Below are 112,275 nucleotides of genomic sequence, written 5' to 3'. Positions count from 1 at the left end.
ACGAGCAACGCGTCATGTCCACCGCTGAACTATCGATCATCGACGAGGTCGAATCCGCCATTCGGACAGGCTCGGCGGAAAAAGGCCTCGAAACGGCCCGGCGCGTCACCGACCTGTTCCTGTCCTGCGCCGGAAGTTTTGACGACGAGCAGATCGCACTGTTCGACGACGTGCTCGAGCGCCTGATCGGCACCATCGAGCTGCGCGCCATCGCCGACATGGGCGCGCGCGTGGCGCTCGCCGAAATCAGCGCCCAGCTCGCCCCGATCGCGCAGGCGCCGCCCTCCGTGATCCGCCGCCTCGCCAACAATGACGAGATCCGCATCGCCGGCCCGGTGCTGCAGGAATCCGCGCGCCTCGACGACGGCGAGCTGGTCATGATCGCATCATCCAAAGGCGAGCCGCATCTGCTCGCGGTCGCCGGCCGCTGGTGGCTCAAGGAGATCGTCACCGACGCACTGCTGGCGCGCCGCTATCCCAGCGTTAGCCGCCGCCTCGCTGCCAATCCCGGCGCGCGCATGTCCGGAAAGGGATTCGCCGTTGTCGTTGGACAGGCCGAGAGCGATCCCGAGATCGCGGTGAGCGTCGGCGTCCGCCTCGACCTGCCGTCGGATCTGCGCCGCCGATTGCTGCGCTCGGCGACGGACACGGTTCGCACGCGATTGCTGTCGCGCGCGCCGCCCGATCTGTTCGATGAAATCCAGAGCGCGATCGCCGCCGTCACGGTCGGTGTCGAGCGCGAGATGTCGGGTGTCCGCGATTTCGAGGGCGCCAAGCGGGCGATCGCAAATCTCAACGCGACCGGCCAGCTCAACGAGGCGACGCTGCTCGGTTTTGCACGACACCGGCGCTACGAAGAAGCCGTCGCGGCTCTGGCAGCCCTGTCAGGGTCGACCGTCGAGGTGATTCGTCCGCTGATGCAGAGTCTGCGCGAGGACGGCCTGCTGGTGCCGTGCAAGGCGGCTCAGCTCAGCTGGGAAACCACCGCCGCCGTACTCGAAAGCCGCTTTGCCACGGGCGCGATGAAGCCAGCGGATGTTGCGAGGGCGCAGAGCAATTTTGCGCGCATGTCACCGGAGAATGCGCGGCGCACGCTGCGGTTCTGGCAGGTCAGGGCATCGTAGCGGCGGACTATGTGGTTAGCCGCTCGCCATCGCGGCCGGCGATCCTCAGCGACACCACACTCCCCACCCGCTCGCCCGCAATCGCCACTGGCAGATAGTGCTCGGTCCGTCCCTGGCCTTCGCTCTCGATCAGCACCTCGCGCATCGCGCCGATCTCGGCTTGGAGCCGCAGCCGCAACGCGGCCTCACCCACTGCCCGCAACCGCTTCGCACGTTGCTTGATTGCCGGCCCAGCGACCTGCGGCATCCGCGCGGCCGGCGTACCGGGGCGTGTGGAGTAGGGGAAAACGTGCAGGAACGTCAGGCCGCATTCCTCGACCAGATCGAGCGAGCGCGCAAACATCTCTTCGGTCTCGGTCGGGAAGCCCGCGATGATATCTGCGCCAAAGACGATGTCCGGCCGCAGGCGGCGGACCTGGTCACAGAAGCGAATCGCATCGCCGCGCGAATGCCGCCGCTTCATGCGCTTCAGAACCATATCGTCGCCGGATTGCAGCGACAGATGCAGATGCGGCATCAGCCGCGCATCGTCGGCGATGGCATCCAACAGATCGCTGTCCGCTTCGATCGAATCGATCGAGGAGATGCGCAGACGCTTCAGCTCCGGCACATGCCGCAGGATCTGCTTCGTCAGCATGCCGAGCCTCGGCGCGCCCGGCAGATCGGCGCCGTAGCTGGTGAGATCGACGCCGGTCAGCACGATCTCGGCATGGCCGCGCTCCACCAGCGCCCGCACCTGATCGACCACCGCGCCCATCGGAACCGAGCGCGAATTGCCGCGGCCATAGGGGATGATGCAGAAGGTGCAGCGATGGTCGCAGCCGTTCTGCACCTGCACGAATACGCGCGGGAGGCCGCTCGCAAAACCGTCGATCAGATGCGGCGCCATCTCCCGGACGGACATGATGTCGCTGACCGCGATCTTCTCGCTGGCGCCGAGACCGAAGGCGTCGCGCGCCTCGCGCCAGGCCTCGCCGTGCATCTTGTCGTCATTGCCGACGACGCGGTCGACTTCGGCCATGTCGGCGAACATCGCGGCTTGCGTCTGCGCCGCGCAGCCGGTGACGACGATGCGCGCAGCGGGCCGTTCGCGTTTCAACTTGCGGATCGACTGCCGCGCCTGCGCGACCGCCTCGTTGGTGACGGCGCAACTGTTGATGACGATGGTGTCGGAAAGACCGGCGCCCTCCGCTTCGCGGCGGATCACCTCGGCCTCGAAGGCATTGAGGCGGCAGCCGAAGGTGACGATGTCGACGGTCATCAGCCGACCGGCGCGAACAGCGCCGGGTCGAAATTGCCTTCATATTCGAAGGTCGCGGTGCCCGTCATCAGCACGTGGTCGTCGCGCTCGCGCCATTCGATGCCGAGCTTGCCGCCGGGCAGCGTCATCTCGACCTTGCGCTCGGTGCGCTTCAGCCGCGCTGCCGCAACCGCAGTCGCACAGGCCGCCGAACCGCAGGCCCGGGTGAGACCCGCACCGCGCTCCCAGGTGCGCATGGTGATGTGCTCGCGATCGACGATATGGGCGAGCGTGATGTTGGCGCGATCGGGGAAGATCGGATGGTTTTCCAAGAGCGGACCAAAGCGCGCGAGATCATAGGCATCGACGTCGTCGACCCAGAAGATCGCGTGCGGATTGCCCATGCTGACCACGGACGGCGAATGCAGGATCGGGTTGTCGATCGGTCCGATCTGCAATTCGATGTAGCGGGTGTCGCGAAACTCCTCCGCCAGCGGAATGTCCTGCCAGCCAAACTTCGGCGCACCCATGTCGACGGTGTAGAGGTCCGGCGCCGGCCCCTGCCAGGCATTGAGCAGGCCGGCGGCGGTCTCGAACGTCGCCGTGGCCCGCCCGGTCTTCTCGAAGATGCGACGAACCACGCAGCGCATGCCGTTGCCGCAGGCGCCGGCCTCCGAGCCATCACTGTTGTAGATGCTGATGAAGGCTTCGGTGCCATCGAGCCGCGGCTTCTGAAGCACCATGAGCTGGTCATAGGGCACGCCACCGTCCGCCGAGGCCACCGCACGGGCGTCGTCCGGCGTGACCTTCCCTGCGGAATCGCGCATGTCGACAACGACGATCTCGTTGCCGATGCCGTTCATCTTGGCAAATGCGTGGTTGTCCAGCGCGCCCATGAAAAATCCTGAATTTCGCCCGTCTTATATGGCGATCCTTGCCGGCTTGGCCAGTGATTTGCCGCCGGGGCCCAAGACGACTGCCAAGACGCGTGCCATGACGCATCTGTCATGGGACGAATTCGGCGCTCGCGTGTTAGAACGGCGCAGTTCGCGCGAACCGGGATGCGCGGCCGGGTTAAGGCCTTGGTGGGCAAGGTCTGGGGAGAATAAAATGAATACTTTTCGTCGTCTTGTTCTGGCCGCGCTGATCCCGGCAGCGGCCTTGTCGCTTGGCCTGTCCGGCGCTCTGGGGCAGACCCCGAGCCCGGCGCCCGCCGCGTCGGCCAGTCCCTCGCCGGCCCAGTCGGCCACGCCCTCCCCGGCCGCAAGTGCCTCGCCTGCGCCCGCAGCAACTCCCTCGCCGGCCCCATCGCCTGCGGCCAGCGCCTCGCCCAGCCCGGCAGCACCGCCGGCCGCCGCAGCCGCAACGCCGGCCCCGGTGCAGACCGCCGATCCCTTTGGCCTGGAGACTACGCTCGAGGCCAAGAAGGTCGTGATGGTCAAAGGCACCGCCAATTGGGACTCGGCCTTCGACACCCTGGTCGACGCCTTCAAGGCGCTGAACGCGCTGCTCGACAAGCAGGGCATCAAGCATGCCGGCAATTCGATGATCGTCTACACCTCGACCGACGACACCGGTTTCACCTTCCTTGCCGAGATCCCGATCGAGCAGGACCCGAAGAACCTGACCAAGGACATGAGCATCGGCAAATCGCCGGAGGGCAAGGCGCTGAAATTCGTCCATCGCGGCTCCTACGACAACATGGACAACACCTATGAGGCGATCACCAATCACCTCGACGACAAGAAGCTGGAAGCCAAGGACACGTTCATCGAGGAGTACCTCACCGATCCCCTGAAGACGGCCGAGGACAAGCTCGTGATCAATGTGTTCGTGCCGCTGAAGTGAGACCGATGAAAAAGCCCGTTGCCCGTTTTACATCCCTTGCCGCAACCTTCGCCGCCATGCTGCTGGCCGCGCCCGCGCTCGCCGACGATTTTCCATCCGCCATCTCCGTGAGTGGCGAGGCAACCGTCTCTGCTGCGCCCGATCTCGCGCAGATCGATGCCGGTGTCGCCAATGACGCCAAGTCGGCGAAGGAAGCATCCGACGCCAACAACGCCGCGATGGGCAAGGTGCTGCTGGCGCTGAAGGGCGCCGGGATCGCCGAAAAGGATTATCAGACCTCCCGACTGTCGCTGCAGCCGCAATACGGCCAGAACAAATCCAGCGGCGCTTCGCCGGTCGTCGGCTTCCGCGCCTCTAATCGCGTCACGGTGAAAATTCGCGACGTGACCAAGGTCGCCGGCATCATCGACACGCTGGTCGGCGCCGGCGCCAACGACATCGGCAACATCTCGTTCGAGGTGACGCAGGCTTCAAAACTGCTCGACGATGCCCGTGAGCAGGCAGTGGCGGACGCGCGGCGCAAGGCCGAGATCTACGCCAGGGCCACCGGCGTCACGCTGGGCGCGCCGCTCAGCGTCTCCGAAGGCAGCGCTCCGATGCCGCTGTTCAAGGGCCGCATGGCCGCAGCCCCGATGGCCGCGCCCGCTGCCGTTGCGCCGGGCGAGGAAACCCTGTCGGTGACGGTGAATGTGAGCTGGGCGATCAAGCCGAAAGAGCAATAAGTCTCGTGTCCCGGACGCGCTACGGCACGCAGTGACGCTGCGTTGCGTCCGGGGGACGGGCTGTGTGCAGGGAGAGAATTAAATCTCCACCACCTGCCCCGGCTTCATCGCGACAAACCGCTCCTGCGGAATCTTCGCGGCATCGAGCGCTTCCACCAATGCCTTGGCCGGCGCGTCGATCGCCTCATCTGTCAGCTGGAACGTGCCATGATGATGCCCGAGCGCCTGTTGCGCGCCGCAATCATCCAGCGCTTTCACCGCGTCCTCCGGGTTCATGTGCTGGTCGCGCATGAACCAACGCGGTTCGTAGGCGCCGATGGGAAGAATCGCCAGACGCAGCGGCCCGTGCTTCTCGGCGACGCGGCGGAAATGTCCGCCATCGCCATAGCCGGAATCGCAGACGACGTAGATTTTCCCCGCGGGCGTCTCCAGCACAAAGCTCGCCCACAGCGCCTTGTTGCGATCGAACATGCCACGCGCCGACCAGTGCCTGGTCGGCACCAGCGTCACGGCCACACCATTGCCGAGCTCGACGCGGTCGTGCCAGTCATAGGCCTCGGCCTTGATCGAAGAATCGGTGCTCCGCATCGTGACGTCGTTGCCGAGCGGGGTGACCACGCGCGGCGCAAAATTCTTCACGAGCCGCGACAACGTCGCGAGGTCCAGATGATCGTAATGCCCGTGCGAGACCAGCACGACGTCGATCTTCGGCAACTTGTCGAAGGAAATGCCGGGATCGTTGTGCCGCTTCGGCCCGGCCCACCCGACCGGCGAGACCCGCATCGACCAGACGGGATCGACGAGAATGTTAAGGCCGCCGGCCTGGATCAGCCAGCTTGCGTGGCCGACAAAGGAGAGCCGCACCTTGTCGCCATCGACGCCCGCCGGCGGCGTGTCGGCATGGGAATTGGGCACCCAGTCCGGCCAGGTCTCGCGCTTCCGCCCCCCGCCGAACTGCCAGCGGAACACTTCGCCGAGCGACCTCGGCGGCGCGCCGTAGGGATCGAAGAAGTGCAGGCCGTCGAAATGGTCGGTGACGGGGCCGTCATAGGTTTTCATGCGGAAGATCCAAAAGGACGGGACACCAACCAGCGCGGCCCCGCCTGCGAGCAGTCCAAAGATGCGGCGGCGGGTGAACGGCACGGGGCGGGCTTCAGGAATGGTCGGGGGCGGCAAGGCATCACCGCCTATATGGGCGGGGCCGCAGGAAAAGGAACCCGCCCTTAAAACGAACACGTTTTCAGTATCTTGGTCCACGAACGGGCCTCCTGCCCGCTAACTTTCCTTGACTTTCGGGCGTCAGCGGCGTTTAACCCGCGCACTTTCTCGGAAAGGCTTTCTTTTCGACCCGCCCACTGGCCCCGGAGGCCGGAGGCCAACGCCCGACAGCGCTGTGCGCCCTCGGGCGCAAAGGTGTTTGGAAGATCGCTTCCCGAAGGAAGTGGTGAACGCGGCAACCCTGCACGAGCAGGACAAGGGACAATTGCATTGTTCGACAATCTGTCGGAACGGCTTGGCGGCATTCTCGATCGGCTGACGGGGCGCGGTGCGCTGACCGAAAAGGACGTCGACGCCGCGATGCGCGAGGTGCGCCGCGCGCTGCTCGAGGCCGACGTCGCGCTCGAAGTCGTGCGCAGCTTCACCGAACGTGTCCGCGAGCAGGCGATCGGCGCCACCGTCGTCAAGTCGGTCACCCCCGGCCAGATGGTGGTCAAGATCGTCCATGACGAGTTGATCAACACGCTCGGCGCCGAAAGCCAGACCATCGACGTCAATTCCGTGCCGCCGGTGCCGATCATGATGGTCGGTCTGCAAGGTTCCGGCAAGACGACCACCACCGCAAAGCTCGCCCGCCGCCTGGTCCAGCGCGACAAGCGCAAGGTGCTGATGGCCTCGCTCGACGTCTATCGCCCGGCGGCGATGGAGCAGCTCGCCGTGCTTGGCCGCGATCTCGACATTCCGACGCTGCCGATCGTCGCCGGCCAGCAGCCGCCGCAGATTGCGAAGCGCGCACTCGAAGCCGGCAAGCTCGGCGGCTACGACATCGTGCTGCTCGACACCGCCGGCCGCACCACGCTCGACGAAGAGATGATGGCGGAGGCAGCTAGCATCAAGGCGGCTGCCAACCCGCATGAAGTGCTGCTGGTCGCAGACTCGCTCACCGGCCAGGACGCCGTGAATCTCGCGCGCGCGTTCGACGAGCGCGTCGGCCTCACCGGCATCGTGCTGACACGTGTGGACGGCGACGGCCGCGGCGGCGCTGCGCTGTCGATGCGCGCCGTCACCGGCAAGCCGATCAAGCTGATCGGAACCGGTGAAAAGACCGATGCGCTGGAAGATTTCCACCCTGATCGTATCGCCGGCCGCATCCTCGGCATGGGCGACGTGGTCTCGCTGGTCGAACGTGCCGCCGCCAATATCGACGCCGAGAAAGCCGCGCGCACCGCCGAGCGCATGCGCAAGGGTCAGTTCGACCTCAACGACATGCGCGAGCAGCTCTCGCAGATGGCGAACATGGGCGGCATCAGCGGCCTGATGGGCATGATGCCCGGCATCGCCAAGATGAAGAACCAGATCGCGGCCGCCGGCATCGACGACAAGATTCTGAAGCGCCAGGTCGCGGTGATCGATTCCATGACGCGCGACGAGCGCCGTCATCCCGACCTGCTCAAGGCCAGCCGCAAGAAGCGCATCGCCGCAGGCTCCGGCCAAAGCGTCGAGCAGGTCAACAAGCTCCTGAAGATGCACCGGAACATGGCCGACGTGATGAAGGCCATGGGCTCGGGCAAGCGCGGCCCGCTCGCCGGCATCGCGCAGGCGATGGGTTTTGGCGGCGGCATGAAGCCGCCCTCGCCGGAGGAGATGAAGGCGCTTCAAGAGAAGATGCAGGGCGGTGGACAGGGTCTGCCGAGCCTGCCGAAGGATTTGCCGGCGGGTCTTCGCACCGGCCTGCCGAACGTTCCTGGACTGACCGGGCTGAGCGGCAAGCCGACGCTGCCGGGTCTTGGCGGTTTTCCAGGCAAGAAGAAATGAGGAATTCGTCGCACGGGATCGCATCGGTCTCGCGCAACGCGGAATACCAATCAACCGAACAAAACGTATTTTGAAGGAGAACTGAATGTCCGTCGTTATCCGCCTCGCCCGCGCAGGCACCAAGAAGCGTCCCGTCTATCACGTCGTCGTCGCCGACTCGCGCTTTCCCCGCGATGGCCGCTTCATCGAACGTCTCGGCTATTTCAACCCGCTGCTGCCGAAGGACAACGAGACCCGTCTGAAGCTCGACATGGACAAGGTGAAGGCCTGGCTCGCCAAGGGCGCGCAACCGTCTGACCGCGTGTCCCGCTTCCTCGACGCCGCCGGCGTCCAGAAGCGCGAAGCGCGCAACAACCCCGAGAAGGCCGTGCCGCGCAAGGAGCGCAAGGCGCAGGCCGAAGCCGCTGCGAAGGGCTAAGGCTCATCCATGTCGGCGCTGATCTGCGTCGCGCGGATCGGCGCCGCGCATGGTGTGCGCGGCGCGGTCAAATTGTGGACCTTCACCGAAGATCCCTTTGCCGTGAAGCGCTACGGTCCGCTGCTCTCCAAGGACGGCAAGCGCCAGTTCGAGCTGGCGCAGGCCCGTGAAGCCAAGGACCATCTGGTCGCGACCTTCAAGGGCGTCACGACCCGCGATGAGGCCGAGCGCCTCAACGGCATCGAACTCTACGTCGCGCGCGAAAAACTGCCCGCGACCGACCCGGGCGAATATTACCACGCCGATCTGATCGGGCTCGCCGCCGTCTCCACGGCAGGCGATGCGCTCGGCCGCGTGCTCGCGATCCATAATTTCGGTGCCGGCGACATCATCGAGATCGCGCCGCTCAAGGGCCCGACGACGCTGCTGCCGTTCACCAACGCGGTGGTGCCCGAGGTCGACATCGCCGGCGGCCGCGTCGTGATCGCGCCGCCGCAGGAAGTTGAAGGCGAGGAGGACGGAGACGCTCTCTCCGCTGGTCGTCCCCGCGAAGGCGGGGACCCATAGCCACAGGCCGTGGTTTTTTGGCTAAGCTGGTAGCCCCGATCATCGCAAAACGAAGTGCGGTGGTTTTGGGTCCCGGGCTCGCGCTTCGCGCGCCCCGGGACGACGAGACAATTGGATCCGATGACCAATCCCTCACCCTGGCGCGCGACGGTGCTGACGCTGTTTCCGGAGATGTTTCCGGGCCCGCTCGGCGTGAGCCTGGCCGGCCGGGCGCTGGCCTCCGGGCTCTGGGAGATCGAGGCGCGGGACATCCGGGCCTCCGCCACGGACCGCCATCGCAGCGTCGATGACACCCCCGCCGGCGGCGGCCCGGGCATGGTGCTGCGGGCCGACGTTCTGGCGGCCGCAATCGACGCGGTGGGAGTCAGCCCGGACCGGCCAAAGCTGCTGATGAGCCCGCGGGGTCGGCCATTGACCCAGGCCCGTGTCGCCGAGCTCGCCCAAGGCCCCGGCCCCCTGATCGTCTGCGGACGGTTCGAGGGGATCGACCAGCGGGTGATTGACGCCCGCGGCCTGGAGGAGGTCTCGATCGGCGATTACGTGCTCTCGGGGGGCGAAATCGCCGCCTTAGCCCTGATCGACGCTTGCGTCCGGCTGCTGCCGGGCGTCATGGGCAAGGAGGCCTCGGGAACCGAGGAAAGTTTCTCCGACGGCCTGCTCGAATACCCCCAATACACCCGCCCGCAGCTGTTCGAGGGGGTTCCGATCCCGGACATCCTGACGTCCGGGGACCATGCCAAGGTCGCGGCTTGGCGGCGGGCGCAATCCGAGGTCCTGACGGCGGCCCGGCGGCCCGATTTATGGGCCCAAATCCCGCCTAAAGCCCCGAATCGGCCCGGACGCCAAAAAGCGCCAAAAAACAAGACAGACGGGTGACAAACGCTCCGGCTTGCCTTATAGGAGCGGCCACATCCGCAATGGCTGGATAGACGAATTTCGCGCAGCCCCCGTTTCCAAGGCTGGGCGCGCCGATGGAGATTTACCCATGAACCTGATCCAACAGCTCGAAAAAGAGCAATTCGAGAAGCTCTCCGCCACCAAGGAGATTCCGGAGTTCGGACCCGGCGACACCGTGATCGTCAACGTGAAGGTCGTCGAAGGCGACCGCACCCGCGTGCAGGCCTATGAAGGCGTTTGCATCGGCCGTTCCGGCGGTGGCCTCAATGAGAGCTTCACCGTTCGCAAGATCTCCTACGGCGAGGGCGTGGAGCGCGTGTTCCCGGTGATGTCGCCGATGATCGACTCTATCAAGGTGGTGCGCCGCGGCAAGGTGCGTCGCGCCAAGCTCTATTACCTCCGCAACCTCCGCGGCAAGTCGGCCCGTATCGTCGAGAAGACTGAGCACGCCAAGGCCGTCAACGAGTAAGCTTTCGCTTGCCGACGAGTTTCGAAAAGCGCGGGGCCGGGCCCCGCGCTTTTTTGTTGCGTCAGCCGTGCGCGTCAAAGCCCTCGCGATTCCATATCTCCCTGCTATATATTCCTGGAATGTTTCCAGATCCGACCAGCTTCGCAAGCCCCCAGCGCGTCGTCATCGACGATCGCTCGCGGCTGCCTGGCCGGTTCTTCGGGCGCTTCGCGACCTCGGCAACGTCAGAGCTTAGTCCCGCAGCTTAAAGGCTGCGCTGACGACGATTGCCCCGCGCGAACCCGCGCATTTCGCTGACACACATTGTTCGGAGCTGAAGCTCATGTCCAAGCCCACCACCCTGTACGACAAGATCTGGAACGACCATCTGGTGCACGAAGCCGATGACGGCACCTGCCTGCTCTATATCGACCGCCATCTGGTGCACGAAGTGACTTCGCCGCAGGCGTTCGAAGGCCTGCGCGCCACCGGCCGCAAGGTCCACGCGCCCGAGAAGACGCTCGCCGTCGTCGACCACAACGTCCCGACCACCGATCGCACCAAGCCGAATCCCGATCCGGAAAGCATCGAGCAGATCAGGGCGCTGGCCGAGAACGCGAAGGAATTCGGCATCGAATATTACGACGAGTTCGACAAGCGCCAGGGCGTCGTCCACGTCATCGGCCCCGAGCAAGGCTTTACCCTGCCCGGCACCACCATCGTCTGCGGTGACAGCCACACCTCGACGCATGGCGCGTTCGGTGCGCTCGCGCACGGCATCGGCACCTCCGAGGTCGAGCACGTTCTGGCGACGCAGACGCTGATCCAGAAGAAGGCGAAGAACATGCGCGTTACCGTCGACGGCAAATTGCCGGACGGCGTGACGGGCAAGGACATCATCCTGGCCATCATCGGCGAGATCGGCACCGCAGGCGGCACCGGCTACGTGCTAGAATACGCCGGCGATGCGATCAGCGCGCTCAGCATGGAAGGCCGCATGACGGTCTGCAACATGTCGATCGAAGGCGGCGCCCGCGCCGGCCTCGTTGCGCCCGACCAGAAGGCCTATGACTTCCTGCGCGGCCGCCCGAAGGCGCCGAAGGGTGCCGACTGGGATGCGGCGATGCGCTACTGGGAGAAACTGCGCTCCGACGAGGGCGCGCATTTCGACAACGAGCTGCGCCTGGACGCCGCAAAACTGCCGCCGATCGTGACCTGGGGCACCAGCCCCGAGGACGTGATCTCGGTGACCGGCATCGTGCCCGATCCCGACAAGATCGCGGACGAGGCCAAGCGTCTCTCCAAGCATCGCGCGCTGAAATACATGGGCCTGACCGCGGGCACGAAGATCACCGACATCAAGGTCGACCGCATCTTCATCGGCTCCTGCACCAACGGCCGCATCGAAGATTTGCGCGCGGCGGCAAAGATTGCTGAAGGCAAGACCGTTTCAGCGCATGTCAACGCCATGGTCGTGCCGGGCTCCGGCATCGTGAAGGAGCAGGCCGAAGCCGAGGGTCTGGACAAGATCTTCATCAAGGCCGGCTTCGAATGGCGCGAGCCCGGTTGCTCGATGTGCCTTGCGATGAACCCGGACAAGCTGGCCCCTGAAGAGCGCTGCGCCTCGACCTCGAACCGCAACTTCGAGGGACGCCAGGGTTTCAAGGGCCGCACCCATCTGGTGTCGCCGGCGATGGCGGCAGCAGCGGCGATCGCGGGTCACTTCGTCGACGTCCGGGACTGGCGCTGAGCCACTCGCTGCAATTGTAGCAATCGCGGCAAGCGGCCGTTAATCCGCGTCACCCACATTGTGTCCTCGCGACGGTTTCGCGGGGACACGCCTCATGGCCAACAAGCCTGAATATGTCGATCTGATCAGCGTGGCGACACGCCAGCACCGGCGGCGCGCAGCACCGCTGCGCATCGTCGCCAAGCCCGAGGTCGAGGAGACGTCAAGGCTCAGCCATTGGCCGCCAGCGATGTTCAGGCGGTGGAAGGTCGAGAATCTGATGCCGTGGAAATCCGCGTCGTGGAAGCTCAAGGATTAGCTCTGAGCTAGTTTCGTCGTCATATGCCGGGACAAGCCCGGGCATGACGAGTGCGGTGCCTGCAGCTGGCGCGCAAGCGACCGTGCTGCTGGTGAAGGGGTTTGCGCCTGCCGTCTGAGCCGCATCACCAGAACGGTCCGTAGCCGAACACGAAAGGTGCGGGCACGCCGTAGGGATAGGGACGGTAATAGACGGGCCGCGCGTAATAGTGCGGATCAGGACGCGGAGAGTAGCGCGCGACGTCGTCGTATCGTATGTGTCGTCGCCCGTCGAACACCGCGCGGCCTGCAGAGGCATCCGGCAGCTTCGTCACCCGCTGCGTCGCGGACACATGGGGCAGGCCTGCGGCGAGCCCGACAACAACGGCCAGTGCGATCCATCTCGCCATGACGACCTCCGGCCGCAACATGAGGACATCGCACGGCCGCTTGCAAGTTAAAGCACTGCGGGTATGGCGCCAGCACTGAGCCCGTATCAGCCGCGACGCCAGTAGCAGTTCATATGCGGCACGATCACGGTGCCGCTCGGCCGGAATTCCTGCACATAGGTGGCGTTGCACTCGCGGACCGCATCAGGGCCCGGGTTGTAGCGCGGGTAGACGCCGTCAGGGGTGTAATAGGGCGTGACGCGCAGGCGCGTCTGGGGCCGTCTGCGCGGCGGGGGGGCGTCGTCGGGCGAGACCGCCTGGGCCACACGGACTTCGCCGCCGGTCGTCTGGGCAAGAGGCTGGGCTTGCGCGCCTCCAACGCAGACTTGCGAAAACAACCCCATGCACAGTAGCGTCAGCGCTGTTTTCGCTCGCATTTTTTCCGCCCACCTGAACCGTCCCCATCGAGGCCCCAAGCTCTCCGTTTTGGCGACGCCCGTCAACCTCGCAGCGCTTATAAAGCCGGATGCATCGCTGCGGAACCCGCGCTAAGACAAGCGCATGTGGACGGACCTGAAAGCGCCCTCGCTGGCCGAGATGGAAGTGACGGCGCACGACATTTTCGAGCGCCTGCCGGCGGAATTTCGCGGCCTCTGCGAAGGCGTGATCATCCGCGTCGACGACTTCCCCACCGAGGAGGTCCTGGACGAGATGGAATGCGAGAGCGAGTTCGACCTGCTCGGCCTGTTCCAGGGTGTCGGCCTGCCCCAGCAGAGTTTTGGCGACGTGGCGCGGCTGCCCAACATGGTCTGGCTCTACCGCCGGCCGATCCTCGACTACTGGGCCGAACACGACGAAAGCCTCGGCCACATCGTCCGCCACGTCCTGATTCACGAGATCGGCCACCATTTCGGCCTCTCGGACGACGATATGGCTGATATTGAGGCCAAGGCAGACTAGATCTGCCGAAATCGGCCTAGGATTCGAGCCTTAATCGCGATAAATACGCGGTCTCTAACCACCCTCGGGAAGCGCAACCATGGACAAGTTCACCACGCTGGAAGGCGTCGCGGCGCCGCTGAAGATCATCAATGTCGACACCGACATGATCATTCCGAAGCAGTACCTCAAGACCATCAAGCGCACCGGGCTTGGCAAGGGGCTTTTCTCCGAGCAGCGCTACAAGGACGACGGCAGCGAGAACCCGGATTTCGTCCTCAACCAGCCCGCCTATCGCAATTCGAAGGTGCTGGTGGCCGGCGACAATTTCGGCTGCGGCTCGAGCCGCGAGCATGCGCCCTGGGCGCTGCTCGATTTCGGCATCCGCTGCGTGATCTCGACCTCGTTCGGCGACATCTTCTACAACAACTGCTTCAAGAACGGCATTCTGCCGATCCGCGTCAGCCAGGAAGACCTCGACAAGCTGTTCGACGACGCCGAGCGCGGCGCCAACGCGACGCTGACGATCGACCTGCCGAACCAGGAGATCCGCGGCCCCGATGGCGGCACGGTCAAGTTCGAGATCGATCCGTTCCGCAAGCACTGCCTGATCAACGGCCTCGACGACATCGGTCTCACGATGGAGAAGAAGTCCTCGATCGACACCTACGAGGACAAGCTCAAGCACGAGCGCGCCTGGGCCTGAGCTCAAGTCTGATTCAAAGCCCCGGTGCTGGCAGCGCCGGGGCTTTTTCTTTGCCCGGAATATCCCGTATAGCTGCACCCATGCTGCCCGAGATCATCACCTTCTGGCATGGCCCTATGGATGCGCTGCGCCAGACCTGTCTGCGCTCGCAGCTGGCTGCCGGCCACAAGGTCACGGTCTACAGCTTCGACACCATCCCGGGTCTTCCGGCGGGCGTCGGCAATGCCGATGCCGAGGCGATCCTGCCGCATGTGTTCTCCGAACGGCTGCGACCGCCGCAGCCGGACGGCAGCTGGCGCGACTGGACCACGCTGCAGTTCAGCGATTTCTTCCGCATGAAGCTGATGGCGAAGGGTCTCGGCCTCTGGCTCGATGCCGACGTGTTGCTGCTCAGGCCCGTCGAGATCGATTCCGCAAAGCCTTATTTCGCCTGGGAGCGGCCGCGCCAGCTTGGCAATTCCGTGATCTACCTGCCGCCCGGGCACGGCATCGTTGCCGCCTTCGAAGAGCTGATGGAGCAGGAAGAGCTGACACCGAACTGGCTGTCGGTTCGCCACCGCATCACCTTCATGATGCGCCGCCTGCGCGGTGGCTCGAACCGTCTCTCCGACATCCGCGTCGCGATCTTTGGGCCAGCAGCACTCACCGCGCTCGCCCGCCGCACCGGCGAATTGCAAAATGCGCTGCCGAAGCAGTCGTTCTACGCCGTGCATGCCGAACCAAATCTGTTCTTCGATCCCTCGAGCTATCTCGGCCTCGTCACCAACCCCGAGATCATCGGCCTGCACATCTCGCCAAAAGGCCGCGGCGGCGAGAAGCCGATTCCCGGCAGCCTGTATGCGTGGGCGACGGCGCGGTTTGGCTGAGGTCTCTCCGCGCTACTCTCGTGCCCCGGCTCAGAATCGCGGTGAGATGGGTCCCGGCTCTGCGCAGCAGCGTTGCACGCTGCAGCGCGTCCGGGACACGAGACTGAATTTGATCCAGCGCAACGCGCTCCTGCACCATTGTGCCTAGTCTCGCTCCCATCGCACGCGCCCAATGGAGCTTCGCCATGAGCACCGCAAGCAGGCCTTATCCCATCGTTCAGGACCTCGTCGAGTCCTTCGCCGGCTGGCTGAAGCATCGCCGCGAGCTGAGCGAGTTGCGGCAGCTCGATCGCTCCGATTTCGACCGGATCGCAAACGATCTCAGAATCGCCCCCGACGACCTGGAGGAACTGGTCCGCCACGGCCGGCACGCGGCCGACGAACTGCCGCAGATGCTGGCGCAGCTTGGCATCGACGGCGACCGCCTGCAGCGCGCGCAGCCGCTCCTGCTGCGCGACATGGAGCGGGTCTGCTCGCTGTGCCATCACAAGGCACGCTGCAATATGGAGCTCGTGACCGGCACCGTCGTTGAAAACTACCACGGCTATTGCGGCAACGCCGCGACGCTGGAATCGCTCGATCGCGCCGACATCGCGCCGCGCTAAAGCGTCGCGGGAAATCCCGCCCGGCCAGGAATTTCTTGGTCCCTGCCTCGGGTCGAGGTCGGGTCGACCGTTGATTTACGTCAAGCTTCAGGACAAATTCGGGCTCGATCATGGGCTGGCAATGGTGATCTGTTGTCGTGCCAACACATTGAACGGGTGCCCGGATGATCACGATTCCTGAATTGGTGGCGCAGACCTTATCGTCGTTTCTGACGTCCGATACCCGGGACCGGTTTGGTTCGTCTCACGCCCGTTTGACCGAAGTGCTTCCGTTTGCAGCCAGGCTTACGCTGGAGTGCATCGGCAACAGCGACGCCCTTTATCACGACGTCGAGCACACCATGCTCGTCACCCTGGCGGGACACGATATCCTGATGGGACGGATGATGTTGCGTCCGACGACAGCCGCAGACTACGCAAATTTCATCCTGGCCTGCCTCACGCATGACATCGGATACGTGCGCGGCATCGTTCAGGGTGACACCGACGATGCCTATGTTGCAGACATCACCGGCCGCACCGTTCGTCTCCCGCGCGGAGCAACGGATGCCTCGCTCGCACCCCATCATGTCGACCGCTCGAAGCTGTTCGCCTCCGAGCGCTTCGACGGTGTCGAAGAAGTTGACGCAAGCCGGATTGCGCGAGCCATAGAATTCACGCGTTTTCCCTACACGGATGCGCCTAACGACGAACTGGTCGAAGAGGAGGGCATGCTGCTGCGCGCCGCGGACCTCATCGGCCAGCTTGGCGACCCGAACTATCTCAGAAAAGCAAATGCACTCTTCTACGAGTTCGAGGAAATCGGGCTGAACAAGAAGCTCGGCTACGAAACGCCTGCAGACGTCGTCTACAAGTATCCGCAGTTTTATTGGAACAATGTCGCCCCACAAATTCAAGGCGCCATACGTTACCTCAACATCACCGCGAGCGGGCGACAATGGATTGCAAACCTGTACGGCAACGTTTTCCGGGCTGAGCGCGAACCGGGCTTATCCGGACCACAGCCATGATGGTGCTCTTGGGCGAATACTCGGACGATATCGCATGACCAATTTCGCCGAGAGCGGGACGAAGAGGCGGCGGTGGCCTTACCGTTTGGCCGTGGTGCTGATCGCCTATCTGGCCATGGCCTACTTTCTGGCGCCCCTGCTGTGGATCCATCACGAGCACGAAGCCGGACTTGCTTCGTTGCCAATGGTCACCAGGACGTCGGACGATATCCCTGCTGATCCCCTGAACGTCGGAATCGTCGGCAGCGGAGAAGAGGTTGTCCGCGCCATGAATGCGGCCGGCTGGTTTGCCGCCGACGCCGTGACACTGCGCTCGAGCATCGAGATCGTCGGGAGCGTGGTGCTGGATCGCCCCTATCACAACGCTCCCGTCAGCCCGCTCTACTATCTGGGAAAGAAGGAGCAATACGCGTTCGAGAAACCCGTCGGGAGCAGTGCGGATCGACGGAATCACGTGCGGTTCTGGAAGGCTCTCGAAAAGGGCGACGACGGTCGTCCGGTCTGGCTGGGCTCGGCGACCTTCGACCGGGGTGTCGGGCTAAGCCACGACACAGGACAAGTCACTCATCATATCGCGGCCAACATCGATGCCGAGCGAGATCTCCTGATGGCCGACCTGAGCAAGGCAAACGTCGTCAGCAATTTCTTTCAGATCTCGGGCATAGGCCCGACGCTGTTCGGCCGAAACGGGGGTGGCGACCCCTACTACACGGATGGCGAGATCCACGTTGCCGTCCTCGTGCCAGGAGCAGCAAATGGGCCCGCGGATCCGCCGACCATTCCACCGCCGTCTCTCATTGCCCTGAAAGATGCCATATGGCACGGCATCGCTCAGAAAGCGCGAGGCACGCCCTAGCTCCTGCTCATTGCCGCGATCGCGTCAGCGATCTCGATCGTGCGCTTCGCCATGTCGGCGTGCAGATGTTCCACCGTCGCGCCGGATCGCGACGCGCTGAACTCGGGAGCCTTCTAGGTGCGGCGCGGCTTCAAGCGATCGAAGCATTTCTTCGCGATCGTGTTCGACAGCGTCTCTTTGATCGAGCGGCCACGAGCAAGCCTCCAGCCCGCTCGCCAACCGTCAAAGAAGCCGACAACGGACGCAACAAGCACGACAATTACCGAGCCAACAGCTACGAGGATCGCGACTCCTATAATGACCGGATTTTGCGTCGTTGAGGCGCCGGGCTCGAAAAGCCAACTGAGTGCCGCGGCGAACAGCAGCATTACGATGACGGCCGGCAACGCCATGATTTGATAGGCAAACACAAAGGGAAACGTGGATGCCATCGCCAGCGACACCGGCCATGCCGACGAGCGTGTTCGTGGAGCAAAGAACATGAAACCTGCCGCGCACCAAATGATGCATGCCACCAGAACCCACACAGCCAGCGCGGACATGTAAAGCACGGCCTGCATGCATTGGCTCCTTGCAGTCTGGCTGTTCGTCTGGCTCCACCAAGCCACGCTGCTAGAGCGGCGGGGGAATGTCTGAGTTCATTATCACCACGCAGTCACCTTGGACATCAGCCGACGTCACTCGTGCGCAAGAATGTTGACCAGCCGCCCGAAGGGATGGCGCACGTAGAACCTGCGCACGCCCCCTTGGCTCCGTCGCCGGACCGTATTCCAATGCGATGCCGGCGCTCTTCATTCGGCGCAGCGCTTCATCGAGATCGTCGACCTCGATCGAAACGTCCGGCACCGGCGTGCCTGAGCCGGCTTCACTGGCGACGCTCAGTTGCGGCGCCATTTGCGACGACGCCGCGAATGTCGCGATCCAGCCATGGTCCATGACGATCTCCAGGCCGAGGACGTCCTGGTAGAACCGGCGCGCTAGCGAAACGTCCGTGGCCGCGATGTTCGTGACGATGCGTTTCCCCTTCATCAGATCGGCGTCCGCTCGTTCGGCTTCGCGACTAGCCCTTCCCCATCGCAGCGATCGCATCCGCGATCTCGATCGTGCGCTTCGCCATGTCGGCGTGCAGGCGCTCGACCATCGCGCCGTCGAGACGGATCGCGCCGCGCGAGACGTTTTCCGGCAGCTCGAATGCGGCGATGATTTTTCGAGCGCGCGCGATCTCCTCCTCCGGCGGGGTGAAGATCGCGTTGCAGGCGTCGATCTGCGAGGGATGGATCAGCGTCTTGCCGTCGAAGCCGAGATCGCGCGCTTGCGCGCATTCGGTGGCGAAGCCGTCGGAGTTGTTGATGTCGCTGTAGGGGCCGTCGAGGATCTCGAGGCCGGCGGCGCGCGTCGCCAGGATGCAATGGGTGATCATCGGGAGCATCGCGGCGCGGCCGGGCATCATCTTGATCCGCGTCTCGCGCGAGATGTCATTCGGGCCGAACACGAAGCCTGACAGGCGCGTCTTCGGATCGCGGCCGGCTTCGGCCAGCTCCTCGGCATGCAGCACCGCGCGCGCGGTCTCGATCATCGCCCAGACTTTCACGGTCGGCGCCGTGCCGAGCTCGGCGAGGCGACGCCCGATGGTCTGGAGATCCTCGATGCTTGAAACTTTCGGAACCAGGATACCGTCCGGCGACGCCTTGGCCGCCATCGCAACGTCATCGGCCCACCATTGCGTGTCGAGACCGTTGGTCCGGATCAGGATCTCGCGCTTGCCGAACGCCTTTGCGGCGATCGCGGCAGCGATGCCGTCGCGCGCCACCGCCTTGGCGTCGGGAGCGACGGAATCCTCGAGGTCCAGGATGAGGCCGTCGGCGGCGAGATTCCGCGCCTTTTCAAGGGCGCGCGGGTTGGAGCCGGGCATGAACAGATGGCTGCGGCGCGGGCGGGTCATGCTGACGTTCCTTCCGGTTTCTTCGTCTCTATTATGGCCGAAGCCGATAGCATCTGCCCTGCCTATTCGAAAGGCTTGTTCGCGCTACCGGTATATGATTAGGCATAGGCCATGATCACATTCCCGAAGCATTTGCTGGAAGGTTACAACGCCTTCGCCACTCAGCGGCTGCCGGCCGAGCAGAACCGCTATCGCGAGCTGTCGGTGAAGGGACAGTTTCCGGAAGTGATGGTGATCGGCTGCTGCGACAGCCGCGTCGCGCCCGAGACCATTTTTGACGTCGGCCCGGGCGAATTGTTCGTGGTCCGCAACATCGCCAATCTGGTGCCGGTGTATCAGCCCGACGGCAACGCGCACGGCGTCTCGGCCGCGCTCGAATATGCCGTCACGGTGCTGAAGGTGAAGCACATCGTCATCCTCGGCCATGCGCAATGCGGCGGCATCCGCGCCTTCGTCGACAAGATCGAGCCGCTGACGCCCGGCGACTTCATCGGCAAATGGATGCAGATGTTCATCAAGCCGGGCGAAGTGGTCGAGCAGCGTGACCGCGAGACCATGGCGCAGTTCGTCGAGCGCATCGAGAAGGCCGCGGTGTTTCGCAGCCTGGAAAACCTGATGACGTTCCCGTTCGTGCGCAAGGCGGTCGAAAGCGGCCAGATGCAGCTGCACGGCGCTTATTTCGGCGTCGCGGAGGGAACGCTGTTCGTGCTGGATCAAGCGGCGAAGGAATTCAGGAGCGCGCGGAGCGTGGTTTAGGCTCTTTCGGCACGGCTTGAATTCGTAGGGTGGGCAAAGGCGCAACGCGCCGTGCCCACCATCTTTCCCGATTATGCGCAGGTGGTGGGCACGCTTCGCTTTGCCCACCCTACGGCAGCTCGTTACGCCGCCTTCTTCTTCGCGCTGATCAGCTTGCGGTTGATCAGGACTTCCGCGATCTGGATCGCGTTGAGGGCTGCGCCCTTGCGAAGATTGTCCGACACGCACCACAGCACGAGGCCGTTCTCGACCGTCGCGTCCTCGCGGATGCGGCTGATGTAGGTCGCGTCCTCGCCGGCCGCTTCATACGGCGTGGCGTAGCCGCCGGCCTCCTGCTTGTCGATGACGAGACAGCCGGGCGACTTGCGCAGGATGTCACGCGCTTCGTCCGCGCTGATCGGATTCTCGAACTCGATGTTGACGGCCTCGGAATGGCCGACGAACACCGGCACGCGCACGCAGGTCGCGGAGAGCTTGATCTTGGGATCAAGAATCTTCTTGGTCTCCGCCATCATCTTCCACTCTTCCTTGGTGTAGCCGTCCTCCATGAAGACGTCGATGTGGGGGATGACGTTGAAGGCGATGCGCTTGGGGAATTTCTTATTGACCAGTTCCTGGTTGGTGTAGACGGCCTTGGTCTGCGAGAACAGCTCGTCCATCCCGTCCTTGCCGGCGCCCGAGACCGATTGATAGGTCGAGACCACGACGCGCTTGATGTTGGCCTTGTCGTGCAGCGGCTTCAGCGCGACCACGAGCTGCGCGGTCGAGCAGTTCGGGTTGGCGATGATGTTCTTCTTCTTGAAGCCGGCGGTCGCATCCGCATTCACTTCCGGCACGATCAGCGGCACGTCCGGATCCATGCGCCAGGCCGAGGAATTGTCGATCACGACCGCGCCGGCGGCGCCGATCTTCGGCGACCATTCCTTCGACACCTCGCCGCCCGCCGACATCAGGCAGATGTCGACGTCGGAGAAATCAAAGTGCTCGAGCGCCTTGCACTTCAGGGTGCGGTCGCCATAGGAGACCTCGACGCCGACGCTGCGGCGTGACGCCAGGGCCACGACCTCGTCCGCGGGAAATTTGCGCTCATCCAGAATGTTGAGCATTTCCCGTCCGACATTGCCGGTCGCGCCGACGACTGCGACTTTGTAACCCATCGTTCACTCTCCGATGAAAAAGCCCGTTCCTGAAGCTGACGCTTAAACAGGAAGAGCAGCGCTTCTATGCGAGAACCGGCCTCAAGACAACGCTGGACCCTGCCTGAAGGCCTAGGATGCAGTCGCCTGAGGCCGGCACGGCCGCAACGTCCACCCAGATCCACTTGGCGCTCGCCAATTTCGCCGACGAAGTCGTCGGCACGCTGGCGCGCCTGTTCGCCTATGTGGGGGCGCTCGCGCTGTTTGCCATCCTCGCGCTTGCCGGGCTCGGCCAGCTGCCGGATCTGCGCGACGAGGAGCCCGCGGAGAAACCCGGCTGGGCTGTCGCGGACCGGTCGCACCCGGCCTTTGCTCTCAACCGGCTCGATTCATCAGAAAAAACAGCCTCTTACACCATTTTCAGGCACCCGGAGGGCGGCCGCCGCGACGTGATGCGCTGGGCCGGCGACGCGGACAAGCCCGTGGCCGAGCTCGAGATCTACCGGGAAGGCAGCGAATTCGACGTGACGCGGCCGGCGACCGCAGGCCTCGCGGTCCAGATGGGCCTGGGCGCGGCGACCGCGCTCGAGCAGGCTGGCCTGATCGACACCAAATTCGGCCCCGTCGCCCTGTTCCGGCCGGCCGGCACAGCGGATGGGACGCCGGCCTGCCTCGGCTATCTCAAACGCAACGAGGAGCCGGGCTTGCAGATCTCCGGCTTCTCCTGCCAGGGCGACACCGTGCCTGCCCGTCGTGCGGCGATCGCCTGCACCCTGAACCGGCTGACGCAGCTCGCCTCCGGCAACGAGCCGAAGCTCGCGGAATTCTTCGCCCATGCCGAGCTGAAGCGCCGCGCCTGCGATCCCGCCGGCTCCGCGGACTGGTTGCTGGGCGCCGCCAACGCACAATTGCGTGGCGCGCTTTGACCCGCATCAAGGATCTGCATCAAGCTCAAGTCACTGGTATGCATGCAACTTTTGTCGGCGCGCACGATTATTCCGGCGCGGTGTGACTGAATTGACCTAGTTGCGGCCACCCCGGCCGGGCTAGTATGGGATGAAATCGACTGGCGGCTTGCCGCCTGAAGGGGACGTGATGAGCTTGAATTTCTCCGGCGCAAACAAATTGGCGGCCTGGCTTGCAGCGGGCGCCTTGGTTGCGATGGCCTTCGCTGCACCGGCTTCGGCCGACACCAAGACCAAGCAGCAGCGCTATGACGATCGCGGCCGGCCCGTTTATGGCCCGAGCGGTCCCAACGCGATCTATCAGCAGGGTCGTACCCGTATCTACGTGAGCAAGCGCTCCTGGCTCGACGGCGGCACTGAGGTCAACCCGGGCGACCGCAAGTTCAGCGACTACGCGTTTCCGCCGGAGATCGGATATCCGACCTTCGCCCGCGAGAACAACAACCGTCCGATCGATCGCCAGCCGCTTAGCACGCCCTCAGACGTCGGCGGATATCCGCGAAACTTCCCGCTGTATTGAGAGCGGACATATCGACCGAATCAAAATGGCCGGGCTCGCACCCGGCCATTTTTGTTTCAGGAGGTGCCGTAGGGTGGGCAAAGGCGCAACGCGCCGTGCCCACGATCTCTCTCGATCGTGGAAAGTGCGCGGGCACGCTTACGCATTGCCCACCCTACGATTCCTGTCGTTTTGCGAGAGTCACTTTACGAATTAGCTGCCGGATCATAGCGCCGGCAAAATTCCTCGATCGCGTCCGAGCGGAAATCGGCGAGGCGTTCGAAGATGAGCTCATCCGGCCAGTCCCACCAGGCGATGCGGCGCAGGCTGTCCGCAACGCCATCATCAAACCGCTTGCGGATGGGGCGCGCGGGAACGCCGCCGACGATGGTGTAAGGCGCGACATCGCGGCTGACGACTGCGCCCGCGGCGATCACCGCACCGTCGCCGACGGTCACTCCGGGCAGCAGAATCGCGGCGTGACCGATCCAGACGTCATTGCCGACGATGACGCGGTCGCCGCGGCGGTCCGCGAAGAAGTCGCGGTCGCGGCTCGCCGTCGCGTCGTAATATTCGGGGACATAGGTGAAGCGATGCTGGGACGGGCGGCCCATCGGATGGTTCGGCGCGCCGATTCGCACCGAATTGGCGATGGCGGTGAATTTGCCGATGATGGCATCGGCAACATCGCAATTCTCGCCGAGATAGGAGTAGTCGCCGAGCGAGGCATATTCGATGCGCGTATGGCTGAGGATCTCGCAGCGGCGCCCGATCTGTGCCTCGCGCTGGCGCACCGGTTCATGGATGATGGTTTCCGCGATCTTGGGGCGGGGTGAGGCGTCCATGAGCCAGGCTCCGAGAGCAGGTGCCGTAGGGTGGGCAAAGGCGCGAAGCGCCGTGCCCACCGTCTCTTTCGATCACGAAAAGTGCGTGGGCACGCTACGCTTTGCCCACCCGACGAGTGCTGTGCTTGTGGCTACGCGTGCAGCTTCTGCAGTTCCTTCAGGATCGCTTCGCCCATCTGCGTGGTCGAGGCGGCCTTGGTGCCTTCCGACTTGATGTCGGCGGTGCGCAGGCCGCTGGCGAGCACGGCGGCGATCGCGGCGTCGACCTTGTCGGCGAGCGCGCCCATGTCGAAGGAATAGCGCAGCGCCATGCCGAAGGACGAGATCATCGCGATCGGATTGGCAAGGCCCTGGCCCGCGATATCAGGCGCCGAACCGTGCACGGGCTCGTACAGGGCCTTGCGCTTCTTGCTCTTGACGTCGACCTCGCCGAGCGAAGCCGACGGCAGCATGCCGAGCGAACCGGTGAGCATCGCGGCGATGTCGGACAGCATGTCGCCGAACAGATTGTCGGTGACGATGACGTCGAACTGCTTCGGCGCCTTCACCAGCATCATGCCGCCGGAATCGGCGAGCTGGTGCTCCAGCGTGACATCGGGATATTCGCGCTTGTGGACCTGGGTCATGACCTCGTTCCAGAGCACGCCCGACTTCATGACGTTGCGCTTCTCCATCGACGTCACCTTGTTCTTGCGCTTCCGCGCCAGCTCGAAGGCGACGCGGCCGATGCGCTCGATCTCATAGGTGTCGTAGACCTGGGTATCGACGGCGCGCTTCTGGCCGTTGCCGAGATCGGTGATGGTCTTGGGTTCGCCGAAATAGACGCCGCCGGTGAGCTCGCGCACGATGACGATGTCGAGACCCTCGACCGCCTCGCGCTTCAGGCTCGAGGCATCGGCCAGCGCCGGATAGCAGACCGCCGGGCGGAGATTGGCGAACAAAGCGAGATCCTTGCGCAGGCGCAAGAGGCCGGCTTCGGGGCGCACCTCGTACGGCACCGCATCCCACTTCGGACCGCCGACCGCGCCGAAGATGATGGCGTCGGCGGCGAGCGCCTTGGCCATGTCGCCCTCGGAGATCGACACCTTGTGGGCGTCATAGGCCGAACCGCCGACGAGGCCGGTATCGGTCTCGAATTTGGCGATCCCGGCCGAATTGAGCCAATCGATCAGCCGCTTCACCTCGCCCATCACCTCGGGGCCGATACCGTCGCCGGGGAGCAGCAGCAATTTGTGGGTCGCCATGGTCGTTTTTCCTCCGTTTCGTCATGGCCGGGCTTGACCCGGCCATCCACGTCTTGGCTCAACAACACAGAAGACGTGGATGCCCGGCACAAGGCCGGGCATGACGGCATCTCGTGAATTTCGGCCGGAGTGCTAGAGCGGCGTTGCGCGCTTGGCAAGACACCATTGCCGCCGCGCGGCTGTGCAAGGCGGGCAGGGCCTGCCACACTGCGCAGGCCGGAGTAGCCTTTGCTCGCACCTGACCGCCCCCCGCCCGTCGCACATCCCGCGCGGCTGATCCTGACCCTGTCGCTGGCCGCAACCGTCGGGCTCGGCATCGGCCGCTTTGCCTATGCGCTGGTGCTGCCTGACATGCGGGAGGACCTCGGCTGGTCCTACTCGGCGGCCGGTTTCATGAACACCATCAACGCCGTCGGCTACCTCGCGGGCGCGCTGGTGGCGTCCCGGTTGATCCAGCGCGTCGGCTGGTCGGCGGCGATCCGCGGCGGAACCGTGGCCTGCGTCGCCGCGCTGGCGGTCTGCGCGCTGACAGGGAATTTTTTCGCGCTGAGCCTGGCGCGTCTGGTGCTCGGGATCGGCGCCGCGGCCGGCTTCGTCGCCGGCGGCGCGCTGGCCGCGACCGTCGCGCAGTCGCGCCCGGAGCGGGCCAACTTCCTGCTGAGCCTGTTTTATGCCGGCCCCGGCATCGGCATTCTTTCCTCGGGACTGATCGCGCCGTTCACGCTGCAGCATTTCGGTCCGGGCTCGTGGTGGATCGTGTGGTGGGCGATGACGCTGCTCTCGGCCGCGATGACGGTGCCGCTGTTCCTGGTCCGCATCGAGAGCGGCGCGCGTTTTTCGGAAGGCAGCCACGCCGCTTTCAGGATTCTTCCCGCATTGATCTATCTCGCCGCCTACTTCCTGTTCGGCGCGGGCTACATCGCCTACATGACCTTCATGATCGCCTATGTGCGCGACGGCGGCGGCGGGGCCGCGGCGCAGGCGGGATTCTGGGGCTTGATCGGCATGAGCGCGTTCGTGACGCCCTGGATCTGGCGCCGCGTGCTCGCGCTCGACCGCGGCGGTCTCGCCACCGCGATCATCCTCGGCACCAACGCGATCGGCGCCGGCCTGCCGATGCTCGGACATTCGACCGCGTGGCTTGCGACCTCGGCGGTGGTGTTCGGCGTCGCCTTCTTCGCCGTGGTCGGCTCGACCACCGCCTTCGTGCGCTTCAATTATCCGCATGAGGCCTGGCCGACCGCGATCGCGGCGATGACGATCTCGTTCGGCGTCGGCCAGACGCTCGGCCCGATCGTAGTCGGCGCGATCACGGATGCACTGGGGAGCCTGAGTTACGCGCTGAATGTCTCGGCGGCGTTGTTGGCGCTGGGGGCTTTGGCGGCGTTGTGTCAGCGGAAGCCGACGCCTAGCTCCCACTAAACGAATTATACCCCTGGTCTTCCCAATAGCCGCCCTTGTACTCGTTGGTGACTTCCATCGAGACCACGTATTTCGGGTTCTTGAAGCCGAGCTTCGTCGGCACGCGGATCTTCATCGGAAAACCGTAGGCGCGGGGCAAGGTCTCGCCCGCGTATTTGAATGTCATCTGCGTCTGCGGATGCAGGGCGGTGCGCATGTCCAACGGCGAGTTGTAGCCGTCCTTGTCGGCGCACTGGAACCAGACATATTTGGCGCGCGTATCGGCGCCGATCAGTTTCAGGAAATCGCGCAAGGGCGTGCCGGTCCAGCTGCCGATCGCGCTCCAGCCCTCGACGCAGATGTGGCGGGTGATCTGCGTGACCTGCGGCAGCTTGGTGAGCTCGGGCAGCGTCCACGACTTCTTGTTGTCGACGAGGCCGCGCACCTCGAGCTTCCAGGCGTCGCCATCGACCTCCGGCGCGTCGTCGAGATCGTAATAGGCGTTGAACGGGAACGGTTTTGTGATTTCGCTCTCGGAGAATGTCGGCGCCAGCGCGTCGGGATTGAAGATGAAATCCTGCACGGCGTCGTTGAACTTCGAGATCTTCGCCAGCAGCGCATCGGCCGAGGACGAATCGACGACATCACAACCTGTGAGCAGCGTCAGCGCGCCGAGGCTGGCGCCGCCCGCGATGAAGCGGCGGCGGGTGACGTCGGGCATGGTCTTGATGGAGTCCTTGATCAAGAGCCGCTTGTCGACGCCGGGGATCAGGAATGAACGCTTGGCCATATCTGCTCTCCCTCTCTCAGCGACCGATGATCATCGCGCGCAGGCTCTTCGGCACCAGCAGCGCAAGCAGCACGTGAATGACGAGGAAGGCGCAGATCGCGGCCATGCAGAAGAAGTGCACGTAGCGCGCGGTCGGGTAATCGCCGAACAGTTTGACCAGATAATAAAGCTGCACCGGCTTCCACATCGACAGACCGGACAGCACGATCAGCACGCCGACCAGTATGATGCCCGCATAGAGCGCGCGCTGCACGTAATTGTAGACGCTGAGATCGTCATGGCTGAGCTTGAAGGTGAGCGCTGCCCTGACATCGTGGAGCACGCCGGAAGGCGTGATGGGCAGCAGTTTTTTCCGGAAACGGCCGGATGCGAAACCGGTGACGAGATAGGCGAGACCGTTGATCATCAACAGCCACATCGCCGCAAAATGCCAGAGCAGGCCGCCGCCGAGCCAGCCGCCGAGCGTGTATTCGCGCGGAAAGCTGAAGCCGAACAGCGGCGAGGCGTTGTAGATCTGCCAGCCGGACAGGATCATCAGGACCATGGCGACGGCGTTGGTCCAGTGCATGACGCGGACCCAGACCGGCTGGATCGTTTTGGCCGGGGTGGCACTCACGTGCTCATCGACTGTGGCTAGGCTCGACATGGTTCCGTCCTGTGAGATCGCGTTGACGATGATACGCCAGTCGCCCTGCGTTCGTTACGCCGGCATATGCGCGAATCTGGCGTGCAGCTTCTCACAATAAAGCGAGCCGGGGGTACCCCCGACTCGCCTTGTCTTGCCGCTCATCCCGGCTCAGGGGGACTAAACAGGGCCACGTGGTGTTAGGTCGCGGGCATCAGCACGGTGTCGACCACATGGATCACGCCGTTGGACTGGTTGACGTTGGAGATCGTCACCATCGAGGTGCCGCCCTTGGCATCGACGATCCAGACCTTGCCGTCCTGCTTCTTGACGGTCAGTTCCTCGCCCTCGACGGTCTTGAGCTTCTTGCCGTCGGTGAGGTCGGAGGCCTCGAGCTTGCCGGCCACGACATGGTAGGTGAGGATCTTGGTCAGGGTCGCCTTGTTCTCGGGCTTGACCAGGGTATCGACGGTGCCGGCCGGCAGCTTGCCGAAGGCGGCATTGGTCGGCGCGAACACCGTGAACGGGCCCTTGCCTTCCAGCGTCGGCACCAGGCCGGCCGCCTTCACCGCCGCCACCAGCGTGGTGTGGTCCTTCGAATTGACGGCGTTCTGGACGATGTTCTTCGACGGGAACATCGCGGCACCGCCGACCATGACGGTCTTTTCCTCGGCGCGGGCGGGCGCGACGACGGTCGCGGTGATGGCCAGGGCGCTGAAGGCTGCGGCGGTGAGATAAGCAATGCGCTTCGACATGGAGAAACTCCCGATGATTGTGACCGGCGATTGCCGGATTTTGCGTTGGGGCAACAACGGCGCCTGCGACAGTTTGAGGTGAGGCAGTCACGCGTCGTTGGTCCGAACTACGGGACGGTCTGCGAAGCGGTTTCGAACAATAATTTATCGTGATGCGTGAAACTATGCGGCGGCGTGGCCGTGTGGTGGTTCCGCTGTCATTGCGAGGAGCACTTGCGACGAAGCAATCCAGACTGCCTCCGCGGACACATTCCTGGATTGCTTCGCTTCGCTCGCAATGACGAGTTCGTGGCTCTTGCCGCCTCAGTCCCTGTTGTGCGGCGTCTGAATGAACCCGCGATTGTGCGTCGGGCTGATAAGGAGCTCGTTGATGCAGACACGCGGCGGCATCGAGGCGATGAACGCGATGGTGCGGCCGAGATCTTCCGACTGCAGCATCTTCGCCTGCTCCTCCTCGCTCGGCACCACCGGACGCAGCTTCAGGATCGGCGTCGCGACCTCGCCCGGCATCAGACAGCAGGCGCGCAGGCCGTTAACGCATTCGTCCATGTTGAAGGAATGGGTCAGTGCCAGCACCGCATGCTTGGTGGTGGTGTAGGCCGGCCCCGGCATCTTCGAGACGTGGCGGCCGGCCCAGGACGAGACGTTGATGATCGAGCCGTCCTGCTGCTTGCGCATCGTCGGCAGCACCGCGCACATGCAATAGAGCACGCCGTTGAGATTGACCTGAACCAGTCTGTCCCAGCCCTCCAGCTCCATGTCCTTCCAGTTGCGCTTGGGGACGTTGATACCGGCATTGTTCACGAGCAGGTCGATCCGGCCGTGCTTCGCGACGATGTGATCGGCCGCCCTCTGGGCCGCGGCCGCGTCAGCCACGTCCAGCGCGAGCGCCTCGGCGGTCCCGCCCGCCTTGGCGATCTTCGCGACCACGGTCTCCAGGGCGTCCTTGCGGCGCCCGGAGACGATCACCGTCCAGCCGTCGGCCGCGAGCGCCTCGGCGCCGGCCTCCCCGATCCCGCTGCCACCGCCGGTGATCCAGGCCACGCGTTTCCCGTTTTTTGCCATGCCAACTGTCTCCGTTGCTTCATTGGGGCGGTTTTTGCTAATCCAGCCCTCGGTTTTGACCGGCCTTGTCAGTCTTGCGGTCGAGGAAATCTTGCATGAACCACGCAGCCAACGCCAATCTGTTTTCCCGCCTGTTCGACGGCCTCGACGATCCCAAACGCCTCGCAATCGAGACGCAGGACGGCGCCCATATCAGCTATGGGGACCTGATCGCGCGGGCCGGGCAGATGGCGAATGTGCTGGTCGCGCGCGGCGTCAAGCCCGGCGACCGCGTCGCGGTTCAGGTCGAGAAATCCGTGGCCAATATCGTGCTGTATCTCGGCACGGTGCGGGCCGGCGCGGTCTATCTGCCGCTCAACACCGCCTATACGCTGAACGAGCTCGACTACTTCATCGGCGATGCCGAGCCATCGCTGGTGGTCTGCGATCCCTCCAAGGCGGAAGGGCTCGCCCCGATCGCCGCCAAGGTGAAGGCCAAGGTCGAAACGCTCGGGGCTGACGGCAAGGGCTCGCTGACCGAGGCCGCGGAGAAGGCCAGCAGCGAATTCAGCACGGTGCCGCGCGAAAACGACGATCTCGCCGCGATCCTCTACACGTCGGGCACGACCGGCCGCTCCAAGGGCGCGATGCTCAGCCACGACAATCTCGCGTCGAACTCGCTCTCGCTCGTCGACTACTGGCGCTTCACCGACAAGGACGTTCTGATCCACGCGCTGCCGATCTACCACACGCACGGCCTGTTCGTGGCGACCAACGTGACGCTGTTCGCCCGCGCCTCGATGATCTTCCTGCCGAAGCTCGATCCGGACCTCATCATCAAGCTGATGGCGCGCGCCACCGTGCTGATGGGCGTGCCGACCTTCTATATGCGTCTGCTGCAGAATCCCGCGCTGTCGCGCGAGACGACCAAGCATATGCGGCTGTTCATCTCGGGCTCCGCGCCGCTGCTGGCAGAGACCCATCGCGAATGGTCGGCGCGCACCGGCCATGCCGTGCTCGAACGCTACGGCATGACCGAGACCAACATGAACACGTCGAATCCCTATGACGGCGAGCGCGTGCCCGGCGCGGTCGGCTTCCCCCTGCCCGGCGTCTCCGTGCGCGTGACCGAGCCCGAAACCGGCAAGGAGCTGCCGCGCGACGAGATCGGCATGATCGAGGTCAAGGGCCCGAACGTCTTCAAGGGCTATTGGCGCATGCCCGAGAAGACCAGGTCCGAATTCCGGCCCGACGGCTTCTTCATCACCGGCGACCTCGGCAAGATCGACGACAAGGGCTACGTCCATATCCTCGGCCGCGGCAAGGATCTCGTGATCTCCGGCGGCTTCAACGTCTACCCCAAGGAAATCGAGAGCGAGATCGACACCATGCCGGGCGTGATCGAATCCGCCGTGATCGGGGTGCCCCATGCCGATTTCGGCGAGGGCGTCACGGCCGTGCTGGTCTGCAACAAAGGCGCCGACGTCACCGAGGCCGCCGTGCTGAAGGCGCTCGACGGACGCCTCGCAAAATTCAAGATGCCCAAGCGCGTCTTCGTCGTCGACGAATTGCCACGCAACACCATGGGCAAGGTGCAGAAGAATATCTTGCGGGATACGTACAAGGATATTTACGCGAAGAAGTGAGGGGCGAATGCTCCGCGGCTGGGGGAAGCATGAAACGCGAGCAAGCGGTCTGGATCAATCATCAACTTCAGGAAGCCTACGCGGCGTTGGATCGCGCGCGTATCGCTATCGCGGACCTTGGCAAGGCCGAGCGGATAAAGCTGGAGGACAGCTTCTACGGCATCGTTGGCGCACTGGAGGACGAGTTACTCCAGCCGATTTACGCGCAGCACCCGGATCTTGAGCCTCCGAAACCCGACCGCGAGCCATACACATATATCTGCGAAGTCACATGGGATGAGGTGCAGCTCCCGCCAGGGGTAACCGAGCAACGGCTCGACGAGATCATTTTCTCGATCATGAAGCCGACGTGGCGGAAGACCGCGGCAATCGTCACGCGCGTGATGGATCGCTGCAAGGAGCTTGGATTGGCGGTCGAGGGCGAAGTGATTGCCGCGCGATTGAAGGTGCTTTCCGATTCCGATCGCATCGAAGGCATTGGCAATATCCAATCGTGGCTTCACAGCGAAGTGCGACTGAAGGACTAATCCGCCTTGCGATTTCTGGGCTCCGCTCTCTCCGCCGTCATTGCGAGGAGCTCTTGCGACGAAGCAATCCAGACTGTTTCCTCGGAAAGATTCCTGGATTGCTTCGCTGCGCTCGCAATGACGGTGGGTGCGCCCTTACTGCCCGCCCACCAGGCTCATCACAAACCGGCTGCCGACGATAAACAGATAGCACCCGAACGCGACCTCCAGCGTCCGCTTCGACATCGCGTGCGCAGCCCTCACGCCCAGCGGCGCGGTCACGAGACTCATCGGCATCACCAGCACGGCGCCGATCAGCGAGACGTAACCGAGCGCGAACGGTATCTGCAGCGCAGAGACGCTCGGGTAGGTCGCCGCCGCCGGCCAGCCGGCATAGATGTAGCCGAGCGCGCCGGGGATCGAGATCAGCACCGCGAGCGCCGAGGAGGTTGCGACGGCCTGATGGATCGGCCGGCCGTAGAACGTCATCAGCAGGTTCGAGAACAATCCGCCGCCAATGCCCATCAGCGTCGAGAGAATACCGACGCAGAAGCCGTAGACGCGCATCAATGGCCCCTTCGGCAGATCGTCGCCGAGCTTCCAGGTCTCGCGCGCGAAGATCAGGCGCACGGCGGCCGAATAGGCGACGCAGACGAACACGATCTTGAACAGCCGCTCCGGCGCATAGCGCGCGACGACGCTACCGAGGACGACGCCGATCAGAATTGGCAGCCACCACACGCGCAGGATCGTCAGGTCGACGGCGCCGCGCTTGTAATGCGCCTGGAACGAACGGATCGATGTCGGGATGATCACCGCGAGCGATGTGCCGACGCAGAGCGGCATGCGCACTTCGAGCGGCACGCCGGCGATGCGGAAGCATTCGTAAAACACCGGCACGAGAATCGCGCCGCCGCCGATGCCGAACACGCCGGCCAAAAACCCCGAGAGCGCACCGACTGCGATCAGCAGCAGCGCGAGCTCGACGAGTTCACGAACATCTAGACCTGCGATCACCCGACCTGCCCCGACAACTGGTCACAACGTTTCCGATTCGTCCGTTCGGAATGAGCTGCGCAGCAAGCTGTAGGCGATCCGATTTGCGTGGTCGACACGACGCGCCTCCCGGCTGGGGTGGAATGCAAGGTGCGCATATCCGCCGCCTGACGGAAAATCGATGCGCAATGCGGAAATTGGAAAGGGCGTGTCGCCCAGTGGCGCTGCCTGGAACGTCATGAACTGACTGGTTCGAACCGTGGCGGCCGATCGGTGGCCTGGAGCCGTTCCAATAGTAATTTCAATGCGCCTCGCCCGTCGCCGCAAAAGATGAATTAAGACTCTTTCCTTGGTCGGCGCGCCATCGCTCTGGTATACCAAGCCCCTGATTGGCTTGTTGCATCAACGCCGTAGAGCTGAACCGCGGTTCGATTTATGTCGATTTGGTGATTGCGCAGGCCAAATCGACTCCGTAAATAGAGCCGACCTTTCGCGATCCCCGCGCGCCCCCCTGCTGGGCCGCCATAAACATCAAAAGCCCATGACCGCACGGATCGAACGACCGCTTTCCCCACACATGCAAATCTACCGCTGGACGCTGACGATGGCGCTGTCCATCGTCCATCGCGCCACCGGTATCGCCCTTTACGTCGGAACCCTGCTGCTGGCCTGGTGGCTGATCGCTGCGGCCTCCGGCCCGGCCGCCTATGCCCACGTTCAGGCCTTCACCGGCAGCATCATCGGCCGGCTGATCATGTTCGGCTACACCTGGGCGCTGATGCACCACATGCTGAGCGGCATCCGGCACTTCGTGTGGGACCTCGGCTATGGCTTCAAGGCCAATGAGCGCGAAGCGCTGACCTGGGGCGCACTGATCGGCGGCATCGCGCTGACGGTGCTGATCTGGATCATTGCCTACGCGACCGGAGGTGGACGATGAGCACGGCCGATACGCCGAAGCGCAGCATGCGCACCCCGCTCGGCCGCGTCCGCAACCTCGGCGCGGCGCATTCCGGCACGTCCGATTTCTGGCGCCAGCGCCTGACTGCCGTGGCGATGGTGCTGCTGATGATCCCCGTGATCGTCGTCATCATGATGCTGCTCGGCCGCAACCAGGCCTATGCCAAGCAGATCCTCGGCTCGCTGCCGATAGCCATCATCATGATGCTCTTCATCGTCGCCAGCGCCTGGCACATGAAGATCGGCATGCAGGTCGTGATCGAGGACTATGTCCACAACGAGAAGCTGAAGCTCGCAACGATCATGTTCAACAATTTCTTCTCGATCGCGGTCGCGCTCGCCTCGATCTACGCGATTCTCCAACTGTCATCCGGAGTGTAACCCATGGCCAATGCGACGAATGGCAAGGGCGACGGCGCTCCCGCGACCAACGGCAAAGCCTATCCGATCGAGGACCACACCTATGACGTCGTCGTGGTCGGCGCCGGCGGCGCAGGCCTGCGCGCCGTGGTCGGCTGCAGCGAGGCCGGCCTGAAGACGGCCTGCATCACCAAGGTGTTTCCGACCCGCTCGCATACGGTTGCGGCACAGGGCGGCATCTCGGCCTCGCTCGGCAACATGCACAAGGACGACTGGCGCTGGCACATGTACGACACCGTGAAGGGGTCGGACTGGCTCGGCGACCAGGACGCGATCGAATACATGGTGCGCAACGCGCCCGACGCGGTCTACGAGCTCGAGCATTGGGGCGTGCCGTTCTCGCGCACCGAAGACGGCAAGATCTACCAGCGCCCGTTCGGCGGCATGACCATGGACTACGGCAAGGGCCAGGCACAGCGCACCTGCGCCGCCGCCGACCGCACCGGCCACGCCATGCTGCACACGATGTACGGCCAGTCGCTGCGCCACGCGGCCGAGTTCTTCATCGAGTTCTTCGCCATCGACCTGATCATGGACGACCAGGGCACCTGCCGCGGCGTCATCGCGCTCAAGCTCGACGACGGCACGCTGCATCGCTTCCGTGCCCAGACCGTGATTCTCGCGACCGGCGGCTACGGCCGCGCCTACGCCTCCTGCACCTCGGCGCACACCTGCACCGGCGACGGCGGCGGCATGGTGCTGCGCGCCGGCCTGCCGATGCAGGATATGGAGTTCGTGCAGTTCCACCCGACCGGCATCTACGGTTCGGGCTGCCTCGTCACCGAAGGCGCGCGCGGCGAAGGCGGCTATCTCGTCAACTCCGAGGGCGAGCGCTTCATGGAGCGCTACGCGCCGTCGGCGAAGGACCTGGCGTCACGCGACGTCGTCTCGCGCGCGATGACCATCGAGATCCGCGAAGGCCGCGGCGTCGGCAAGAAGAAGGACCACATCTTCCTTCATCTCGACCATCTCGATCCCGCGGTGCTCGCCGAGCGCCTGCCGGGCATCTCCGAATCCGCCAAGATCTTCGCCAATGTCGACGTGACGCGCGAGCCGATCCCGATCGTGCCGACCGTGCACTACAATATGGGCGGCATCCCGACCAACTATCATGGCGAAGTGCTGACCAAGAAGGACGGCGACGACAACGCCATCATTCCGGGCCTGATGGCGATCGGCGAAGCCGCGTGCGTCTCCGTGCACGGCGCCAACCGCCTCGGCTCGAACTCGCTGATCGACCTCGTGGTGTTCGGCCGCGCGGCGGCGCTGCGTCTTGCCGAAAAGCTGACGCCGAACGCCAAGCAGCCCGAACTGCCGGCGAACTCGTCCGATCTCGCGCTCGGCCGCCTCGACCATTATCGCTACGCTTCCGGCGGCACGCCCACCGCCAAGCTGCGCGAAGGCATGCAGCACGTGATGCAGAACAACTGTGCCGTGTTCCGTACCGGCGACATCCTGAGCGAAGGCCAGAACCTGATCGAGAAGGTCCACAGCGGCATCACCGACATTGCCGTGTCCGACCGCTCGCTGGTGTGGAATTCGGACCTGGTCGAGACGCTCGAGTTCGACAATCTGATCTCGCAGGCGGTGGTGACGATGGACTCGGCTGCCAACCGCACCGAGAGCCGCGGCGCGCATGCGCGCGAGGACTTCTCCGCGCGCGACGACAAGAACTGGATGAAGCACACGCTGGCCTGGCTCGACGACAAGGGCAAGGTCAAGATCGAGTACCGTCCGGTTCACGACTACACCATGACCAACGACGTGCAGTACATCCCGCCCAAAGCGCGCGTGTACTGATCGAACAGCGAAAGCCTTATCGAAATGGTTGAATTCGCACTTCCGAAGAACTCCAAGATCACCGGCGGCAAGACCTGGCCGAAGCCCGCGGGCGCGACCGAATTTCGCGAATTCCGCGTCTATCGCTGGAATCCGGACGACGGCAAGAATCCGAGCGTCGACACCTATTACGTCGACACCAATGATTGCGGGCCGATGGTGCTGGACGGCCTGATCTGGATCAAGAACCACATCGATCCGTCGCTGACCTTCCGCCGCTCCTGCCGCGAAGGCGTCTGCGGTTCCTGCGCCATGAACATCGACGGCCAGAACACGCTGGCCTGCACCCGCTCGATGCACGACGTGAAGGACGGCGCGGTGAAGATCAACCCGCTGCCGCATCAGCCGGTGGTGAAGGATCTCGTTCCCGACCTCACCAATTTCTACGCCCAGTACGCCTCGGTCGAGCCGTGGCTGAAGACGACCTCGCCGACGCCGCAGAAGGAATGGCGCCAGAGCCACGAGGACCGCGAGAAGCTCGACGGCCTCTACGAGTGCATCCTGTGCGCCTGCTGCTCGACCTCGTGCCCGAGCTATTGGTGGAACAGCGACCGCTATCTCGGCCCCGCCGCCCTGCTCCAGGCCAACCGCTGGGTGTCCGATTCGCGCGACGAGGCCACCGGCGAGCGGCTCGACAATCTCGAGGATCCGTTCCGGCTCTATCGCTGCCACACCATCATGAACTGCGCCAAGGCCTGCCCGAAGGGCCTGAACCCGGCCGAGGCCATCGCCGAGCTCAAGCTCAAGATGGTCGAGCGCCAGATCTAGGTGCTGCTCGCGCTGTCGCCCCCGGCCAAGACGGCCGGGGCATTCTACGATCGGGGCTATTTTGGGTAAAATTTACCCTAACCCGCGCTGCGGGCGAATCGACGCACCACAACCTCCGGTTCCAGCCATAAGTCGCTTCCTTCTCAGCGTCGGATTCAAGTAAGCTTCCGGTCGGGGGACCGGAGCGACCGTGCAGGGCGCACAACGCAACTCGCTGAGACTCTTGCAGTGGATGATGGCCGCATCCCTGGCGCTGCCGATTGCGCTGTTCGCCATCGCTTCCACGATCTCCTACAATTCGACGCTCGACATCGCCGACCGCGAGATCGAGCGCACGCTTGACGTCGCCCATGAGCACGCGCTCAAGGTATTCGAGACCATCGATCGCAGCCTCGCCGAACTCAACGAGGTCGTGCGCGACCTTTCCGACGACATCATCCGGTCGCGGGAACCGGTGCTGCACCGGCGCCTGAGGCAGCTGACCGACGCGCTGCCGCAGCTCAAATCGGCCCGGATCTTCGATGTGAACGGAAAGCCTCTGGTCAACAGCCTCGCCTCGCCGCCGCCGGATCAGAGCTTTGCCGATCGCGACTATTTCTATGCCCATGTCGACCAGAGCATCGGCACCTTCATCGGCGCCTCGCTGACGCCGCGGCCGCCCTACCAGGGCGCACGCTTCTTCGGCGTCAGCCGCCGCCGCTCGACCGACGACGGCACCTTCATCGGCGTGATCCAGGCTTCGGTCCTGCCGGAATATTTCGAGAGCTTTTACGCCAGGATCGGCACCGATCCCGGCAGCTTCTTTGCGATGGGGCGTGCTGACGGCGTCCTGCTGGCGCATTTCCCGCGGCTCGATCGCGATTTCCGGCTCGATCCGAACAGTCCGGTCGGCCGAACCATCGCAGCCCATCCCGATCATGGGCTGATGACCATCGCCTGGCCATCGGACGGGATCGAGCGGCGCATCGGCTACCGGCGCGTCGCCGAATATCCGATCTATGTCAGCGCCGGCCTCGAAACGTCGGCGATCCGCGCGCGCTGGCTCGCCACCATGAGCCAGCATCTGGTGTTCGGCGTGCCCGCGACTGCGCTGCTGTTCATCCTGCTGGCCTTCGCCTTCCGGCGCACCCAGCATCTCCAGACCGAGGCCGCAAAGCGGCGCGAAGCCGAGGAGGCGCTCAAGCACAGCCAGCGGCTGGAAGCGCTGGGCCAGCTCACCGGCGGCGTCGCGCACGACTTCAACAACCTCCTGACCGTGATCCGTGCGTCCGTCGATCTCTTGAACCGGCCGCAACTGAGCGAGGAGCGGCGGCAGCACTACATCACCGCGGTCGCGGAGGCGGTCGCGCGCGCGGCCAAGCTGACCTCGCAACTCCTGGCCTTCGCGCGGCGCCAGACCTTGAAGCCCGAAGTGTTCGACATCGGCGATCGCATGCAGTCGCTGCGCGACATGCTCGCCACGCTGCTCGGACCGGCAATCGAGATCGTCACGCAGCTGCCGGCCGAGCCCTGCCTCGTCAATGCCGATGTCGGCCAGTTCGAGACCGCCATCATCAACATGGCGACCAACGCGCGCGACGCCATGCAGGGCAAGGGCCGGATCGTCTTCACGGTGCAAGCGGCGACCGCCGCTCCGGATACGGTCGCGCACCTCTCGGGAAGTCACGGATTTGTCTGCATCGCCGTCAGCGATAGCGGCATCGGCATTCCCGTCGCGCAATTGGGCCGCATCTTCGAGCCGTTCTTTACCACCAAGCTGGTCGGCCAGGGCACCGGCCTCGGCCTGTCGCAGGTGTTCGGCTTTGCCCGGCAATCCGGCGGCGAGGTGGCCGTCATGAGCGAGGTCGGCCAGGGCAGCACCTTCTCGCTCTATCTGCCGCGCGTGCCGGCGGCGCTCCTGCCCCGGAGCCAGGCGCCGACCACCGCACCGGCCGTCGCAGGCAGGGGCATGTCGGTGCTGGTCGTCGAGGACAATATCGAGCTCGGCAATTTCGCCGCCGACGGGCTGACCGAGCTCGGCTACAGCATCACGCTGGTTGACAATGCCACCGACGCGCTCACAGAGCTGGTCGGCGACCCCGATCGCTTCGATGTCGTATTCTCCGACGTGGTCATGCCCGGGATGACCGGGCTCGATCTCGCGCAGGCGATCCGCGATCGCTGCATCGGCGTGCCGATCGTGGTGACCACGGGCTATAGCGAAGCACTGTCGCAAGGCGGCGTCGCCGGCTTCGATCTCGTGCAAAAGCCCTACTCGATCGAGGAGCTGTCGCGCGTCCTGCACCGCGCGGCGCGGGTCAAAGGCGTGCGCGACGGCGCCGCCGAGTGAGCGGGTCTTGGGGAACCCAAGGGAACCGGCTGATTTCTCTCGCGTTATCCGGCCATGGAAAAGCGAACCGCAAAGCGCGAACACGGCAAGGAGCCGTCCATTGTCGACATCAAGGGCGAGGACGGCGACGAGATCGCGCCGCCGCCGCCCGAAATTGTCGAGCCCGATCCCGAGCTGTCGCCCGAAGAGGCCGAGCAGGCGCGCAAGGATTATCTTCTCACCCGCTTCTGGATCAGCGCGCGCGGCTTCTGGGGACGCAACGGCGATCGTCTTGCGTGGCTCTACTCGATCGGCCTTGGCGTGCTGATCGTCCTGACCGTCGGCTTTCAATACGGCATCAATGTCTGGAATCGCGCGATCTTCGACGCCATCGAGAAGCGCGATGCGACCACGGTCTTCCATCTCACCGCGGTGTTCTTCCCGCTCGCAATCGGCAGCATCGTGCTGGGCGTGGCGCAGGTATTTGCGCGCATGGGTATCCAACGGCGCTGGCGCGCCTGGCTCACCGCAAGCGTGCTGACGCGCTGGCTCGCCAACGGCCGCTACTACCAGCTCAACCTCGTCGGCGGCGACCACAAGAATCCGGAGTACCGGATCGCCGAGGATCTTCGCGTTGCGACGGACTCGCCGGTCGACTTCCTCGCCGGCGTGACTTCGGCGCTGCTGTCGGCCGCGACCTTCATCGTCGTGCTGTGGACCATCGGCGGCGCACTCACCGTGACGCTTGGCGGATCATCGATCACAATCCCCGGCTTCCTCGTGATCGCCGCGATGCTCTATGCGGGATTCGCCTCGGGCTCGATCCTGGTGATCGGCCGCCAATTCGTGCAGGTCTCCGAGGACAAGAACCAGGCCGAAGCCGATTTCCGCTATACGCTGACCCGCGTGCGCGAGAACGGCGAGAGCATCGCGCTGCTCGGCGGTGAGGAAGAAGAACGCGGCGGCATCGACCGCAATTTCACCAGCGTGCTGCGGCAGTGGGCGCGGCTCGCCGGCCAGCACATGCGCACCACGCTGGTGTCGCAAGGTTCGAGCCTCGTTGCGCCCGTGGTACCGCTGCTGCTCTGCGCGCCAAAATTCCTCGACGGCAGCATGACGCTCGGACAGGTGATGCAGGCGGCCTCCGCCTTCACCATCGTGCAAAGTGCGTTCGGCTGGCTGGTCGACAATTATCCCCGGCTTGCCGACTGGAACGCCTGCGCCCGCCGCATCGCCTCGCTGATGATGTCGCTCGACGGTCTCGAGCGTGCCGAGCAGGGCGACGGCTTCGGCCGCATCAAGCGCGGCGAGACCGGCAACGAGACGATGCTGGAGCTGAACGACCTCTCCGTCACGCTCGACGACGGCACCGCCGTGGTCGGCGAGACCGAGGTTGCGATCGAGCCCGGCGAACGGCTTTTGGTCGCCGGCGAATCCGGCACCGGCAAGAGCACGCTGGTGCGCGCCATTGCGGGCCTCTGGCCATGGGGCGGCGGCAGCGTCAATTTCCATCCCGACCGGCGACTGTTCATGCTGCCGCAACGACCTTACGTGCCCTCAGGCAGCTTACGCCGAGCGGTGGCCTATCCCGGCGCCGAGGACGACTGGACCGTCGAGGAGATCGGCGAGGCCCTGCACAAGGTCGGCCTCGACCATCTCAAAGAGAAGATCGAGGAAGAGGCGCCGTGGGACCAGACGCTGTCGGGCGGCGAGAAACAGCGCCTCGCCTTCGCGCGGCTGTTGCTGCACAGCCCCGACATCGTCGTGCTGGATGAAGCGACCTCGGCGCTCGACGAGAAGAGCCAGGACAAGATGATGAAGATGGTCACCGACGAGCTGTCGAAGGCGACCATCGTCAGCGTCGCGCATCGCGTCGAGCTGGAGGCCTTCCACAGCCGCAAGATCGTGCTGGAGCGCCGCAAGGGCGGCGCAAAACTCGTCAGCGACATCGACCTGATCCCGCGCAAGGGCCGGCGCAAGCTGCTCGGCCACTTCCTGCGCCAGCGCAAGCCGGCGGCGAAAAAGGCGGCGTGAGGCTTCGCCGGGACGACACCGAAATTGTGGCCCCCGGCAAAACCGGCTATGCATGCGCCGCCTGCAACGAGGATCGCCTGCTTGACGCCCGACAACGCCCTTTCGTCCGCGCCGTTCGGCGCGTTTGCGCCGAACGCAGCGCAAGCCGCGATCATTCGCCTCGCGCAAGGATCGGGGCTGAAGCGCGGCGCGTTCCGGCCCTGGATGTCGCGGCTGGTCAATCTGCTGCGCGGCGGCCCGATCGACGTGCAGTATCAGGGCGCCTCATTCCGCTTCTATCACCAGGGCAGCGCGACCGAACGCGGCGCGCTGTTCAACCCTGACTACAATCTCGACGAGCTCGATTTCCTGCGCCAGCACACCCAGGCTGGCGGCACGTTCGTCGATGTCGGCGCCAATGTCGGCACCTTCGCATTGGTGATGGCGCGGCAGGTCGGCACAAATGGCAAGGTGATCGCGATCGAGCCGCATCCGCTGACTTTTGGACGGCTCTCGTTCAACCATGCCGCATCGAACGCGACGCAAGTGCGCCTGGTGCAGGCCGCCGCGGGCGACAGCGACGGCGAGCTGATGATCGAAAGCGGCGGCGGCAATCTCGGCGCCACGCACGTCGTGACCGGCGCGGCCAGCCGGGATGCGATCAAGGTGCCATCGCTGCGGCTCACACGCATTCTCGATGAAGCCGGCGTTACGCAAGTCGATTCGCTCAAGATCGACGTCGAGGGTTTTGAGGACCGCGTGCTGATCGGCTTCTTCCGCGACGCGCCGCAAGCGCTGTGGCCGCGCGCGGTCGTGATCGAGCATCTGTCACAAAACGAATGGCAGCAAGATTGTATCGCTGACATGGTCGCGCGCGGCTTTACCATTGCGCGCAAGACACGAAGCAATACGTTCCTGTCACGCTGACGACGAACCACGGAGGTTACGATGATCGATCATTTGGGCCTGTCCGTCTCCGACTATGAGGCCGCGAAAGCGTTCTACAGCAAGGCACTGGCGCCGCTCGACTACAGCCTGATTATGGAAGTCACGGAAGAGCAAACCGGTCACGCCGCGGCGGCAGGTTTCGGCGCCGGCGGCAAGCCCGATTTCTGGATCGGCGGCGAGGGCGCGATGAACAAGCCGGTGCATGTCGCAATCCTCGCGAAGGACCGCGCCACGGTCGACGCGTTCTACAAGGCTGCGATGGCCGCCGGTGGCCGCGACAACGGGCCGCCCGGCCTTCGCCCGCATTATCACGCCAACTATTATGGCGCCTTCGTGCTGGACCCCGACGGCCACAACATCGAGGCGGTCTGTCACGCGCCGGAATAGCGCGGCGCGACGGGGAACATCGGCGCGGCATCATCGTTGTCGTTCTCGCGACAACTGATCTTTGTGATGCCGATGCCGATTGAACCGCCCGAGATACCGCCATCGACACCCGGCACGCCCGGCGAGCCACCGCCTGGAATTCCACCGGGCAATCCGCAACCTGAAATCACGCCGCCGGTGCACGAGCCCGGCGAATCGCCGCGGCCCGATGAATTGCCCGGCCGCATGCCTGAAGAGATTCCGTCGCGCCGACCGAACGGTCCGCTGACGCCGAATCCCGCGACGGATGCCAATTCGCCGCAGGGCCACATGTCAGACGAGCGATCACATGTGAGGCGATTGCAAGCTGCGCCTGAATACGCAATGAACGTTGTTCGTATGACATGATTTGCATGCAGAAATAAATCGCGACGCAATGTCTTCGCCCGCCACAATGCGGCCTAACGCGTAGCCGTTCATTCCAATACTTCGTCAATCCAAGACTTCGTCAAACCAAGACTTCGTCAAAGAACCTTCCGGGGAAGTTGAACCACATGACCAACCTTCGTTTCGTGCTGCTTGCCACGACGGCTCTGACCGCGATGCAATTTGCAAGCTCCGCATCGCATGCGCAAAGCGCACCGCCGCTCGTGGTCGCGCAGGCTCAGCCAGAATTGGGCCCTGACGGAAAACCGAAGCAGCCTCCCAAGGAAGCGCCAAAGGGACCACCGCCGGCCGCACGTCCGGCGACCCCGCCTCCGCCGCCGCCTGCTGCGCCCAAGGCCCCGGCCGCACCGCCGCCCGCGGCTGCCCCGCCGCATCCGCCCGCCGCACCTCCGCCGGCTGCTGCGCCGGCACGTCCGACGCCGCCGGCTCCGCCGCCCGCGACTCGTCAGGCTCCTCCACCGCCCCCGCCGCCGCCTGCTGCACCCAAGCCGCCGACGCCGCCTCCGGCCGCGGCTCCGCAGCAACATGCGCCGACACCTCCTCCGCCGCCCACAGCAGCGCCGGCCCGTCCGACTGCCACGCCGACACCGCCACCTCCGGCTGCGGGCCCGCAGCAGCATGCACCGACACCACCACCCCCGCCGCCAGCGGCCGCGCCGGCGCGTCCGGCTGCTACGCCGACACCTCCGCCTCCCGTAGCCGCGCCGCCGGCTGCTGGGGCGCGGCCTGCGCCCAATGTAACGCCGGCCCCGACGGCAACCCCCACTCCGACGCCCGCAGCGCCGGCCGCTCGCCCGGGGACGCCTCCGGCTCCGACGACCTCACCCGCGCCGTCCGCAACGCCAGCGCCTGGCAGCAGGCCACCGGGACGTCCCGGCGCTCCGCCGGCCGCCGGAACACCGGCTCCAGGCGCAACCCCAGCTCCGGCCGCAACCCCAGCGCCCGGCACCACACCTCCCGGACGTCCCGGCGCTCCGCCCGCCGCCGGAACACCGGCTCCGGGTGCCGCCCCGGCCCCGACGGCAACGCCGGCTCCCGGCGGCGCGGTAACTTCGCCTCCCGGACGCCAGGGTGGAACGCCGCCCGCCGGCGCGCCCGCTGCCGGAGCACCGCCTGCGGCACCGCAAGCGGGCGGGCCGGCTCGGCCGACGCCTCCGGTTGGCGCCGTGGCGCCCTCTGTCGTCCCCGGTTCGGCAGCGGCCACGCCACCGCCCAACAAGGCGCAATACGCGCCGCCGACGGTCACCCCAGCCTTCCGCGCCGCGCCGACGGTCGCAGCGCCGCTGCCGCCTCCGCCGCGTCCGCAGCAGCGTGACCTGACGCCGCTTGCGATCGGTGCGGGCGTGGTCGCCGGTGCCGTGATCGGCGCCACCATCGCCGACTACCGCAATCAGCGGCAGGAGGTCGTCGAAGGCGGTCGCACCATCTACACCGAGCCGGACCGCATCATCATCCGCGACCCCAGCGGTCAGGAATATGTCCGCGGCAACGATCTCTATCGCTTCCGCTATGGCGCCCGCGACATCCGCACCGAGACGGTCGGCGGTGAAACCCGCACGGTCGTGATCCGTCCTGACGGCACCGAGATCATCACGGTGGTCGGTCCGGACGGGAGCCTGATGCGCCGTATCCGCAGAGATCAGCGCGGACGCGAGCTCGTCATCATCGACAACACCTACCGCGATCCGCGCGCGGTCGGCGGCTTCTATGTCGACGTGCCGCCGCCGGTGGTCAACATCCCCTACGATCGCTACATCGTCGACGCCCAGGAGGCCTCGCCGCAGGTGATCTACGACACGATGCGGGCCCCGCCGGTGCAGCGGATCGATCGACGCTACTCGCTCGACGAGATCCGCTACTCGCCGAACGTCCGCATGGCGATGCCGAGCATCGACGTCAACACGATCAACTTCGAGACGGGATCGTGGACCATCCCGCCGGACCAGGCGGCGCGGCTGCAGGTGATCGCCGACGGCATCAACCAGGCGATCCAGGCCAACCCGCAGGAGGTGTTCCTGATCGAGGGCCACACCGATGCGGTCGGCAACGACGTCGACAATCTGTCGCTGTCGGATCGCCGGGCGCAGGCCGCGGCCGAATTGCTGACCCAGCAGTTCAATGTGCCGGCGGAGAACCTGACGTCGCAGGGCTACGGCAAGCAGTACCTGAAGGAGCAGACGGACGGCCCGAGCCTCATCAACCGCCGCGTCACCGTCCGCCGCATCACCCCGCTGCTCAACGGCGGCCAGGCCAACGCGGCACCACCTCCGCCGCCGCGGCAGTAAGCACATCGCAAAAGGAAAATGGCCGGGAGCAATCCCGGCCATTTTTTCGTCATTGCGAGGAGCTAAGCGACGAAGCAATCAGACTGTCGCTGCGGAGATATTCTGGATTGCTTCGCTTCGCTCGCAATGACGAATGAGGCGGCAGTCGCGGTTTACTTCAACCCTTGTCGTTCTCCAGCTTGAAGATCTGCGAGCCTTCGCTGCCCGACAACAGGCCCGTCTTCGAATAGAGACCGAGCTTCGTCCGCGTGTCGGCGATGTCGAGATTGCGCATGGTGAGCTGGCCGATGCGGTCGGCGGGCGTGAAGGGGGCATCCTCGACCTTCTCCATGCTGAGCCGCTCCGGCGCATAGGTGAGGTTCGGGCTCTCGGTGTTGAGGATCGAATAATCGTTGCCGCGGCGCAGCTCCAGAGTCACCTCACCGGTGACGGCGCTTGCGACATAGCGTTGCGCGGTCTCGCGCAGCATCAGGGCTTGCGGGTCGAACCAGCGGCCCTGGTAGAGCAGACGGCCGAGGCGCATGCCGCTGATGCGGTATTGCTCGATCGTATCCTCGTTGTGGATGCCGGTGACGAGGCGCTCATAAGCAATATGCAAAAGCGCCATGCCGGGCGCTTCATAAATGCCGCGGCTCTTGGCCTCGATGATGCGGTTCTCGATCTGATCGCTCATGCCTAGGCCGTGACGTCCGCCGATCGCATTGGCTTCGAGGAACAGCGCAACGGGATCAGAGAAGGTCTTGCCGTTCAGCGCCGTGGGCTGACCTTCCTCGAAACGCACGACGACCTTCTCGGCCTTCACAACGCAATCGTCGCGCCAGAACGGCACGCCCATGATCGGGTTGACGATCTTGATGCCACTGTCGAGGCTTTCGAGATCCTTGGCCTCGTGCGTGGCGCCGAGCAGATTGCTGTCGGTCGAATACGCCTTCTCGGCGCTCATCTTGTAGGCGAAGCCTTGCGCGGTCATAAACGCCGACATCTCGGCGCGGCCGCCGAGTTCGTCGATGAACTGCTGGTCAAGCCAGGGCTTGTAGATGCGCAAGGAAGGGTTGGTCAGCAGGCCGTAGCGATAGAAGCGCTCGATGTCGTTGCCCTTGAAGGTCGAACCGTCGCCCCAGATGTTGACGCCGTCTTCCTTCATCGCCGCGACCAGCATCGTGCCGGTGACGGCGCGCCCGAGCGGCGTGGTGTTGAAATAAGTGATGCCGCCGGTCGAGATGTGGAAGGCGCCCGACTGGATCGCGGCGATGCCTTCGTGGACGAGCTGCGTGCGGCAATCGACCAGCACGGCCTTCTCGGCACCGAACGCTTCCGCCTTGCGCGGGATCTCGTTGTAATCGGCCTCGTCGGGCTGGCCGAGATTGGCGGTATAGGCGTAGCAGCGCGCGCCCTTTTGCTTCATCCAGAGCAGCGCCGCTGAGGTGTCGAGGCCGCCCGAAAACGCGATGCCGACTTTCTCACCCTTGGGCAGGCTTTTCAGGATCGTGGTCATGGCGTTTCCAATCGGGTCTCAAGGGGCTGATGAGGGGTGTGCGTTGACCGCGCGAATATCAAATTTCGCGGGGCTCAGCACCCATTTAATGGCTCAAATCGACGGTGCGGGGTCGGTCTTGCCGCCGAACAGTCGCTTGCGGAGCCGGTAGGCGGGCATGTTCAGCCGGGTCAGGGCAGCATCGACCGCCTCATCCGAAAACCGGGTCCGCGGCCAGCGGTAGATCAGCGCGTAGCCGAACCAGATCACGACGAAGGTGACGAGGCCGGCGGTCGCGACATCGGTGAAGAAATGGCCGCCAAAGGCCATGCGGAGCCCGCTGGTCACCGCGCCGAACACCAGCGCGCCGGCATAGGCGAGCGGCCGCCATGCCGGCGGCGCGAGCGCGGCCGGCGCCAGCGTCCAGAACGCCGTCGCGCCTTCGCCGGAGAAGAACGAGCAATTGCGCGCACAATCGCCGCGCGGATCCCACCAAGCCACGAATTGCTGGTCGCCGGCAAACTGCGTCACGACCACCGGACGCGGCCGGCCCCAATAGGTCTTGAAGGTGAGGTTGGTGAGAATACCGGCCGACAGGATGATCGTGACCAGCAGGAACACGATGGCGCGGCCCGACACCATCAGGGGACGGTCGGGCCTGACCATCTTGACCACGAGTGCGACCAGCGACGGCAACACGAAGAGCCAGGAGACCCACATCGCACCGTCTCGCGCGATGCCGGCCCAGTCGTTCAGCTTGAGCGGAAACGTCTTGGTCCCGGGATCGAAGAACAGCGCGGCGAGCTTGAGATCAAGCTCGGGATAGAGGCCGAAAAGGACGCCGATCACGAGCCACAGCGCCAGGGCGATGAAGAGTCCGGTACGGTTCATGGCGCGCGGTTTAGCGGAGTGGGACGGGGATGAAAACCCCGGAACTGTCATTGCGAGCGCAGCGAAGCCATCCAGAATCTTTCCACGGCGGCAGTCTGGATTGCTTGGCTGCGCTCGCAATGACGGCGCACTTATTCCGGCCTTGAATTCAACGGCAGCGGCGGAGGCGGCTTGCGCGGGGGCGGCGGGACGCGCCAGGCGCCGGCGTTGCGGCCGGCGATCAGCCAGTAGACGACGCCCGCGACGATGCCCGCACCGGTCATGATCTCCAGATGCCGGCGCACGATGCCTTCGAACTGAAACGTGTCGGGGTGGAACGGGATCAGGCCGAGATAGCAGGCGAGCCCGACGATGCCGCCGCCGACAGCATAGGCAAGCGAGCTGCGGATATAGAGCGCCTCGGTGATCGCGGCGATCAGCATCGCCGGCACCAGCGCGAAGCCGGAAACAAAAATGAAACCGAAGCCGAGCAGGATGTCGATCGTGCCCTGATCCACCGGGCCTGCGCCGAGATCGGAAAACTCCGGAAACAGCAGCGCGCCGACGACGATCATGCCGCCGACGAAACAGGCGGCGAGAAAGCCGATGAAGATGACGATGAGGCGGCCGATCAGGGACATGGCGCCAAAATCACCACTGCCGTAATTGCGAGGAGCACTTGCGACGAAGCAATCCAGAATGCTTCCGCAGTGACAGTCTGGATTGCTTCGTCGCTTCAGCGCAAAATTGCTTTCGCAATTTTGTCGCGAGCTCCTCGCAATGACGAGGAGGCGAGGCCGCGCACATGTCTAGCTAATCCGTCATCGCCATGGCGCGGAGCGCCTGGCGTTCGCGTGCCGAGAGTTTTTCGGTCTCCGACTTGAGCTGGCCGCAGGCGGCGAGGATGTCGCGGCCGCGCGGGGTGCGCACCGGCGAGGAATAGCCGGCATTGAAAATATACTCGGAGAATTTTTCGATCTGGTCCCAGTCCGAGCATTCATAGGCCGTTCCGGGCCAGGGATTGAACGGGATCAGATTGATCTTGGCGTGAATGCCCTTGAGCAGCTTGACCAACAGCTTTGCATCGTCGAGCGAATCGTTGACGCCCTTGAGCATCACATATTCGAAGGTGATGCGACGGGCGTTGGAGGCGCCGGGATAGTCGCGGCAGGCCTGCAGCAATTCCTTGATCGGATATTTGCGATTGAGCGGCACCAGCTCGTTGCGCAGCTGGTCACGCACCGCATGCAGCGAGATCGCGAGCATGACGCCGATCTCCTCGCCGGCGCGCACGATGTTCGGCACCACGCCCGAGGTCGACAGCGTGATGCGGCGGCGGGAGATGCCGATGCCTTCATTGTCACCGACGATCAGCAGCGCATCGCGCACTGCGTCGAAATTGTAGAGCGGCTCGCCCATGCCCATCATCACGATATTGGTGACGCGGCGCGTGCCGTCCTCGCGATCGGCCCAATCGTTGAGGCGATCGCGCGCAACCATGATCTGGCCGACGATCTCGCCGGCGGTGAGGTTGCGCACCAGGCGCTGCGTGCCGGTGTGGCAGAACGAGCAATTCAAGGTGCAGCCGACCTGCGAGGAGACGCAGAGCGTGCCGCGATCGGTTTCGGGGATGTAGACGCACTCGACCTCATGCGCCTTCTCGACATTGTCGCCGCTCGGCAGCCGCAGCAACCATTTGCGGGTGCCGTCGTTGGAGATCTGCTCGGCCACGACTTCGGGACGGTCGACCGTAAAGTGCTGCGCGAGCTCGGCGCGAATGCCCTTCGAGACCGAGGTCATGTCGTCGAAGCTCTGGGCGCCGCGGAAATACATCCAATGCCATAGCTGCTGCACGCGCATCTTGCGCTGCGCCGGCGCGACGCCAATGTCGCCGAGCCGATCGGCAAGCTCGGTGCGCGACAACCCGATCAGCGATGGCTTCGCCGGCGGCACATAGGTTTCGAGTGGAGTCTTCTCCACCAGGATTGCGTCGCGTGGCTCGGTCGTCGGTTGCATTGGATGCCTGATATCTTTCGTCATGCCCGGGCTTGTCCCGGGCATCCACGTTCTTTTCGCCCGTTACCAGCGCGTAGATGGCCGGGACGTTTGGTGCGAAGACGCGCTTCGCGCTTTAGCCCGGCCATGACGGCGAAAAATCTGGAACTGGCCCTATATAGCAACCGGAACCGCCGATTGCGACCGTGGCTGTTGCTTAGCCCGAAAGGCTTAAGCCCGCAGCCTTAACGCCTGCAATCCTGCGAGATCCGGTCGAGCGCCTGGGCGAGGCCCTTCAGCGAGAACGTATCGGTCGTCTCCGTCCCCTTGGCCGAGACGCCCTTGACCACGAGATCGGCGGATTTGCGCATGGCCTCGACCATCCGCTCCTCCTCGGCTGCATTCTTGATCCAGAGGCCGTCGCCCTGGGTGTACATCGCAAACGCAGCGCCCCCGACCTCGACCGAGGATTCCGAGCCCGGCTTCAGCGCATAGCCGATCATGACCGAGACTTCGTTGTTCACCTTCTCGGCCGGGCGGGTCGAGACGAAGGCATAGGCGGGATCGCGCGGCCGGTTCGGCGGATTGGTCTTCGACGACGAGGGCTTTGCCAGCGCAAAGCAGACCTTCTTGCCGTTGGGCGTCGCCGAATAGGCGCCCCAGGTGCCGAATTGCCCGATCAGGGTGGGTTCCGCGCCCCCCGCAACCGCCGCGGGAACGGCCGCCGGCTTGCTCTCGGGCTTGGCGGCCGTCTTTGCGGCGGCAGCGGCCGGCTTGGCCGCAGCCTTCGGCGCCGGTTGCGCCGTCTGCGCCCGCGCGGAATCGGTGATTCCACAGGCTGTCACGCCAGTCATCAAAGCTAAAATCAGCACCCGCCACATGCTGGAGTGGTTCCCTCAATATTGTGACTGGAAGATGGCCCGGCCGTGCATTGTCCCCGTCGCAGGGATAACCGGGAAAGTCCAATTTGGGAAGGCAGTTAGCGGATTGGCGTCGCTAGCTTTTCGACCGCGCGGCGCGCTGCTCGGCCCATTGCGCGTCGGTCCAGCGCAACAAATCCTCGGCGCCGGAACTGCGCAAATGCGCGCCACCGTCGATCACCACCATCTCACCGTTGATGTAGCCGGCGCGGTCCGAGACCAGGAAGCTGGCGAGATCGGCGAGCTCGCTGTGCTCGCCCGTGCGCCCCATCGGATTGCGCGCCGTCCAGCCTTCGTCACGGCCCTCGGGGCGAAGCTGGCCCGATGCACCGGCGGTCGGGAACGGCCCGGGTGCGATCGCGACCGTGCGGATGCCCTTTGGACCCCACTCAACCGCGAGGCTCTTGGTCATCGCCAGCACGGCCGACTTCGCCATCGCTGAGGGAACCGTGAAGGCGCGGCCGGTGATGGTCGAGGTCGAGAGGATCGAAAGCACGACGCCGTTATACTTGGCGTCGATCCAGCGCTTGCCGGCGGCGAGCGTGCAGTACATCGCCCCATGCAGCGTCGGCGCCAGAATCGCGTCCGCCGCGCGGAACGACAGATGCTCGCTCTGCGCGATGAAGGTCGCGGCAGCGTTGTTGACCAGGATGTCGAGCGGCGCCTCGCGCCAGATCGTATCCATCATGTTGTCGACGGCGGCGCCATCGCGAATATCGCACGCGATGGTCGCGACCTTGCTGCCGGTCTCTTTGCGCATCTCGCTCGCAGTGGCCTCCAGCCGGTCGAGCTTGCGACCGCAGATCACGAGCTCGGCGCCGAGCGCGAGAAAACGGCGTCCCATTGCGGCACCGAGGCCGGAACCGCCGCCGGTGACGAGGATGCGCTTGCCCTTCAGCAGACCTGTTTCAAACATCGTTTGAATCCTTTTCTTATTTCTTTCGTCATTGCGCGCGCAGCGAAGCAATCCAGACTATTTCCGCAGGACGGATTCTGGATTGCTTCGCTCCGCTCGCAATGACGCAAGGATAGGCCAGCGAGCCGCTTTCGACAAAGAATCCGGATTGTCGCCCGTGCCTAAATCCGGCAGAACCGGACAAACGATAATTCCACCCCGAAACGCCTTAGGTGCCGCCATGAAAGCCATCCTCTGCTCGCAATATTGCCAGCCCGACGATCTCGTGCTCGCCGATGTGCCGGATCCGGTGGCTGGTCCCGGCGAAGCCGTGATCGCGATCAAGGCGGCGGCGCTGAACTTCTTCGACATCCTGATGATTCAGGGCAAGTACCAGATCAAGCCGCCGTTCCCGTTCTCGCCGGCCGCTGAAGTCTCGGGCGTGATCGAGAGCATCGGTCCTGGTGTCACTGACCTCAAGGTCGGCGATCGCGTGGTCGCCTCCTGTGGCCACAACGGCGCGCGCGAAAAGATCGCGCTGCCGGCGGCGACGATCGTGAAGATTCCCGACAATCTCGACTATGACCGCGCGGCTGGCATCATCATCATCTACGGCACCGCGCTGCATGCGCTGGAAGATCGCGCGAGCCCGAAGCCGGGCGAGACGCTCGCGGTGCTCGGCGCTGCCGGCGGCACGGGCCTCGCTGCCTGCGAGCTCGGCAAGCTGATGGGCCTGAAGGTCATCGCCTGCGCCTCGTCGGACGAGAAGCTCGAATTCGCCAAAGCGCATGGCGCCGAACTGACGCTGAATTACGGCAAGGAAGACCTGAAGGAAGGCTTGCGAAAACTCACCGGCGGCAAGGGCGTCGACATCATCTTCGATCCCGTGGGTGGTGCGTATGCCGAGCAGGCGTTGCGCTCGATCGCCTGGGAAGGCCGCTTCCTCGTGATCGGCTTTGCCGCCGGCGACATTCCGAAGATGCCGCTGAACCTCGCGCTCTTGAAGGGCTGCGACATCCGCGGCGTGTTCTGGGGCGCCTGGACCCGGCAGAATCCGGAGAAGAACCGCGCCAATCTCGAGAAGCTCGTGAAGTGGACGGCGGAAGGAAAGATCTCCTCGCATGTCGACCGCACCTTCCCGCTGGCGCAGACCGCCGACGCACTGAAGGTGCTCGCGGGTCGCCAGGCCATGGGCAAGGTGATCTTGCATCCGTGAGTGACTGACCCGCGCGTCGATGGCGGCGCCGATGCAGTTTCAAATCGTGTCAATGGCCGGGCTCGTCCCGGCCATTTTCGTTTTTATCCCTCAAGCATCGCCGGCAAAATTGCCGTGCACTTCGCCGCTTCGCCTCAATCAAACCCAAATATTTCCCGATTCGCGCCAATCGCCGTCGCTTTTTGGGCTAATTCAGCCTGCGATTTACCGGTTCCAGTTTGCGGGGCGCTTCTGGACAACAACAAGAAGACTGAGGCCGGGAAGGCCCCTGCGTAGCGTCAGTAATGGGGAGCATCACCATGGAGACGACGGAGTACCTTCCGTCCAGGGAGTCGAGGGCGTTCGACTCCGATAAAGCCGCATCACATTTCTCGACTGGGTCCTATATCCGTGAGCGTGTTGAGCGCGCCGATCTTTCGCGGGACGATACCGTTCCACTCTTCCTGTCCGACCCGCTCGGTACGCCGGACCCGCGGGAATATACGCCGCTGGCGTTGCACCGCAGAACCAAAACTTTCCCAACCGTTGTCGCTGCGGCTCTGGTGGTATCCATCGCGGCGATTTTGGCAGCACTGTTTGAGCCCGATCTTCGCAACCTCGTCACGACCAACACCGATACAGCGACGAACGCAGCTCCCGACCAGCCAGCGGCGCAAGTCATTGCGCCCGCTCCACGGCAGGTCCCGCTCAAGGACCCAGCGCGCGTGACCGGGACGAGGCTGGCGAGCGCCGACACGCAGGACCTGCCTGCACCATCGGCGCCGAGCCGCGAGGCGATCGCGACGGCCTACCAGATTGCGCTGCAAGCCCAGACCCCCGTGCCCGTCGCAGCGCAGCCTGCGCCGCCTCAGCCTGCAAAAACGCTCGACGCCGACACGCTGGCAGGTCTGATGACGCGCGCGAAGAGTCTGATCGGCGTCGGCGACATCGCCGCAGCGCGCCTGCTGCTCGAACGTGCCGCCAACGCCAGGGATGCAGCGGCAGCGCTTCTGCTGGCGCAGACCTATGATCCGGCCGTGCTCGGCACACGCGACACGCGGAGCGTCAATGCCGACGCCGCCGCGGCGCGTGACTGGTACCAGCAGGCCGTGAGCCTCGGATCGACGGAGGCGCGCCAGCGCCTCGCCCAGTTTCAGAACTAGAACGCTTCAGGGGACATCATGCGTAACGCTTTGAGAATGGCGCTTGCCGCCATCATGACCATCTGTGCCTTCACCGCACGCGCCGAGCAGACCGAATATGATCCGGCAAAAGTCTCGGACAGCCTGAAGGCCATCTTCCAGTTCGGCTTGAGCTCGACCAAGCAGGCGCTGAACGCCAACACCGTCACGCTGATCACCGGCACGATCGGCGGCACTTATGTGCAGTTCGGCGCCGACCTCGCCTCCGTGCTCGACGACGGCAACAAGATCCGCGTGCTGCCGATCGTCGGCCGCGGCTCGGTGCAGAGCGTCGCCGACATCCTGTTTTTGCAGGGCGTCGATCTCGGCATCGTGCGCGCCGATACGCTCGACTATCTCGAACGCAAAGGCTTTGCGAAAGACATCAAGCGGCAGTTCACCTATGTGACGAAACTCTACAACGAGGAGATGCAGGTGATCGCGCCGAAATCGGTCGCGACGCTGAAAGACCTCGAAGGCAAGACGGTGAGCGTCGACCTGCCGAACGGCGGCACCTTCGTCACCGCGCTCACCGTGTTCGAGCGGCTCGGAATCAAGGCCAAGTTCGTCTATGTCGAGCAGCGCATCGCGATGGAGAAGCTGAAAGCCGGCGAGATCGATGCCGTGATCGTGGTTGGCGGCAAGCCGTACAAGTCGGTCTCGACGTTCGGCAATGACGGCCGCTTTCACCTTGCGAAGGTCGACTATGCAAAGCCGCTCCAGAACGACTATCTGCCGGCGACGCTGACCGCCAAGGACTACCCCAACCTGATCAAGGACGGCGAGAGCGTGGACACCATCGCAGTGCCGGCTGTGCTCGCGGCCTACAATTGGGCACCCAACACCGAGCGCTATCGCAAGCTCGCGCTCTTCGTGGACGCGTTCTTCACCAAATTCCCCGCGCTTCAGAACCCACCGTTCCATCCCAAATGGAAGGAGGTTTCGCTCGCAGCGCCTCTGTCCGGCTGGAACAGGTTGCCGGTGGCACAGCAATGGCTCGACCGGCACGGCGTCGAACCGGTGACACAGCAGCGCTTCGAGGCCTTCCTGAAGCAGAGCCCCGCGGCCGCAAAGGTGTCCGACGCAGACAGGGAAACGCTGTTCAAGCAATTCCAGGCGTGGGATGCGGGGAAGGCGCGGGCGGACAAGAAGTAGCTGACTCAAAGTCGTCCTGGCGAAAGCCATGACGACATCAAGAGTCTATTCCACCGCAGCCTCATCGACACCCCGCTTCAGCGCAGCGCGCGCCGCGTCGCGGTGCTCCGACGTGATGTGGCTGGCGACCATGCGAATGGCGGTCGCGAGCACGGCGGCGTCATCAGTGAAGCCGAGGACCGGCATCACGTCGGGAATGAAGTCGAACGGCAGGATGAAATAGGCGATCGCGCCAAGCAGCGACGCCTGGACATGGCGCGGCGTCTGCCGGTCGAACGCGCAGTAATAGGCGGCGAGCAGATCTTCGGCGAACGGCAGATGCGCGACGACGCGCTTCAGCTTGCGCCAGAAGCGGCGGCGCACGCTTTCACGATCTTCCGCGAGCCGATCGGCCGGCTCGAAGCCGACGCTGTGTTCGGCAGCCATGTTCGACAAACTCCAGTTCAGCCAGGCGCGGCCGATGGCCGCATCCAATGTCGATCACAACATGGGGACGCAGCTCGCCCCTTCAAGATGTCAGCCCTGCGTCAGCTTGGCGATGGCGTTCATCGCCGTGGCGAGCGCGATGTCGAGCTTGGTGACGCCTCCGGCGTCGTGGGTCGACAGCACCACCTCGACCGTCTTGTAGACATTGCGCCATTCGGGGTGGTGATCCATCTTCTCGGCGACCAGCGCCGCGCGGGTCATGAAGCCGAAGGCCTCGTTGAAATCCTTGAAGACAAAGGTCTTCCCGATCCCTTTGCCGTCCTGGACCTCAGCCCAGCCCGGGATCCCGCCCAGCGCCTGCTTGCGTGCGTCCGCCGATAGCCGTTCTGCCATGATGACCTCCGTTTTCAGGGGAACTTTACCCTAACACCGTGCCTCCGTCCGGGGTTCATACGGGATTTGGCCGATCCGCTAACCATGACGTAGATGTAACCCCGCCGGACAAGAAATTTGCTACAATTGCGGGCGTAAATCGCCGGCCAAGATGAAACTGAGCCTGAAGCGCCTGTTTGGGAGATCGATGACCGGGGATTCGAACCTGGCCGAAACGCCCTCTCCGCCTTCGCCGCGATCCGCGGCGCGGAAGACCGCGCTCGTGTCTCTGGCGCTGGTGCTCGCCGTCGTCGGTGCGCTCGTCGGCAGCTACTATTTCGCGATGCGACCGGTGACGCTGAAGATCGCGGTCGGCCCCGCCAACAGCGACGACGTCAAGGTGGTACAGACCCTGACGCAAGCCTTTGCGCAGAGCAAAGGCTTCGTGCGGCTGCGCCCGATCCAGACCGACGGCGCCACGGCAAGCGCGGATCTGCTCGCCGAGGGCAAGGCCGATCTCGCCATCGTGCGCGGCGATCTCGATGTCCCCAAGAACGCGCAAGCCGTCGCCACGCTGCGCAAGAACGTCGTGGTGCTGTGGTCCGTGCCCGGCAAGGGCAAAAAGAAGGGCGCGAAGATCACCAAGATCGCGCAGCTCGCCGGCCATCGCGTCGGCGTGGTCGGCAAGACGCAGGCCAACGTCAATCTGCTCAAGGTGATCCTGCAGCAATACGGCGTCGATCCCGCCAAGGTCGAGATCGTGCAATTCCCCGCGAATGAAGCCGCCGAAGCCATCAAGGCCCAGAAGGCCGACGTCTATCTCGCGGCCGGTCCCGTCAACAGCAAGATCACGGCGGACGCGATTGCCGCCTCCGCCAAGGATGGCGGCACGCCGACATTCCTCGCGATCGATTCGGCGGACGCGATCGCACAGAACCATCCTGTCTACGAGGCGTCTGAAATTCCTGCCGGCACATACGGCGGTTCGCCCGATCGCCCCGACGACGAGGTCAAGACCATCAGCTTCTCGCACCACGTCGTGGCGCGCAAAGGCCTGTCCGAAACCACGGTCGCAGCCTTCACCCGGCAGCTCTTCGCGGTGCGCCAGCAATTGCTGACCGATTTCCCGCAGGCTGCGAAGATCGAAACGCCCGATACAGACAAGGACGCGGTGATCCCCGTGCATCCAGGCGCGGCCGCCTTCGTCGACGGCGAGGAGAAAACCTTCCTCGACAAGTACAGCGATTACATCTGGTGGACCCTGATGGCGTTGTCCGCCACGGGCTCGCTCGGCGCATGGTTCGCGGGCTATCTGAAAAAGGACGAGCGCGACAACAACAGCCATCTGCGCGAACGCCTGCTCGACATGCTCGCCGCCGCCCGCAAGAGCGAGACCACCGAAGATCTCGACCAGATGCAGGCCGAGGCCGACGATATCCTGCGCGACACGCTGCGCTGCTTCGATCACGGCGCGATCGAGGACGGCGCGCTAACCGCCTTCAACATCGTACTCGACCAATTCCACGCCGCGGTTGCCGACCGCAGGGCGGTGCTGTTCAGCCTGCCGCAGAACCTGCAGCGCACCGGCGCGCAATTCCGGGCCGCGGGCAACGCATAAACGCATGCGCGCGTAATTGCCGCGTCACATTGTCTCAATATAGCGTCGGACTTCATCCTGGCGACCGCCACCTCGGCGGGCCCGCCGCTCGATATCGAGAGCATCGCCATGAAGATCAAATTCTCCCGCCGCCGTTTCCTCACCACCAGCGCCGGTGCGCTTGGCGCGATCGCGATGCCGCATCTGTCGCGCGCGGCCGACCGGCCTGCAGTCACCCATGGCGTGCAGTCCGGCGACGTCACCGTCGACGGCGGCGTGGTCTGGGCGCGCACCGACCGGCCGGCGCAGATGCTGGTCGAGGTGGCAACGACGGAGTCCTTCAAGGACGCCCGCGCGCTGCCGCCGATCGCGGCCCTGCCCGAGAACGACTTCACCGCGAAGATGCTGGTGGACAATCTTCCTGCGAGCCAGGACATCTTCTACCGTGTCCGTTTCCGCGATCTTTCCCACACCGCGGTCGAGGGCGAGCCGGTGGTCGGCCGCTTCCGCACCGCCCCGGCCGACCGCCGCGACGTCTCCTTCGTCTGGGGCGGCGACGTCGCCGGCCAGGGCTGGGGCATCAATCCCGATGACGGCGGCATGGTCACCTTCGCAGCCATGCGAAAACACCGGCCGGATTTCCTGCTGCATTCCGGCGACACCATCTACGCCGACGGCGTGATCCCCTCCGAGGTCAAGCTTGCCGACGGCAAGATCTGGAAGAACGTCACCATCCCCGAGAAGGCCAAGGTCGCCGAGACGCTCGACGAATACCGCGCCGCGCACAAATACAATTTCACCGACGACAATGTCCGCGCTTTCAACGCGGAGGTGCCGATCTTCGTGCAGTGGGACGATCACGAGGTGACCAACAACTGGTCGCTGTCGAAGGAGTTGCCGGCGGCCTACAAGGTGCGGGACATCTCGCTGCTCGCCGCGCGCGCGGGTCGCGCCTTCCACGAAATGTATCCGATGCGCGAGAGCATCGTCGAGCCGGGCCGGGTTTATCGCAAGATCTCCTACGGCCCGCATCTCGACGTGTTCATGCTCGACGAGCGCAGCTATCGCGGCCCGAACGGCGCCAACCTCGAGACGGACTACGGCCCGGCCAGCTTTTTCCTCGGGCCCGAGCAGATGGCCTGGCTGAAGCGCGGCCTGCTCAACTCGCGCGCGACATGGAAGGTGATTGCCTCCGACATGCCGCTCAGCCTGATCGTCTACGACGATGCCACCAACAAGAAGGGTTCGGAAGCGTTCGCGCAAGGCGACGGCCCGGCGCGCGGACGCGAGCTCGAGATCGCCGACATCCTGCGCTTCATCAAGATGGCACCGATCAAAAATACGGTGTGGTTGACCGCCGACGTGCACTACGCCGCCGCGCATTATTACGATCCGAACAAGGCGCAATTTCAGGATTTCGAGCCGTTCTGGGAATTCGTCTCCGGTCCGCTGCACGCCGGCACGTTCGGTCCGAACGAGCTCGACAACACGTTCGGCCCCGAGGTGCGCTTCATCAAGGCGCCCGGCCTCGACAAGCAGAATTTGCCGCCGTCCGCCGGCATGCAGTTCTTCGGGCACGTCAAGATCGATGGCGCCTCGGGCCAGATGATCGTGACGTTGCGCGACCGCGCCGACGTCGCACTGTGGTCGACCACGCTCGATCCGACATTCGCCTGAGGCTACCGCGCCGTCATGCGTCGCGCGCCTGCAACGCCGCCTCCAGCGCATCGCTGGAGCACGGCTTTTGCAGCCGCGGACGTGCAGCAAATTGCGCGGGGATGCAGGTCTCCGCGCCGTAGCCGGTGACGAAGACAAAGGGAATTTCCAGGGCTGCGAGCCGCTCGGCGATCGCAAAGCTCTTTTCGCGGATCAGCTCGACATCGAGCAGCGCGAAGTCGGGCGCGCGTGCCGCGATCGCCAGCAGCGCCTGCGCCACCGAGCCCACAGTGCGCACGCTCGTGACGCCAAAGCCGAGCAGGCGATCCTCGAAATCGATGGCGATGATCGGATCGTCCTCGACGATCAGAACATCGGCAGGGATTTCAGCCGGGCCGTCCGGGGAAGCAGGTATCATGGTCCTGGTTGCTATCGAGGGCTGCATGTTTTTACCGATCTGGACGGCCTCATACCGACGCCTGCGCCCAGCGCATCGGAGGGTTCCCGGAACGAAACTCACCACAGAACAGTTTTGACGTCTGTCCACATGTGCACACAAGCCGTGGACGGAACTCGCTAATGTGGAGAGGAGGGGGAGTTCACGATGGATGCGCGTATCAGCAAGGCGAATGAGATCGAGAGCCGTCCCGCCAACAATCTGTTGCGGCGCTTGAATGCGGCCGACTATGCGCTGCTCGCGCCACACGTCACCGTTGACGACGTCGGCCCGAACCATCTGCTTTACAGCCCCGGCGACGATGTCCAGGTCGTGCACTTTCCCTGCGGCCCGTCGCTGGCGACGTTTCTCGTCCCGAACGAGGACGGCCGTGATGTCGAGACCATTCTGGTCGGCCGCGAAGGGGCCGTAGGCGGCATCGTCAGCGAGGGGTTTCTGCCGGCCTATACCCGCATCTGCGTGAAATTCGGCGGGCCATTTGCGCGCATCAATGTCGCCAAGCTGGAGGCGGCGAAGCTCCGGTCGCCGTCGCTGCGCAACATCTTCGCCCGCTACGCCGACTGCATGCTGGCGCAGATTTTCCAGTCGACCGCCTGCAACGCCATTCACTCGATCGAGCAACGCACGGCCAAGTGGATCATCGCGGCGATGGAACGTACCGGCGACGAGAGCAGCGTGCCGCTCACGCATGAGCAGCTCGCCACATTGCTGGGGGTGGGGCGCAGCTATGCCAGCCGCGTGCTGCAATCGTTCAAGGCCGAAGGTGTGCTCGACACAAGGCGCGGCTCGATCCTGGTGCGCAACCATGACGGTCTTCGCCTGCGCGCCTGCCTCTGCAACGACGCCGTCAAGATGCATTTCGAGGAGGTGCTGCGCGGGGTCTATCCGACCGAGGAGGCGGATCGCAGCCCGGCACAGGGCTAGTTGGGGCGCCATCCCGCGAATAAAGGGCCGGTTTGGCCCGGGATCGCTTAAGCTCCGGGGATTCCCGGACAAAATTCAGTCAACCAACCCCGAAAGAACGCATTGTTTTTTGGCGTTTTTTCCCTATATTGCGCCGCAAACGCGTAGGGCTCCCGGTCGATATGGCCGGGTTTCCTTTTTGGGCGTAGCAGGCCCCGTTTTCCACGTTTCCAGCGTTATCCGTGACGAGGTCCCGGCTTGACCGGCGAGATCGCGCTTAACCCATTGTCCGACCGCAAAGAAGCTCACTCATGAATCTTCGTAACGTCGCCATCATCGCTCACGTCGACCACGGCAAGACGACCCTCGTCGACAAACTCCTCCAGCAATCCGGCACGTTCCGCGAGAACCAGAAGGTGACGGATCGCGCCATGGACTCCAACGATCTGGAGCGCGAGCGCGGCATCACCATTCTGGCCAAGGCGGCCTCGGTGCAGTGGAAGGACACCCGCGTCAACATCGTCGACACCCCCGGCCACGCCGATTTCGGCGGTGAGGTCGAGCGCATCCTGAACATGGTGGACGGCGCGCTGGTGCTGGTCGACGCCGCCGAAGGCCCGCTGCCGCAGACCAAATTCGTGGTCTCCAAGGCGCTCAAGGTCGGCCTCAAGCCGATCGTCGTCATCAACAAGGTCGACCGTCCCGACGCGCGCCCGACCGAAGTCATCAACGAGGTGTTCGACCTGTTCGCGGCGCTCGACGCCAGCGAAGAGCAGCTCGACTTCCCGATCCTGTACGGGTCGGCCAAGCAGGGCTGGATGGCCGAGAGCCCCGAGGGTCCGCAGGACAGGGGCATGGAGCCGCTGTTCGATCTGATCCTGCGCCACGTCGCACCGCCGACGGTCGAGGAAGGTCCGTTCAAGATGATCGGCACCATCCTCGAGGCCAACCCCTATCTCGGTCGCATCATCACCGGCCGCATCTCGTCCGGCGTGCTCAAGCCGAACCAGCAGGTCAAGGTGCTGCATGCCGACGGCAAGCTGGTCGAGACCGGGCGCATCACCAAGATCCTGGCATTCCGCGGTCTCGAGCGCACGCCGCTCGATGAAGCTGAAGCCGGCGACATCGTCGCCATTGCCGGCCTGACCAAGGGCACTGTCGCCGACACCTTCTGCGACCCGACCGTCGAGGTGCCGCTGCCGGCGCAGCCGATCGATCCGCCGACCGTGTCGATGTCGTTCATCGTCAACAACTCCCCGCTCGCCGGTACTGAAGGCGACAAGGTGACGAGCCGCATGATCCGCGACCGCCTCTTGCGCGAAGCCGAAGGCAACGTGGCGTTGCGCGTCGTCGAAGCCGCCGACAAGGACGCGATGGAAGTGTCGGGCCGCGGCGAATTGCAGCTCGCGATCCTGATCGAGACCATGCGACGCGAGGGCTTTGAGCTCTCGGTGTCGCGCCCGCGCGTCGTCTACCAGAAGGACGAAGCGACCGGCGCCACCATGGAGCCGATCGAGGAAGTCGTGATCGACGTCGACGAGGAGCATTCCGGCGTCGTCGTGCAGAAGATGAGCGAGCGCAAGTCCGAACTGATCGAGATGAAGCCCTCAGGCGGCAACCGTCAGCGCCTGGTGTTCTACTCGCCGACCCGCGGCCTGATCGGCTACCAGGGCGAACTGCTCACCGACACCCGCGGCACCGCGATCATGAACCGCCTGTTCCACGGCTACGCGCCCTACAAGGGCGAGATCCAGGGCCGCCGCAACGGCGTGTTGATCTCCAACGACCAGGGCGAAGCGGTGGCTTACGCCATGTTCAAGCTGGAAGACCGCGGCCCGATGATGATCGAGCCGGGCTGGAAGGTCTACAAGGGCATGATCGTCGGCGAGCACACCCGCGACAACGATCTCGAGATCAACGTGCTCAAGGGCAAGCAGCTCACCAACATCCGCACGACGTCGAAGGACGAAGCCGTGCGCCTGACCCCGCCGATCCGCATGACCCTTGAAAAGGCGCTCGCCTATATCGAGGACGACGAGCTCGTCGAGGTCACCCCGAAGTCGATCCGCCTGCGCAAGAAGCATCTCGACCCGAACGAGCGCAAGCGCGCGGAAAAGTCCAAGGAAGCGGTGGCGTAAGGCGACCGCATTCCGTACTGCCGTAGGGTGGGCAAAGCGCAAGCGTGCCCACCACTCGACAATGGTGGGCACGGCGCAAGAGCGCCTTTGCCCACCCTACGAAACCGCCTTTGGAACATGAATCACCCGCTCCAAAGCGCTTATGGGCGGGTGATGACGGCTATGCGCGTGGTGGCTTCTGGCCCTCCAGCGAACGTGCTAGAGCCCACCCATGTCCTTTCCCTCCTCCGTCGACGTCGCGATCGTCGGTGCCGGTGCCGCCGGCCTCGGCGCGGCGCACGCGCTGCAGGGCTGCGGCCTCTCCGTGATCGTGCTGGAGGCGCGCGACCGGCTGGGCGGCCGCGCATGGACCGTGCAGGCCTCGCCTGACGTCACCTTCGATGTCGGCTGCGGCTGGCTGCACTCGGCCGACAGGAACTCGTTCGTTCCCATCGCGCACGCGCTCGCATTCGAGCTCAACAAGGACCTGCCGCCCTGGCGCGAGCGCGCCTACGGCGATGCATTTCCGCAGAGCGCGCGCGACGATTTCACGCACGCGATGGACGCATTCTACGAGCGGCTCTGGCAGGCCGCGCAGAAGGGCAAGGACGAGCCCGCGAGCCTGAGCCTCGAGCCCGGCAACCGCTGGAATCCCATGATCGACGCGGTCTCGACCTACATCAACGGCTGCGAGCTCAAGGACATGTCGACGCTCGACTGGGACACCTATGAGGACAGCGAGCTCAACTGGCGCGTCCGCCGCGGCTACGGCGCGCTCATCGCGGCCTATGGCGCGCCCTGCCCGGTGGCGCTGAACTGCAATGTCACGCTGATCGATCATTCGGACAAGCGCGTCCGCATCGAGACATCACGGGGCACACTGACCGCGACCAAGGTGATCGTCACCGTCCCGACCAATCTGATCGCCGACGAAGCGATTCGCTTTTCGCCGCCGTTGCCGGCCAAAGTCGACGCCGCGCGCGGCCTGCCGCTCGGCGTCGACGACAAGGTGACACTGGCACTCGACGGCGCCGAAGCCTTCCCAAAAGACGGAAACCTGCGCGGCGCCACCATGCGCACCGAGATGGGCACCTACCACATCCGGCCGTTCGGCCAGCCCTGCATCGAAGGCTTTTTCGGCGGCAGCTTTGCACGCCAGCTGGAAGATGCCGGCGAAGGCGCCATCGCCGCGCACAGCATCGACGAGATCGCAGGCTTCCTCGGCAACGACATCCGCCGCAAGCTAAAACCACTGTGCGAATCGCGCTGGGGGCACGATCCGTTTGCGAGAGGGTCGTACTCGCACGCGCTCCCGGGCCACGCGGGCGATCGCGCCGTGCTGGCCGCGCCGGTCGATGGCCGGCTGCTCTTCGCGGGAGAAGCGACGTCGCCCAATTTCTTCACGACGGCGCATGGGGCGCGGGATAGCGGCGAGCGAGCGGCGAAGGACGTGCTAGCGGCTCTCAGCAAACCGTAACCGCAGTCTCCGTCATTGCGAGCGCAGCGAAGCAATCCAGACTGTCGCCGCGGAAAGATTCTGGATTGCTTCGTCGCTCCGCTCCTCGCAATGACGAGGAGGCACTATTCGATCACCCTTGCCCGCAAGTCCGCATCCGGCACGAAGCACGCATCGTACTTCCCAAAAATGCGATAGCGGTTGTGCGCAATGAGGCTGTAGACCGCATTCCGCAGCGGCTTCGGTACTGCGAATAATGCGCGCACCCAGCCCCAGCCCGGCAATTGCGATAGCACCGTCAGCGCCGCGTCGGACTTCATGAATACGTCGCCGCAATGAACCACCGCGTTGGTGTCGGGATCATCGGGATCGATCCCGAACGTCCGCGCCAGCCTCGCGCCATAGTCCGACTGGATCGGCGTAAATCGAAACCGCTTCGCCGTGTCGCGCTTTGCCACGAACCTCACCCAGCGTGAGCAGAAGATGCAGACGCCATCGAACAGGATGACGTCGTCGTCGGGCCACTTGCTCATCAACGATTATCCAACATGAGAAGCGCGACCAGCATCAGCACAATGGCCGGTCCGGTCTTCACGAGCGCGCCGAGCGGCTCGATCCAGAGATCGGGCGTCAGAATCGCCGCACCGACCATATAGCCGAGCGAAGCGACGATACCCGCAACCAAGCCGATCGCTGCCGTGCGGCGGAAGGCGATCAGCACACCGATGCTCATGTCCATCAGGCTGGTGCCGATGGTGATGGGATCGACCAGCGCCGGCGGGAAGTTGTGCGCGCTGAGAATCCCGGCGGCGGCGCGATAGGACACGAACAGCGCGATGAAGCCGGAGACGAGCCAGAACGCGACCAGGCTCGCGACAATCAGCGCCTTGGTCAGGAACAGCCGCGCGAACCATTTGTCCTGGATGGCGGCGGGGTGACGCCCGATCGCGTCCATCAGCGTCTTCGGCGCGATGCCGGTCGCGGCGATCCACGCCGCGGGATCACCGCTCACGCCGCGGCGGAGCTCGGCGATGGCCGTCGAGCGCATCGGCGGCATCCAGCCGAGACTGTTGGCGAGATCGCCGATTTTGGCGCCGAGATCGAGCATGAGGGACGGCATCGCGAACCGTGGCCATCCGGCTGTGCCGAACGCGAGCCGGAACTGCTTGATGACGCCGGCCATCGTGATCGGCTCGGGTTGCATCAGGTCCCAGCTCGCGGCCTTCACGGACGCATCGTCGAAATCGCGCGCGGCGAGCCAGGCGATGGTCGCGGAGATATCCTCGACCGCGACGGGCTGGAACGGCGCTGCCATCTCCTTGTCGGGAAGATCCAGCGGGAAGGCCGCGAGCGCGCGCAGCATGGCGCTGCCGCCATAGGCTGACGGTGCGACCACGAAGCCGGGCCGCAGGATGGCGTGGGGAATGTGGGATGCCGCGATCAGGCGCTCGGCCGCGCGCTTGGTCGTGGCAAACGCGGTACGATCTGCCTCAGATATCCCGGGGATCGAGATGTGCACCAGCCGGATCGCACGACCGCTGCCGGCGACCGCTTGGAGCAGGCGCGCGACAAAATCGCGATGCACGGCGTTGGTATCGCTGCCGGGGCCATCCTGGAGCACGCCGAGGCAGTTCACGACGACATCCACCGCATGCTCGCTCAGCAAGCGTGTCAGCGCAGCCGCGTCGAGCGACAGGATCGGCAGCTCGATATCGAGCGCGCTCATTGTCTGCGCGGATGACAGGCTGCGCGCGAGACCGACCACGCGAAAGCCGCGCGTGCGCAAATCGTCGGTGACGAAGCGGCCGATCAGGCCGGAGGCACCGAGCACCAAAATGGTTCGCTGGTTCATCGCATCCTTCAAAACGGTTTTGCGATCATCAGCCAGAGGATCGCCATCGTGGCGCCGAAGCCGGGGAAGCCGAACGCGAACCAGCGCCGGAACAGGGTGAAGTAGCGCTGCGGCAGCGCGACGCGCTGCTCGGCGGCCTTGCGCGCGAGATCGCGCATCTCGATCTGCATGAAGATGACGGGGATCCAGAACAAGCCTGCAAAGACGTACAGCGCGAGCGAGGCCAGCAGCCAGCGTTCGGTGATTGGCGTCGCCGAGAGCATCATCAGCAGGCCGCCGGTGACCGGCTGCAGGATCACGGCCGACAGCGTGAAGATCGCATCCGCCACCACCACCACCGACGCCGTGCGCGCGATGAACTCCGCGTTGTCAGTTCGATGTGCCATCAGCATGAAGAAGGCGATGCCGGTGCCGGTACCGAGGATGACGATGGCGCCGAGCGCGTGCAGAAATTTGACGAGGAAATACAGCGTCATGGCTTCTTGGTCGCCACAGGCTTTGGCAGGTTCAGCGCACGCGCAAGCTCGCTGCTTGCGGCTTTGACGCCAGCCTCGGTCTCGATCATCCAGTGGCCCTCGCTGCCCACGGCCGGCAGCGTGCGAAAATCGTCCTTGCCGCCGCCGCCGCCAAACGCATCCGCCAGCTCTTTTGAAAATGCCGGAGCAAAATAGCTGTCATTGACTGCTACCAGCGATGTGACCGGAATGCGCGCCGCCTTGCCGAATTCGGCAGCAGCCGCGAGCAGCGTGTGTGGCGCGCAGAGCTTGTTCGGTTCATCATTGGCGTGGCCGCCGCGTCCGGGTGCGAACGCGATGATTGCGGAGATCGTCTTCGGATCAGCATTGGCAAGCGCCAGTGCACCCCAGCCACCTGCGGAGTGTCCGATCACGACCGCAGCATCCTTACGAATGAAATCCTGCTTTTGCAGATAGTCCAGCGCGAGCGAGATTTCTTCCGCGGCGGCACGTCCCGCGCGTGCGTAGTCCGCTTCGTCGCAGCCGCCCTGGTCCTCGAGATAGCGGCCGCCGGTCGCACCGTGGCCGAGCCGCTCCGGCACCAGCACGGCAAAGCCGCGCGCGACCAGAAACGCTGCGAGTGCGCGATATTCCGGCTGCGGCATTTGCGCGCGACGCAACACATTCTGCGTCGATGCATGTGCGATCACCGCAAGCCGGAACGGACCGCTGCCTGTGGGACGAAACAGCAGCGCACGCGCGGCAATGTCGGTATCCGGCGACGGCACCCGCCATTCCTGGCGGCGGAACGGCTCGCTCTCTGCGCCCGACGCGCCGAACGTGACCTGGGCGCACAGAGGCTGCGCCGTCAGCAGGGACAGCAGAAGCAGGCGAGCGAGGGTGTCGACGAGCCGCATGAATGGCCGAGGGCGAACACGGATGGCGCGGGTCAGACTAGTCGGAACGAATCACTCTGGGCGGACTTTCTGCGTTGCCATTGGCGTTCATTCGTTGAGGCTGCGGAGTTTTGCACCGGCGCATGGCAGACCATTGCCGCACGAAATGGCGTGTTGTCTTTTTTCGGTACAACATGGTTAAAATACTGATGCAGAAAGTCCACAGGTTAACCGATAATTAACGATAGGTCTTGCCGCCAGCGCGGCGACTTGGTTTGATCGCGTCCATGAGCACAACCCTGATCGAGGTCCGGCCGGCCAAAGCTGCAGATGCAACTGCGGTGGCGTCCACCCATGACGAAGCATGGCGTTCCGCCTATCAGGGCATCATTCCCGGCGCCGAGCTGGAGAAGCTGATCAACCGACGTGGTCCGCAGTGGTGGGACAGCGCGATCCGCAAGGGCAGCCGCGTCAGCGTGCTGGTGTTCGGCGACAAGATCGCAGGCTACGCCAACTACGGTCGCAACCGAGCCCGCAGCCTGCATTTCGATGGCGAGATCTACGAGCTGTATCTGCGCCCTGAATTTCAGGGCCTCGGATTCGGCCGGCGCCTGTTCACTGCCGCCCGCCGCGACCTCATGCAGAGCAATCTGAAGAGCATGGTGGTGTGGGCGCTCTCGGACAACGATCCGGCGACCGAGTTCTACCGGGCGCTGGGCGGCCGCATGGTGGCGCGCTCCTCGGAGCGGTTCGGGCCGAAGTCGCTCGATAAGGTTGCCTTCGCCTGGACCAATTGAGATTTGGACCAATTGAGCCGCTGAAAGCTTATCAGCGGCGCTTTCCGTCCGTCGATACCGTTGCTTTTTGAGCCGGTGATCGCTGGATTCATTATTTCACAAAAACACGATGGATCGGGGGGCCAAGCCCGCGTATGACAGCGCCAAAATCGCTGCCGGGCGCGATTTAACCTCGGCAACAACGGAGCCTTTCTAATGCGTATCGATGCGGTCTCAATCGGGAAAAACGTCCCTGAGGACGTCAACGTCATCATCGAAGTCCCGGTGGGCGGCGAACCGATCAAATACGAGATGGACAAGGAAGCCGGCACACTGGTGGTCGACCGCTTCCTCTACACGCCGATGCGTTACCCCGGTAATTACGGTTTCATCCCGCACACCCTGTCCGATGACGGCGACCCCTGCGACGTGCTGATCATCAACACCCGCGCCATCATCCCCGGTGCCGTCATGAGCGTGCGTCCGGTCGGCGTGCTGTTCATGGAGGACGAGGCCGGCGGCGACGAGAAGATTCTGGCGGTGCCGTCGTCAAAGCTGACGCAGCGCTACGACAAGGTGAGGTCGTATTCCGATCTGCCCGATATCACGCTGCAGCAGATCCAGCACTTCTTCGAGCACTACAAGGATCTCGAGAAGGGCAAGTGGGTGAAGATCACGCGCTGGGGCGGCCCCGAGGAAGCGCAGAAGCTGATCCTCGAGGGCATCGAGCGCGAGAAGAAAAAGAAGGCGTAGGATTAAGTGTCCCGGACGCGGTGCGGCATGAAATGACGCACCGCGTCCGGGGCACGCGAGCTCACGACACCGCCGGCTTGGGCAAACCCGCAATCGCACAAGCCGCGCGCAGCGTGTTCACGAGCAGGCAGGCGACCGTCATCTGACCGACGCCGCCCGGCACCGGCGTCACCGCACCGGCAATGCCAAGCGCTTCCTGATAGGCAACATCGCCGACGAGGCGGGTCTTGCCGTCATCCTTCGGAATGCGGTTGATGCCAACATCGATCACGGTCGCACCCGGCTTCAGCCAATCGCCACGCACCATCTCCGGCCTGCCGACCGCGGCATAGACGAGATCGGCCTGCTTCACGAGCCCGGGCAGGTCGCGCGAGCGCGAATGGGCGATCGTCACCGTGGCGTTCTCGTTCAGCAGCAATTGCACCAGCGGGCGGCCGACCAGATTGGAGCGGCCGATCACGATGGCGTTCATGCCCTCGAGTGAAGGGTGCACGCTCTTGGTCAGGATGATGCAGCCGAGCGGCGTGCAGGGCGACAGCGCCTCGAAGCCGCCGGCAAGCCGCCCGGCATTGTTCGGGTGCAGGCCGTCGACATCCTTGGCAGGATCGATGGCATTGATCACCGCCTCGGTGTTGAGTCCCTTGGGCAGCGGCAATTGCACGAGGATGCCGTGCACAGCGGGATCGCGATTGAGCTTTGCGACCACCGCCAGCAGATCGGCTTGCGAGACGTCCGCCGGCAGCTTGTGCTCGAACGAGGCCATGCCGGCGGCCTGGGTCTGCGTATGCTTGGAGCGGACATAGACTTCGCTGGCGGGATCGCTGCCGACCAGGACCACTGCGAGGCCAGGCACCAGATTGTGCTCGCGCTTGACGCGGGCGACCTCGTCGGCGACGCGGGCACGAAGGTCCGCCGCGATGACTTTTCCATCGATGATCCTGGCCGTCATGTCAGTTCCCTTAATCTGTCGATTTGACGGAAGCGAGCTTGCGCAACGCCTCACTAAGCCGTGCCGGATCACCCGCGACGGCGACCTGCTTCAGCCGCGACGTCGCCCCCGACAACAGACTGACGCCGGTCTTGGGCACGCCGAGCGATTTCGCCAGCAGCACCAGCACCGCGCGATTGGCCTCGCCGTCATCGGCGATGGCACGCACACGCACCTTCAATACGCTGCGGCCGTCGGAGAGCTGCTCGATCCCGTCGATGCCGTCACGTCCGCCACGCGGCGTCACGCGCAACGCGATAGTGAGGCCCGTGGTGGAGATGCGCCAAGGCTCCATCGAGGGTCCATCGAGGCTCCGCCACGGTTCCGCCGGGCTACGGCACGTTCGGATAAACGTACTCGGCGAGATAGAGCTGGATCAGCCAAAGCACGAAGAAGGCGACGATTGGAGACAGATCGAGCCCGCCCATCGCCGGCAGCCTGCGCCTGATAGGGCCGAGGACCGGCTCGGTAATCCGATAGAGAAACTCCCAGACCGAGCCGACGAACTGGTTGCGGGTGTTCACGACGTTGAACGCGATCAACCATGACAGGATTGCCGATGCGATCAGCAGATAGATGTAAAGATTGATGATCTGGATCAGAATGAAGACTATCGGGCGCATCAGCGAAACACTCTCTGGGCCAGTCGTGGGACGGTCATTGGACGCACTTGGCTAGATATCGGTTCCCCCCCGCCCAAACAAGGGAAGTCGGCGCCCGGATGGCTAAAACCGGGTTACACCCGTCCTTGACTTGACCTTGGCGGGGACTTAAATGGCGCCCGGTTGTCGGCCGCGTTTACCAGAGCGGCCAGCAAAGGGGCCATAGCTCAGCTGGGAGAGCGCGTCGTTCGCAATGACGAGGTCGGCGGTTCGATCCCGCCTGGCTCCACCACGCTTCGCCCGTCGGGCTACGCGTGGCGCAGCCACGAGAAGCCCGAGGGGCGAAGCGTGGTGTCCGGCGAAGCCCAAAGGGCGAAGACGGACTGATTGAGGAACAACTCCCCCTACTTCCCCGTAAATCTCGGCGGCCGCTTCTCCATGAAGCTCGCCACACCCTCGCGGAAATCGCTCCCGTTCAGCGCCACCATCATCTCCCGGTTGGCCTCGATGGTGGCTTCGCTGAGCGTCTGGAACGGCACCTCGTAGAGCTGCCGCTTGATCACGGCCATCGCGCTCGGCGAGACGAAATCGGCGAGATCGCGGGCATAGGCGTAAGTCTCCTCGCGCAGCTTCTCGGGCGAGCAGAGCCGGTTGACCAGCCCGATTCGCAACGCCTCCTCGCTCGGAACACGACGCGCCGAGATCAGCAGATCCATGGCGTTGGCATGACCGACGATCCGCGGCAGCATCCAGCTGATGCCGTGCTCGGCAATCAGGCCGCGCCGCGCGAAGGCCGTGGTGAACACGGTGTTGTCGGCGGCAAAGCGCAGGTCGCAATAGAGTGCGTGGACAAGACCGATGCCCGCCGTCGCACCGTTGAGCATCGCGATGACCGGCTTGCAGATCGACGGATAGAAGCCGTACCGCGTCTGCCAGTCCGGCCGGCGGTTCATGTCGAAGGGCGGCAGGTTCGAGGCGCGCCTGACGTCGTTGGGATCGAGCCCCTTCAGCGCGTCCATGTCGGCGCCGGCACAGAAGGCGCGGCCCGCGCCTGTCAGCACGATGACGCGGACACTGTCATCGGCGCTGGACGCTTCCATCGCGTGGCGCACGTCGCGCTCCATGACCGGCGTCCACGCGTTCATCCGATCAGGACGATTGAGCGTGATGGTCGCGATCCGGTCGTTCACTTCGTAGAGAATGTGTTCGTAGGACATCGCGCTCTCCCTGTGTTGGCCGGTACGCGTTCGCGCGCGCTCATTGGCAGCGAGCCTAGCATATCCAGGGATGAGGCAAGGACTTGCGCGAAGGACTTGCGGGAAGGCGCGATCTATTCGGCGGCTTGTGCCAGCGCGGGCCGGCGCGCCAGCCAGCCGTCGATGAAATGGACGAGCCAGGCGCGTTCCGCGGCATCGTAAACCGCGCGATCCGCAAAATGGTGATGCCGCTCGCGCGCGCCAGGCGCGCTGAGGCCGTCATAGCCGCGCGTGGTCCAGCAATGCATCATCGCGTAAGTCACGTCGGGATGAAACTGCACGCCGAAGGCATTGCCGGTGCGGAACGCCTGGATCGGAAAATCGTCGCCTTCCGCCAGCAATTCGGCACCTCGCGGCAACTGAAATCCTTCGCGATGCCAGTGATAGACCTGCGCGGGCCAGTCCGGGCAGAGCGCATGGCCAGCTGCGGTCGGGCGGATCGGGTAGTAGCCGATCTGGGTCAGTGCCTGCGCGTGCGGCGCGACGCGTGCGCCGAGCTGCATCGCCAGCATCTGCGCACCCAGGCAGATGCCGAGGAACGGGCGCTGTTCGCGAAGCGGAATTTCGATCCAGTCGATCTCGCGGCGAACGTAGTCGTCGGGATCATTGGCGCTCATCGGGCCACCGAAGACCACGGCGCCGGCATGCCGATCGAGCGTGTCGGGCAGGGGATCGCCGAGGCGCGGCCTGCGAATGTCGAGACGATGGCCGAGCGCACGCAGCGCATTGCCGACGCGGCCGGGGGTCGAGGATTCCTGATGCAGGACGATCAGAACCGGTAGAAGCGGTTCGGAGGCGGCCGCGCTCGGCGTCCTTCTGGGGAAGGGCACCAATTCTGCGCCACCAAACCTGTCCGTTCGAAACGACATGGCCTCTGCGAGTGCTATCGGTTCAAGCCGCCAGCATAGCTAAGTGACGGTTAACATCGTGTGAGTTTGCGCACACACGCCCCGATATAGAAGCAAGCTCCGGGCCACTACGGGTGCTCTGCAGAGCCTTTTCGAGCGAAGTGGGTACCGGTTCTCGTGAAGAAACAAAAGAATCTAATGTCTCTGCCGCTGGAACCGGCTGGTGGCGGACAGGATGAAGCCGCGCGGGAAGAACCGCAGTGCGAACGGCACGATCTTGATACCGAGACCCGGCAGCACTGCCCGTTTGTTCGCCATCAGGCCGCGATAGGCCTGCTGTGCGACCTCGGCAGCCGAGACATTGAGAATCGCCGTATCGTGCCCGGAGCCAACGCCGGCGCGTCCCTGGAATTCGGTCTGCACCGGTCCCGGGCAAAGCACGGTGACGCGAACGCCGCGCGGCGCGAGCTCCGCCCGCAAGGCCTCGGTGAGCGAAATTACATAGGCCTTGGAGGCGTAATACACGGCCATGCCGGGCCCCGGCAGAAAACCCGCGACGGAGCCGACATTGAGCAGGCCGCCCTTGTTCCTGATCAGCTGGTCGGCAAAGCGCAGCGACAGATCGGTCAGCGCGCGGACGTTGACGTCGACGATGCCGACCTGCTCGTCGCGGTCGCGGTCGATGGCATCGCCGAACACGCCAAAGCCGGCATTGTTGACCAGATTGTCGAGTTCGACCTGTTCGGCAGCGAGCGCGGCGGCGATTTTTTCGCCGGCATCGGGTTGCTGCAGATCGCAGGCGATCACGATCGGCTTCTTGCCGCATTTGGAGGTGAGCTCGTTTGCGAGCGCCTCGAGCCGATCGGCACGTCGCGCCGTCAGCGCGAGCCGATGTCCGTTCGCGGCAAACACACGCGCCAGCTCCGTGCCTATGCCCGCCGAGGCACCGGTGATCAACGTTACCCGCTCAGTCACGATCGCAGTCTCTTGAATTGACGTTTTTTTGGCCGCAATGGCGGAACTGGAGCATAGGCCACGCGCGGCAGGCAAGCGGCGCTGGCAGCATGGCGGCCTGAGCGGGCGACAGGGAGCAGGAAAAACCGCGGATTTACAGGCGAATCCGGAGTCGGGAGGTCGGATGGCTACATTAAAGTTTCGTCATGTGGTCGATACAACCGGACATCATGCCGCGCTGGCGATAGCTCAGCCGCCGAGCGCGCCATCCTTGACCTGACCGCCGGCGCGGTCCGCCACGGCGTGCTTGAGATCAATCCGGTCGCGCTGGGAGACCCCGAGCAGGTCGGAAGCACGCCAGACGACGTTGTCCTCGAACTCGGTGACCTGGCCGTCGGCATAGACCAGCTCCCACATCATCTGGACGATGCGCTTGCGGCCCTCTTCGTCGAGCGAGCGCATGATGACGCTGGTAAAGTGATAAAGATCGACCGCCTCGCCCTCGACCTGGGTCGCATCCGCAATCAGCCGGTCGGCCGTGCCCCGGTCGAGCCCGAAATGGCTTTCGATCAGATTGTGCAGCTTGCCCTGCTCGGCCTGCGTCGGCTGGCCGTCGAGCGAAACCACGTGGACCAGCAGCGCCGTGGCCGCCAGCCGATAATCATTGTCGCCGAAGGCGCGGTCCTGGGCATGAGGAGCAACAATGTCGGCAATGAATTGGCGCAGGCCGTCGAGCATAAGATCCTACCGAAATCGATGACGCGGCGTGGCCGCTACCAGCATTATATGAGAGGGAAACTCAACCGGCGCAACGTGCGGCAGTTCCGCGCGCTGATTACGTTTCGGCAATCTGATTATCCGTGGTCCCGGCGAAGGCCGAGACGATGATAAGTCACGGTATCTCGTACACCACCATCTTGTCTGCGATACCGCGGAGCGCCGCCTGCTTCTGGATCGGCCGGATCTCGCGTTGCTTGAGGACCTCGGCGACCGCTGGCGCGTCCAGCACCGGACCGGTGATATGGATCTCCTGCGCGGTCGACAGGCTCTGCACGCGCGCGGCGATGTTGACGGTCTGGCCGAAATAATCCTGCCGCTCGTTGAGCATCACCGCGAGGCACGGACCTTCATGGATGCCGATCTTCACGATGAGATCAGCCGTGCCGCGCTGCTTGTTGAGCTCGTCCATCGCCGCGCGCATCCGCAGGCCCGCGACGATGGCGTGCTCGGGACGGACGAAGGTCGCCATCACGGCATCGCCGATCGTCTTCACCACCGCGCCCTTCTCGGACGAGATGATCTCCAGCAGCGCGTGGAAATGCGCACGCACGAGATCGAAAGCGGCGAGATCGCCGACACGCTCGTAGAGCGCGGTCGAACCCTTCAGATCGGTGAACAGGAAGGTCAGCGAGGTGATCTGGAGCCGCTGGTCGAGACTGAGATTGTCCGCCTTGAAGACATCGCGAAACGTCTGGTTCGACAGCATGCGCTTGGCAGTGAGGAACGGCTTGCGCTGGCCGATCAGGTGATGGAGCGCCTCGGCCGCGATGAACACCGATGGCAGCACCCGCACGCCGGCCTGGTTCTCCAGCGACAGCCGAAGCGGACCCGGCCGCATCGTCGTGGTCCCCGTCGGCGCCTGCACCCTGTTGTACATGATCGCGAGCTGCTGGCGGTCCTTGGTCGGCTCGCCCTGGACGTCGATGAACTGGGCGGCGTGCGTCACCGGCTCGAAGATGATGATGAAGTCGTTCGGAAGTTGCAGCGACATGGTCGCCTTCTCGCCGGCCGGCAGCTCCATCGTGTCCAGCGTCACCTCGTTGGCCAATGTCGCAAACGATTCCTTGTTGAAGTCGACACCGGAGCTCCAGAACACCTGCTTGAAATACTCCCACACCGGAAGCGTATCGGGATCGTGCGCGGCGATCCGCCGGACGCGCGGATTCACGGTGAAGGAGACCTCGACCTGATCGTCGACCGACGCCTTGTAGCCGCAGGCGCAGAGCGCGCAGTGATAATCGTCCGGCTTGAGCGCCTTCAGCGTCGTGTGGGCGCCGAGCACGCCGCCGCAGCCGGGGCACAGCACGTTCCAGCCGAGATCGAACAACCCGAGCCGCGCCGCATGCAGAAAGGTGGAGATCGCGTGCTCTTCATCGACGCCGTGGTGCGTGGCGAAGTCGAGGACATTGACGCGGTTGAGCTCGTGATCCTCGCCGTCCTCGATGAGACGCGCGATCGCATCGACCACATTCGCGTCGGCGGTCTGCTTCAGAACGGATAATTGGGCCTGGATGTCGCTCATGGCGCAACTCTATTTGGGGTGGATCACGGCAACGGTCAGAGCCTGTCACCGGCGCGTGATGCGGAACAGGGGTGAGTGGTCAGGCTGGGTCGTGACGACGCCATACGGAATGACCGGCGTCGCGTCCGACAGTTCGACGCGGAACGTCCCGATCAATCGCGCCAGCGCCAGAACGGACTCGGCTTGCGCGAACGGCGCGCCGATGCAGACGCGCGGGCCCGCGCCAAACGGCAGATAGGCGAAGCGATCCGGCGCCTCTTTCGACATGAAGCGTTTTGGAATGAACGCGTCCGGCTGATCCCACAGCTTCTCGTGCCGGTGCAGCAACCAGGGCGCGATCATGATGATGTCGCCCTTGCTGACCTGTGCGCCGCCGACATTGTCCTTGTCGCGCGCGGCCCGGGCGATCAGAAAGGCCGACGGATAGAGCCGCATGGTCTCATCGACCACCGCGCGCGTGAATTTTTGCCGGTCGATGTCGGCCATGCTGTCGAGATGTTCGCCGCGGGTCTCGGAAGCGACTTCCTCCTGCGTATCCGGATCGAGGGCCAGCAGATAGAGCGCCCAGAACAGCGCGGTCGCGGTCGTCTCGTGACCCGCCAGGATCATGGTCGCCACCTCGTCGACGAGCTGCTCGTCCGAAAAACCCTTGCCCGTTTCAGGATCGCGGGCGTCGTCCATGAGATCGAATAGATCGCGCGGCGGCGCGCCGTCCTTCTTGCCCGTCGCACGCCGCTCGGCAATCAGCATCGCGACGAACTCGACCCAGCGCTTGCGGAAACGAGCCCGGGCCCGATCCAGGGGCGTCGGCCAGGAGACCGGCAGCACCATGTCGAGGAAATGGGCCCGCGCAAGCCGCTCGCCATATTCCGTGACGAAGTTGCGCAAGGTCGGGCCGTGCCGATCCATGCCGAACGAGAACATCGTGCGCCCGGCGATCTCCAGCGTCATGCGTTGCATGACCTCACGCAAATCTACCGGCTCGTTCGTATGCGCATCCAGCTTCGCGACGGTCTCGTCGAGCACCGCCGTCATGTGCGGCACGAGATTGGCGGTGGCGCGCGGCGTGAAGGCGGGTGACAGCGTGCGGCGTTGAAACGTCCAGGCATGGCCTTCGGCGAGCAGCAGACCTTCGCCGAGCACGGGACGCAACATGCGGATGCCCGCCGGCGTCCGCGTGTAATTCTGGTAGTTGCTGAGCAACACATGCCGGATTGCTTCCGGCTGGTTCAGGATAAAACTCTTGTGCAGGAAGAAGCGGCCCTGGATGATCTCTTCCTCATAGGCGCGCTGCCCCCAGGTGGCGATCATATTCTGCCTGATCACCGCAAGCCGGCCGAAGAACGACAAATTGTCCGGCGCGCGCGGCGGGGTCGGGGGGATGACGGGCCGACGCACGCTGGCGATGTTCATGGCTCTCTCCCGCAGATCTCGTCGCAGTAAAGGCTTGCGCAGGCAATTAGCTAATAAGTCAGTTCGGCAACCGCAATCCTGTTCTCGGAGGCCGGCCAGGCGCGTGCCACAATTCGTTCTTCGTTGAACTGGGCCACAACGTTACGCCCGACCTCGCTGGCCGGAAGGCGCAAAGTTGCTGCCGCATCCGTGGGCACGCCCGGATGGACGTCGGCGGGCTCCTGGCCGTCGAACAGGACGGTGTCGCGCGGCAGACCGAAATAGCCGCGCGGGCGCGACATGATCACGACCGCACCGGCGTCCTTGTCCGCCTGAACGAACGGCCGCGCGGCGCGCAAATGCACGACGTCGGAGGAGCGCGGGAAGGGCGAACGGTAGAAATGAGTGATCGGGGCGTCCGGCGAGGTCAGGACGATTTCGAGCGGCGAGGTCGGATCGACCGTGGCCGGCCCCCAGCGGCCGTCGGCGCCCGTCGTCGCGCGGTGCACCACATCGCCCCTGCGCTCCCCGCTCTCGCGGTCGACATGGTTGATCTCCACCGTCGCGCCGGCCACCGGGCGGTTGGTCGGAACGCCGTCCACCGCGCCCGTGACCAATCCGCCGATGCGAACGGTCTGCTCCGGCGTGATCGCAATGCGCGCAGGCTCGCGGCCGGCGATGAACTTGTAGATCTCGCGGAAGGCGCGCGGGTGATACGCCGTCTCGCGATGGTCGATCGTGCCGAGCACGAGATTGGTCGCGCCCTTCAGCTCCGGCCCCTCGAAAGTGACATTGGTCGGCACGCCCGGCTTGCCCATGAAGCGGCCATCGGGTTGCGCATATTTGTCCATGCCGTCGCTGCGCAGGGTGAGGAAAGCCGTGCCCGGCGTCACCTCGCTGTCGCCGCCGTTCAAGCCGCGCAGGAAGGCGCCGCGTCCGTTGAACTCGCTGCCGAGGAGATCATCGAGCGCAAACACGCCGTGATTGGGCGTGCCGCACAGGACCGCGTGACTGACATCGCCGGCGCCGCCATTCTTGATGACGTTGCGGATGGAGTTACCGCCGCGTGAATTGCCGACCAGCGCGACGCGCGCCGCGCCGGTGCGGCGTTTGAGCTCGGCGACGGCGGCGGCAAGCTCGCGGCGCTGATCCTCGGTCGAGGAGCGGTTGGCCTGTTCGACCGCGTCGTCGGTGCGTGCGCTAGGATTGGTGAAATTGATCGCCATCATGCGGTCGCGCGCGATGCCGTTGGATTCCATGCGCCACAGCGTCGTCATCCAGAGCGCGTCGTAGTCGCCATTGCCATGGACGAACAGGATCGGCGGCACTTCAAGGTTGTTGTCGGGATTTTTGACCGCGGACTGCCCTTGCGCCAGCGCATCGTTGCGAAAGCTCGCAACCGCGAAAGCCACGCTACCTGCACCCTGCAGGATCGTCCGTCGTGACAGCTTCATCCGCTCCTCCCCGTAAAACCATGTCTTTGCACTGCTTATAGCGGCCTAACCACTGGACAGCGAAGGACTTTCGCAGGCATCACTGAAGATGCCGGAATCATTGAAGCCGTTTCTGCCAGACGACTTGGAAGAGGATATGACCGAGCAGACGAACCGCCAGAGACGTTCCGCCGACGGCATCGCGGCCCCCCTGCGGTATACCGTGTTCCGGCGCATCTGGCTCGCGAGCCTGCTTTCAAATCTCGGCCTCCTGATCCAGGGCGTGGGCGCGGCCTGGGCGATGACGCAGATGGCGGCGTCCGCCGACAAGGTGGCGCTGGTGCAGACCGCCCTGATGCTGCCGATCATGCTGATCTCGATGCCGGCCGGCGCCATCGCCGACATGTACGACCGCCGCATCGTGACCCTGGTCGCACTCTTGATCGCGCTGACCGGCGCAACTGCGCTCACGATCCTCGCCGGGCTTCAGCTCATCGCCCCGGAATCGCTGCTGGCCTTCTGCTTCGTCGTGGGCAGCGGCAATGCGCTGTTTGGTCCCGCCTGGCAGTCCTCGGTCAGCGAGCAGGTGCCGCCGGAAGCGCTGCCGTCGGCGGTGGCGCTGAACGGCATCAGCTACAACATCGCGCGCAGCTTCGGCCCCGCGGTCGGCGGCGTCATCGTGGCCGCCCTCGGCGCGGTCGCGGCGTTTGCCTGCAATGCGATCCTCTATCTGCCGCTGCTGGTGGTGCTGCTGCTCTGGCGGCGGACCACCGAGCCATCGCGGCTGCCGCGGGAGAAGCTCAACCGCGCCATGGTCTCGGGCTTCCGCTACATCACCAATTCGCCGCCGATCAAGATCGTGCTGTTGCGCACGCTGGTGATGGGCCTGATCGGCGGCGCCGTGATGGCGCTGATGCCGCTGGTCGCGCGCGATCTCTTGCATGGCGGCGCACAGACCTACGGCATCATGCTCGGCGCTTTCGGCATGGGCGCCGTCGTCGGTGCGCTCAACATCCACGAATTGCGCAAGCGCATGAGCGGCGAGTCCGCGATCCGTGCCTGCACCATCGCAATGGCGTTTGCGATGGCGGCGCTCGGGCTCTCCAGCGAACCGGTGCTGACCGCGGCCGCGCTGGTGCTGGCCGGCGCGGTCTGGATGGCCTCCGTCGCGCTGTTCAATATCGGCGTGCAGCTCTCGGCGCCGCGCTGGGTCGCCGGGCGTTCGCTCGCCGCGTTCCAGGCTTCGATTTCCGGCGGCATCGCGATCGGCGCCTGGGGCTGGGGCCATCTCACCGACTACGCCGGCGTCGAGGTCGCGCTACTCGTTGCGGCCGGCCTGATGCTGGTCTCGCCTCTGCTCGGCATCTGGCTCGCGATGCCGCGCGTCGGCGCTCGCAACGAAGACGCCGACGTGCTGGCCGATCCCGAAGTCAAGCTATCACTGACCGGGCGCAGCGGACCGCTGGTGGTGGAGATCGAATATCGCGTCGCCCAAGAAAACGCGCGCGCCTTCCACAATGTGATGCAGGACGTGCAGCTGTCCCGGCAGCGCAACGGCGCCTATGGCTGGTCCATTGCGCGGGACATCGCCGATCCTGAATTGTGGACCGAGCGCTATCACTGCCCGACCTGGTTCGACTATCTGCGCCAGCGCAACCGTTCGACCCAGTCCGAGCGCGCGCTGCATCAGCAAGCGATCGATTTTCATATCGGCCCCGAGCCGGTACGAATCCGCCGCATGCTGGAGCGACCGTTCGGTTCGGTGCGCTGGAACGAGGCCACGCCGGATCGCGCGAGTGCCGAGGTGCTGCCGGTGGTCGCGACCGCGGCGGGCAGCAGCACGTAATCCTTACTGCCCGTGATCGGTCAGCACCTTGTCGCAGGCCTTGCTCAGCTTGGCGCGGTGCTCTTTCAGACAGGCGAGCACGGCGCCATCGCCATTATTCATCACGGCGCGGCAATGACGCGTGACGTCGCGCGCGCAGGCGTCTTGGCCGGGCTGCTGCTGCGCTGACGCGCCGGATGCGCACAAAACCAATGAAACAATGAAAAGAAATCTGGTCATCACGTAATGCCTCGTACCCGCAAGATGTGCGGGCGAAGCTAGTGCGACGATCCCTCAGCCGCAACGGCTTTATGGACCGGTGTGCTGCTGCGGCCGCGTGACCCCGGCTTCGAGCCGGGGTGCATCATGGGGGAGCTTGGGTGACGCGACGATGAGTTGGCGGCGTGTGCCGTTACTAGTTGTCCCGGGCGTCAGCGACCTTGCCTGAAGCGCCCTTGGCGAGCTCCTTGTCCACCATTGCGCGGCAGCCGGAGCTCAGCTCGGTACGATGCTTCACGATGCACGCCGTGGTCTTCGGGACGTTGGGAATCTCCGACGAGCAAAGACGGAAGGCGTCGCTATAGCAAGCCTGCTTGATCTCCTCGGAGTAGGCGAAGCTCGAGCCGGTCGAGATGATCGAGACGATGGCAGCAAAGCCCAGAGCCAGGCTCGTGTCGCGGATCTTTGCAGTCAAGCACTTGGCGGTGAACGACGTCGTCATTTGCAGCTCCCATTGGCGCCGCGTGAGCGGGGCCCGTTGTTGATGGGAACGACTATCCACCTGCGGAACCGTTTCCACTGTGATGATGGTCACAGGCCGGACCCCAACCGTGACACCGGTCACTTTGGCGCACCCGCCTGAAATTCCTCCGCAACTGCCGTCGTGTTGGTGTCACGTTAACTGTTCCTTCGCATTAATGGCCGGGCGCGCGGGGAATTCCGCCGGTTTGGTTGCGTATTTGGAAAGAGTAGCGATGCGTAATGCGTTCGGCCTGATGCTGGCCAGTGTCCTTGCGGCGGTCGTGATCGCCGGAGGTTGGTACTTTTATTCCTCGCGCTCCGACCAGAGCGCCCCTAAGACAACGGCTGCCCGTGCCGCCGATCCTCTTCCGGCCGCGGCCAAGCTTGCCGCCAAGGACGACGTCGAGACCACGGCGGCGATTGCGGGCAAGCCCGCCGCTCCAGCCGCTGCGCCCGCGCCCGCCCCCGCACCGGTCGCAGCACCTGTTCAGCAGACGTCGACCTGCACCAATCCGAACGCACTGGGCGTCTCGCGCGTCGTCGAGATCGACACGACCGGCGGCCCGGGCTTCGGCTTCGAGCAGTACAAGCAGTTCGATTTCCTCGCCGACAAGGAGGTCGTGCTGACCTTCGACGACAGCCCTTGGCCGCACAACACACCGGCCGTGCTGAAGGCACTGGCCGATGAATGCACCAAGGGCCTGTTCTTCTCGGTCGGCAAGCACGCCACCTGGCATCCGGAGATCCTGCGCCAGGTTCTGGCCCAGGGCCACACGGTGGGCACGCACACTTGGTCGCACCTCAATCTCAACGGCAAAAAGATGACGGAGCAGCAAGCCAAGGACGAGATCGAGAAGGGCTTCAGCGCGGTGAAATGGGCGCTCGGCACCAATCCGTCGCCGTTCTTCCGCTTCCCGCAGCTTCAGCAGAATCCAGCGCTTGTGAGCTATCTCGGCAGCCGCAACGTCGGGATTTTCTCGACCGACCTCGACTCCTTCGATTTTCGCAAGGAGAGCACGCCGGACAAGATCATCAGCAACGTGATGACCAAGCTCGACAAGCTCGGCAAGGGCATCATCCTGATGCACGACTTCCAGAAGCGCACCGGCGAAGCGCTGCCGACGCTGCTCGCGCGCCTCAAGGCCGGTGGCTACAAGATCGTGCAGATCAAGGCGAAGACGACGTTCGACTCGCTGCCCGAATATGACGAAGCGGTGCTCAAGGAGCTGAAGGCGCCGGCGCCCAGCGCGACCAGCACGCGCCCGGTCTCGAGCGTGGTGCAGACGGTCTCGCAGCGTTAAGGCTTCAGGTTTCGACAGACTAAAATGGCCGGGCTTACGCCCGGCCATTTTGCTTTCAAGACGAACAACCGCCTACCAGTAGATGCCGTTTACCAGTAGAAGCCGTGGCGATGCAGCTCGGCGATGATGCGGCGTTCGCTCCAGTACGGCTTGTGTTTCGGTTTGCCTGCCCTTGCGGTCCTGTAGGGCTTGGCCGGCTTAATCCTCGACACTGGCGCCGCCGTTGTGGTCACGGCAGGCGCCGTCGCCACAACAGGCGCGGGGGTCGAGACTGCCGGCGGACGATCGACATATTTCGGAGCTTGGGGGGCCGGAGCGACTTCGCTGGTGTGCGTCACTGGAGCGGTGGTCGTGGCGGTTTGCGGAGCCGAGGTCTGCTCGGTCACCGGCGACATCGACAGACTGCGGTCGCCTGCACGAGCAGACACAGAAACCAGAACCATGGCGGCAACCAGAATGATCTTGCGCATGTGACATCTCCCCGTGTTTGCGTGACCGGGACATTACGGGAGAGCCACGCGAGGTTATGTGAGAAAGATCACGCAGACGGACGGCGCGAGATCGGCCAGTTGACCTCGGGCAGCAAGGCGCTGTCCAATTGCCCGATGATGATGCTTGGATGGGTGCTGGTGCCGCAAGAGGGACTCGAACCCCCGACCCCGTCATTACGAATGACGTGCTCTACCAGCTGAGCTATTGCGGCGAACCCTGCCGGGCCCGGGCGATGCCGGCCCCGATACGCGCGCTCCTGATATCGGGCATGGCCCGAATTGGCAAGGACAAGCGGCAGGCGAAATGCGGCTCACCCGCCCCAGCGGGACCAGAAACCGCGCCAGCCGCCGGCCTGGGCCGTTGCATGGTCCCTAGGCGTGCCAATTTGTTCCGTAAATTCATCGCTCGGACCGTCGTCATCGATGCCCGGATCGTCCGGCGCGCGGACGATCGGGATGACGGCCGGGATAGGGGCCTGTGTGGGCTTGCCGAGGTCGGCACGGGTCCGGAACACCGGTGTTGCCGCCACCGGCGATGATTCGGCAGCCTCAGGAGCCGGCATGACCGGCTCGGCGGGTGTCACCACCGGTTCTTCCTTGGCCGCCGGGGGCGCGTTGTCCTGCGCAGCCGGAGCAGGGGCTGGGGTCGGGACCGGTGCGATCACAGCCGGTTCCGCCGGCGCCTCGCTGGCCGCCATCACCCGCTTTGGCGGCGGGGCCGCAAGCATGGCTTCCTCGAAGGCCGAGGACTCGATCGTCGTGCCCTTGTCCGAGGGCAGGCTCGCCACTGGCGTCTGCCACTGGAACGCGTCGAGCCGGCCGGTGACCGGGGAGACCGGACGCCAACGGTTGCTGACATAGCCGTCCGCGGTCCAGGCCGGATCGTGACGGGCGCGCACCGCACGCAAGGTCCAGGCGCGGGCACGACCGCCGTCGCCGTGCTCGGTGCGCTCGAGCTCGGCCATCAACAGCGCTACGCGCTGAGTCGGATCGTTGACGTAGGGCGCCAGCACCTCGCGCGCGCGGGCAAACTCGGTCGCATCGATCGCGGCGCGGGCGATTGCGAGCTGTCCCTCGACATGGCCGGCCTTGTCGGCGGGCGTCTTCGCCGCGAGCGTCTCGACCCGCTGCAAACGCTGTCGCGCGGCATCACCGAGTTTGACATGCGCATAGGCGTCGGCAAGATCGGGATGCGGATTGGCAAGCCAGGCGGCTTCGACGAGCTTCATGGCGCGGCGCACCTGATGCGCCTCGCTCTCGAATTTTGCGGCGAGCACCGCCGCCGGCACCAGCGTCGGCGCGAGCTTGACGGCTTCCATCACGCTCTCGCGCGCGACGTCGCGGTCCATCGTCTCCAATTCCAGCGCGCGCGCCGTCAGCAGCACGCCACGCTGCCGGCGATAGCCCTGCTTGTCGATCAGGCCGGCGGACAGGTTCGAATCCAGGATCGCGAGCGCGCCGCTCCAGTCGCCGCGCGCACAGCGGAAGCCGAGCACCGCATGCGAGGCCCAGGTCGAGGACGGCGACAGCTTGATCGCTTCCTCCGCGATCATCACGGCGCCGACCGCATCGTCGGCGCGCTGCGCCTCGATGAACAGGCCGCGCAGGCCGAGCAGCCGCGTATCCTCGCGCTCGGCCATGGCGCGGAAGGCGCGCTGCGCTTCGTCGCGATTGCCGTCGAGCTGGGCCGATTGCGCGTGCAGGAGAAGTGCGAGCGGATCGTTCGGCGCGTGTCGCCGCGCCGCTTCGGCGTGACGGCGGGCAAGCGCGGTGTCGCCATGGCCGATCGCGAGCAGGCCATGAGTGATAGCGTGGCGGCCACGGGCGTGACGCTTGTCATGCCGGCGCCGACGCATCCGTCCGGGCGTGCGCCAGATCATCGTCACGATGCTCCAGAGCAAGACGATCAGGATTGCGAAGATGCCGAGGCAGAGCACGAACACCGGAATGCTCGGTGAGGCCCGAAAACCTCCCCAGGTCAGCACGACATCGCCGGGCTGATCGGCAACCCAGGCCGCGCCGGCGCCTGCGAGCGCAATCAGGACAAGGAAGAGGACGATGCGAAGCATGGCTATCCCTATACGCGCGGATTGTTGCGCGAATCTTATCGAGCAGGCTTATTGACCGGGCTTGGCGAGACCAGCCAGAGCGTCGTCGGCGAATTTGCGGGTGGCCGCGAGCGCGGCATCGCGCGCATCGACCTTGTCGAGCCAGGCTTGTGCCGGCACGCGATCGGCCTCGGGCAGCGTCCTCAGCTCGCGGCGCGCCTCGACGAAATCATTGCGCAGCGCCGCGGCCGTGACCCGCGCGACGATGGCACCGCGGTCATTGCCGACGCCGTCGGTGCGCTCGATGCGGACGAGCTTTGACGCTCCCGCCTGAAGGCGCTCGACGATGCCGGCGCCGGCGGCCGGTGCTTCCGGTGGCGGCGACAATTTTGGCACGATGTTGAGGAGCTCGCGGCTCAGCGCGACCGGCGTCGGGATGCCGCCAGCAGCGAACATATCCAACGGCTTCAGCAATTCGGGGTTGGCCGCAAACGACCGCGCAGCAGCGAGCTGCGCGTCGAAGGGGTCATTATGGCGAACGGCGACGTCGAGCAGGGTGGCGGCGACCACGTAGCGCAATGGCTTGTCGTCCATCACCCTGGCGTCGGCGATCTTTTCACCCTGCTGCGCGAGCTCGGCGCGTGCGGTGGTGCTGGCGCGTTCGAGCTGGGAGACGCGGTTGTCGAGGGCGGCGAGGCCGGACGAGGCCGCCGGATCGCGCGGCGCGGACTTCGTATCGTTCAACGCGCTCGCGGTCTTGTCGGATTGCGCGCGCAAATTGGCGATGTCGCCGCGCAGCGTGCCGACGGATTTTTCCAGTGCGTCAAGCCGTGCGGCGACGGCCGGATCGGCGGCGGGCTTGCCTGCTTTGGCTTCGACTGCGGCGACACGACCGCTCAGCGCATCGACTGTCGCGCTGGTCACTTGCGGCGTGGCCGGCGGCGCCTGCACCGCGGGCCAGCCCAGCGCCCAGCCGACCGCGATCACCACAGCGGCTGCAGCCGCACCGGAAAACGGCGCGATGATCCAGGGAGAAATGGCGCCCGATGCAACCGCGGTCTGCGCCTCGCCGTGCTCCGGCTCGGCCTTGCTTGTCTCTGCCTTGGCCGTCTCGACCCGGGCGTCTTCGGCACCGGCCTGCTCGGCGTTTGCCTGCTCGGCCGAGGGCTGCGTCTCCGGCTCAACCGCCAAATCCTGCGGCTGGGTGGAGACTTCGGTCGCCTCGAGGTCGATGGTGGGCGGGGTGCGCTTGGCACGGCCGGACTCGGGGGCCAATCCTGCGTCTTCAGGCTTGTCGTCGGCCATCGTGACGGTTCCTCACACTTTCATACCAGAGACGAGCCCGATTGCCTCGGATTCGGCCCGTCCTCTTACGCCAAACGGGTCCGCAAAGCACGCTCCAAGGCGTCAAACAGGGCATTTTCGTCCGGGGTCGCGGCCACCAGGACCTGCGATGCCCCGGCATCGCGCAACACGCTGGCAACCGTCTCGGACAGGCAGCATTGCGGGATCGCCAGCGCCGAGATTTCGACGCCTTCGTCCCGGGCCGCGTCCAGGAACGCCCGCGCACTGCGCCGGGAGTAATGCAGCACCGCCTCGATTCCATGCGCGGCAAAGCTGTCGCAGACATCGCGCGGCAGAAGCTTGACCGGGGTCATACGGTAGGTCGTCTGAGTGACCACGCTAAACCCTTCCGCGCCGAGCTCGCCGCCGAGATCCCGCGACAGGTCGGCGCCCGCAAGATAAAGCAGCGTACTCTTTTTTTTCAGCACCTTGGCGCGCGCGCTCTGCATCACCTTGTCGCGCAAGGAAGCGGCATCGCCGCCGGCGACGATCACTTCCGCGAAGCCGAATTCGCGCGCCACGGATGCCGTGTGCTCGCCGACCGCGAACAGCGGCAGCTCCAGCAGGCCGAGGTCGCGCAATTGCGGCGCGACGGCGCGGATCGCATTGGCCGATGTCACGATGATGGCGCCATAGCCCGCTTCGCTTTCGTCATGGAAAGCGACCGGCTCGAACTTGAGCACCGGCGCAAGCACCACCACATGTCCGCGCACGCGCAGATTTTCCGCCGTCGCCTCATTGTCGGGATGCGGCCGTGTGACAAGAATGGACATCGCTTGTGTTCCAGGACCACGTGGCGGTAACGCATTCGAGGGATGGCGCCGCGTGACGATTGCGCAAGCCGACCCCGGAATGCTACCGCGTTACCAGAACTCTGCTTTACGGATGAGCGCAAGGGCGCAAATTGGATAACAATTCGCCAATGCTGGTACTGGGCATCGAGACCACCTGCGACGAGACCGCGGCGGCGGTGATCGAGCGCGCGCCTGACGGGAGCGGCAGGATCCTGTCCAATATCGTGCGGTCGCAGGTCGAGGAGCATGCCCGTTTCGGCGGCGTCGTGCCGGAGATCGCCGCGCGGGCCCATGTCGACGTGCTCGACGGCATCATCGACCGCGCCATGCACGAGGCCGGCATCGACTACGCCCAGCTCGACGGCGTCGCGGCCGCTGCGGGACCGGGCCTGATCGGCGGTGTCATCGTCGGACTCACCACCGCCAAGGCGATCGCGATGGTGCATGACACGCCGCTGGTCGCGGTCAATCACCTCGAGGCGCATGCGCTGACGCCGCGCCTGACCGACGGCGTAGAATTCCCCTACTGCCTCTTCCTCGCCTCCGGCGGCCACACCCAGATCGTCGCGGTCACCGGCGTCGGCCAATATGTGCGGCTTGGCACCACCGTCGACGACGCGATCGGCGAGGCCTTCGACAAGGTCGCGAAGATGCTGGGCCTGCCCTATCCAGGCGGCCCGCAGGTCGAACGCGCCGCCGCGAACGGCGATGCGGCGCGCTTCGCTTTCCCGCGGCCGATGCAGGGACGTCCCGATGCCAATTTCTCCCTGTCGGGATTGAAGACCGCGGTCCGCACCGAAGCGAGCCGGTTGACTGAAATCGCGCCGCAGGACGTCAACGATCTCTGCGCGAGCTTTCAGGCCGCGGTGCTGGATTCCACGGCCGACCGGCTGCGGGTCGGTCTCAGGCTTTTCCGCGAACAATTCGGCGCGCCGTGCGCGCTGGTCGCCGCCGGCGGTGTCGCCGCCAATCAGGCGATTCGCGGCGCGCTGTTTGACGTTGCCAGGGAAGCGCAGACGCAGCTGATCATGCCGCCGCCCGCGCTCTGTACCGACAATGGCGCGATGATCGCATGGGCCGGCGCCGAACGCCTCGCGCTCGGTATCACCGATACGATGGAAGCGCAGCCGCGCGCACGCTGGCTGCTCGACGCCAACGCCACCGCACCGGCAGGCTATGGCAAGACGCGGGCGGGATACTAATGACCGCATTCCAGTCCGTCGCGGTGATCGGCGCGGGTGCCTGGGGTACGGCGCTGGCGACGGTGGCCGCGCGCGCCGGACGGAACGTGACGCTATGGGCGCGTAACGCCGAACATGCAGCGCGGATCGCATCGACTCGTGGCAATCCGCGGCTACCGGGCGTGAAGCTCGCGCCGGAGATCGTCGTGACAAGCGAGCTATCGCTCGCTGCACGCGCCGACGTGCTGCTGATCGCGACACCGGCGCAGCATCTGCGCGGCGCGGTCAACATGCTGGCCTCGCACGTCACGAAGGCTGTGCCGGTCATCGCCTGCGCCAAGGGCATCGAGCACGGCACCCACAAATTCATGACCGACGTGATCGCTGAAGCCGCGCCTCATGCGCAGCCTGCGATCCTGTCGGGCCCCAGTTTTGCCGACGACGTCGCGCGGGGCCTGCCGACGGCGGTGACGCTGGCGGCAAAGGACGAGGCGCTTGCGAGCCATCTGGTGCAGGCACTGGGCTCGGCGACCTTCCGGCCCTATCACACCACGGATGTCCGCGGCGTCGAGATTGGCGGCGCGGCCAAGAACGTGCTCGCGATCGCCGCCGGCATCGTGGTCGGCCGCAACCTCGGCGCCTCCGCACTCGCCGCCTTGACCACGCGCGGCTTCAGCGAGCTGGCGCGGCTCGGCCGCGCCTGCGGCGCGCGCACGGAAACACTCTCGGGCCTCTCCGGCCTCGGCGACCTCTTGTTGAGTTGCTCAACCGCGCAATCGCGCAATTTTGCGCTCGGTATCGCGCTCGGTCGCGGAGAGGCGGCGCCGGCGGGCAAGCTTGCGGAAGGTGCGTTCACCGCGCCGGTGCTGGTCGAGCTCGCAGCCGCCCGAGATGTCGACATGCCGGTCTCGCAAGCGGTCGCCGCCATCCTGGACGGCCGATTGACGATCGAGGCCGCAATCGAAGGGTTGCTGACACGGCCGTTCAAGGCCGAGGAATAGCGACAGCGCCTCGCCTCGCAGGTAGCACTTCACGGCCTGTGCACGCTGGTTTAGCCTGGCGGCACACCGCAGGATCCCGGTCCAACAATAATCAAATGGATCCCAGAGGAAAACGCATGCGCAAACCGCATCGCGCGATCGTTTCGATCGCCATCACCACGCTTGCCGCCATGACTTTACCCACCGCTGCCTACACCCAGGCGGCAATCTCCTATGACGAGCTCGCCAAGAACGAGGCGGCGGCCAATGCCGACAACGGCAAGCGGGTCGCCCCCGTCAAATCGATCGCCAATCCCTCCAACGACGTCAGCGCCGACATGCAGGCCATGATCGGCGCGCCCTTTCCGCCGCATTTCAATGCGGATCCGAAGACCGCTGCGGAATGGAAGGAGCTGATCGATCGCCGCGCAAAACTGTCGATCGCGGGGATTCCGGCAATGAAGGAGAAGCTCGGCGTCAAGGTCGAGGAGACCAGGATCGCCGGCGTGCATTGCTTCATCGTCACGCCGAACAGGATCCCGCCCGAGAACCGGCGGCGCCTTCTGGTTCACGTCCATGGCGGCGGCTATGTGTTCGGGCCGGGCGAAGCAGCGCTGCCGGAAGCGATCATGATGGCCGGCTTTGGCGGCTTCAAGGTGATCTCGGTCGACTATCGCATGCCGCCCGACTTCCCCTATCCCGCTGCTATGGACGATGCGATGGCGGTCTGGAAGGAGGTCACCAAGACGCACGATTCACGCCGGATGGCGATCTTCGGCACGTCGACGGGCGGGGCGATGACGCTTGCGATGGTGCTGCGGGCGAGGGACGAAAAGATGCCGAAGCCGGCGGCGATCGCGCCGGGCACGCCCTGGGCCGATATCGACAGGATCGGCGACACCTATGCCAGCAATGAATGGGTCGACAATGTGCTGGTGACCTGGGACGGCTGGCTCGGCCGCGCCGCAAAGCTCTACGCCAACGGGACGGACCTGAAGAACCCCTACATCTCGCCGATCTACGGCGACTTCAAGGGTTTTCCGCCGACCATCCTCACATCGGGCACGCGCGATCTGTTCCTGAGCAACACGGTCCGCACCCATCGCAAATTGCGCCGCGCCGGCGTGATCGCCGATCTCAACGTCTATGAGGGCCAGTCTCACGCGCAGTACCAGTTCAACATCAATGCGCCGGAAACGAAGGAGGCGTTCACCGATATCGCAAAGTTCTTCGATCGCAATTTGAAGGAATGAGCGCCAGCGATGAATATCGGATGCCCGTGCTTGTCGCGGGCATCCGCGTGCCTGTATTGTCGCGGCACGACAGACGGCAAATCCGAGAATGGGACAAGTTGCGATGAACTACTGGCTGGTGAAATCCGAACCATCGGCGTGGTCCTGGGACCAGCAGGTCGCGAAAGGTGCCAAGGGCGAGGCCTGGACCGGCGTGCGCAATTACACAGCGCGCATCAATCTCATGAACATGAAGAAGGGCGACAAGGCGTTCTTCTATCATTCCAACGACGGCAAGGAGATCGTCGGCATCGCGGAGGTCATCAAGGAGGCCTATCCGGATCCGACCGACAAGACCGAAAAGTTTGTCTGCGTCGACATCAAGGCCGACAAGCCCTTGAAGACACCGGTGACGATGGCCGCGATCAAGGCCGAGAAAAAACTCGCCGACATGGCATTGGTGAAATATTCGCGCCTGTCGGTGCAGCCGGTCACGGCCGAGGAATGGAAGCTGGTCTGCAAGATGGGCGGGATTTAAGAAGCTGCCGTAGCACGGATGGGGCGAAGCGCAATCGGGACTACGATGTCCGCCCTTGCGTCTCCGGCAGTGCGAGGACCTCGCATGGCGAGGCGATGCCGCGCAGCTTGTGCAGCCCGAGCGCGACGAGAGGCAAGTCCGTCTCGGCAGCGAGCGCGCCCGACACCAGCACGGTTCTGCCGAGCGGCTTGCACAATCCCTCCAGCCGGCTGGCAAGATTGACCGCCGGACCGATCGCCGTGAAGTCCAGCCGATTGGCGGCGCCGATATTTCCCCAGAGCATCTCGCCGAGATGAAGCGCGGCACCGAACGCGAGTGGCGGCAAACCCTGCGCACCGCGCTCCGCGTTGAGATAGGCCATTCCGGCTTCGGCTGCGCCGGCGGCACGGAGCGCGGCATCGCAGGCGCGACGCGGTGACGCCTCGACCACCGGAAAGATCGCGAGCACGCCGTCACCGATGAATTTAAGCACCTCGCCGCCAAAGGCATGAACGGCACCGGCGATGCGATCGAACCAGGCATCGAGCGCGGCGATGACATCGGCCGGCGGACTGGCTTCCGACAAGGTGGTGAAGCCGCGCAGATCGGCATAGAGCAGCGCAGCCTGGATGGTCTCGCCGAGGTCGCGCCGCAATGGCGCCGCCAGCACCCGCTCGGCGCTGCGCTTGCCGAGATAGGCCTCCAGCGTCGCCCGCAATGTGGCGCGTGCAGCCAGCGTGGCAAGAGGCGTCGCGGCAAACCGCGCGGCTTGACGCAGCTGGTCGATTTCGCTCGCGCTGAATGGACGCGGCCCAATCCAGCCGAGCAGCGGCCCATCGCGCCCGACAACGTCTTCATGCACTTCGCCGCCCGCGATGTCACGCAGCCAGCGGCGACCGGCATCGTTGGGCAAATCGGGCCCCAATCCGCCCGGCGCGAAGCCGAGCGCCTCGATCACTGTGCCGTTTTCCGCGCGCCACAGCCAAGTCCGCTTCGCGATCAGCGGGTGCGGCACCTCCAAGGTCAGGCTGCCTGCCGCAAGCGACACACCGTCGGCGAGCAGATGCGCGCCGAGTTCCGCGAGCAGGCGATCGGCGCCGGCACACTGTGAAGCGGCATCGACAAGCCAGGCGAGGGTCGGAGTGAGTTGCATGAGACGATGATGGCGAAGGAGGGCCGTGTTTGTCACGGGCAATCCTTGACGGGCTGCTTGGGCGCCGCCATGTGCCAGTATCACCCCAGGGATGATCGCCTATGACCGATCCGTTCGTATTGCGGCGCGAGACCCAGATTGCAGCCCCCCGCGCCACCGTTTTCGCCTATTTGACGGACCCTGAGAAAATCCTGAGCTGGATGGGCTCGGATGCGACCTCCGAGCCGCATCCCGGTGGGCTCTACCTGCTCAAGGGCATCGGTCCACGTGGCAGCACCGCCCGCGGCGCTTTCCGCGAGGTCGTGCCGGTGCATCGCCTGGCCTACACGTTCGGCTGGGAGGGCGGCCAGGAAGTACCGCCCGGCTCGAGCCTGATCGAGATCGACCTAATCGAACGCGACGGCGGCACGCTGCTGCGCATGACACATAGCGGGCTGCCGACCGGAGAACAGATGGCCGCGCACGCGAAAGGGTGGGCGCATTATCTGGGACGGCTCACGAGCGCAGCCGCCGGCCGCGATCCCGGTCCCGACATGGGTCTTTCGGACAACATGTAGCAATGCGACGGGTTACACCGCCGCGGTTGCCACAACCTGCTGCAAAAGCTGCTCGCGCCTGGCCTGCGAGCGTTGACCCTTCATGGTCGCGGCGAAACGTTCGAGGATGCCGTCCTCGAAGGCGGTGACGATGGTGTCGTGGACGTAGCTCTTGCGGCAGATCGCCGGCGTGTTGGAGAGCTTGTCGGCCGCGGCGCGGATCGCGTCCAGCACCTGCTTCTTGCGGCCGCGCTGGCTGGTCGCAGGCGTGATCCGCGACAGCGATTCCACGACGACGGCCGAGGCCATCAGCGTGCGGAAATCCTTCAGCGAAATCTTGATGCCGGCGATCTCGCGCAGGAACGCATTCACTTGCGTGGTGCTGACCACGCGCACGATGCCGTAGGCATCGCGATACTGGAACATGCGCTTGCCGGGAACGGCGTTGAGGATGCCGATGGCGCGCACCAGCTTGGCCGCGTCGCACTCCTTGCGCACGGCCTTGCCGCCCTTCGCCTTGAAGGTCAGCACGAAGCAATCGTCCTCGAGCGTGACGTTCGACTTCAGCATCGTGGTCGCGCCGCGGGTGCCGTTGAGGCGGGCGTAGGATTCGTTGCCGGGGCGGATCGCGGTGCGCGCGATCAGCTCGATCACCGCCGAGAGCGCGAATTCGCGCGTCGGCTCGTCGCCCGACAGGAACGCCGAGACCTTGCGCCGGATTTTGGGCAGCGCGCCGACGAGCTTTTCCAGCCGATGCGCCTTGCGGTGCTCGCGGACTTTCTCCCAGTCGGCGTGATAGCGATATTGCAGCCGGCCCGCGGCATCGCGTCCCACCGCCTGGAGATGCGTGCTCGGATCGGCCGAGTAACGCACCTCGCGGTAGGCCGGCGGCACCGCCATGGCGTGGAGCCGGCGGATGGTGCGGGCGTCGCGGATATGGGCGCCGTTGGGGCGGACGAAGGAATAGCCCTTGCCGCGACGGATGCGGCGGATGGTCAGCTCGTTCTGATCGCCGAGCCGCAGGCCCAGCTCCTTGGCAAGGGCCTCGACCGTCGCCGCGGGTGCCGAATCGAACACCTTTTTGGGGCTGGGGCGGGTGGAACCAGCCGATTTCGGCCATTGTCCGAGGGCTTTGGCCAGCGCAATGGCAGCAGGATCGGCCGAAGCGGGCCGCATCGTCCCGAGATTCTGCTGATCCATCATAGTCTTAAGCCTTAGCCCTGTTTGTTACCGATCAATGCCGCTGTTCTGATTTTGGTTCCAGGGGGCGCTTGGAGGCTCTCCTGGACGGTCTCTTGGGACCCGGGTTAGCCACTTAGGGTGTTCCGAACCTCATTGCGAGTCCCGAATCAGTGAAAAGCGGTTCCTAAATACCGCCTGCGACGCATGGGCGCTCTGCATGGCCTATTCCGGCGATACGGGTAAAGAGCCGAAAACCTCAGTCCCGGCCTGTTTCAGATCTGCGACAGCCGGGCTTTGCCGATTGATTCTCCGCAAGGCCGGCCGCTCACCGAAGGGCCAGCTTGTGCTCCTTGTCGGGTCCGGTTAGCCCGACGCATAATCGGTTCAACGATCAAGTCGGCTTGCGCATCGCCAGCGTTTGGCTTGCCGTATGTGGAGAGAAACATGTCCGAGAAGATTTACGACGTCCCCGCCGAATGGGCCAAGCGCGCCTGGGTCGACCAGGCGAAGTACAAGGACATGTACGCCCGCTCGATCGCGGACCCGAACGCCTTCTGGGCCGAGCAGGCCAAGCGCATCGACTGGATGCACGCGCCGACCAAGATCGAGAACGTCTCCTTCGCGCCCGGCAACATCTCGATCAAATGGTTCGAGGACGGCATCCTCAACGTCGCCCATAATTGCATCGACCGGCATCTCGCCAAGCGCGCCAACCAGACCGCGATCATCTGGGAAGGCGACGATCCCTCGCAGTCGAAGCACATCACCTACAAGGAGCTGCACGACGAGGTCTGCCGGATGGCCAACATCCTGCGCACCCGCAACGTCAAGAAGGGTGACCGCGTCACCATCTACCTGCCGATGATCCCGGAAGCTGCCTATGCGATGCTGGCCTGCGCGCGGATCGGCGCTGTTCACTCCGTGGTGTTCGCGGGCTTCTCGCCGGACTCACTCGCTCAGCGCATCAACGACTGCCAGTCCAAGATCGTCATCACCGCGGATGAAGGCCTGCGCGGCGGCAAGAAGGTGCCGCTGAAGGCCAACGTCGACGCGGCGCTCGCCAAGGCCGACGGCGTCGACTGGGTCGTCGTGGTCAAGCGCACCGGCGGCAAGATCGACATGAATCCGACGCGCGACCTCTGGTATCACGAGGCGGCTGCGATGGTGACGACGGAATGCCGGGCCGAGCACATGCACGCCGAGGATCCGCTCTTCATCCTCTACACCTCGGGCTCGACCGGCCAGCCCAAGGGCGTGCTGCACACCTCGGGCGGCTATCTCGTGTTTGCGTCGATGACGCATCAATACGTCTTCGACTATCACGACGGCGACATCTACTGGTGCACCGCCGACGTCGGCTGGGTCACCGGCCACAGCTACATTCTCTACGGGCCGCTCGCCAACGGCGCGACCACGCTGATGTTCGAAGGCGTGCCGAATTACCCGGATAATTCCAGGTTCTGGAACGTCATCGACAAGCACAAGGTCAACATCTTCTACACGGCGCCAACCGCGATCCGCGCGCTGATGCAGTCGGGCGACGAACCCGTGAAGAAGACCTCGCGCGCGAGCCTGCGCCTGCTCGGCTCGGTCGGCGAGCCCATCAATCCGGAAGCCTGGGAGTGGTATCATCGCGTCGTCGGCGACGACCGCTGCCCGATCGTCGATACCTGGTGGCAGACCGAGACCGGCGGCATTCTGATCACGCCGCTGCCGGGCGCGACCAAGCTGAAGCCGGGTTCGGCAACGCAGCCGTTCTTCGGCGTAGCGCCAGAGATCGTCGATGCCGACGGCAAGGTGCTGGACGGAGAAACCACAGGCAATCTCTGCCTGACCCGTTCATGGCCGGGCCAGATGCGCACGGTCTATGGCGATCACGCCCGCTTCGAGCAGACCTATTTCTCGACCTACAAGGGCAAATATTTTACGGGCGACGGCTGCCGCCGCGACGCCGACGGCTATTACTGGATCACTGGCCGCGTCGACGACGTCATCAACGTCTCCGGCCATCGCATGGGCACCGCGGAAGTCGAGAGCGCTCTAGTTGCACATGAGAAGGTGTCGGAAGCCGCCGTGGTCGGCTACCCGCACGACATCAAGGGCCAGGGCATCTATGCTTATGTGACGCTGATGGCCGGCGTCGAACCGAGCGACGAATTGCGCAAGGAACTCATCAGCTGGGTGCGCAAGGAAATTGGCCCGATCGCTGCACCTGACCAGATCCAGTTCTCGCCCGGCCTGCCCAAGACCCGCTCCGGCAAGATCATGCGCCGCATCCTGCGCAAGATCGCCGAGGACGAGCCGGGCAGCCTCGGCGACACCTCGACACTCGCCGATCCCGCCGTGGTCGACGACCTCGTGAAGAACCGGCAGAACAAGAAGACCGGGTAAGGCACGCTCTCGTGCCCCGGACGCAGTGCAGCGCCTCTTGGCGGTGCGCTGCAGAGCCGGGGCCCATGCTTCCCACGCGCAAAGAATTGGGTTCCGGCTCTGCGTCGCGTCACCATAGCGCGTCGAAGACGCACGTGAACGCGCTTATGGCGTGCCGCGCCGCGTCCGGGACACGAGAGCGGCCCACTTCGCTCCTCCGTCCAAAACAACACCCTCACGCGTTTGTCAGGGCGCACGCGGCTGCGCCCGCATCTTTCCCGCCGAGTGTTGTTTTCAAGTCATTTACTTTGTTTCGAACATTTCCTTTGTTCCGCTGCTGGCTGGCCCTTGGCGGCCGTGCGCGGAAACCATCCGGTTAACAAGCGCGGTTAAGAATGTCTGGGCAAGCCGGCGATTGCCGGGTTCTGCGTAATTTTTTGGACGATCGGTTTTAGGGCAAGGGGAAGCATCGATGTCGATGAGGATTGCACTGGCGCTGGCCGCCACCATCGGAGCTGGGCTCTCGATGTCGACGGCAGCCGAGGCGCGGCCGGAAATCGTGGGGACGCACGTCGCCAACTATTCGCCCGGCACCATCGTGGTCAAAACCAGCGAGCGCCGGCTCTATCTCATCCTCGATGACGGCCACGCCGTGCGCTATCCGGTCGGCGTCGGCAAATCCGGCAAGCAGTGGGCCGGCACCACCAGCATCGACGGCAAGTACCGCAATCCGGCCTGGTCGCCTCCGGCCGAAGTGAAGCGCGACAAGCCGCAGCTTCCCGACGTGATCCCCGGAGGCTCGCCGCGCAATCCGATGGGCGTTGCGGCGATGACACTGGCTGGCGGGGAATATGCCATCCACGGCACCAACGTGCCGGGCTCGGTCGGCGGCTTCGTCTCCTACGGCTGCATCCGCATGCTCAACGACGACATCACCGATCTCTACGGCCGCGTCTCCGTCGGCACGACGGTGGTCGTGGCGCGCTGATCGTCGCAACCCAAACAGAGATTGAAAGAGCCGCGTTCGACGCGGCTTTTTTTGTCACCAGAAACGCCACCCGCGCGCGCACCAGCCGTCGCGGTGGCCGCCATTGTAGCTGCGCGCGTAGCCGCCCGCGAGCATCGCCGCCGAAACGCTGGCGGTCCGTTTGGTCGCGACGTCGGCGAGAACGCGTCCGTATTTTTCCGTGCCTAGATTGTAGATGGTGACGCCGCCCTGGCCGAGCAGATTGCGCAGCGCCCCGGTGGCGGCTTCCGCCTTGTTCAGCTCGTCCTGACAGGACGCCTTCATCTCGGGCGCATCGATGCCGCGCAGGCGAACCCGCGCGACGAGATCGCGCCCGTCGCGCTGATGCACACGCGCAAGAAAGGTGTCGCCGTCGATGGTGCGGATGACATCGATCGGCAGGCGGCTGTCGGGATTGCCGGATTGCTGCAGGATGATCTCGGCGTCCTGCGTGCGCTCGTCGGCCGGATAGGGAACCGGCCAGCTCGTCCCGTGCCGGAAGGTGAGCACAACGGCCACGACTATCCCGACCACGAACATCCACGGCAATAGTCCGGAGAAGCGACGGCCAAACGGTGAGCCGCCGTAAGACGGCCGATAGGAGCGATCCGGGTCGAAGCGCGACATCCGCGCACGCTAGGGCTGAGTCGGCCGGACCGGCAAGTGAGCTTGAAAAACTGAATCCGAAAAGCCCAAGCCTCAGAAATCCGAGGCGATGCCCTTGCGTTCCCAGTCGCCGTAGCGCGTGGGTTCAGGTCCCTTCGGCCCCTGCAATTCCTTCGGTGCAGCCTTTGCATCGTCCTTGGCATGCGCCACTGCAGCCCGCCGACGTTCCTCGGCTTCGGCCAGCGCGCGTTGCGCGGCGGCGGGCAAGGGCTTGCGATCGGGGACGGGCGTCTGGTCGTTCATCGTTCGGGGTCCTAGCGCAGGATCGTCATACGCGCGACATCCAATAACGCATTGCTGAAATGGCCGCGACGGGCTGAAATCGCCAGAGGCCATTCTTACATTTGGCATATTCGCATGCCATAGCTGGTGTTCTTAAGGCATGCGCCCATATTGGCGGAACTGCCGCTCGCTCAGAACCTTACTTCCGCATGCCATCTCAACGTTTCGCCCCTCCATCCGAAGTGCCCGGTCTCGCGGCGCGACGGATCGCTGCTGACATCGTCGACGGCGTCCTGCACAAGCACCGCACGCTCGATGACCAGCTCGACGGATCCGGCGCCCATCCCGGACTGAAGACACTCGCCGACCGTGACCGCGCGCTGATGCGACGGCTGGTCGCGACCATCTTGCGCCGCCTCGGCACGCTCGGCCATGTGCTGTCGCGCCTGCTCGACAAGGGCATTCCCTCCGATGCACCGCGCGCGCAGAGCGCGCTGCTGATCGGCGCCGCGCAGATCCTCTGGATGGACGTGCCCGATCACGCCGCGGTCGATCTCTCCGTTCGCCTGGTGCAATCCGACCGGCGCGCCGCGCGCTATGCCGGCCTCGTCAACGCCGTGCTGCGCCGCTGCGCGCGCGAAGGCCAGGCGCTGGTCGAGGAGGTCGCCACGCAATCGCTGGACCTGCCGCCCTGGCTGCTGGCGCGCTGGAGCGCGCATTACGGTGAGGCGACCGTACGGGACATGGCGCTCGCCCTTGGTCACGAACCTTCGCTCGATCTGACCGTGAAATCCGACGCCGAGCAGTGGGCGAGCCGGCTGCACGGCGAAGTGCTGCCGACCGGATCGGTGCGCACGGTGCTGCACGGCGCGGTGACGATGCTGCCCGGCTTCACCGAAGGACAATGGTGGGTGCAGGACGCCGCGGCCGCACTCCCTGTCCGGCTGTTCGGTGACATCAAAGGTAAATCCATTGCCGATCTCTGTGCTGCGCCCGGCGGCAAGACCGCGCAGCTGGCGCAGGCCGGCGCGCATGTCACGGCGATCGACCGTTCACCCGCCCGGGTGGCGCGCCTGCGCGAAAACCTGAACCGGCTGTCGCTGCAGGCCGAAACTGTCGTCGCTGACGCCGTGGAATGGGCGGGCCCGGCGGATGGCCTCGACGGAATCCTGATCGATGCGCCCTGCACCTCGACCGGGACGATCCGTCGGCACCCGGATGTTGCGTGGCTGCGCCAGGAGTCCGACGTCGCGGCGATGACCGTCCTGCAGCAGCGGCTGCTGCGCAAATCCGTCTCGCTGCTCAAGCCCGGCGGGATGCTGGTCTACTGCACCTGTTCGCTGGAACCCGAAGAAGGCGAGCAGGCCGTCGCCATGCTGCTGGCCGCAGAACCTGCGCTTCGCCGCGTACCGATCGAGCCCAGCGAGGTCTTCGGGCTCAGCGAGATCATCACCGCAGAGGGCGATCTCCGGACCCTGCCGAGCCACCTGCCGCACGCCGACCCGAAGCTCGGCGGGCTCGACGGATTTTTTGCAGCCCGGCTCGTTAAATCCTGATTTTGCACCGGATTTTACTACCGCTGGACTGATTCGGGGCCATTCAAGGTGGTGTCCGCGGTCCGATTTTGGGATTAATAAGGATTCGTCGGAATCCTCTCCCCCTTCAAGGCAAGGCGTGTCGGTCGCTCAACGCAGACGTATCTCGACGCTGGTGATGAACCGCTTCGCGCGGAACATGCTCGCGCGCGCGAGCGGCGGCTCAGTTGCGCTGTCGCGGGTCTGGCCCGGCCGTACCGATCGGCTGATCATTGCGCCGCATGATTTGCGCACCGCGGATGCGACACGCGCCGCCGAGATCTATGCCGGGCGCTTCGTCTTCGCCGGCAAGATCGTCAACTGCCACGGCCGCTCGATCTTCGATCTCGATCCGCCCTCGGAGGATTGGGAGGTCGCGCTGCTCGGCTTCGGCTGGCTGCGGCATTTACGGGCCGCCGACACCGCGCTGACCCGGGCCAATGCGCGCGCATTGGTCGAGGACTGGATCAGCAACCCCGCGAACAAGCGCCGGCCCGTCGCCCGCCGCGCCGATGTGCTGGCGCGGCGCGTGATCTCGCTGTTGTCGCAGGCACCGCTGGTGCTCAACGACACCGACAACAAATTCTACCGCCGTTACTTGCGCGCGCTCGCACGCGAGATCCGCTTCCTGCGCTTCACCATGGTCAACATTCCTGACGGGGTGCCGAAGCTCCAGGTGCAGATCGCGCTGTGCTACACGACGCTCTGCCTCGCCAACCAGGGCCGTCACATCCGCAGCGCGTCGAAAAAGCTCTCCGACGAATTGCAGCGGCAGATTCTGCCCGACGGCGGCCACATCTCGCGCAATCCGGGCGCGCTGATCGAGCTGCTGATCGATTTGTTGCCGCTGCGGCAGACCTTTGCCGCGCGCAACATCGCGCCGCCGCCGGCGCTGCTCAACGCGATCGACCGCATGATGCCGATGCTGCGCTTCTTCCGGCACGGCGACGGCAATTTCGCGTTGTTCAACGGCATGAGCGCGACGCCGTCCGATCTGCTTGCCACGCTGCTCGCCTATGACGACACCCATGGCGCGCCGATGTCGAACATGCCGCATACCGGCTTCCAGCGCCTCGATGCCGGCCCGACCACGCTGATCATCGACACCGGCCCGCCGCCGCCGCCCGGCGTCAGCCACGACGCCCACGCCGGCTGCCTGTCGTTCGAGCTGTCCTCCGGCATCAGCCGCATCGTCACCAATTGCGGCATGCCGACCACGGGCCGCGACAATTGGCGGCCGTTTGCGCGCGGCACCGCGGCGCATTCGACGCTGACCTATCACGAGACGTCGTCCTGCCAGTTCGTCGAGATGTCGGCGATGAAGCGGCTGCTGCACGGCGCGCCGATCATGCGCGGCCCCCATGAGGTCGAGAGCTATCGCGAAATCGTGCAGGACGGCACGCTGCTGACGACCTCGCATGACGGCTATTTCGCCAAGTTCGGCGTGATCCATCGCCGCGTGCTGATGATCGCCAATGACGGCGCGCGGATCGACGGCGAGGACACGCTGTCGCCGCCGCAGGGCGCGCGCCTCAAGGGCGCCGATGCCGACTTCGCGCTGCGCTTCCATCTGCATCCCGCGGTGAAGGCGAGCCGGCTGTCGGATGCCCGCGGCGTCATGCTGGTGCTGCCGAACCGCGACGTCTGGACCTTCGAAGCGCTGGACGACAAGGTCGATCTCGAGGACAGCGTGTTCCTGGCCGGCAATGACGGCCCGCGCCGCACCGCGCAGATCGTGATCCGGCAGGATGCGCGCCAGGCGCCCTCGATCCGCTGGAGCTTTGTCCGCTCCAGCGCGTCGCCCGCCGTCACCAATGCCCGCCGCAACGCCCGGCGCGAGCCGGAACTTCCGCTCTAAAGAGCGCCAATTCGATGCCATCTGGTCGTTGTGAAGAACGCCAAAAACTGCTATCGAGCGCTCGTTCGCGCGACTGGCGACCTTGGATGGAGCACCATCGGGAAGCGCGACACATATCCGCCGCGCGCCTGGGCATAGACACTCCTTAAGACAGAGGATCTTGCTCATGACTGACCATCCCCGCCGCGTCACCCGCGCCCTGCTTTCCGTCTCCGACAAGACCGGCCTGGTCGAATTCGCCAAGGCGCTTGCCGCGCATGATGTCGAGCTGGTCTCGACCGGTGGCACCGCGAAAGCAATCGCCGCTGCCGGCCTCAAGGTGAAAGACGTTTCCGATCTCACCGGCTTCCCTGAGATGATGGACGGCCGCGTCAAGACGCTGCATCCGAAGGTGCATGGCGGCCTGCTCGCGATCCGCGACAACAAGGACCACACGGAGGCGATGAAGGCGCACGGCATCGCGCCGATCGACCTGCTCGTCGTCAACCTCTATCCGTTCGAGGCGACCGTCGACAAAGGCGCAGGTTTCGAGGACTGCATCGAGAACATCGACATCGGCGGCCCCGCGATGATCCGCGCCGCCGCCAAGAACCACGACGACGTCGCCGTCGTGGTCGAGGCAAACGACTACAAGGCCGTGCTCGACGAGCTCGCCGCCAACAAGGGCGCGACGACGCTGAAGCTGCGCCGGCGGCTTGCCGCGAAGGCCTATGCGCGCACCGCCGCTTACGATGCCGCGATCTCGAACTGGTTCAATCGCCAGCTCGAGATCGACGCGCCCGATTTCCGCGCTTTCGGCGGCAAACTGATCCAGTCGCTGCGCTACGGCGAGAACCCGCATCAGACCGCGGCGTTCTACGCGACGCCCGACAAGCGCCCCGGCGTTTCGACCGCACGGCAGCTGCAGGGCAAGGAGCTCTCCTACAACAACATCAACGACACCGATGCGGCGTATGAGTGCATCGGCGAATTCGACACAAAGCGCACCGCGGCCTGCGTCATCGTCAAGCACGCCAATCCCTGCGGCGTCGCTGAAGGCTCGAATCTCGTCGACGCCTATCGCAAGGCGCTCGCCTGCGATTCGACCTCGGCATTCGGCGGCATCATCGCGATGAACCGCGCCCTCGATGCCGACACCGCGCGCGAGATCACAAAGATCTTCACCGAGGTGATCATCGCGCCCGACGCCAGCGAGGAAGCGATCGCCATCATCGGCGCGCGCAAGAACCTTCGTCTGTTGCTCGCCGGCAGCCTGCCCGATCCGCGCGCAGCTGGTCTGACCGCAAAGACCGTAGCGGGTGGCCTGCTCGTGCAGAGCCGCGACAACGCCGTGGTCGACGACATGACCTTCAAGATCGTGACCAAGCGCGCACCGACCGATGCCGAGATGCGCGACCTCAAATTCGCCTTTCGGGTCGCCAAGCACGTCAAGTCCAACACCATCATCTACGCCAAGGATCTCGCCACCGTCGGTATCGGTGCGGGCCAGATGAGCCGCGTGGATTCAGCACGGATCGCAGCACGCAAGGCGCAGGATGCAGCCAACGAGCTGAAGCTCGCGGAGCCGCTGACCAAGGGTTCGGTGGTGGCGTCGGATGCATTCTTCCCGTTTGCCGACGGCATGCTCGCCTGCATCGAAGCCGGCGCCACCGCCGTGGTGCAGCCCGGTGGCTCGATGCGCGATGACGAGGTGATCAAGGCCGCCGACGAGCACGGCATCGCGATGGTGTTCACCGGCACGCGGCATTTCAGGCACTAGAGCCTACCGACTCGTCATTGCGAGCGACTTGTCCGCCGTAGCTCGAAGAGCGAAGGCGGAAGCGAAGCAATCCAGTCCGTTTCCACAGAGAAACTCTGGATTGCTTCGTCGCACCAGCGCAAAATTGCTTTGCAATTTTGTCGCGGGCTCCTCGCAATGACGAGAGACTAATCCCGCACCCGCATCAGCAGTGCGAACCCCGTGACGAAAAACACGACGAGCACCGCCATGCCGGCCTTCTGGCTCGCGGTTGCCGCGGTAATTACGCCGATCAGCAGCGGTCCGATGAAGGACGTCACCTTCCCGGTCAGCGCGAACAGACCAAAATACTGCGCGATGCGATCCTTCGGCGCGAGGTGGATCAGTAGCGTGCGTGACGCCGCCTGAAGCGGGCCGCCGGCCGCGCCGATCAGGCAGCCCAGGATTACGTAAGCGCGTTCGGCGGCGCTCGAAAACATGGCGGCGCCCGGCTGCGGGGGCGCAACCTTGACGAACAGCACGCTGTCCTTGTCCACGAGCAGGATCGCCGCCACCGAGAGCAGCAGGATCAGCATGCTGCCGGCGATGACGCGCTTCGGTCCGAGGAAATCGTCGAGCTTGCCGCCGAGCCACGCACCGAAGGTGCCGGCGACGGCGAGGATGATGCCGAACGTCCCGATCTGGATCGTGTGCCAGCCGAAGGTGCCTGCGGCATAGATGCCGCCGAACGCGAACAGCGACACCAGGCCGTCCGTGTAGATCATGTTGGCGAGCAGAAACGCCGCGAGCGATTTCTGCTGCGGCAAATCCTTCAGCGACCGCTTCAGATCCGCCAGGCCTTCATGCAGCGCCTCGCGCACCGGACGCTTCGCCGGATAATCCGGCGTGAACAAGAACATCGGCGTCACGAAGATGATGAACCACAGCCCGGTCAACGGTCCCGCGGCACGATCGCCCTCGTGCATGGCGGGATCGAGCCCGAACAGCGGCGTGAAGCCGAGCAGCGTGCGTCCGGTTTCTGGATTGGCGGCGAGGAAGCCGAGCACGATGATCAGGCTGACGATGCCGCCGATATAACCCGTGGCCCAGCCGGTGCCGGAGAGACGGCCGATGCGCTCCGGCGGCACCAGGGTCGGCATCATCGCATTGTTGAAGACGGTGGCGAATTCCGCGCCGACGCTCGCAAGCGCGACCGCGACGAGCAGCGGTGGAATGATGGCCTGATCGCCGGGCTTGCCGATCCACAGCGTGCAGGAGGCCAGCACGAGCACCGTACCAAACGCGGCGATCCAGGGTTTTCGGCGCCCCGAGGCATCCGCGATGGCACCAAGCACCGGTGACAGCAGCGCGATCGCCATGCCAGCTGCTGCCATCGCAAAGCCCCAGAGCGACTGGCCCGTGGCGGGATCTGGTGCGATGCTGGTGGCGAAATAAGGTGCGAACACGAAGGTCGTGATCAGAGTGAAATAGGGCTGCGCGGCCCAATCAAAGAAGATCCAGCTGACGACGGCGGCGCGCGGCGGATAGGTCCGCGGGGCGCCGGCCATGCGCACCGCCGGGGCGATCATCGTCATGACGCAGCCCTCATCACAAACAGTTTTGCCTCTCTTAGCGCAAACCGTATAGCATTACAGCGACGCGTTTGAATTGGCCTGAAGGCCCGGCGGAAATTTGATGATGGCGTCATTTTCGACACGGCGGACTTTTCTCGCATTCGTCGCCACTCTGGCGTTTGGTCTTGCCTCAGCAACCGCGCAGGATGCGCGGCGGGCCTATGTCCCGCCGGTGCTCGACACTGTGCACGCGATCCCGGCCGAACATGGCATGGTGGTGGCGCAGGAGAAGATATCCGCGCAGGTCGGCGCCGATATCCTGCGACGCGGCGGCAATGCCGTCGACGCGGCCGTCGCGACCGGCTTTGCAATGGCCGTGACTTATCCGCGTGCCGGCAATATCGGCGGCGGCGGCTTCATGGTGATCCATTCCGTCGAGCGCAATGAAGACATCGCGATCGATTATCGCGAGACCGCGCCGGCGGCGACCACGGCGCAGATCTTCCTTGGCGCCGACGGCAAGCCCGATCCCGCCAAGTCGCGCGATTCCGGACTTGGCATCGGCGTGCCCGGCACGGTCGCGGGCCTGGCGCTCGCGCTCGCGAAATACGGCTCGGGCAAGTTCACGCTGGCGCAAGTGCTCGAACCTGCGATCGTGCTCGCGCGCGACGGATTTATCGTCACCGACGACATCGCCGATACCCTGCCGGGCTGGTACCCGCGGCTGGCACGCTGGCCGTCCTCTGCCAAGATTTTTGCAAAGCCCGATGGCACGCCGTTTGGCGAAGGCGACAGGCTGGTGCAGAGCGATCTCGCCGACACGCTGGCGAGTGTCGCAGCGCAAGGACCACCCGGCTTCTACGAGGGTCCGGTGGCGGAGAAGCTCGCCAAGGCGGTGTCCGACGCCGGCGGCATCATGACGCCGGCCGATCTGAAGGCCTATCAGGCCGTGATCCGTTCGCCGGTGCGAGGCACCTATCGTGGCTATGACATCGTCTCGATGCCGCTGCCATCGTCCGGCGGCGTCGTGCTGGTGGAATCGCTCAACATCCTCGAAGGCTTTCAGCTCGCCGATTTGAAGCAGGGCTCACCGGCATCGCTGCATCTGCTGATCGAAGCCATGAAGCGCGCCTACGCGGATCGTGCGCGCTATCTCGGCGATCCCGCCTTCGTCAAGGCACCGATCGAAACGCTCACGGCGAAGGACTATGCGGCCAAGCTGCGGGCGAACATCTCGACCCAACGCGCGACGCCGTCGAAAGAGATCGTTTCCGCCCCGCCCGCGCCGCGCGAAGGCAGCAACACCACGCATTTCTCCGTCGTCGACAGCAGCGGCAACGCCGTCAGCAACACCTACACGCTGAACTTCAGCTACGGCGTCGGCCTCGTTGCCGATGGCACGGGCGTGCTGCTCAACAACGAGCTCGACGATTTCACCGCCGCCGTCGGCGCCTCCAATGCCTATGGCCTCGTCGGCTACGAGCCAAATCTGCCCGGACCCGGCAAGCGGCCGCTGTCGTCGATGTCGCCGACCATCGTGCTCCGGGGCGGCAAGCCGGTGCTGGTGACGGGCTCGCCCGGCGGCAGCCGTATCATCTCGACCGTGCTCCAGGTGGTCGTGAACGTGCTCGACTACAAGATGGACGTGGCGGCTGCGGTGGCCGCGCCGCGGCTGCATCATCAATGGCTGCCGGACGAGGTGCGCGTCGAGCGCGGCTTTCCCGACGACGTGCTGTTCGAGCTGAAGGCGATGGATCATCTCATCGTCGAGCCGATGGGACAGACTTCCGCCAACTCGATTCTCGTGACGCCGAACGGACCGCTCGGCGCGCCGGATCCGCGCTCGCGCGGGGCGGAAGCAGCAGGACAGTAATCCTGCCCCTGCATGGCACGACCGCGCGCGCCGGCTTGCGCCGGCCGCCGCGCGTGCTACCACCGCCCGGCCAAAGGAATTTGCCGGGGAAACGCACATGACCACAGCCGATCCGACTGGGCGCATCGAACGCGCCGAGATCGAGGACACCAGCCTTCTCGCCTTCTATCGCGACATGAATGCGCCGGAGCGACGGACGTTCTGGGCCTGCGCGGCAGGCTGGGCGCTCGACGGTATGGACTTCATGATCTATCCGCTGGTGATCGGCACCATCATCGCACTGTGGAAGGTCGATGCGGCTTCAGCCGGTCTTGCCGGCACGGTGACGCTGCTGGCCTCCGCCATCGGCGGCTGGCTCGGCGGTTATCTCTCCGACCATATCGGCCGGGTCAGGACGCTCCAGATCACCATCATCTGGTTCTCGGTCTTCTCGCTGGTCTGCGCGGTCGTGCAGAACTTCGAGCAGCTATTGATCGCGCGCGCGGTGCTTGGTCTCGGCTTCGGCGGCGAATGGGCCGCGGGCGCCGTGCTGATGGGCGAGGCGATCCGGCCGCAATATCGTGGACGCGCGGTCGGCTCGGTACAGTCAGGCTGGGCGGTCGGATGGGGCCTTGCTGTGCTGTCGCAGGCGATCCTGTTCTCACTGATGCCGGCGGAGACGGCATGGCGCTGGATGTTCGTGATCGGCGCGCTGCCGGCGCTGCTGGTGTTCTATATCCGCCGCTCCGTCACCGAGCCCGAGATCGCGGCCGAGGCCCGCGCAAAGCAGGCCGCGAGCGGCCACCGCCCGGCGCTCTGGGAAATTTTTTCGGGCCCGATCCTGAAGACCACGATCCTCGCATCGCTGGCAGCTACGGGCTGCCAGGGCGGCTACTACGCCATCACCTTCTGGGTGCCGCAGTTCCTGACCAAGGAGCGGCACCTGTCCGTCGTCGGCTCGACCGGCTATCTCTCGACGCTGATCATCGGCTCCTTCATCGGCTATCTCGTCGGCGCCTGGCTCGCCGACCGGATCGGGCGGCGCAATCTCTTCCTGATCTTCTCGATCGGCGCGATGGCCATCGTGCTGCTCTATACGCAGCTGCCGCTGACCAACGAAATCCTGTGGGTGCTCGGCTTCCCGCTCGGTTTCTTCGCCTCGGGCTATTTCTCGGGAATCGGCGCATTCCTGACCGAGCTCTATCCGACGCGGCTGCGCGGCTCAGGCCAGGGCTTTTGCTACAATTTCGGCCGCGGCATCGGCGCGCTGTTTCCGTTCCTCGTCGGCGCGCTGTCGGCGTCGACGTCGCTTGCCAATGCGATCGCGATCTTCGCGGTGGTGGCCTACGCGCTGTTCTTCATCGCCGCCTTCGCGCTGCCGGAGACGCGCGGGCGCGTGCTGCACGCGGACTGAAAAGTCATCGCAGGGCGGTGAGGAAACTTACCGCCCGACCTGGTACGGCCCGCCCTTCTCGAGGGCGCGCGCATAGGCCGGCCGCGCGTGAATGCGCTCGAGGAACGCCATCGCCTTGGGATGGCCCTGCTCGAGCCCTCCGCGCGCCTGGGCTGCTTCAAGCGGAAAGCTCATCTGGATATCGGCCGCGGTGAACTCGCTGCCGGCGAACCACTCGCTTTTTCCGAGCTCGCCTTCCCAATAATCCATGTGCTGCTTGAGCTGCGGATTGACCAGCGCGGTGAGCGCCTGGTTCGAGACCTTGCGCACCAGCGGGCGAAGCAGCGCCGGCGCGCGCTTCGGCATCAGCGTGAACAGCAACTTCAAGAGCAAGGGCGACATCGCCGACCCTTCCGCATAGTGCAGCCAGTAGGTGAAGCGCAGCCGCTCCGGCGTGTTCGGCGCCGGGATCAGCCGGCCATTGCCGTAGGTCGCGATGAGATATTCGATGATCGCGCCGGACTCGGCGATGGTGTTGCCGTTGTCGGTGATGACGGGCGACTTGCCGAGCGGATGGATGGCGCGCAGCTCTTTCGGCGCACGCATATCGGGCTGGCGCTGATAGCGCACGATCTCATAGGGCACGCCCAGCTCCTCGAGCAGCCACAGCACCCGCTGCGAACGGGAGTTGTTGAGGTGGTGGACGGTCAGCATCGCGAGATCCTCAGGGCTGGGCGTGGTCGGTCGGCCGCGTACGTGCCAGCCCGGGACTGCAATGTCGAGCCATCCGGATGGATATTTTCATCCGGGTATATTGACGCTGGCAATTTACCCGGGTATTAAGTGGCCCAACGTCACCAATATAGCAATGATTTCAATGCAGAAGACTTTCACCGCCTTCCAGGGTCAGCGCCGGCTCGTGTCGGGGCCGGCAGGAGAGGTCGCGCTCGTCGTCAAGCGCGTGGCGCCACGGCCGGACGAGCCCATCATCATCTTCGAGGACGCCACGGGTCGATCGATCGACTTCGATCTGCGCGGCGGCGACCGCGAGGTGCTGGCGCGTCTGGCGAAGCTGATCCCGCCGCCAGTTGAGGAGACCGCACCATCGGCCGAACCGCGCGGCCGCGGCCGGCCGAAACTCGGCGTGGTCGCGCGCGAGGTGACGCTGCTGCCGCGACACTGGGAGTGGCTCGGCGCGCAGCCCGGCGGCGCTTCGGTCGCGCTGCGAAAACTCGTCGACGAGACGCGGCGCGCGAGCGGCGACAAGGATCGCGAGCGGCAGGCGCGCGATGCGGCTTATCACTTCATGTCGACCATGGCCGGCAATCTGGCGCAGTTCGAGGAAGCTTCGCGTGCGCTGTTTGCAGATGACCGGCGGCGCTTCACCGGACTGATCGCCGACTGGCCGGCCGACATCCGCGACCACATCGTCAAGCTCGCCTACAGCGACCGCGCTTAAGGCGCGCCGCTCTCCAATAACCCCATCGACGGCCAAGCCGCGCGCTTCGCGCGGCAACGGCTTTGCTCGCCCTGATGAAAGGCACATCCATGTCCGCTCCAAAGCCGCTCTGGAGGAGCTTCCTGCGCTTCCTCGCACCGTTGATGCTGAGCAACGCGCTGCAATCGCTGTTCGGTACCGTCAGCAATGTCTATCTCGGTCAGATGATCGGGGTGGATGCGCTGGCGGCGGTCTCGACATTCTTCCCAGTGTTTTTCTTTCTGTTCGCCTTCGTCATGGGCCTGAGCACCGGCGCCACCGTGCTGATCGGCCAGGCCTTCGGCGCCGGCGAGCACGGCAGGATCAGAAGCGTCGTCGGCACGACGCTCGCGGTCGGCCTGCTGCTCTCGATATCTGTGGGACTTATCGGCGGGCTCTTCAGCCGGCAATTGATGATGGCGCTTGCGACGCCCGCAGACATTCTCGACCAGGCAAGCGCCTATGCCCGCATCATGCTGCTGACGATGCCGCTCGGTTTCGTCTTCCTCCTGATGACGGCGATGATCCGCGGCGTCGGCGATGCAGTAACGCCGCTGCTGGCGCTGGCATTGTCGACGACGATCGGTCTGATCCTGACGCCGGTGATGATCCGCGGGGCATTCGGACTGCCGGCGCTCGGCATCACCAGCCCGGCCTGGGCGGCTGCGATCTCCAATGCAGTGACGCTGCTCGCGCTGGCGGCCTACCTGCTGCGGAAGAAGCACGCGCTCGCGCCTGATGTCGCATTGCTGCGCCAAGTACGGCTCAATCGCGCTGTGATCGGACAAATCCTCGGCATCGGCTTGCCGAGTGCGGTCGGCATGGTGGTGATGGCGATCGCCGAGCTGGTGCTGCTTGGCCTCGTCAACGGCTTCGGCTCGGACGCCACTGCGGCTTACGGCGCGGTCAATCAGGTGATGGGCTACACGCAGTTCACGGCGATGTCGATTTCGATCGCGGTCTCGATCCTCGGCGCACAAGCCATCGGCGGCGGCGATCGGGCGCGGCTCGACGGCATCGTCCGTATCGGCCTGACGTTCAACCTCGTGCTGACCGGCGGGCTGGTCGCACTGATTTACCTGATGCCGCGCGCCGTGCTCGGCATCTTCATCACCGACGGCGCCGTGCTCGATCTGGCGAAAGGGCTGCTGTTCATCGCCTTGTGGAGTTCGGTGCCGTTCGGCCTGGCGACGACGTTTTCCGGCGCGATGCGTGCCGCCGGCGTTGCGCTGACGCCGATGCTGCTGTCGATCTTTGCCATTGTCGCGATCGAGCTGCCGTCGGCGGTGATCCTGAGCCGCATGATCGGTCTCGACGGCGTATGGGCCGCCTATCCGATCGTGTTCTGCGCCATGTTCATTTTGCAGATGGGCTATTATCTGCTGGTGTGGCGCAAGAAGGCGATCCGGCGCCTGGTCTAGTCGTCAAGATATTATGACCGTCATTAAACGGTGGACCTGTGGCGCGGCCTGCGCCACAATGGATGAAAATCCAGATCAAAAGCCAGATCAGGGAGAATGAATTTGACCCGCACAGCCCCGCAATTCCTGTTCGATTTCGGCAGCCCGAATGCCTATCTCAGCCATCTGGCGATCCCGGCGATCGAGCAGCGCATCGGCGTCAAATTCGAATATGTACCGATCCTGCTCGGCGGCATCTTCAAGTCGACCAACAACAAGTCGCCGGCCGAGACGCTCGCCGGCGTGAAGAACAAGCGCGAATTCCAGCAGGTCGAAACCGAGCGCTTCGTCAAGCGCTTCAAGGTTCAGCCTTACGTCTTCAATCCCAATTTCCCCGTCAACACGCTGAACCTGATGCGGACCGCGATCGCGGCGCAGCTCGAGGGCGTGTTCGAGAAATACGTCGACGCCGCGTTCCACCACATGTGGCGCGAGCCGAAAGAGATGGACGATCCTGAAGTTGCGGCGAAGGCGCTGGCGTCGTCGGGCCTTGATGCCCAAAAACTGTTCGCCCGCGCCCAGGAGCCCGAGGCGAAAGGCAAGCTGATCAAGAACACCGAGGAGGCAGTCGCCCGCGGCGCGTTCGGCTCGCCGACCTTCTTCGTCGGCAACGAGATGTTTTTCGGCAAGGAGCAGCTGCGCGAGGTCGAGGAGATGGTACTGGGAGAGTAATCCCCGCATCTCCAGCGACAGAATGTGATTGCGGCACCATTCTGGATTGCTTCGCTTCGCTCGCAAGGGCGACTATAGATAGACCGCCAATAGCAACAATAAGGACTTTCCCATGCGTATCCTCGTGGTCGGCGCCGGCGCCATCGGCGGCTATTTTGGTGGCAGGCTGTTGCAGGCCGGCCGCGACGTCACATTCCTGGTCCGCCCCAAACGCGCCAGCGAGCTCGCGAGCGACGGCCTCGTCATCAAGAGCCCGAATGGCGATGTGACGTTGAAGAATCCGCCGACCGTGCAGGCGGACAACCTCAAGGAAAAATTCGACGTCGTGCTGCTCAGCTGCAAGGCGTTCGATCTGGACGATGCCATCAAGTCGTTCGCCGCAGCAGTCGGCCCGAACACCGCGGTCATCCCGATGCTCAACGGCATGAAGCATCTCGATACGCTCGATGCCAAATTCGGCAAGGAGCGCGTGCTCGGTGGCCTCTGCGCCATTGCCGCGACCCTGAACGAGAAGCGCGAGGTGGTGCAGCTGCAGCCGATGCAATCGATCAATTACGGCGAGCGCGACGGGAAATTGTCGGATCGCGTCAAGGCGATCGACGAGGCCTTCAAGAGCGGCATCAATGGCGCCACTGCCAGCCAGAACATCATGCAGGACATGTGGGAGAAGTGGGTGTTCCTGTCCTCGCTCGCCGCAAGCACCAGCCTGATGCGCACCTCCGTCGGCAACATCCT

Annotated in this window: 109 protein-coding genes, 2 tRNA genes, 2 pseudogenes and 1 riboswitch (1 of these 114 cut by a window edge); of the genes and pseudogenes, 61 read left to right on the top strand and 52 right to left on the bottom strand. The window is 64.7% G+C overall.

Annotation, left to right across the window (positions count from 1 at the left end):
• The first annotated feature begins 14 nt into the window (after positions 1-14).
• Positions 15-1,124: a DUF2336 domain-containing protein gene (locus K3F49_RS28960; protein WP_234684302.1), complete on the top strand. Its 1,110-nt coding sequence runs from the start codon at positions 15-17 to the stop codon at positions 1,122-1,124.
• Between the two features lie 7 nt (positions 1,125-1,131).
• Here the strand turns inward: K3F49_RS28960 and mtaB are convergent, their stop codons facing one another.
• Positions 1,132-2,385, bottom strand: a complete 1,254-nt coding sequence (gene mtaB / locus K3F49_RS28955; RefSeq protein ID WP_234684301.1) for a tRNA (N(6)-L-threonylcarbamoyladenosine(37)-C(2))-methylthiotransferase MtaB — start codon at positions 2,383-2,385, stop codon at positions 1,132-1,134.
• Entirely contained in the window at positions 2,385-3,260 is an 876-nt protein-coding gene (gene dapF / locus K3F49_RS28950; RefSeq protein WP_234684300.1) for a diaminopimelate epimerase, read from the bottom strand. Before dapF ends, mtaB begins: the two co-directional genes overlap by 1 nt.
• Positions 3,261-3,474: 214 nt before the next feature.
• On the opposite strand from dapF, the gene K3F49_RS28945 reads away from it, so the two are divergent.
• Both K3F49_RS28945 and K3F49_RS28940 read left to right on the top strand, forming a co-directional pair.
• On the top strand, positions 3,475-4,212 hold the full coding sequence (locus tag K3F49_RS28945) for a GyrI-like domain-containing protein (RefSeq protein WP_234684299.1): 738 nt from the start codon (positions 3,475-3,477) through the stop codon (positions 4,210-4,212).
• Between the two features lie 5 nt (positions 4,213-4,217).
• Positions 4,218-4,934 carry an SIMPL domain-containing protein gene (locus K3F49_RS28940; RefSeq protein ID WP_234684298.1) on the top strand — a complete coding sequence of 239 codons (717 nt, stop codon included), beginning with the start codon at positions 4,218-4,220 and terminating at the stop codon, positions 4,932-4,934.
• 78 nt (positions 4,935-5,012) lie between these two features.
• On the opposite strand, the gene K3F49_RS28935 is transcribed toward K3F49_RS28940, so the two are convergent.
• Positions 5,013-6,077, bottom strand: a complete 1,065-nt coding sequence (locus tag K3F49_RS28935) for an MBL fold metallo-hydrolase (RefSeq protein ID WP_234684380.1) — start codon at positions 6,075-6,077, stop codon at positions 5,013-5,015.
• A 345-nt stretch (positions 6,078-6,422) separates the two neighbouring features.
• Between K3F49_RS28935 and ffh the strand changes: the two genes are divergently transcribed.
• From ffh to K3F49_RS28900, 7 genes are all read left to right on the top strand, one after another.
• Complete coding sequence (ffh, locus tag K3F49_RS28930) at positions 6,423-7,967, top strand: signal recognition particle protein (protein WP_234684297.1); 1,545 nt, start codon at positions 6,423-6,425, stop codon at positions 7,965-7,967.
• A gap of 85 nt (positions 7,968-8,052) precedes the next feature.
• Complete coding sequence (gene rpsP, locus K3F49_RS28925) at positions 8,053-8,385, top strand: 30S ribosomal protein S16 (RefSeq protein ID WP_234684296.1); 333 nt, start codon at positions 8,053-8,055, stop codon at positions 8,383-8,385.
• A 9-nt stretch (positions 8,386-8,394) separates the two neighbouring features.
• Positions 8,395-8,952 carry a ribosome maturation factor RimM gene (gene rimM, locus K3F49_RS28920; RefSeq protein WP_234684295.1) on the top strand — a complete coding sequence of 186 codons (558 nt, stop codon included), beginning with the start codon at positions 8,395-8,397 and terminating at the stop codon, positions 8,950-8,952.
• A gap of 120 nt (positions 8,953-9,072) precedes the next feature.
• Positions 9,073-9,828, top strand: coding sequence for a tRNA (guanosine(37)-N1)-methyltransferase TrmD (trmD, locus tag K3F49_RS28915; RefSeq protein ID WP_234684379.1), 756 nt, complete (start codon positions 9,073-9,075; stop codon positions 9,826-9,828).
• A 109-nt stretch (positions 9,829-9,937) separates the two neighbouring features.
• Positions 9,938-10,318, top strand: a complete 381-nt coding sequence (gene rplS, locus K3F49_RS28910; protein ID WP_234684294.1) for a 50S ribosomal protein L19 — start codon at positions 9,938-9,940, stop codon at positions 10,316-10,318.
• Between the two features lie 322 nt (positions 10,319-10,640).
• Positions 10,641-12,047: a 3-isopropylmalate dehydratase large subunit gene (leuC, locus tag K3F49_RS28905; protein WP_234684293.1), complete on the top strand. Its 1,407-nt coding sequence runs from the start codon at positions 10,641-10,643 to the stop codon at positions 12,045-12,047.
• Positions 12,048-12,141: 94 nt separating this feature from the next.
• Positions 12,142-12,345, top strand: a complete 204-nt coding sequence (locus K3F49_RS28900; protein ID WP_234684292.1) for a hypothetical protein — start codon at positions 12,142-12,144, stop codon at positions 12,343-12,345.
• 124 nt (positions 12,346-12,469) lie between these two features.
• On the opposite strand, the gene K3F49_RS28895 is transcribed toward K3F49_RS28900, so the two are convergent.
• The gene (locus tag K3F49_RS28895; protein WP_234684291.1) at positions 12,470-12,733 is read right to left on the bottom strand and encodes a hypothetical protein; all 264 of its coding nucleotides are present in this window, start codon (positions 12,731-12,733) and stop codon (positions 12,470-12,472) included.
• Positions 12,734-12,819: 86 nt separating this feature from the next.
• Positions 12,820-13,116 (bottom strand): hypothetical protein, encoded by a 297-nt coding sequence (locus K3F49_RS28890; RefSeq protein WP_234684378.1) that lies wholly within the window; start codon positions 13,114-13,116, stop codon positions 12,820-12,822.
• Between the two features lie 157 nt (positions 13,117-13,273).
• Here K3F49_RS28890 and K3F49_RS28885 point away from each other — a divergent pair, with 157 nt between their 5' ends.
• From K3F49_RS28885 to K3F49_RS28860, 6 genes are all read left to right on the top strand, one after another.
• The gene (locus K3F49_RS28885; protein ID WP_234684290.1) at positions 13,274-13,672 is read left to right on the top strand and encodes a metallopeptidase family protein; all 399 of its coding nucleotides are present in this window, start codon (positions 13,274-13,276) and stop codon (positions 13,670-13,672) included.
• A 79-nt stretch (positions 13,673-13,751) separates the two neighbouring features.
• Positions 13,752-14,357: a 3-isopropylmalate dehydratase small subunit gene (gene leuD / locus K3F49_RS28880; protein WP_234684289.1), complete on the top strand. Its 606-nt coding sequence runs from the start codon at positions 13,752-13,754 to the stop codon at positions 14,355-14,357.
• A gap of 80 nt (positions 14,358-14,437) precedes the next feature.
• Positions 14,438-15,223: a glycosyltransferase family 32 protein gene (locus tag K3F49_RS28875; RefSeq protein ID WP_234684288.1), complete on the top strand. Its 786-nt coding sequence runs from the start codon at positions 14,438-14,440 to the stop codon at positions 15,221-15,223.
• 185 nt (positions 15,224-15,408) lie between these two features.
• Entirely contained in the window at positions 15,409-15,828 is a 420-nt protein-coding gene (locus K3F49_RS28870; RefSeq protein WP_234684287.1) for a hypothetical protein, read from the top strand.
• Between the two features lie 164 nt (positions 15,829-15,992).
• Positions 15,993-16,838, top strand: coding sequence for a metal-dependent phosphohydrolase (locus K3F49_RS28865; protein ID WP_234684286.1), 846 nt, complete (start codon positions 15,993-15,995; stop codon positions 16,836-16,838).
• Positions 16,839-16,872: 34 nt separating this feature from the next.
• A complete protein-coding gene (locus K3F49_RS28860) occupies positions 16,873-17,694 on the top strand; it encodes an LssY C-terminal domain-containing protein (RefSeq protein WP_234684285.1) in 822 nt (273 codons plus the stop codon).
• 113 nt (positions 17,695-17,807) lie between these two features.
• On the opposite strand, the gene K3F49_RS28855 is transcribed toward K3F49_RS28860, so the two are convergent.
• From K3F49_RS28855 to K3F49_RS28845, 3 genes and pseudogenes are all read right to left on the bottom strand, one after another.
• Complete coding sequence (locus K3F49_RS28855) at positions 17,808-18,254, bottom strand: hypothetical protein (RefSeq protein ID WP_234684284.1); 447 nt, start codon at positions 18,252-18,254, stop codon at positions 17,808-17,810.
• Positions 18,255-18,371: 117 nt separating this feature from the next.
• Positions 18,372-18,723 (bottom strand): annotated as a pseudogene (locus tag K3F49_RS28850) (VOC family protein).
• A 31-nt stretch (positions 18,724-18,754) separates the two neighbouring features.
• Positions 18,755-19,636, bottom strand: a complete 882-nt coding sequence (locus K3F49_RS28845) for an HpcH/HpaI aldolase/citrate lyase family protein (RefSeq protein WP_234684283.1) — start codon at positions 19,634-19,636, stop codon at positions 18,755-18,757.
• A 111-nt stretch (positions 19,637-19,747) separates the two neighbouring features.
• Here K3F49_RS28845 and K3F49_RS28840 point away from each other — a divergent pair, with 111 nt between their 5' ends.
• Positions 19,748-20,392, top strand: coding sequence for a carbonic anhydrase (locus K3F49_RS28840; RefSeq protein WP_234684282.1), 645 nt, complete (start codon positions 19,748-19,750; stop codon positions 20,390-20,392).
• Between the two features lie 122 nt (positions 20,393-20,514).
• Here K3F49_RS28840 and K3F49_RS28835 read toward each other — a convergent pair whose 3' ends face one another.
• Positions 20,515-21,549 carry an aspartate-semialdehyde dehydrogenase gene (locus K3F49_RS28835; protein ID WP_234684281.1) on the bottom strand — a complete coding sequence of 345 codons (1,035 nt, stop codon included), beginning with the start codon at positions 21,547-21,549 and terminating at the stop codon, positions 20,515-20,517.
• Between the two features lie 116 nt (positions 21,550-21,665).
• Here K3F49_RS28835 and K3F49_RS28830 point away from each other — a divergent pair, with 116 nt between their 5' ends.
• Together K3F49_RS28830 and K3F49_RS28825 are read left to right on the top strand one after the other, a co-directional pair.
• On the top strand, positions 21,666-22,454 hold the full coding sequence (locus K3F49_RS28830) for a hypothetical protein (protein WP_234684280.1): 789 nt from the start codon (positions 21,666-21,668) through the stop codon (positions 22,452-22,454).
• Positions 22,455-22,623: 169 nt separating this feature from the next.
• Positions 22,624-23,013, top strand: a complete 390-nt coding sequence (locus tag K3F49_RS28825; RefSeq protein ID WP_234684279.1) for a hypothetical protein — start codon at positions 22,624-22,626, stop codon at positions 23,011-23,013.
• Positions 23,014-23,198: 185 nt separating this feature from the next.
• Here K3F49_RS28825 and K3F49_RS28820 read toward each other — a convergent pair whose 3' ends face one another.
• Both K3F49_RS28820 and leuB read right to left on the bottom strand, forming a co-directional pair.
• Complete coding sequence (locus K3F49_RS28820; protein WP_234684278.1) at positions 23,199-23,837, bottom strand: DapH/DapD/GlmU-related protein; 639 nt, start codon at positions 23,835-23,837, stop codon at positions 23,199-23,201.
• A gap of 131 nt (positions 23,838-23,968) precedes the next feature.
• A complete protein-coding gene (gene leuB, locus K3F49_RS28815; protein ID WP_234684277.1) occupies positions 23,969-25,081 on the bottom strand; it encodes a 3-isopropylmalate dehydrogenase in 1,113 nt (370 codons plus the stop codon).
• A 228-nt stretch (positions 25,082-25,309) separates the two neighbouring features.
• Between leuB and K3F49_RS28810 the strand changes: the two genes are divergently transcribed.
• Positions 25,310-26,503 carry a YbfB/YjiJ family MFS transporter gene (locus K3F49_RS28810; RefSeq protein ID WP_234684276.1) on the top strand — a complete coding sequence of 398 codons (1,194 nt, stop codon included), beginning with the start codon at positions 25,310-25,312 and terminating at the stop codon, positions 26,501-26,503.
• On the opposite strand, the gene K3F49_RS28805 is transcribed toward K3F49_RS28810, so the two are convergent.
• From K3F49_RS28805 to K3F49_RS28790, 4 genes are all read right to left on the bottom strand, one after another.
• Complete coding sequence (locus K3F49_RS28805) at positions 26,490-27,272, bottom strand: molybdopterin-binding protein (protein WP_234684275.1); 783 nt, start codon at positions 27,270-27,272, stop codon at positions 26,490-26,492. The genes K3F49_RS28810 and K3F49_RS28805 overlap by 14 nt on opposite strands.
• A gap of 16 nt (positions 27,273-27,288) precedes the next feature.
• Positions 27,289-27,918 carry a cytochrome b/b6 domain-containing protein gene (locus K3F49_RS28800; protein ID WP_234684274.1) on the bottom strand — a complete coding sequence of 210 codons (630 nt, stop codon included), beginning with the start codon at positions 27,916-27,918 and terminating at the stop codon, positions 27,289-27,291.
• Between the two features lie 179 nt (positions 27,919-28,097).
• Entirely contained in the window at positions 28,098-28,652 is a 555-nt protein-coding gene (locus K3F49_RS28795) for a fasciclin domain-containing protein (RefSeq protein WP_045004457.1), read from the bottom strand.
• Positions 28,653-28,955: 303 nt separating this feature from the next.
• Positions 28,956-29,717, bottom strand: a complete 762-nt coding sequence (locus K3F49_RS28790) for an SDR family oxidoreductase (RefSeq protein WP_234684273.1) — start codon at positions 29,715-29,717, stop codon at positions 28,956-28,958.
• Between the two features lie 95 nt (positions 29,718-29,812).
• Between K3F49_RS28790 and K3F49_RS28785 the strand changes: the two genes are divergently transcribed.
• Together K3F49_RS28785 and K3F49_RS28780 are read left to right on the top strand one after the other, a co-directional pair.
• On the top strand, positions 29,813-31,342 hold the full coding sequence (locus tag K3F49_RS28785; protein WP_234684272.1) for a malonate--CoA ligase: 1,530 nt from the start codon (positions 29,813-29,815) through the stop codon (positions 31,340-31,342).
• Between the two features lie 29 nt (positions 31,343-31,371).
• Complete coding sequence (locus tag K3F49_RS28780) at positions 31,372-31,869, top strand: DUF3658 domain-containing protein (protein WP_234684271.1); 498 nt, start codon at positions 31,372-31,374, stop codon at positions 31,867-31,869.
• Between the two features lie 135 nt (positions 31,870-32,004).
• Here the strand turns inward: K3F49_RS28780 and K3F49_RS28775 are convergent, their stop codons facing one another.
• The gene (locus K3F49_RS28775; protein ID WP_234684270.1) at positions 32,005-32,865 is read right to left on the bottom strand and encodes a sulfite exporter TauE/SafE family protein; all 861 of its coding nucleotides are present in this window, start codon (positions 32,863-32,865) and stop codon (positions 32,005-32,007) included.
• Positions 32,866-33,385: 520 nt separating this feature from the next.
• On the opposite strand from K3F49_RS28775, the gene sdhC reads away from it, so the two are divergent.
• The 10 genes and pseudogenes from sdhC (at position 33,386) to K3F49_RS28725 (ending at position 45,198) form a co-directional block, all read left to right on the top strand.
• The gene (gene sdhC / locus K3F49_RS28770; RefSeq protein ID WP_234684269.1) at positions 33,386-33,784 is read left to right on the top strand and encodes a succinate dehydrogenase, cytochrome b556 subunit; all 399 of its coding nucleotides are present in this window, start codon (positions 33,386-33,388) and stop codon (positions 33,782-33,784) included.
• Complete coding sequence (gene sdhD / locus K3F49_RS28765; RefSeq protein WP_234684268.1) at positions 33,781-34,185, top strand: succinate dehydrogenase, hydrophobic membrane anchor protein; 405 nt, start codon at positions 33,781-33,783, stop codon at positions 34,183-34,185. Before sdhC ends, sdhD begins: the two co-directional genes overlap by 4 nt.
• Positions 34,186-34,188: 3 nt before the next feature.
• Positions 34,189-36,024 carry a succinate dehydrogenase flavoprotein subunit gene (gene sdhA / locus K3F49_RS28760; protein WP_234684267.1) on the top strand — a complete coding sequence of 612 codons (1,836 nt, stop codon included), beginning with the start codon at positions 34,189-34,191 and terminating at the stop codon, positions 36,022-36,024.
• 24 nt (positions 36,025-36,048) lie between these two features.
• Positions 36,049-36,831 (top strand): succinate dehydrogenase iron-sulfur subunit, encoded by a 783-nt coding sequence (locus K3F49_RS28755; protein ID WP_234684266.1) that lies wholly within the window; start codon positions 36,049-36,051, stop codon positions 36,829-36,831.
• Positions 36,832-37,021: 190 nt separating this feature from the next.
• Entirely contained in the window at positions 37,022-39,160 is a 2,139-nt protein-coding gene (locus K3F49_RS28750) for an ATP-binding protein (RefSeq protein WP_234684265.1), read from the top strand.
• A gap of 54 nt (positions 39,161-39,214) precedes the next feature.
• On the top strand, positions 39,215-41,173 hold the full coding sequence (locus tag K3F49_RS28745) for an ABC transporter ATP-binding protein/permease (RefSeq protein ID WP_234684264.1): 1,959 nt from the start codon (positions 39,215-39,217) through the stop codon (positions 41,171-41,173).
• Positions 41,174-41,254: 81 nt separating this feature from the next.
• On the top strand, positions 41,255-42,079 hold the full coding sequence (locus tag K3F49_RS28740; RefSeq protein ID WP_234684263.1) for an FkbM family methyltransferase: 825 nt from the start codon (positions 41,255-41,257) through the stop codon (positions 42,077-42,079).
• A 21-nt stretch (positions 42,080-42,100) separates the two neighbouring features.
• Positions 42,101-42,487: a VOC family protein gene (locus K3F49_RS28735; protein ID WP_234684262.1), complete on the top strand. Its 387-nt coding sequence runs from the start codon at positions 42,101-42,103 to the stop codon at positions 42,485-42,487.
• 72 nt (positions 42,488-42,559) lie between these two features.
• Positions 42,560-42,790: pseudogene (locus K3F49_RS28730) on the top strand (hypothetical protein); the annotation flags it as partial.
• A 230-nt stretch (positions 42,791-43,020) separates the two neighbouring features.
• A complete protein-coding gene (locus K3F49_RS28725; RefSeq protein WP_234684261.1) occupies positions 43,021-45,198 on the top strand; it encodes an OmpA family protein in 2,178 nt (725 codons plus the stop codon).
• A gap of 157 nt (positions 45,199-45,355) precedes the next feature.
• Here the strand turns inward: K3F49_RS28725 and argG are convergent, their stop codons facing one another.
• The 6 genes from argG to K3F49_RS28695 all read right to left on the bottom strand — a co-directional run bounded on the left by argG (position 45,356) and on the right by K3F49_RS28695 (position 51,373).
• On the bottom strand, positions 45,356-46,693 hold the full coding sequence (gene argG, locus K3F49_RS28720) for an argininosuccinate synthase (RefSeq protein WP_234684260.1): 1,338 nt from the start codon (positions 46,691-46,693) through the stop codon (positions 45,356-45,358).
• 93 nt (positions 46,694-46,786) lie between these two features.
• A complete protein-coding gene (locus K3F49_RS28715) occupies positions 46,787-47,563 on the bottom strand; it encodes a phosphatase PAP2 family protein (protein ID WP_234684259.1) in 777 nt (258 codons plus the stop codon).
• A gap of 131 nt (positions 47,564-47,694) precedes the next feature.
• The gene (locus K3F49_RS28710) at positions 47,695-48,183 is read right to left on the bottom strand and encodes a hypothetical protein (RefSeq protein ID WP_234684258.1); all 489 of its coding nucleotides are present in this window, start codon (positions 48,181-48,183) and stop codon (positions 47,695-47,697) included.
• 172 nt (positions 48,184-48,355) lie between these two features.
• Positions 48,356-49,558, bottom strand: coding sequence for a 23S rRNA (adenine(2503)-C(2))-methyltransferase RlmN (rlmN, locus tag K3F49_RS28705; protein ID WP_234684257.1), 1,203 nt, complete (start codon positions 49,556-49,558; stop codon positions 48,356-48,358).
• A 224-nt stretch (positions 49,559-49,782) separates the two neighbouring features.
• A complete protein-coding gene (locus K3F49_RS28700) occupies positions 49,783-50,418 on the bottom strand; it encodes an invasion associated locus B family protein (RefSeq protein ID WP_234684256.1) in 636 nt (211 codons plus the stop codon).
• A 115-nt stretch (positions 50,419-50,533) separates the two neighbouring features.
• A complete protein-coding gene (locus K3F49_RS28695) occupies positions 50,534-51,373 on the bottom strand; it encodes an SDR family oxidoreductase (RefSeq protein ID WP_234684255.1) in 840 nt (279 codons plus the stop codon).
• 220 nt (positions 51,374-51,593) lie between these two features.
• On the opposite strand from K3F49_RS28695, the gene K3F49_RS28690 reads away from it, so the two are divergent.
• The 3 genes from K3F49_RS28690 (at position 51,594) to K3F49_RS28680 (ending at position 54,883) form a co-directional block, all read left to right on the top strand.
• A complete protein-coding gene (locus K3F49_RS28690) occupies positions 51,594-52,568 on the top strand; it encodes an NADPH:quinone oxidoreductase family protein (RefSeq protein WP_234684254.1) in 975 nt (324 codons plus the stop codon).
• 704 nt (positions 52,569-53,272) lie between these two features.
• Entirely contained in the window at positions 53,273-53,710 is a 438-nt protein-coding gene (locus K3F49_RS39480) for a hypothetical protein (RefSeq protein ID WP_346657363.1), read from the top strand.
• A gap of 18 nt (positions 53,711-53,728) precedes the next feature.
• The gene (locus K3F49_RS28680; RefSeq protein ID WP_234684252.1) at positions 53,729-54,883 is read left to right on the top strand and encodes a TAXI family TRAP transporter solute-binding subunit; all 1,155 of its coding nucleotides are present in this window, start codon (positions 53,729-53,731) and stop codon (positions 54,881-54,883) included.
• Between the two features lie 45 nt (positions 54,884-54,928).
• Here the strand turns inward: K3F49_RS28680 and K3F49_RS28675 are convergent, their stop codons facing one another.
• A complete protein-coding gene (locus tag K3F49_RS28675; RefSeq protein ID WP_234684251.1) occupies positions 54,929-55,309 on the bottom strand; it encodes a YkvA family protein in 381 nt (126 codons plus the stop codon).
• Positions 55,310-55,399: 90 nt separating this feature from the next.
• The gene (locus tag K3F49_RS28670) at positions 55,400-55,702 is read right to left on the bottom strand and encodes a 4a-hydroxytetrahydrobiopterin dehydratase (RefSeq protein WP_234684250.1); all 303 of its coding nucleotides are present in this window, start codon (positions 55,700-55,702) and stop codon (positions 55,400-55,402) included.
• Between the two features lie 151 nt (positions 55,703-55,853).
• Between K3F49_RS28670 and K3F49_RS28665 the strand changes: the two genes are divergently transcribed.
• Both K3F49_RS28665 and K3F49_RS28660 read left to right on the top strand, forming a co-directional pair.
• Complete coding sequence (locus K3F49_RS28665; RefSeq protein WP_234684249.1) at positions 55,854-57,299, top strand: TAXI family TRAP transporter solute-binding subunit; 1,446 nt, start codon at positions 55,854-55,856, stop codon at positions 57,297-57,299.
• A gap of 108 nt (positions 57,300-57,407) precedes the next feature.
• Positions 57,408-58,955 (top strand): alkaline phosphatase D family protein, encoded by a 1,548-nt coding sequence (locus K3F49_RS28660; protein ID WP_234684248.1) that lies wholly within the window; start codon positions 57,408-57,410, stop codon positions 58,953-58,955.
• A 13-nt stretch (positions 58,956-58,968) separates the two neighbouring features.
• Here K3F49_RS28660 and K3F49_RS28655 read toward each other — a convergent pair whose 3' ends face one another.
• Positions 58,969-59,352, bottom strand: coding sequence for a response regulator (locus K3F49_RS28655; protein ID WP_234684247.1), 384 nt, complete (start codon positions 59,350-59,352; stop codon positions 58,969-58,971).
• A gap of 186 nt (positions 59,353-59,538) precedes the next feature.
• Between K3F49_RS28655 and K3F49_RS28650 the strand changes: the two genes are divergently transcribed.
• From K3F49_RS28650 to K3F49_RS28640, 3 genes are all read left to right on the top strand, one after another.
• A complete protein-coding gene (locus K3F49_RS28650) occupies positions 59,539-60,315 on the top strand; it encodes a Crp/Fnr family transcriptional regulator (protein ID WP_234684246.1) in 777 nt (258 codons plus the stop codon).
• 290 nt (positions 60,316-60,605) lie between these two features.
• Positions 60,606-62,432 (top strand): translational GTPase TypA, encoded by a 1,827-nt coding sequence (gene typA / locus K3F49_RS28645; RefSeq protein ID WP_234684245.1) that lies wholly within the window; start codon positions 60,606-60,608, stop codon positions 62,430-62,432.
• Positions 62,433-62,643: 211 nt separating this feature from the next.
• Positions 62,644-63,888 carry a flavin monoamine oxidase family protein gene (locus K3F49_RS28640; protein ID WP_234684244.1) on the top strand — a complete coding sequence of 415 codons (1,245 nt, stop codon included), beginning with the start codon at positions 62,644-62,646 and terminating at the stop codon, positions 63,886-63,888.
• A gap of 104 nt (positions 63,889-63,992) precedes the next feature.
• Here K3F49_RS28640 and K3F49_RS28635 read toward each other — a convergent pair whose 3' ends face one another.
• The 4 genes from K3F49_RS28635 to K3F49_RS28620 are packed head-to-tail and all read right to left on the bottom strand — an operon-like array spanning position 63,993 to position 67,091.
• Positions 63,993-64,400, bottom strand: a complete 408-nt coding sequence (locus K3F49_RS28635) for a thiol-disulfide oxidoreductase DCC family protein (RefSeq protein ID WP_234684243.1) — start codon at positions 64,398-64,400, stop codon at positions 63,993-63,995.
• Positions 64,400-65,719: an SDR family oxidoreductase gene (locus K3F49_RS28630; RefSeq protein WP_234684242.1), complete on the bottom strand. Its 1,320-nt coding sequence runs from the start codon at positions 65,717-65,719 to the stop codon at positions 64,400-64,402. Before K3F49_RS28630 ends, K3F49_RS28635 begins: the two co-directional genes overlap by 1 nt.
• Positions 65,720-65,727: 8 nt before the next feature.
• Positions 65,728-66,195 carry a DUF2269 family protein gene (locus K3F49_RS28625; RefSeq protein ID WP_234684241.1) on the bottom strand — a complete coding sequence of 156 codons (468 nt, stop codon included), beginning with the start codon at positions 66,193-66,195 and terminating at the stop codon, positions 65,728-65,730.
• Entirely contained in the window at positions 66,192-67,091 is a 900-nt protein-coding gene (locus K3F49_RS28620; protein ID WP_234684240.1) for a dienelactone hydrolase family protein, read from the bottom strand. Before K3F49_RS28620 ends, K3F49_RS28625 begins: the two co-directional genes overlap by 4 nt.
• A gap of 266 nt (positions 67,092-67,357) precedes the next feature.
• Between K3F49_RS28620 and K3F49_RS28615 the strand changes: the two genes are divergently transcribed.
• Together K3F49_RS28615 and ppa are read left to right on the top strand one after the other, a co-directional pair.
• Complete coding sequence (locus tag K3F49_RS28615) at positions 67,358-67,867, top strand: GNAT family N-acetyltransferase (RefSeq protein WP_027533231.1); 510 nt, start codon at positions 67,358-67,360, stop codon at positions 67,865-67,867.
• Positions 67,868-68,062: 195 nt separating this feature from the next.
• Positions 68,063-68,599 carry an inorganic diphosphatase gene (gene ppa / locus K3F49_RS28610; protein ID WP_234684239.1) on the top strand — a complete coding sequence of 179 codons (537 nt, stop codon included), beginning with the start codon at positions 68,063-68,065 and terminating at the stop codon, positions 68,597-68,599.
• A 61-nt stretch (positions 68,600-68,660) separates the two neighbouring features.
• On the opposite strand, the gene folD is transcribed toward ppa, so the two are convergent.
• The 3 genes from folD to K3F49_RS28595 are packed head-to-tail and all read right to left on the bottom strand — an operon-like array spanning position 68,661 to position 70,210.
• Positions 68,661-69,548 carry a bifunctional methylenetetrahydrofolate dehydrogenase/methenyltetrahydrofolate cyclohydrolase FolD gene (gene folD / locus K3F49_RS28605; RefSeq protein WP_234684238.1) on the bottom strand — a complete coding sequence of 296 codons (888 nt, stop codon included), beginning with the start codon at positions 69,546-69,548 and terminating at the stop codon, positions 68,661-68,663.
• Between the two features lie 10 nt (positions 69,549-69,558).
• Positions 69,559-69,882, bottom strand: a complete 324-nt coding sequence (locus K3F49_RS28600) for a DUF167 domain-containing protein (protein WP_234684237.1) — start codon at positions 69,880-69,882, stop codon at positions 69,559-69,561.
• Positions 69,883-69,919: 37 nt separating this feature from the next.
• Positions 69,920-70,210, bottom strand: coding sequence for a YggT family protein (locus K3F49_RS28595; RefSeq protein WP_234684236.1), 291 nt, complete (start codon positions 70,208-70,210; stop codon positions 69,920-69,922).
• 195 nt (positions 70,211-70,405) lie between these two features.
• On the opposite strand from K3F49_RS28595, the gene K3F49_RS28590 reads away from it, so the two are divergent.
• A tRNA-Ala gene (locus K3F49_RS28590) sits at positions 70,406-70,481 on the top strand.
• Between the two features lie 112 nt (positions 70,482-70,593).
• On the opposite strand, the gene K3F49_RS28585 is transcribed toward K3F49_RS28590, so the two are convergent.
• From K3F49_RS28585 to K3F49_RS28555, 7 genes are all read right to left on the bottom strand, one after another.
• Positions 70,594-71,406, bottom strand: coding sequence for an enoyl-CoA hydratase (locus K3F49_RS28585; protein ID WP_234684235.1), 813 nt, complete (start codon positions 71,404-71,406; stop codon positions 70,594-70,596).
• Positions 71,407-71,519: 113 nt separating this feature from the next.
• Complete coding sequence (locus K3F49_RS28580; protein ID WP_234684234.1) at positions 71,520-72,314, bottom strand: glutamine amidotransferase; 795 nt, start codon at positions 72,312-72,314, stop codon at positions 71,520-71,522.
• Between the two features lie 174 nt (positions 72,315-72,488).
• On the bottom strand, positions 72,489-73,268 hold the full coding sequence (locus K3F49_RS28575) for an SDR family NAD(P)-dependent oxidoreductase (protein WP_234684233.1): 780 nt from the start codon (positions 73,266-73,268) through the stop codon (positions 72,489-72,491).
• A gap of 228 nt (positions 73,269-73,496) precedes the next feature.
• Positions 73,497-73,985: a tellurite resistance TerB family protein gene (locus K3F49_RS28570; protein WP_234684232.1), complete on the bottom strand. Its 489-nt coding sequence runs from the start codon at positions 73,983-73,985 to the stop codon at positions 73,497-73,499.
• 154 nt (positions 73,986-74,139) lie between these two features.
• The gene (locus K3F49_RS28565; protein ID WP_234684231.1) at positions 74,140-75,549 is read right to left on the bottom strand and encodes an adenylate/guanylate cyclase domain-containing protein; all 1,410 of its coding nucleotides are present in this window, start codon (positions 75,547-75,549) and stop codon (positions 74,140-74,142) included.
• A gap of 45 nt (positions 75,550-75,594) precedes the next feature.
• The gene (locus K3F49_RS28560; protein WP_234684230.1) at positions 75,595-76,962 is read right to left on the bottom strand and encodes a cytochrome P450; all 1,368 of its coding nucleotides are present in this window, start codon (positions 76,960-76,962) and stop codon (positions 75,595-75,597) included.
• A gap of 50 nt (positions 76,963-77,012) precedes the next feature.
• A complete protein-coding gene (locus K3F49_RS28555; RefSeq protein WP_234684229.1) occupies positions 77,013-78,395 on the bottom strand; it encodes a hydrolase in 1,383 nt (460 codons plus the stop codon).
• Positions 78,396-78,531: 136 nt separating this feature from the next.
• On the opposite strand from K3F49_RS28555, the gene K3F49_RS28550 reads away from it, so the two are divergent.
• Positions 78,532-80,220, top strand: a complete 1,689-nt coding sequence (locus tag K3F49_RS28550) for an MFS transporter (protein ID WP_234684228.1) — start codon at positions 78,532-78,534, stop codon at positions 80,218-80,220.
• 3 nt (positions 80,221-80,223) lie between these two features.
• On the opposite strand, the gene K3F49_RS28545 is transcribed toward K3F49_RS28550, so the two are convergent.
• Both K3F49_RS28545 and K3F49_RS28540 read right to left on the bottom strand, forming a co-directional pair.
• Entirely contained in the window at positions 80,224-80,439 is a 216-nt protein-coding gene (locus K3F49_RS28545; RefSeq protein ID WP_234684227.1) for a cysteine rich repeat-containing protein, read from the bottom strand.
• A 175-nt stretch (positions 80,440-80,614) separates the two neighbouring features.
• Positions 80,615-80,920 (bottom strand): hypothetical protein, encoded by a 306-nt coding sequence (locus tag K3F49_RS28540; RefSeq protein WP_234684226.1) that lies wholly within the window; start codon positions 80,918-80,920, stop codon positions 80,615-80,617.
• Between the two features lie 253 nt (positions 80,921-81,173).
• Here K3F49_RS28540 and K3F49_RS28535 point away from each other — a divergent pair, with 253 nt between their 5' ends.
• The gene (locus K3F49_RS28535; RefSeq protein ID WP_234684225.1) at positions 81,174-82,241 is read left to right on the top strand and encodes a polysaccharide deacetylase family protein; all 1,068 of its coding nucleotides are present in this window, start codon (positions 81,174-81,176) and stop codon (positions 82,239-82,241) included.
• An 89-nt stretch (positions 82,242-82,330) separates the two neighbouring features.
• Here K3F49_RS28535 and K3F49_RS28530 read toward each other — a convergent pair whose 3' ends face one another.
• From K3F49_RS28530 to K3F49_RS28510, 5 genes are all read right to left on the bottom strand, one after another.
• Positions 82,331-82,711 carry a hypothetical protein gene (locus tag K3F49_RS28530; protein ID WP_234684224.1) on the bottom strand — a complete coding sequence of 127 codons (381 nt, stop codon included), beginning with the start codon at positions 82,709-82,711 and terminating at the stop codon, positions 82,331-82,333.
• A gap of 157 nt (positions 82,712-82,868) precedes the next feature.
• Positions 82,869-82,944: transfer RNA gene (locus tag K3F49_RS28525), tRNA-Thr, on the bottom strand.
• Between the two features lie 99 nt (positions 82,945-83,043).
• Positions 83,044-84,801: a heme biosynthesis protein HemY gene (locus tag K3F49_RS28520; protein ID WP_234684223.1), complete on the bottom strand. Its 1,758-nt coding sequence runs from the start codon at positions 84,799-84,801 to the stop codon at positions 83,044-83,046.
• 48 nt (positions 84,802-84,849) lie between these two features.
• On the bottom strand, positions 84,850-86,085 hold the full coding sequence (locus K3F49_RS28515; RefSeq protein WP_234684222.1) for a COG4223 family protein: 1,236 nt from the start codon (positions 86,083-86,085) through the stop codon (positions 84,850-84,852).
• Between the two features lie 65 nt (positions 86,086-86,150).
• Complete coding sequence (locus tag K3F49_RS28510; protein WP_234684221.1) at positions 86,151-86,897, bottom strand: uroporphyrinogen-III synthase; 747 nt, start codon at positions 86,895-86,897, stop codon at positions 86,151-86,153.
• A 149-nt stretch (positions 86,898-87,046) separates the two neighbouring features.
• Here K3F49_RS28510 and tsaD point away from each other — a divergent pair, with 149 nt between their 5' ends.
• The 4 genes from tsaD to K3F49_RS28490 all read left to right on the top strand — a co-directional run bounded on the left by tsaD (position 87,047) and on the right by K3F49_RS28490 (position 90,849).
• Entirely contained in the window at positions 87,047-88,120 is a 1,074-nt protein-coding gene (gene tsaD, locus K3F49_RS28505; RefSeq protein WP_234684220.1) for a tRNA (adenosine(37)-N6)-threonylcarbamoyltransferase complex transferase subunit TsaD, read from the top strand.
• The gene (locus tag K3F49_RS28500; RefSeq protein ID WP_234684219.1) at positions 88,120-89,100 is read left to right on the top strand and encodes an NAD(P)H-dependent glycerol-3-phosphate dehydrogenase; all 981 of its coding nucleotides are present in this window, start codon (positions 88,120-88,122) and stop codon (positions 89,098-89,100) included. Before tsaD ends, K3F49_RS28500 begins: the two co-directional genes overlap by 1 nt.
• A 116-nt stretch (positions 89,101-89,216) precedes the next feature.
• Positions 89,217-90,332 carry an alpha/beta hydrolase gene (locus K3F49_RS28495; protein WP_234684218.1) on the top strand — a complete coding sequence of 372 codons (1,116 nt, stop codon included), beginning with the start codon at positions 89,217-89,219 and terminating at the stop codon, positions 90,330-90,332.
• Between the two features lie 103 nt (positions 90,333-90,435).
• Positions 90,436-90,849: an EVE domain-containing protein gene (locus tag K3F49_RS28490; protein ID WP_234684217.1), complete on the top strand. Its 414-nt coding sequence runs from the start codon at positions 90,436-90,438 to the stop codon at positions 90,847-90,849.
• A gap of 40 nt (positions 90,850-90,889) precedes the next feature.
• Here K3F49_RS28490 and K3F49_RS28485 read toward each other — a convergent pair whose 3' ends face one another.
• Positions 90,890-91,981 carry an adenylate/guanylate cyclase domain-containing protein gene (locus tag K3F49_RS28485; RefSeq protein ID WP_234684377.1) on the bottom strand — a complete coding sequence of 364 codons (1,092 nt, stop codon included), beginning with the start codon at positions 91,979-91,981 and terminating at the stop codon, positions 90,890-90,892.
• 101 nt (positions 91,982-92,082) lie between these two features.
• On the opposite strand from K3F49_RS28485, the gene K3F49_RS28480 reads away from it, so the two are divergent.
• The gene (locus K3F49_RS28480; RefSeq protein WP_234684216.1) at positions 92,083-92,538 is read left to right on the top strand and encodes an SRPBCC family protein; all 456 of its coding nucleotides are present in this window, start codon (positions 92,083-92,085) and stop codon (positions 92,536-92,538) included.
• Positions 92,539-92,550: 12 nt separating this feature from the next.
• Here the strand turns inward: K3F49_RS28480 and K3F49_RS28475 are convergent, their stop codons facing one another.
• Positions 92,551-93,720 (bottom strand): DNA topoisomerase IB, encoded by a 1,170-nt coding sequence (locus K3F49_RS28475; RefSeq protein ID WP_234684215.1) that lies wholly within the window; start codon positions 93,718-93,720, stop codon positions 92,551-92,553.
• Positions 93,721-94,143: 423 nt separating this feature from the next.
• On the opposite strand from K3F49_RS28475, the gene acs reads away from it, so the two are divergent.
• On the top strand, positions 94,144-96,090 hold the full coding sequence (acs, locus tag K3F49_RS28470) for an acetate--CoA ligase (RefSeq protein ID WP_234684214.1): 1,947 nt from the start codon (positions 94,144-94,146) through the stop codon (positions 96,088-96,090).
• Between the two features lie 451 nt (positions 96,091-96,541).
• Positions 96,542-97,057, top strand: a complete 516-nt coding sequence (locus K3F49_RS28465) for a L,D-transpeptidase (RefSeq protein WP_234684213.1) — start codon at positions 96,542-96,544, stop codon at positions 97,055-97,057.
• Positions 97,058-97,111: 54 nt separating this feature from the next.
• On the opposite strand, the gene K3F49_RS28460 is transcribed toward K3F49_RS28465, so the two are convergent.
• Positions 97,112-97,702, bottom strand: a complete 591-nt coding sequence (locus K3F49_RS28460) for a thermonuclease family protein (RefSeq protein ID WP_234684212.1) — start codon at positions 97,700-97,702, stop codon at positions 97,112-97,114.
• A 72-nt stretch (positions 97,703-97,774) separates the two neighbouring features.
• Positions 97,775-97,984, bottom strand: a complete 210-nt coding sequence (locus K3F49_RS28455; RefSeq protein ID WP_234684211.1) for a DUF1674 domain-containing protein — start codon at positions 97,982-97,984, stop codon at positions 97,775-97,777.
• A gap of 188 nt (positions 97,985-98,172) precedes the next feature.
• Between K3F49_RS28455 and K3F49_RS28450 the strand changes: the two genes are divergently transcribed.
• The 3 genes from K3F49_RS28450 (at position 98,173) to purH (ending at position 103,154) form a co-directional block, all read left to right on the top strand.
• Positions 98,173-99,519 (top strand): RsmB/NOP family class I SAM-dependent RNA methyltransferase, encoded by a 1,347-nt coding sequence (locus K3F49_RS28450; protein WP_234684210.1) that lies wholly within the window; start codon positions 98,173-98,175, stop codon positions 99,517-99,519.
• A gap of 157 nt (positions 99,520-99,676) precedes the next feature.
• Complete coding sequence (locus K3F49_RS28445; RefSeq protein ID WP_234684376.1) at positions 99,677-101,395, top strand: heparinase II/III family protein; 1,719 nt, start codon at positions 99,677-99,679, stop codon at positions 101,393-101,395.
• A gap of 59 nt (positions 101,396-101,454) precedes the next feature.
• A riboswitch (ZMP/ZTP riboswitch) is annotated at positions 101,455-101,536 on the top strand.
• Between the two features lie 25 nt (positions 101,537-101,561).
• Complete coding sequence (gene purH / locus K3F49_RS28440; RefSeq protein ID WP_234684209.1) at positions 101,562-103,154, top strand: bifunctional phosphoribosylaminoimidazolecarboxamide formyltransferase/IMP cyclohydrolase; 1,593 nt, start codon at positions 101,562-101,564, stop codon at positions 103,152-103,154.
• 167 nt (positions 103,155-103,321) lie between these two features.
• Here the strand turns inward: purH and K3F49_RS28435 are convergent, their stop codons facing one another.
• Complete coding sequence (locus K3F49_RS28435; RefSeq protein WP_234684208.1) at positions 103,322-104,707, bottom strand: MFS transporter; 1,386 nt, start codon at positions 104,705-104,707, stop codon at positions 103,322-103,324.
• 100 nt (positions 104,708-104,807) lie between these two features.
• Between K3F49_RS28435 and ggt the strand changes: the two genes are divergently transcribed.
• Entirely contained in the window at positions 104,808-106,559 is a 1,752-nt protein-coding gene (ggt, locus tag K3F49_RS28430) for a gamma-glutamyltransferase (protein ID WP_234684207.1), read from the top strand.
• Between the two features lie 97 nt (positions 106,560-106,656).
• Complete coding sequence (locus K3F49_RS28425; protein ID WP_234684206.1) at positions 106,657-107,952, top strand: MFS transporter; 1,296 nt, start codon at positions 106,657-106,659, stop codon at positions 107,950-107,952.
• Between the two features lie 27 nt (positions 107,953-107,979).
• On the opposite strand, the gene K3F49_RS28420 is transcribed toward K3F49_RS28425, so the two are convergent.
• Positions 107,980-108,645, bottom strand: a complete 666-nt coding sequence (locus K3F49_RS28420; RefSeq protein ID WP_234684205.1) for a glutathione S-transferase family protein — start codon at positions 108,643-108,645, stop codon at positions 107,980-107,982.
• A gap of 163 nt (positions 108,646-108,808) precedes the next feature.
• Between K3F49_RS28420 and K3F49_RS28415 the strand changes: the two genes are divergently transcribed.
• The 4 genes from K3F49_RS28415 to panE all read left to right on the top strand — a co-directional run.
• On the top strand, positions 108,809-109,390 hold the full coding sequence (locus K3F49_RS28415; RefSeq protein ID WP_234684204.1) for a DUF2239 family protein: 582 nt from the start codon (positions 108,809-108,811) through the stop codon (positions 109,388-109,390).
• A gap of 89 nt (positions 109,391-109,479) precedes the next feature.
• Complete coding sequence (locus K3F49_RS28410; protein ID WP_234684203.1) at positions 109,480-110,829, top strand: MATE family efflux transporter; 1,350 nt, start codon at positions 109,480-109,482, stop codon at positions 110,827-110,829.
• 102 nt (positions 110,830-110,931) lie between these two features.
• A complete protein-coding gene (locus tag K3F49_RS28405; protein ID WP_234684202.1) occupies positions 110,932-111,540 on the top strand; it encodes a 2-hydroxychromene-2-carboxylate isomerase in 609 nt (202 codons plus the stop codon).
• A 112-nt stretch (positions 111,541-111,652) separates the two neighbouring features.
• Positions 111,653-112,275, top strand: partial view of a 2-dehydropantoate 2-reductase gene (panE, locus tag K3F49_RS28400; protein ID WP_234684201.1) — the 5' portion only. The gene runs 301 nt beyond the window's last position; only the first 623 of its 924 coding nucleotides appear in the window; the start codon lies at positions 111,653-111,655; the stop codon falls past the right edge of the window.

It is taken from the genome of Bradyrhizobium monzae (assembly GCF_021458635.1).
In the GTDB taxonomy this organism is placed as follows: domain Bacteria; phylum Pseudomonadota; class Alphaproteobacteria; order Rhizobiales; family Xanthobacteraceae; genus Bradyrhizobium.
This window is presented reverse-complemented; position numbering and strand designations above follow the sequence as displayed.

Excerpts from the sequence above, each read along its gene's own strand:
- K3F49_RS28960 (WP_234684302.1), top strand. The coding sequence starts at position 15 with ATGTCCACCGCTGAACTATCGATCATCGACGAGGTCGAATCCGCCATT.
- mtaB (WP_234684301.1), bottom strand. The coding sequence starts at position 2,385 with ATGACCGTCGACATCGTCACCTTCGGCTGCCGCCTCAATGCCTTCGAG.
- dapF (WP_234684300.1), bottom strand. The coding sequence starts at position 3,260 with ATGGGCGCGCTGGACAACCACGCATTTGCCAAGATGAACGGCATCGGC.
- K3F49_RS28945 (WP_234684299.1), top strand. The coding sequence starts at position 3,475 with ATGAATACTTTTCGTCGTCTTGTTCTGGCCGCGCTGATCCCGGCAGCG.
- K3F49_RS28940 (WP_234684298.1), top strand. The coding sequence starts at position 4,218 with ATGAAAAAGCCCGTTGCCCGTTTTACATCCCTTGCCGCAACCTTCGCC.
- rpsP (WP_234684296.1), top strand. The coding sequence starts at position 8,053 with ATGTCCGTCGTTATCCGCCTCGCCCGCGCAGGCACCAAGAAGCGTCCC.
- rimM (WP_234684295.1), top strand. The coding sequence starts at position 8,395 with ATGTCGGCGCTGATCTGCGTCGCGCGGATCGGCGCCGCGCATGGTGTG.
- trmD (WP_234684379.1), top strand. The coding sequence starts at position 9,073 with ATGACCAATCCCTCACCCTGGCGCGCGACGGTGCTGACGCTGTTTCCG.
- rplS (WP_234684294.1), top strand. The coding sequence starts at position 9,938 with ATGAACCTGATCCAACAGCTCGAAAAAGAGCAATTCGAGAAGCTCTCC.
- leuC (WP_234684293.1), top strand. The coding sequence starts at position 10,641 with ATGTCCAAGCCCACCACCCTGTACGACAAGATCTGGAACGACCATCTG.
- K3F49_RS28900 (WP_234684292.1), top strand. The coding sequence starts at position 12,142 with ATGGCCAACAAGCCTGAATATGTCGATCTGATCAGCGTGGCGACACGC.
- K3F49_RS28895 (WP_234684291.1), bottom strand. The coding sequence starts at position 12,733 with ATGGCGAGATGGATCGCACTGGCCGTTGTTGTCGGGCTCGCCGCAGGC.
- K3F49_RS28890 (WP_234684378.1), bottom strand. The coding sequence starts at position 13,116 with ATGGGGTTGTTTTCGCAAGTCTGCGTTGGAGGCGCGCAAGCCCAGCCT.
- K3F49_RS28885 (WP_234684290.1), top strand. The coding sequence starts at position 13,274 with ATGTGGACGGACCTGAAAGCGCCCTCGCTGGCCGAGATGGAAGTGACG.
- leuD (WP_234684289.1), top strand. The coding sequence starts at position 13,752 with ATGGACAAGTTCACCACGCTGGAAGGCGTCGCGGCGCCGCTGAAGATC.
- K3F49_RS28875 (WP_234684288.1), top strand. The coding sequence starts at position 14,438 with ATGCTGCCCGAGATCATCACCTTCTGGCATGGCCCTATGGATGCGCTG.
- K3F49_RS28870 (WP_234684287.1), top strand. The coding sequence starts at position 15,409 with ATGAGCACCGCAAGCAGGCCTTATCCCATCGTTCAGGACCTCGTCGAG.
- K3F49_RS28865 (WP_234684286.1), top strand. The coding sequence starts at position 15,993 with ATGATCACGATTCCTGAATTGGTGGCGCAGACCTTATCGTCGTTTCTG.
- K3F49_RS28860 (WP_234684285.1), top strand. The coding sequence starts at position 16,873 with ATGACCAATTTCGCCGAGAGCGGGACGAAGAGGCGGCGGTGGCCTTAC.
- K3F49_RS28855 (WP_234684284.1), bottom strand. The coding sequence starts at position 18,254 with ATGCAGGCCGTGCTTTACATGTCCGCGCTGGCTGTGTGGGTTCTGGTG.
- K3F49_RS28845 (WP_234684283.1), bottom strand. The coding sequence starts at position 19,636 with ATGACCCGCCCGCGCCGCAGCCATCTGTTCATGCCCGGCTCCAACCCG.
- K3F49_RS28840 (WP_234684282.1), top strand. The coding sequence starts at position 19,748 with ATGATCACATTCCCGAAGCATTTGCTGGAAGGTTACAACGCCTTCGCC.
- K3F49_RS28835 (WP_234684281.1), bottom strand. The coding sequence starts at position 21,549 with ATGGGTTACAAAGTCGCAGTCGTCGGCGCGACCGGCAATGTCGGACGG.
- K3F49_RS28830 (WP_234684280.1), top strand. The coding sequence starts at position 21,666 with ATGCAGTCGCCTGAGGCCGGCACGGCCGCAACGTCCACCCAGATCCAC.
- K3F49_RS28825 (WP_234684279.1), top strand. The coding sequence starts at position 22,624 with ATGAGCTTGAATTTCTCCGGCGCAAACAAATTGGCGGCCTGGCTTGCA.
- K3F49_RS28820 (WP_234684278.1), bottom strand. The coding sequence starts at position 23,837 with ATGGACGCCTCACCCCGCCCCAAGATCGCGGAAACCATCATCCATGAA.
- leuB (WP_234684277.1), bottom strand. The coding sequence starts at position 25,081 with ATGGCGACCCACAAATTGCTGCTGCTCCCCGGCGACGGTATCGGCCCC.
- K3F49_RS28805 (WP_234684275.1), bottom strand. The coding sequence starts at position 27,272 with ATGGCCAAGCGTTCATTCCTGATCCCCGGCGTCGACAAGCGGCTCTTG.
- K3F49_RS28800 (WP_234684274.1), bottom strand. The coding sequence starts at position 27,918 with ATGTCGAGCCTAGCCACAGTCGATGAGCACGTGAGTGCCACCCCGGCC.
- K3F49_RS28795 (WP_045004457.1), bottom strand. The coding sequence starts at position 28,652 with ATGTCGAAGCGCATTGCTTATCTCACCGCCGCAGCCTTCAGCGCCCTG.
- K3F49_RS28790 (WP_234684273.1), bottom strand. The coding sequence starts at position 29,717 with ATGGCAAAAAACGGGAAACGCGTGGCCTGGATCACCGGCGGTGGCAGC.
- K3F49_RS28785 (WP_234684272.1), top strand. The coding sequence starts at position 29,813 with ATGAACCACGCAGCCAACGCCAATCTGTTTTCCCGCCTGTTCGACGGC.
- K3F49_RS28780 (WP_234684271.1), top strand. The coding sequence starts at position 31,372 with ATGAAACGCGAGCAAGCGGTCTGGATCAATCATCAACTTCAGGAAGCC.
- sdhC (WP_234684269.1), top strand. The coding sequence starts at position 33,386 with ATGACCGCACGGATCGAACGACCGCTTTCCCCACACATGCAAATCTAC.
- sdhD (WP_234684268.1), top strand. The coding sequence starts at position 33,781 with ATGAGCACGGCCGATACGCCGAAGCGCAGCATGCGCACCCCGCTCGGC.
- sdhA (WP_234684267.1), top strand. The coding sequence starts at position 34,189 with ATGGCCAATGCGACGAATGGCAAGGGCGACGGCGCTCCCGCGACCAAC.
- K3F49_RS28755 (WP_234684266.1), top strand. The coding sequence starts at position 36,049 with ATGGTTGAATTCGCACTTCCGAAGAACTCCAAGATCACCGGCGGCAAG.
- K3F49_RS28745 (WP_234684264.1), top strand. The coding sequence starts at position 39,215 with ATGGAAAAGCGAACCGCAAAGCGCGAACACGGCAAGGAGCCGTCCATT.
- K3F49_RS28735 (WP_234684262.1), top strand. The coding sequence starts at position 42,101 with ATGATCGATCATTTGGGCCTGTCCGTCTCCGACTATGAGGCCGCGAAA.
- K3F49_RS28725 (WP_234684261.1), top strand. The coding sequence starts at position 43,021 with ATGACCAACCTTCGTTTCGTGCTGCTTGCCACGACGGCTCTGACCGCG.
- argG (WP_234684260.1), bottom strand. The coding sequence starts at position 46,693 with ATGACCACGATCCTGAAAAGCCTGCCCAAGGGTGAGAAAGTCGGCATC.
- K3F49_RS28715 (WP_234684259.1), bottom strand. The coding sequence starts at position 47,563 with ATGAACCGTACCGGACTCTTCATCGCCCTGGCGCTGTGGCTCGTGATC.
- K3F49_RS28710 (WP_234684258.1), bottom strand. The coding sequence starts at position 48,183 with ATGTCCCTGATCGGCCGCCTCATCGTCATCTTCATCGGCTTTCTCGCC.
- rlmN (WP_234684257.1), bottom strand. The coding sequence starts at position 49,558 with ATGCAACCGACGACCGAGCCACGCGACGCAATCCTGGTGGAGAAGACT.
- K3F49_RS28700 (WP_234684256.1), bottom strand. The coding sequence starts at position 50,418 with ATGTGGCGGGTGCTGATTTTAGCTTTGATGACTGGCGTGACAGCCTGT.
- K3F49_RS28695 (WP_234684255.1), bottom strand. The coding sequence starts at position 51,373 with ATGTTTGAAACAGGTCTGCTGAAGGGCAAGCGCATCCTCGTCACCGGC.
- K3F49_RS28690 (WP_234684254.1), top strand. The coding sequence starts at position 51,594 with ATGAAAGCCATCCTCTGCTCGCAATATTGCCAGCCCGACGATCTCGTG.
- K3F49_RS28680 (WP_234684252.1), top strand. The coding sequence starts at position 53,729 with ATGCGTAACGCTTTGAGAATGGCGCTTGCCGCCATCATGACCATCTGT.
- K3F49_RS28675 (WP_234684251.1), bottom strand. The coding sequence starts at position 55,309 with ATGGCTGCCGAACACAGCGTCGGCTTCGAGCCGGCCGATCGGCTCGCG.
- K3F49_RS28670 (WP_234684250.1), bottom strand. The coding sequence starts at position 55,702 with ATGGCAGAACGGCTATCGGCGGACGCACGCAAGCAGGCGCTGGGCGGG.
- K3F49_RS28665 (WP_234684249.1), top strand. The coding sequence starts at position 55,854 with ATGAAACTGAGCCTGAAGCGCCTGTTTGGGAGATCGATGACCGGGGAT.
- K3F49_RS28660 (WP_234684248.1), top strand. The coding sequence starts at position 57,408 with ATGAAGATCAAATTCTCCCGCCGCCGTTTCCTCACCACCAGCGCCGGT.
- K3F49_RS28655 (WP_234684247.1), bottom strand. The coding sequence starts at position 59,352 with ATGATACCTGCTTCCCCGGACGGCCCGGCTGAAATCCCTGCCGATGTT.
- K3F49_RS28650 (WP_234684246.1), top strand. The coding sequence starts at position 59,539 with ATGGATGCGCGTATCAGCAAGGCGAATGAGATCGAGAGCCGTCCCGCC.
- typA (WP_234684245.1), top strand. The coding sequence starts at position 60,606 with ATGAATCTTCGTAACGTCGCCATCATCGCTCACGTCGACCACGGCAAG.
- K3F49_RS28640 (WP_234684244.1), top strand. The coding sequence starts at position 62,644 with ATGTCCTTTCCCTCCTCCGTCGACGTCGCGATCGTCGGTGCCGGTGCC.
- K3F49_RS28635 (WP_234684243.1), bottom strand. The coding sequence starts at position 64,400 with ATGAGCAAGTGGCCCGACGACGACGTCATCCTGTTCGATGGCGTCTGC.
- K3F49_RS28630 (WP_234684242.1), bottom strand. The coding sequence starts at position 65,719 with ATGAACCAGCGAACCATTTTGGTGCTCGGTGCCTCCGGCCTGATCGGC.
- K3F49_RS28625 (WP_234684241.1), bottom strand. The coding sequence starts at position 66,195 with ATGACGCTGTATTTCCTCGTCAAATTTCTGCACGCGCTCGGCGCCATC.
- K3F49_RS28620 (WP_234684240.1), bottom strand. The coding sequence starts at position 67,091 with ATGCGGCTCGTCGACACCCTCGCTCGCCTGCTTCTGCTGTCCCTGCTG.
- K3F49_RS28615 (WP_027533231.1), top strand. The coding sequence starts at position 67,358 with ATGAGCACAACCCTGATCGAGGTCCGGCCGGCCAAAGCTGCAGATGCA.
- ppa (WP_234684239.1), top strand. The coding sequence starts at position 68,063 with ATGCGTATCGATGCGGTCTCAATCGGGAAAAACGTCCCTGAGGACGTC.
- folD (WP_234684238.1), bottom strand. The coding sequence starts at position 69,548 with ATGACGGCCAGGATCATCGATGGAAAAGTCATCGCGGCGGACCTTCGT.
- K3F49_RS28600 (WP_234684237.1), bottom strand. The coding sequence starts at position 69,882 with ATGGAGCCTTGGCGCATCTCCACCACGGGCCTCACTATCGCGTTGCGC.
- K3F49_RS28595 (WP_234684236.1), bottom strand. The coding sequence starts at position 70,210 with ATGCGCCCGATAGTCTTCATTCTGATCCAGATCATCAATCTTTACATC.
- K3F49_RS28585 (WP_234684235.1), bottom strand. The coding sequence starts at position 71,406 with ATGTCCTACGAACACATTCTCTACGAAGTGAACGACCGGATCGCGACC.
- K3F49_RS28580 (WP_234684234.1), bottom strand. The coding sequence starts at position 72,314 with ATGTCGTTTCGAACGGACAGGTTTGGTGGCGCAGAATTGGTGCCCTTC.
- K3F49_RS28570 (WP_234684232.1), bottom strand. The coding sequence starts at position 73,985 with ATGCTCGACGGCCTGCGCCAATTCATTGCCGACATTGTTGCTCCTCAT.
- K3F49_RS28565 (WP_234684231.1), bottom strand. The coding sequence starts at position 75,549 with ATGAGCGACATCCAGGCCCAATTATCCGTTCTGAAGCAGACCGCCGAC.
- K3F49_RS28560 (WP_234684230.1), bottom strand. The coding sequence starts at position 76,962 with ATGAACATCGCCAGCGTGCGTCGGCCCGTCATCCCCCCGACCCCGCCG.
- K3F49_RS28555 (WP_234684229.1), bottom strand. The coding sequence starts at position 78,395 with ATGAAGCTGTCACGACGGACGATCCTGCAGGGTGCAGGTAGCGTGGCT.
- K3F49_RS28550 (WP_234684228.1), top strand. The coding sequence starts at position 78,532 with ATGACCGAGCAGACGAACCGCCAGAGACGTTCCGCCGACGGCATCGCG.
- K3F49_RS28545 (WP_234684227.1), bottom strand. The coding sequence starts at position 80,439 with ATGACCAGATTTCTTTTCATTGTTTCATTGGTTTTGTGCGCATCCGGC.
- K3F49_RS28540 (WP_234684226.1), bottom strand. The coding sequence starts at position 80,920 with ATGACGACGTCGTTCACCGCCAAGTGCTTGACTGCAAAGATCCGCGAC.
- K3F49_RS28535 (WP_234684225.1), top strand. The coding sequence starts at position 81,174 with ATGCGTAATGCGTTCGGCCTGATGCTGGCCAGTGTCCTTGCGGCGGTC.
- K3F49_RS28530 (WP_234684224.1), bottom strand. The coding sequence starts at position 82,711 with ATGCGCAAGATCATTCTGGTTGCCGCCATGGTTCTGGTTTCTGTGTCT.
- K3F49_RS28520 (WP_234684223.1), bottom strand. The coding sequence starts at position 84,801 with ATGCTTCGCATCGTCCTCTTCCTTGTCCTGATTGCGCTCGCAGGCGCC.
- K3F49_RS28515 (WP_234684222.1), bottom strand. The coding sequence starts at position 86,085 with ATGGCCGACGACAAGCCTGAAGACGCAGGATTGGCCCCCGAGTCCGGC.
- K3F49_RS28510 (WP_234684221.1), bottom strand. The coding sequence starts at position 86,897 with ATGTCCATTCTTGTCACACGGCCGCATCCCGACAATGAGGCGACGGCG.
- tsaD (WP_234684220.1), top strand. The coding sequence starts at position 87,047 with ATGCTGGTACTGGGCATCGAGACCACCTGCGACGAGACCGCGGCGGCG.
- K3F49_RS28500 (WP_234684219.1), top strand. The coding sequence starts at position 88,120 with ATGACCGCATTCCAGTCCGTCGCGGTGATCGGCGCGGGTGCCTGGGGT.
- K3F49_RS28495 (WP_234684218.1), top strand. The coding sequence starts at position 89,217 with ATGCGCAAACCGCATCGCGCGATCGTTTCGATCGCCATCACCACGCTT.
- K3F49_RS28490 (WP_234684217.1), top strand. The coding sequence starts at position 90,436 with ATGAACTACTGGCTGGTGAAATCCGAACCATCGGCGTGGTCCTGGGAC.
- K3F49_RS28485 (WP_234684377.1), bottom strand. The coding sequence starts at position 91,981 with ATGCAACTCACTCCGACCCTCGCCTGGCTTGTCGATGCCGCTTCACAG.
- K3F49_RS28480 (WP_234684216.1), top strand. The coding sequence starts at position 92,083 with ATGACCGATCCGTTCGTATTGCGGCGCGAGACCCAGATTGCAGCCCCC.
- K3F49_RS28475 (WP_234684215.1), bottom strand. The coding sequence starts at position 93,720 with ATGATGGATCAGCAGAATCTCGGGACGATGCGGCCCGCTTCGGCCGAT.
- acs (WP_234684214.1), top strand. The coding sequence starts at position 94,144 with ATGTCCGAGAAGATTTACGACGTCCCCGCCGAATGGGCCAAGCGCGCC.
- K3F49_RS28465 (WP_234684213.1), top strand. The coding sequence starts at position 96,542 with ATGTCGATGAGGATTGCACTGGCGCTGGCCGCCACCATCGGAGCTGGG.
- K3F49_RS28460 (WP_234684212.1), bottom strand. The coding sequence starts at position 97,702 with ATGTCGCGCTTCGACCCGGATCGCTCCTATCGGCCGTCTTACGGCGGC.
- K3F49_RS28455 (WP_234684211.1), bottom strand. The coding sequence starts at position 97,984 with ATGAACGACCAGACGCCCGTCCCCGATCGCAAGCCCTTGCCCGCCGCC.
- K3F49_RS28450 (WP_234684210.1), top strand. The coding sequence starts at position 98,173 with ATGCCATCTCAACGTTTCGCCCCTCCATCCGAAGTGCCCGGTCTCGCG.
- K3F49_RS28445 (WP_234684376.1), top strand. The coding sequence starts at position 99,677 with ATGAACCGCTTCGCGCGGAACATGCTCGCGCGCGCGAGCGGCGGCTCA.
- purH (WP_234684209.1), top strand. The coding sequence starts at position 101,562 with ATGACTGACCATCCCCGCCGCGTCACCCGCGCCCTGCTTTCCGTCTCC.
- K3F49_RS28435 (WP_234684208.1), bottom strand. The coding sequence starts at position 104,707 with ATGACGATGATCGCCCCGGCGGTGCGCATGGCCGGCGCCCCGCGGACC.
- ggt (WP_234684207.1), top strand. The coding sequence starts at position 104,808 with ATGATGGCGTCATTTTCGACACGGCGGACTTTTCTCGCATTCGTCGCC.
- K3F49_RS28425 (WP_234684206.1), top strand. The coding sequence starts at position 106,657 with ATGACCACAGCCGATCCGACTGGGCGCATCGAACGCGCCGAGATCGAG.
- K3F49_RS28420 (WP_234684205.1), bottom strand. The coding sequence starts at position 108,645 with ATGCTGACCGTCCACCACCTCAACAACTCCCGTTCGCAGCGGGTGCTG.
- K3F49_RS28415 (WP_234684204.1), top strand. The coding sequence starts at position 108,809 with ATGCAGAAGACTTTCACCGCCTTCCAGGGTCAGCGCCGGCTCGTGTCG.
- K3F49_RS28410 (WP_234684203.1), top strand. The coding sequence starts at position 109,480 with ATGTCCGCTCCAAAGCCGCTCTGGAGGAGCTTCCTGCGCTTCCTCGCA.